The organism is Luteibacter mycovicinus (assembly GCF_000745235.1).
Lineage (GTDB): Bacteria > Pseudomonadota > Gammaproteobacteria > Xanthomonadales > Rhodanobacteraceae > Luteibacter > Luteibacter mycovicinus.
This window is the reverse complement of record NZ_JQNL01000001.1, coordinates 515,207-630,549: the sequence shown is the minus strand read 5'-3', so window position 1 is coordinate 630,549 and position 115,343 is coordinate 515,207. Positions and strand designations below refer to the sequence as shown.

The window sequence follows — 115,343 nt, the reverse complement described above, 5'->3', positions numbered from 1 at the left end:
CGCGTTACGACATCGACCTGTTCAAGTGCATCTTCTGCGGTTTCTGCGAAGAGAGCTGCCCGGTCGACTCCATCGTCGAAACGCACGTGCACGAGTACCACTTCGAACATCGCGGCGAGAACGTGGTGACCAAGGGCCAGCTGCTGGCCATCGGTGACCGCTTCGAGCAGGACATCGCTGCCGCCCGCGCGCAAGACGCGGCTTACCGCTGAGGCGCCCGGAGAACAAGCGATGAATACCGATCTGCTCCAACTCATCTGTTTCTACCTCTTCGCCGGCATATCCGTGATTGCCGCGCTGATGGTCATTACCGTGAAGAACTCGGTCCATGCCGTGCTCTCGCTGGTGCTGACCTTCTTCAGCATGGCCTGCGTCTGGCTGCTGGCCGAAGCGGAGTTCCTCGCCATCGCCCTCGTCGTCGTCTACGTCGGCGCGGTGATGGTGCTGTTCCTCTTCGTCGTCATGATGCTCGACATCAAGCAGGAGGTCGTCCGCGAGGGCTTCATCCGCTACCTGCCGGTCGGCATCATCGTCGCCCTGGTCATGCTGGTCGAAATGCTGGCGATGATCGGCGTCAAGGCCATGCACGCCCATACGCTCGGTCCCAACCCGGCGGGTGAGTCCAACGTCGCCTGGCTGGGCAAGGCCCTGTACACCGACTTCCTGCTTCCGTTCGAGATCGCCGCACTGATCCTGACCGTGGGCGTGGTGGCCGCCGTGGCCCTGACTCTCCGCCAGCGTCTGGGCGTGAAGCACCAGACCGCCTCGCAGCAGGTGGTGGTCCAGGCCACCGACCGCGTCCGCGTGGTCAAGGTCGCCAGCGAAACCATGGCTTCCGTCAGCCCGGCTCCGGCCCCGGTTGTCGATCCGACGCAGGAGAACGCCAAGTGATCACGCTTTCCCATTACATCGTCCTCGGCGCGATCCTCTTCTGCATCGCGGTCGCCGGACTGTTCATCAACCGCAAGAACGTGATCGTGCTGCTCATGGCGATCGAGCTCATGCTCCTGGCGGTGAACACCAACTTCGTCGCCTTCTCGCGCTTTTTCGGCGATGTCGGCGGCCAGGTCTTCGTGTTCTTCATCCTCACCGTGGCCGCGGCGGAATCCGCCATCGGCCTGGCGATCCTGGTCCTGCTGTTCCGTAACCGCAGCACGATCAATGTCGCCGAAATCGACAGCATGAAGGGTTGATCCGATGAGTCTCTCGCTTTCAATCCTGCTGACGATCGCACTGGCGCCGCTGGTGGGCTCGATCCTGGCCGGCCTGTTCGGTCGGGTGATCGGCCGGGCAGGGGCGCACACCGCGACCATCCTCGGTGTCGGCATCTCCTGCGCCCTTTCGTTCTACGTGCTTTACCAGCTGGTCTTCGCCGGTGCGCAGAACTTCAACCAGGACATCTACACCTGGTTCGAGATCGGCAAGTACCACGCGTCGGTCGGCTTCATGGTCGACCGTCTCACCGCCATGATGATGGTGGTGGTGACCTTCGTGTCGCTGCTGGTGCATCTGTACACCATCGGCTACATGGAAGAAGACCCGGGCTATACGCGCTTCTTCAGCTACATCTCCCTGTTCACCTTCTCGATGCTGATGCTCGTCATGAGCAACAACTTCATGCAGCTGTTCTTCGGCTGGGAAGCGGTGGGCCTGGTGTCGTACCTGCTGATCGGCTTCTGGTACAAGCGTCCGACCGCGATCTTCGCGAACCTCAAGGCATTCCTGGTCAACCGCGTGGGTGACTTCGGTTTCCTGCTCGGTATCTCGGCCATCCTGTACTTCATGGGGACGCTGGACTACCAGACCGCCTTCGACCACGCTCCCGAGCTGGTCGGCAAGACGCTGCAGATCACGCAGAACCATGCGTGGGACGCCGCGACCGTGATCGGCATCCTGCTGTTCATCGGCGCCATGGGCAAGTCGGCCCAGGTGCCGCTGCACGTGTGGCTGCCGGACTCGATGGAAGGCCCGACCCCCATCTCCGCGCTGATCCATGCGGCGACGATGGTGACCGCCGGTATCTTCATGGTCGCGCGCATGTCGCCGATCTTCGAACTGACCGAGGGTGCGCTTTCCTTCATCCTGGTGATCGGTTCGACCACGGCCTTCTTCACCGGCCTGATCGGTATCGTGCAGAACGACATCAAGCGCGTCATCGCGTACTCGACGCTCTCGCAGCTCGGTTACATGACCGTCGCACTCGGCGTGTCCGCCTATAGCGGCGCCGTGTTCCACCTGATGACCCACGCGTTCTTCAAGGCGCTGCTGTTCCTCGGCGCGGGTTCGGTGATCATGGGCATGCACCATGAGCAGGACATGCGCTACATGGGCGGCCTGCGCAAGTACATGCCGGTGACGTGGATCACGATGTGGATCGGCTCGCTGGCTCTGGCCGGTACGCCGTTCTTCTCGGGCTTCTACTCGAAGGACGCGATCATCGAGGCCGTCGGCGAGTCGCATCGCTGGGGTGCGACGTACGCTTACTTCTGCGTGATGGGCGGCGTCTTCGTGACCTCGCTGTACAGCTTCCGTCTGCTGTACATGACCTTCCATGGCAAGGAGCGCTTCACCGTCGAGCACAAGGCGCATGGCCACGGTCATGACGCCCATGCCGACCACCACGACGACGCGCACGACGATCACGGCCATCACACGCCGGGCGTTCTCGAGCATGCACCGCACGAGTCGCCGTGGGTCGTCACCGTACCGCTGGTGCTCCTGGCCATTCCGTCCATCCTGATCGGTGCTTTCACGGTCGGTCCGATGCTGTTCGGCGACTGGTTCGGCAAGGCGATCCACGTCAACGAAGCCAACAACGTGCTCGGCGAACTCGGTCACGAGTTCCACGGTGCGCTGGCGGCCGGCCTGCATGGGTTCCTGCAGCCGCCGTTCTGGATCGCGTTCGCGGGCTTCGTCGTCGCCACCTACGTCTACCTGTTCAACCCGTCCGTCGCCGACAAGGCGAAGAACGCGTTGAAGCCGGTGTTCAACCTGCTCGACCACAAGTACTGGATCGATGAACTCTACTTCGCGGTGTTCGCGAAGGGCGGCGTCAAGCTGGGCGAAGGTCTTTCGAAGGTGGGCGATACCGCCATCATCGACGGCGCCATCGTCAACGGCTCGGCCGGCCTCGTACAGCGCATCGCGAGCGGCACCCGTCGCCTGCAATCCGGATTCCTCTTCCACTACGCGTTCGCCATGATCCTCGGTCTTATCCTGCTCCTCGGCGGGTACTGGCTGATCGGGCAATAAGGGAAACGAGCTATATGTCGAATCACTTGCTCAGCCTGCTGATCTGGCTCCCGGTCGTCGGCGCCATTCCGGTGCTGTTGGCCGGCGCCGGTCGTCCGGGTCTCGCCCGCTGGATCTCGCTGCTGGTCGCGGTTGCCACCTTCGCCGCCAGCCTTGCCCTCCTGCCTGCCTACGATGCCTCCACCGGTACGCTTCAGCTCAACGAATCGTTCAGCTGGATTCCGTCACTGGGCATCAACTACTCGCTGGCCGTCGACGGTATTTCCGTCGCGCTCATCGTGCTGACCACCTTCACCCAGATCCTCGTGATCGTGGGAGCCTGGGAAGTCATCCAGAACAAGCCGCACCAGTACATGGCGGCCATGCTGATCCTCGAAGGCATGATGATCGGCGTGTTCTGCGCGACGGACGCGTTGCTGTTCTACGTGTTCTTCGAAGCCATGCTGATCCCGATGTTCATCCTCATCGGTATCTGGGGTGGTCCGCGCCGTGTATATGCCACGCTGAAGTTCTTCATCTACACGTTCTTCGGCTCGATCTTCATGCTGATCGGCCTGATCTACCTGTATCACAAGACCGGCGGCAGCTTCGCCATGGCCGACATGGCCAACGTGCACCTGACGATGACCGAGCAGAGCTGGCTGTTCTTCGCCTTCCTGCTGGGCTTCGCCATCAAGGTGCCGATGGTGCCGGTACACACCTGGCTGCCCGATGCCCACGTCGAAGCACCTACCGGCGGTTCGGTGGTGCTGGCGGCGGTCATGCTGAAGATCGGTGGCTACGGCTTCCTCCGCTTCAGCCTGCCGATGGTGCCGGACGCGTCGCATCACTTCGCCTGGCTGGTCATCGTCCTCAGCCTGATCGCGGTCTGCTACATCGGCTACATCGCGCTCGTGCAGCAGGACATGAAGAAGCTGGTGGCGTACTCGTCGATCGCCCACATGGGTTTCGTCACTCTTGGTATCTTCATCGCCTTCCTGCTGGTGCGTGAGTCGAACAATGTCGAGGCCGCGCGCCTGGGCATGCAGGGCGCCATGGTCCAGATGATTTCGCACGGCTTCATCTCCGGCGCGATGTTCAGCTGCATCGGCGTGCTGTACGACCGCATGCATACCCGCCAGATCAAGGACTACGGCGGCGTCATCAACGTGATGCCGATCTTCGCCCCGTTCTACGTGCTGTTCGCCATGGCCAACAGCGGCCTGCCGGGCACCAGCGGTTTCGTCGGCGAGTTCATGGTCATCCTGGCCTCGTTCAGTGCCAACCCGTGGATCGCGCTGTTCGCCGCGTTCACGCTGATCATCGGCGCGGCGTACACGCTGTGGATGGTCAAGCGCGTCCTCTGGGGCGACGTCAAGAACAAGCACGTCGCGGAACTGACGGACGTCAACGGTCGCGAGATCTTCATGCTGAGCGCGTTCGCCGCCGGTGTGCTGGTCTTCGGTATCTGGCCGGAGCCGCTGGTCCACCTGATGGATGCCTCGGTTGCTCGGATCGTCGAGCAGCTGGCCATCACCAAAGTCTGAGCGGGAACTATCCATGCCTGGTATCAACGACATCCTGATCCTGCTTCCCGAGGTTTACCTCGTGCTGGCGGCCTGCGTCCTGCTTCTCATGGACGCGTGGCTCTCGCCGGCACAGAAGGGCGCAGTCCACTGGCTTTCCATCCTCGTCCTGGTGATCGGCGCGTACCTCGTCGTCAGCGGTCAGCCGGACACCAGCATCACCGCCTTCAGCGGCATGTTCATCCGCGACGGCGTGGCCGAAGTGCTGAAGGTGTTTTCGCTGCTGATCACCGCGGTGATCTTCGTCTATGCGCGTCCTTACCTTAAGGCGCGGGCGATTCCGTTCGGCGAGTTCTACACGCTGACCATCTTCGCCACGGTGGGCATCATGTTCCTGGTGTCCGCGGGTAGCCTGGTGACGGTGTACCTCGGTCTCGAACTGCTGACGCTCTCGTCGTATGCGCTGGTCGCGCTGAACCGCGATTCGCAGCTGTCGTCGGAAGCGGCGATCAAGTACTTCGTGCTGGGTGCGCTGGCCTCGGGCATGCTGCTGTACGGCATGTCGATGGTCTACGGTGCGACCCACAGCCTCGACCTGCACACGATCCACGCCGCCATCGTCAACACCGAATGGAAGACCCTGCTGCTGTTCGGCCTGGTCTTCATGATCGTCGGGATCGGCTTCAAGCTGGGCGCGGCTCCGTTCCACATGTGGATCCCGGACGTGTACCAGGGTTCGCCGACCGCCGTGACCATCTTCATCGGTTCGGCGCAGAAGCTGGCGGCGTTCGGTATGGCCTATCGTCTGCTGTCCACCGGCATGGGCGATATCGCCGGTGGCGCGACCGGCCTGGCGCCGCAGTGGCAGATGATGCTGGCGACGCTGGCGGTGCTCTCGCTGGCGATCGGTAACCTCGTCGCCATCGTGCAGACCAACCTCAAGCGCCTGCTGGCCTATTCGACCATCTCGCACATGGGCTATCTGCTGCTGGGTCTGGTCAACGCCGGTCCGGAAGGCTACTCGGCCTCGATGTTCTATGCGGTCAGCTATGCGCTCACCAGCGCCGCGGCCTTCGGCATGATCATCGTTCTGTCGCGTTCGGGCTTCGAGTGCGAAGAGATCGACGACCTCAAGGGGCTCAATCAGCGTTCGCCGTGGTATGCGTTCCTCATGCTTCTGGTGATGTTCTCGCTGGCTGGTGTGCCGCCGCTGTTCGGTTTCTTCGGCAAGCTGCTGGTGCTGAAGGCCGCCGTCGACGCGGGCTTCCTCTGGCTGGCCCTGGTCGGCGCCGTGTTCGCCATCATCGGCCTGTACTACTACCTGCGCGTGGTGAAGATCATGTACTTCGACGCACCGGTGGAAGGCACCGACGTGCGTGCCGTCGCCGACGCGCCGTCGCGCTGGGTACTCTCGATCAACGCGCTCGCGCTGCTCGTGCTGGGCTTCACCTGGTCGCCGCTGCTTGCCTGGTGCCAGAAGGCGTTCGCCAGCTGAGGCTGACGTCGCCCGATGAATGACGGAAAAGGCGCGGACCTCGGTCCGCGCCTTTTTTATGCGTCTTTCGCCCACAGGATCGGTTCCATGGGCTGGGACCGTAGTGGCGTATCGGGCGGGGAGGGTGGCGAATAAGGGCGGGGTGACGCCCTGGTTCTGAGCCGATGCGAACTTTCCCGATTATTTGTTGCAGAACGCTTGCAAGAATCCGGCCATGTCCGTATACTTGCTGACTCTGATGCGGGGTGGAGCAGTCTGGCAGCTCGTCGGGCTCATAACCCGAAGGTCGTAGGTTCGAATCCTACCCCCGCTACCAGTTTTCTAAAAAGGCGCTGACTCTGGTCAGCGCCTTTTTTCTATGCGGCGACGTTACTGTCAGAGAATCCTTGCTGCCGGTGGAGCCCCCAGCCTATTGAAATACCAAGTGGCGGCGCGCAAAGTGTCGCTGGGAGGAGCATCGATGGCGACGTTCAAAACGTTTAAGAAAGCGACACTCAAGTTACTCGACTCTCAGTCGAAGGCTGGTCTCGGGTTGAGCACCCAGCAGCGAGTCGATAGCTTGGTCAAACTTGCTCAGAGTTTCGCGCGAGAAGAGGTCGCCACCGCACGCGATCGGGCCATGCGTGTCTCGGGCGATGCCCTGTACGTGCGTGGCAATGCTGGCCTGTACACCTCAGAGGCTGAGGGCAAAAAGGCGATGCAATCGATAGAGCGTCTCCGAAAAAAGTAGGCGTTTATATCGGCGGCAAGTTTTTCACAGGGAAGCGCGAACTTGGGCACATCTAGTGGCGCTTCACTAGTAGGGATTTTGCCGCTGCTCGCGGCGGGTTTCATTTTTAACTCAATTTTCTATCGAACGCGCTTTCGACTGGCGCGCGCAGATGGACAGCGGCTGTTTTTCTCATGCGTGATCGCAGGCTTCAGCATCGGCTGCATCGCGTTCGCCATAGCCGCGTCGCTACGGCGACACCTTCCCTCAGAGGGCCGGTTTCGCGAATTGATGGACTGGTTCCACCAGGCAATTCCCGTTCCCTACAGCATGACGTTCCTCGGGGCGATCATGCTCGCAGCGTTTTTTGGGCATGCGGCGAATGGGTACTTGTGGTGGCGGAAACGCCTTAAGGCACCAGCTGATAGCAGGCGTGTAAGCGTGTGGACTTACTGGCGCGAGATGTCCGAGCACGTCACCGCTCTCGATGAGCTGGTTCGCCGTGCTGTCTCTGATGACTCACTCGTCATGATTTGCCTCAAATCGAGGAAGGTTCACTGCGGTCTGATCTCCGGAATTCGTGGGGTGCATGAATCCGCTATGGTGCACATCCAGTTAATTCCGGCGTTCTCCATAACACGAGACAAAGATTCGCTGAAGTTCTTGCCGGAGACTCGAACGGAATACAGGGCATTCTCATTAAAGCGCGCGTTTGATCGAAAAGCGTCGTTGGATAGTGAGATCAGAGACATAGCCAGACTCGTGCGCGTGCTGAGGGCGGTGAGGTCGATGTCGGAGGCATCCCCGGATGAGCCGACTATCGCGGGGGTGAAGAATTATGGTCGCCAATTGATTCGGGAACGTACCGATCTCGTGGAAAATCTGGCTCGGTACGGTGCACTTCAATCCTTCGATGCTACAGAATGGCTGAAGGTGATCCCAGCCTCCGAGATTGAGTCTGCATCGCTTTATAAAGACGGCGATTTTGACCGATGGTTCTCGACGCCATCGGTTCAGGTCAGCTAGCAGAGTACTCCGGTAATCGACCCATTTTTGATGGGCGCCTAAGCGCCTTGCTCGGATGGCGGTAAGCGCACACGTATGAGCTCGCGTGCGAATTGCGCGGAACTCGTGAGGCGACTGATCCGCGCGCGGCGGGATAGCACCTGCCTCAGCCGATCCCGTTTCTCACCCCGAATATTCCTTCGGGATCGTACTTCCGCTTGGCCGCCGCGAGTCGAGGTACGTTCGTCCCCCAGTACGCTTTCTTATAGTCCTTCTGGAAGAAATCGCTTTCGGAAAAATACGCGCCCGCACCCGGCGCGACGCGCGTCAGGCGCGCATACGATTTCCGCGTCGCGTCTTCACCTTGCTGCGCCTTCGCATCGTCCCGATGCATGCCGGGCAGCCCCTCGAAAACCGCCGCACCACCGTTCGCAATGATGGCCAGGGCGAAGGCGTCCAGCACGTCGGGATTCATCGCAGTGTCGCGTGCCTGCGCCAGCGTCTCCGCGGAAGCACCGAACAACCCCTTATTGAAATGCAGCGAGAAGCCCAGCTCGCGTGATGCCTCGACGATCGCCGTGGCCAGTGTCTCCACCTGATTGTCCTGAAGCAGACGCGAAGGCAGCCATGCCGACGTATAGGCATGGATGTACGTTCCCACCTGTTCCTTATCGCCCGCCCACATCATGTGATGAGCGGGCGCGCCCGGCCTGTCGTCCGGCACAGCGAAGGTCAGGCCGTACTTCTGGTAGAAAGCGAGGTCCCAGAAGTGCCGCGCCGGCATCGCCTTCAGCCAGAACGGCTTTACCCACGTGTAAGCCGGTCGGCCCGCAACCCACTCCAGGAAGGGTTGCCACGCCGCCTTCGCCGCGTCTTCGCTGAGTCCCTGGAACAACATCGAGAGATCGATGTGGCGGTCGCCATGGAATTCGATCTGCTCACCCCAGTGCGGGTTGCACAGATACTCACGAAAGTGTCGAAGCACCTGCGCGACGAGTGCGATGAAGCTCGCATCGCTATCCGCTTCGATGCGTCCATGGACGCCGCCGATCCGTTCGGGCAAATCGTGAGTGCGGAAGGTGAGGCGTGTGATGACGCCGAAGCTGCCGCCGCCACCGCCTTTCAATGCCCAGAACAGCTCAGGATCCTGGAAGGCGTTGACGATGCGGATCTTTCCGTCCGCCGTGACGACCTCCGCCTCCAGCAGGTTTGACGCACCGGTGCCGAAGCCCTTCGAGAGACTGCCAAAGCCGCCGCCGTTGGTGAAACCGGCGCACCCGACGGTCGTGCAGCCGCCGCCCTGGATGTAGCGACCGCCTACCGTGGTTACCGCGTGGTACGCGTCGATCCACATGGCGCCCGCACCGACGTGGGCCGCGGGTACACCGATAGATCCGAAAGCAGCCCCTTTGGGCACGAAGCTGTCGACCATCTCGACGGTGTTCATCCGGCGGGTCCAGATGAGCAGGGAGTCCGGTGCGTTGGACGCGCCGAGGTAGCTGTGACCGCCGCCACGAACGACCAGGCGCACCCGGCGTCGACGTGCCCAGGCGATGGCCGTGGCGATGTCCTGGGCGCTCTCGGCTGCCAGGACACGGGCGCTGGGCGTCGACGTCCATGCCCGGTAGTAGGCGCCGGTCTGCGTGAGGCCCGGCTGATCGCCGACGTAGAACTGGTTGCCGATGTGGGCGAGCGCGTCTTCGCGGGTGGCAGGATCCAGCAACGGGTTCTTCGGTATCGAGAGACGGCCACCCACCTGACGGTTCAGCGCGTCCCAGTCGGCATCGGTCGGCCAGCCGGATGCTCCGGGTTTCAGCCAGCGACCGCCGCCGGTGACGAAGGCGTCCACCTTGGCCGCGAGGGGCAGCAGGGGCAGGATGAGAGCGGTCTTCAGCAGGGTGCGGCGGTTCATGATCGGTCTCCTTTGGTTGCCGTCGATCCTGCGCCGCGTAGTCCGTGCTGTCGCGCCTGTTGGGATGAATATCGCCGGTCCGGGGACGAATCGCGGGGTGGCAGGGACGGGCGGGTGGCCGGTTTCGCGTAACCATGCCGGGCGTCGCGGCCCACTATCGGGGTGGCGAAGCAGGGCAGGTCTCTTCTGTGCATCCCGGCACCCTTCACGTAATCGCACGTCACGCCCACCCACCGCAGTGGGCGATCGAACTGGACCGCTGGATTGATCTCGCGTTTCTCGCTCTGTGCGTGGGAGCGCTGACCGGTCTGCTCGTCCACACCTATGCCCTGGTCTGTGCACGATGGCGTCGGGAGGGAATCGACGGGGCGCTCGAGCGGGCGAGGGATCGCTATGGGATACGACGGTCTTGACCCCGGGAGCGTCTCATCGATGAAGCAAGTCCCCACGCCGCCAGCGCCGCGACCGCCATCCCTCCCACCCAGGGCACATGCACCCCGACAGCAAACAGCGCGGTGCCGGTCGCGGGCCCGACGGTGTCCTTGATGTCGTTCGCAACCGACACAGCGGCCATGTAGGTCGCACGGTTGCCGTCCTGGGCCATGGCATTGACCGCGGCGGGAACGAGCGGCCCGAATAACATGTCGGCGAAAGCGAAGCCGGTCATCGCGACGATCAGTGTGGTCAAACCGGACGACAGCATGAGCGCCACGAACGCCATCGTCAGCACGACGCCACTGGCGACGATCAGTGTCGATTCCGACGCGTTCCGCGTCATGCGGGTAAGCGGAAACTGGAAGACGACTACGAGCAGCGCGCCATAGGTGAACAGGCTGCCGACACCGGATGGCGTCAGCGTGTGCGCGCCGTGCGCATAGAGAGGAAGCACGGCCTCGATCCAGCTGCTCGACATCTCCAACAGGACGACCCAGGCCAGCAGACCGGCGAGGCGACGATCGCGGAAAGCGGGAAGCAGCGAGGCGAGCCCCTCTTCATCGTCATCGTCATCGTCCGCCAACGAACCGGCGCGGCGCGTCTCCGGCAACGCCAGGGCGACAAGGCAGGCGCACGCGAACAGGGCAACTGCGGATCCGAGAAACACGGTTCCGAGGGAATGCAGGACCAGAACGGCCCCGACGGCCGGGCCGGCGGCGCGCCCGATGTTCGACATCACGCGCGCCAGGGAGAAGTAGGAACGTGTTTTCTCGCCGGGAATGGTGTCCGCGATAACGGTGGCAATCGTCGGATGCAGGACGCTCTCGCTTACGCCGATGAAGAGCAGGACACACGCGGCCTGGAAGACCCCATGCGAAAAATAAAGCATCGCAAATCCAAGTCCGACGCCCAGTGTCGAGCAAAGCAGTACAGGCCGTCGCCCTATACGGTCGGCGATGCCGCCGATAAAAGGTGTCGCGAGAATCTCTCCGCCCGCGTAGCAGCCGAAGAGCACGCCGATCCACGCCACGGGAATACTGGCTTCGCCCTGCGCCCATAAGGCGAAGAACGGCAGCATGGCGCCATCGGCGAATCCAACGAGAAGGAAAAGAAGCAGGGCGATCGATGCCGGCCGCTTTACAACAGACAGGAACGAGAGGTTCCCGGTGAAGCGTTGGGTAAACATATTCACGTCACACACTCCGCGCAGCGAACAGCCGCTCACGGGGAGCCGGTCTGTCCAGATATGCGCGTTGGTTGACGTAAACGCTTACGGCTACGCCCGACGGGGTAGCGGGGAAAATGCTAGCACCTGGCCGTAAAACCGTGCAAGCGTGGCCTGCGCATGCTCGCAGGATCGTGCGAAGATCGGCAGGTGCGCCACGCGCGGCGCGGGAGAACAACGAATGCACGGACGTATGCGGTACGCGGCGGTTCTGAGTTTCCTTTTCATGTCGGCCACGGTCAGGGCCGCGGCGCCTGGTCCGTGTTCGCCCGAGCAACTGCTTGGCCACCCAGTCGATGAGTCAGACACTGCATCCCATCGCAGGTTTCCCGCGCCCCTGATCGACTATCCCTTCGGCACGAAAGCGGAGCGATGGGGATTTGATCTGTTGCTCCGGATAGACACGGAAGGGCGCGTAACTTGCTTCAGTACGGGAGCGAATCTGGATGGCGAATCGCCGATGGCGGTTTCCCGGCGCGCGCTCCTGGGGCGACTGGCCCACTGGCGGTATGCGCCCTTCGAAGTCGATGGTGCACCGGTGACCGCCATCGTTTCGGAGACGGTGGCCGAGGTGGAACGTCCTGCCCGTCGCGTTCCGGCTCCGAAAGCGCCACTCGCGGACATTCGAATGTCGCTGTCGCGTGGGCAGTGCTATGGCGCGTGCCCTTCTTATCGGATCGAAGTCCGGGGTGATGGAAGCGTCATCTACGAAGGCGCCGATTACGCCGACGTCTCTGGGCGCCACGCGTATCGCGTGTCACCTGCCGCCGCGGCCGCGCTCGTGCGCCGCATCGAAACGACGAACCTGTGGTCGTTACGACCGGTCTATCATGCACCGGTGACCGACCTTCCGGTCTATAAGGTCACGATCGCCGTGGGTCACGACGTTCATACGGTCGAGGACTTTCTGGGGAGTTACGTGGGCATGCCGCCGGAAGTGGTCGAGTTCGAGCGCGCCATCGACGAGGTCGGGAGGGCGGACAGGTGGATTCATCTCTCCCAGGAAGCGGTCACGACGATGGCGGCGGAGGGCTTCCGTTTCGACTCAGCCGAGGCCGGAGAGATCCTTTTTCGAGCCGTGTCCAATGAGGGATCGCATGATGACGCAGCCATGCGTCGCATGATCGAACTCGGTGCGCCGGTCACGCATACGCTTCCCGACGAAACGCTTGGTTTTCGACCGTATCTGGGTTCCTTGCTGGAGGAGGCCTTGCGTTACGGCCGAATCACTCTGGTGGATCCATTGATCGCCCGGGGTCTTCTGGACACGGCAGGGCGACGGGATCAGGCGAAGATCGACAGTGCGTTTCGCGCCGCGATCCGCAGTGGCGACCTCGCGTCCGTCAAACGCATCTGGGAAGAGCATGCGACCGAGCCGCATCCCTCGCTGACCTTCAGTGACGACGCGGATCACGACGCGGAGGCACGGCGGGTGCCTGTGACATTGCTGCTCAACCACTTCAGTACCGACAAGCGGCGCTGGCAGGGTGAAGCGATTGCGCGCTGGCTCGTCGAGCGCGGTTGCGATCCCAGGGCCGCGGCAGCCGATGGCAATACGCTGCTGCACATCGCGGCGAGTGCCGGGGACATCGGCATGGTGCGGTATGCACTCTCGGTCGGCATCGCCCCATCGACGCCGGGACGTTATGGGCTGCCCGCACTTGGTGGCGTCGACCGCGAAAATATCGCCATGCTCCTCCTTGAAAAAGGTACGGACCTTTCGGCCATGAACGGTGGACCCGCCTCGTTTCGGAAATATGCTGTCGGGCGACATTGGGTGCAGGTCGTTGCGTGGATCGATGCCATGTCCCCGGCGAAGTGACCGACACCGGCTTCCGGATGCCGGGCTGGGTTGCGCCCGGTGAGGCGTGCGAGTGGCTTTGACCGTCGCGAGGCACGCGGGCTATGACGAGTGACACTTGCTCACCCTCGGCGCACGTCCTAGGTTACTCCCGTACATTCACAAGGAAGACGACATGCGCACCATCTTCAACTTTCTCTGGTTCATCCTCGGCGGCTTCGTCATGGGGCTGGGCTGGTGGCTGGCCGGCCTGATCGCATTCATCACCATCGTCGGCATTCCCTGGGCGCGTGCGTGTTTCGTCATCGGAACGTTCGCCTTCTTCCCGTTCGGCAAGGAGGCGGTCAACCGGCGTGACCTCACTGGGCGCGGCGACATCGGCACCAGCGGCCTCGGCACGATCGGCAACATCATCTGGTTTCTGTTCGCCGGCGTCTGGCTGGCCATCGGACATGTGATGTCCGCGATTGCCTGCTTCGTCACGATCATCGGCATTCCGTTTGCCATCCAGCACCTGAAGCTCGCGGGCATCGCGCTCGCGCCCATCGGTAAGACAGTGGTCAGTATTGAAGTGGCCGATGCATCGAGGCGCGTGCAGGCGGAGGCTTCCGTACTGGGGATGCGCGGCTTCCGCTGAACCGGCCGTCGCCACTGGCGCGGCGACTCGTGGCGACGACGCCTGCCGGCGTCGCCGGGGAGCTTCGCGGGAAAACCCGCTGTTGACGCCTTCTTCTGGTCTGCCGCGCTAGCGTCACGCCGAATCGGCAGCGGGCAGGCCGAGGTGGCGCGAGTGGGTTATATCGATGATCCGGCCGGAGACGGCCGAGGGGAGGGGCGAATGGACAGCAACGCACGGATGGGCGGCCGGTCGGGCTTCGTTCTGGGGGCACTTGTCGCGATTTCCGCCTGCGGAAATGTGGGAAAGGAGGCCTCGGTGCCTCCGGAAGTGACGGGAAGTACGACGATGCCGGCGGCCGAGGTGGCGCCGCAGCCCAAGCCTTATGGCGGACCCGTGGCCTTCTCGGTCGTGGCGGAGGGGCTGACGGCCTCCTTCACCGATGAATCCGAGGGCACGGTCCTGAATCGGACATGGGACTTCGGCGACGGCGCCACGTCCGTGGCCGCCGCGCCCATCCACGCGTATTCGCGCGTCGGCGTCTACGAGGTGCGCGAGACCATCGCGGATGGCGAGGGCAAGACGTCCGACCGGACATTACCGGTTCGCGTCATGCCTTTCCCGCCGGAGTTGCGCAACGGAACGGCGCGACCGGGTCTGTCGGCCGTCGCGACCTACGAGCTGCATTACTTCGCTCGTCCGCCGCTGGGCGCGTCTCACCTGGACATCGAATTGACGGGGCCGGCGGGGTTGGCCGAGCTCTACGTGAAGTTCGGATCGGTGCCGACCGATAGCAGCTATGACTGCCATGTGGCGCTGACCGACGGTGCCGCTCGCTGCACCTTCGATGCACCGCGCGCCGGTCCTTATTACGCCCGTATCCTGGCGACGAAGAACTTTGCCGACGCTTCGCTGAAGGCTTCATGGAACGAGACGGTGGCGGAAGCCGGAGATAAAAAAAGCGGCGCATCGAGCGCCGCTCAAAATCACTGACCAAGTGGGGGGCGGTCAGTGACGTGTTGCGTGACACACGGCTCCGGGAGGGCCGTGCGCGGATGAACAATAAGCGGTATTCGGACGTCCGTCTGTCAGCGCTGGCCTACACATATTCGGTAAAGAACCGTCTCACGGTGCTGGTTTGGTAGAGAAAACCGGGTTCGCCATGCCTGCGATGCTGTGCGAACCGCCGCCCTGCATCTCGAGAACGACCACGTCGTTCCTGCCCTTGTGCAACCACGATGCCGGCACGTACAACGATTGTTGTGGCCCGATTTCCCAGAAGCGGCCCAGATGGTGTCCGTTGATCCAGACGTTGCCCTTATGCCAGCCGCGCATGTCGAGGAACGTGCCGGCCACCGTGGGAACCTCGAGCGTGCCATGCCAGAACGCCGGGCCACCGGGCGCCGCACCCGAGCCGTACTTCAGGCCGGAAAGATCGTTCAGCGGCAGTGGATAGACCGTCCACTGCGTCAGATCCTCTCCAGCTAGCTGGACCGAGAACGTGATCCCCTTGTAGTCGTCTTCCATGCCGGGGCCGATGTTGATACGGCCCATGTTCTCGACGATCAGATCGAGTGTGCTGCCTTTCTTCAGGTCGACGGGCAGGCTGTGTTCGTCCTTGCGCCGGTCCAGCGTTCCGATCGCATGGCCGTCCGTCAGCACGGTGGCGTAGTCGTGGACATCGTTCACGTCCAGCTTGCCCTTTGCGTCGTTGTCGAGCTTCTTGCGGTAGAGGATCAGGCCGTAGTTCTGCCCGAAGCTTTCCATCCCCTGCGGTGTCACTGAGGTCCTGGGCTGTGCCGAAAGCGTCGGCAGGGCATCGAGCAGGCCGACCGACTCACGCAGTTCGACGCGCGCCGTGGCGGTCGTGGGCGACGAAGCCGGCGGCTTCGGCAGATGCTCACCCTTGGGCAGATGCGCGGCGATCACCTTGCGCAGCGCATCGTATTTGGGCGTGAGCCTGCCCGCTTCATCGATGGGCGAGTCGTAGTCGTAACTCGTGGTGACGGGCAGGTAATGCGCATCGTCGTTGTTGGCGCCGTTCATCCAGCCGAAGTTGGTCCCGCCGTCCACCATGTACAGGTTGAATGAGATGTCGTGGTCGAGCATCCAGCCGAGCGAGCCGGCGACTTCTTCGGTCGAGCGCGTCTTGTGCTCCTCGCCCCAGCGGTCGTACCAGCCACTCCAGTATTCGCCAGCCATCTTCGGCATACCTTCCATCTGTCCTGCCGACCGCCTGAAGGCGCGCTCGGTTTTCGTGGCGTCGCCGGTGAAGTTGATGACCGAAAGCATGCCGGGTAGCGTGCCGCGACTCATCCAGGTCGGACCAGGGCCGTTGGACATGAAGAGGGGGACGTCGAAGCCGGCATCGAGCATCTGCTGGCGGATGGCGGCCATGTAATCGCGATCGTTACCCACGTAACCGTATTCGTTCTCCACCTGCATCATCAGGATGGGACCGCCACGGGTGGATTGCAGCGGAGCCAGTTCCTGTCCCAGTCGTTTGAACCATGCGGCGCTGGCGCTGAGGAAACGCGCGTCGTACGAACGCACGCGGAGACCCGGCGTGCGCAGCAGCCACGCCGGGAAGCCGCCGAATTCCCACTCCGCGCAGACGAACGGACCGGGCCGGACAATCACGTTGAGGCCTTCTTCCTGCGCCGTGCGCACGAAGGTCGCAATGTCGTTGTCGCCGGTGAAGTCGAATTTACCGGGCTCCGGTTCGCTCACATTCCAGAACGCGTAGGTGGTGATGGTATTCAGACCCATCGCCCGGGCCTCGCGCAGGCGGTCACGCCATTCGGCATGGGGGATGCGCGGGTAGTGCATCTCGCCGGAGCGAATCACGTAGGGCTTGCCGTCGAGCAGGAACTGCCCGTTCTCCACCGCGAAGTGGGCGGGCGCCGCGACGGCGGCGAGGGGCAGGGCGGCCGAGGCGGCGAGGCAGGTCGAAAGCAGCAGGGACAATGGCTTCACGCGTGACTCCGGCGGGTGGAATCGCCCGACGGTACACAGGCTCGTTCCGCGACTGCAAGCGGAAACCGGTCCCGATTCTCAAGTCATGACGCTATGCGCTGTGGCACGTTAGCGGGCCACTGGTTATCCGGAGAGTGACGACATGGTAGTTTCCCCGCGCCGCAAAGGCGTTTCACCGGTCTACGCCGACATGGCACGCGCGACCCCGCTGGAGCGCGTCGAGATGATTCGCCGCGGATTGCCGCCTGAGCTGGTCATGGACCTCGCCTATGATCTGCGCCTGTCCGAAGACAACCTCATGCTTTACCTGGGCCTGCATCGTGTACGCGTTCGCCAGAAGGTGGTGGACGAAGATCGACTGTCGCCCCGCGAATCCGAAGGCGTCATGGCACTCGCGGTCTTCCTGGGCGAAACGCTGCTCGGTCTCGGGGCGGCCGTCGAAGGCGGTCCCGACGTGAACCTCGACGCTGCGGCCTGGCTGGGAAGATGGCTGCGAACCCCTCACGCTGAACTCGAACATCGTGCGCCCCTGCAGTTCATGGATCTCGCGCAAGGGCGCGCTGTCGTTGCCGCGCTGCTCGATCAGGTGCGTGCGCGTCGGTCCACGTGAGGGCGCATGCGGTCGTCCCGTTTTCGGCAAAGACGCAAGATCGTGCGAACGGGTCGGTCGTAACGCATCGGTCCTGCACGCCTGCTCAGAGGCGTGGCGCCCCGCCGCCGTGCCTTATTCTGCGTGGTCCGTCACGTCACGCCGTCATGAGTTTCTGACTTCACCCGGCACGAAAGCTTCGCGAAAGCCTGAACCCGTCATGGCTTCAGGGACAGGGGAAAGACCCGGTGGAGCGGTGGGGTATTCGTATTTTCCTGCGTATTCGTGATTCGGGGCAGGGAATCCGAGGTGCCGCCGCAAAGCCGGACGTGTCAGGCCTGTCGCTTCACGGCAGGCCACTTACGGGCAGACGAAGGACCATCCATGAAGATTGAGAAGACCGCATTGACGGTTGCCATCGCCCTGGCGATGTCCTCCCTTTCAGCGCATGCGGAAGACGCCTGGGTCTCGACGCATACACAGGCGGCGATGTCACCGCCCGCCAGCACCCAGGTGCTGGCGGCGAGTTCGACCAGCGCGACGACGACCGGCAATGCTTATACGTTGAACATGACGGGCTCACCGCGGATCGACGGCGCCGCGGTCACGGCACTGGAAGCCGATCATCCGCTGCATGTGGAGGTCGCGCTGAAGTTGCGCAATCCCGATGCGTTGCAGACCTTCCTTGCCGGCGTGACCACGCCGGGTAGCGCACTCTTCGGCAAGTTCCTTACGCCGTCGCAGTTCACCGAACGCTTCGGGCCGACGCAGTCGCAGGTCGACGCCGTCGTAGCCCACCTGCAGCAGGCCGGCTTCACCAACATCGAAGTCGCACCGAACCGTCTGCTGATCTCTGCCGATGGTACGGCGGGTGCCGCGACGAACGGGTTCCGCACGTCGATCAAGCGCTTCAGCGCCAATGGCCGTGAGTTCTTTGCCAACGATGCACCCGCACTGGTCCCGGCGTCGCTTGGTGACAGTGTCAACGCCGTGCTCGGTCTGCAGAACGTGTCCGTCAAGCACACGCTGCACCACGTATATCACCCCGAGGACGTCACGGTTCCCGGACCGAACGTCGGCACGCAGGCTGCCGCCGCCGTCGCTGCGCATCATCCTCAGGATTTCGCCGCTATCTACGGTGGCAGCAGCCTGCCGGCCGCCACGAATACCGCGGTGGGCATCATCACCTGGGGATCGATCACGCAGACGGTGACCGATCTGAACAGCTTCACCTCGGGCGCAGGTCTGGCTACGGTGAACTCCACGATCACCAAGGTGGGGAGCGGCACGTTCGCCAACGATCCGGATTCCAACGGCGAATGGTCGCTGGACAGCCAGGACATCGTCGGCATCGCCGGAGGCGTGAAGCAACTGATTTTCTATACTTCGGCCAACGGCAATTCCAGTTCGTCGGGCATCACCGATGCGGGTATCACCGCCTCGTATAACCGTGCCGTCACCGACAACATCGCCAAGCTCATCAACGTATCGCTCGGCGAAGACGAAACCGCCGCGCAGCAGTCGGGTACCCAGGCGGCCGACGACGCGATTTTCCAGCAGGCCGTCGCTCAGGGTCAGACCTTCTCGATCGCTTCCGGCGACGCGGGTGTCTACCAGTGGTCGACCGATCCCACCTCGGGCTCGCCCGGCTACGTGGCGAATTCCGCCGGTACGGTGAAGATCGACCTGACCCACTATTCGGTGAGTGAACCGGCGAGTTCGCCGTACGTCATCCAGGTCGGTGGTACGACGCTGTCCACCAGCGGCACGACGTGGTCGGGCGAAACGGTGTGGAACGAAGGCCTCTCGGCGATCGCGCCGAGCCAGGGCGACAACAACCAGCGCCTGTGGGCGACGGGTGGCGGCGTCAGCCTCTACGAGGCGGCACCGTCATGGCAGTCGTCGGTATCCAGCTCGACCAAGCGCGTCGGTCCGGACGTTGCGTTCGATGCGGCTTCGTCCTCGGGTGCGCTGATCGTCGTCAATGGATCGACCGAACAGGTGGGCGGAACCAGCCTTGCCTCGCCGCTGTTCGTCGGTGCGTTTGCGCGCATCGAATCCGAGGCGAACAATGCGATCGGCTTCCCGGCGTCGAAGTTCTATCAGGCGTTCCCGACGCAGACCTCGCTGCTGCATGACGTGACCTCCGGTAACAACGGTTACCAGAGCCACGGTTACACCGCGGCGACCGGCTTCGACGAAGCGACCGGCTTCGGCAGCTTCGATATCGGTAAGCTCAACACGTACGCGCAGGCCAACTGGGTGACCGGAGGCGGCGGTGGCAGCACCAACGCGCCGCCGGTTGCGAACTTCAGTGTCGCGACCAACGGGCTCGTCGCCACCTTTACCGACAGTTCCACCGACAGCGACGGCAGCATCGCGTCGCATGCCTGGACCTTCGGCGATGGCAGCACCTCGACGGCTACCAGCCCGAGCCACACGTACAGCGCCGCAGGCACGTACAGCGTTGCTGAAACCGTGACGGATAATGCGGGCGCCACCAGCACGAAGACCTCGTCGGTGACCGTGAGCTCGTCGGGCGGCACCGGTGGTGGCACCGTGCTGCAGAACGGCGTCGCGGCGACCGGATTGTCGGCGGCGAAGAACGGCCAGCTGAAGTACACCGTGGCGATCCCGGCGGGCGCCAAGAGCCTGAAGATCGCGATCTCGGGTGGCACCGGCGATGCGGATCTTTACGTGAAGTTCGGTTCGGCGCCGACGACGTCGAGCTACGACTGCCGTCCGTACGTGACCGGTAACACCGAAAGCTGCTCGTTTGCCTCGCCGCAGACGGGGACGTACTACGTGCTGCTCAATGGCTATGCCGCGTTCTCGGGCGTGTCGCTGAAGGCTACGTGGACTAACTGATCTTTTTCGAGTTCAATCCGGGGTGAGGACTCCCTCACCCCGGCGGGAGTCGCGCAAAATGAGACATCCATGCCACAGTCTGCTCTCACTGCCATTGAGGGCGAGACGACATGCTGGCGACCCTGGCGGTAGCGAACTACCGCTCCCTGCGATCTCTCGTCCTGCCGATGGGCCGGATCAACCTCGTCACCGGCGCCAACGGCAGCGGCAAGTCGAGCCTCTATCGTGCGCTGCGCCTGCTGGCTGAGACCGCGCAAGGCGGCGTCGTTCCCGCGCTTGCGCGTGAGGGCGGTCTGTCTTCGACGCTGTGGGCGGGTCCGGAGAAGTTTTCGCGCGGCATGCTCAGCGGTGATTTGCCCGTGCAAGGTGGGCCTCGCACCGAACCGGTGTCGCTCAAGCTCGGCTTTGCCGGTGAATCGTTCGGTTATGCGATCGATCTCGGCCTGCCCGAACCGAGCCTGTCGATGTTTGGCCGGGATCCCGAAATCAAATCCGAAGCGATATGGAGCGGCCCCTTCCTGCGCGCCGCCAGTTTGTTGATGGATCGCCGCGGTCCGATGGCCAAACTTCGCGACGGTCGTCAGTGGCACGTCGCCGCTCAACATCTCAGCCAGTTCGAAAGCGTCTTTACCCAGCTGGCCGACCCCGAACGTGCACCCGAGGTCATGGTCTTGCGTGAGTCGATACGCGGCTGGCGCTTCTACGATCATTTCCGTTCCGACGCCGACGCGCCCGCCCGATGGCCGCAGCTGGGAACGCGCACGCCCGTGCTGAGTCACGATGGGCGCGACCTTGCCGCCGCCTGGCAAACAATTCGGGAGATCGGCGATGTGGCCTCGCTGGAGGCATCCGTCGATGACGCGTTTCCCGGCGCAGTGGTGAGGGTAGGGCAAGAAGGCGACCGCTTGTTGCTTACCTTCCAGCAGCCGGGCTTGTTGCGTCCCCTGTCCTCCGCCGAGCTATCGGACGGCACCCTGCGTTACCTCCTATGGATCGCCGCGCTCCACACGCCGCGGCCGCCGCCGCTCATGGTGTTGAATGAGCCAGAGACCAGTCTCCATCCGGATCTTCTCCCCGCCCTGGGGCGACTGATCCTGAAAGCATCGACGACCTGTCAGGTGTGGGTCGTCTCGCATGCGTCGCGGCTTATTGCGGCGCTTGAGGACTCGCCGGACTGCCACTCGTTGCGCCTGGAAAAAACATTGAGTGAGACACGCATCGTGGGGCAGGGCGTGCTAGATGAGCCGGCGTGGTACTGGCCGTCGCGCTAGCGCTGTCGCGGGACTGGTGAGCGGTGATAACGTAGCCGGCATGAGTCGAACCCTGCTCGCCCTGTTGGTGCCCGATGCCGAGCCACTGGTCGGCGACCTTCGTGCACGACTGGACCCCGCCGCCCGGCTGGGGCTCGGTGCGCACATTACGCTGGTCTATCCCTTTCTCGATAGCGAGGCGATCGACGACGATGTCGCGGAGCGGTTGCGCAATGTCGCGAGGCAGCATGCGCCCGTTTCGTTCGCGCTCGACGAGGTGGGTACGTTTCCCTCTACTGTCTGGCTGGCCCCCCGATCTGCCGAGGCCATCGTCTCGCTAGCCGCCGCGCTCGAATCCGCGTTCCCCGACCGTCCGACCGCAGGGCGCGTCTTCGAGCGCTTCGTGCCGCATCTTTCGGTGGCGCGAAACATCCTTGGCGATCGTGATGCGGTGGTGGCGACGCTCGAAGACCGGCTTGGGTCGGCGCATGGCGTGGTGTGTCACTGCGCCGATGTCCATGTCATGACGCGCAGCGACGAGGGCTGGCAAATGCACTCACGGGTGCCTCTCGGCGGCGGCACGTAATCAGGAATCGACTCGATGCTCATTCAGGGTAGTTGTCACTGCGGAAACATCACATTTGAACTGGACTGGCCCGGCGAGGGCGCTTCCGTGCCCGCGCGTGCCTGCACCTGCTCGTTCTGCGTGAAGCACGGTGGTGTATGGACTGCGCATTCCGATGCAAGGCTCAGGATCAGGATCGCCGGTGCGGACAGGACGTCGTCGTATGCGTTCGGAACCGGGACCGCGGCGTTTCATGTGTGTACGCGATGCGGGGCCGTGCCGGTGGCCACCAGCGATATCGACGGCGCGCGCTACGCCGTAGTGAACGTCAATACCTTCGATGACTTCGAGCGCAGTCGACTCACCACGGAGACGGTGAGCTTCGACGGTGAGGGGGAGGCCGACCGGGTGACCCGGCGCGCCGCGCGGTGGATCGGCCATGTAGAGATCGATTACCAGGATGCCGCCTTCGTGGCGTGATTTGTCCGCTAGCGGTCCGGGTCGTGACTCGCGCGCTTGCGTTCATGCGCGGAAACTGTCCTCATTCCCACGAGAGGAGCTCCGCCATGTCCGCTTCCGAAACCGCGCTGATCGTCATCGATGCCCAGGAGTCGTTCCGTTCCCGCCCGTACTGGCGGACAGACGACGTCGACGGGTATATCGAGCGTCAGCAGGCTCTCATCGATGGCGCGAAGCGTGCTGGCATCCGCGTGGTCCAGGTGTTCCATGTCGAGGATACCGGTCCGTTCAGCGAGGCATCCGGCCTGGTTACGCCGTTGAAGCCGTTGCGGATCGATGCCGATGCCGTCTTTCGTAAGCGGCGCCACAGCGCGCTGGTCGGGTCCGGCCTCGACGTATGGCTGACCACGAATGCTGTCCGTCGTCTGATCGTCTCGGGCATCCGCACCGAACAGTGCTGTGAGACGACGACCCGCCACGCTTCGGACCTTGGCTACGCCGTCGACTTCGTCGGCGAGGCGACGCTCACGTTCCCGATGGTGGATGTCACGGGTCGCGAGTGGAGCGCGGCCGAGATCCGCGCGCGGACGGAGCTGGTCCTCGCGGACCGCTTCGCCCGCATCGTGACGGTGGATGCCGCGCTCGAGACGCAGGCACTCAGGGCTGCATGATGCAAACGACACCTCGCCGGATCCCCGTCTATGTGGTCGTGCCGCCGCGGGTGCTGCTGCTGGACGTGGCCGGGCCCATTGAGGTGTTGCGCAAGGCCAACCTCGAGCAGGAAGCGGTACATTTCGATGTGGTCTACATCGGGCCTGCACGGACGCTTGGGAGCTCGGTGGGTATGACGATATCGGGCATCCGGCCCATGCCGGCGCGACTGCCCGACGATACGCTGGTCGTGGTGCCGGGCCACGCGGACCTGCCGCTTGGAGAGCCGGTGACCGGCGACGCGCAGCATGCCGCGCACGAGCAGGCCATCGTCGACTGGCTGCGCCGCTCGGTGCGTCCTGGCATCCGCGTGGCGACGATCTGTTCCGGTGCGATCCTCGCGGCACGGGCCGGCTTGCTCGACGGGCATGCATGTACGACCCATCACGGTTGCACCGATCAACTGGCGCGCGAGGCACCTTCCGCTCACGTCCGTGAAAACCGCCTTTATGTCGTGGATGGCGAGCGCCTCACCAGTGCCGGTATCACCGCTGGTATCGACCTGATGCTGCACATCGTCGCCGGTCTTGCCGGCGCGCCGGTGGCGGTCGCCGTGGCGCGATTTCTCGTCGTTTATCTGCGGCGCGCAGGCGACGATCCGCAACTGTCACCGTGGCTCGAGGGTCGCAACCACATGCATCCCTCCATCCATCGCGCACAGGACGCCGTGGCCGGCGATCCCGCCCGCGAGTGGACGGTGACGGCGCTGGCGCGCGAAGCGGCTATCAGTCCGCGACACCTGTCCCGGTTGTTCAACGAGCATGCGGGGATGAGCGTCACCGACTACGTAAACCGCATGCGGGTGGCTCTGGCCAGCGAATTGCTGTCAGGTTCGCAGCTGGACATGGAGGCGGTCGCCGAGCGTTCGGGTTTCGGGTCGGCAAGGCAGCTGCGTCGGGCGTGGGGGCGGTGGAACGCGTTGCCGCCGAGCCGGTCGCGCGATCTGGCCTCTTGATGCGCCGTTAACCGAACAGGCGGCGATGCTCGCCGTTGGCGTACCACTCCAGCACGCGATCGGGTACGAGCGCGTCGATCGTCAGTCCCGCGGCGGAGAACATGTCCAGCGTATCCAGCAGTGCGCGGCGCAGTTTCGGCGCGCCCGGGTCCCCGGGCGCGTTGTGCGTTGCCCAGTCGAGCGTATCGACGACGCGCAGCGACCAGTCGTGCAGAAGATCGGCCCGTGCCTCCAGGTAGCCGCGTAGCCAGGGGCTCAGACTCCGCTCCAGCGAAAGACTCTCCGCGGCGGCGATCTCCCCGAGCAGCGTGCCGACCTCTCCGTGCACGCCGCGATACCATTCGGTATGCCCGGCGGCGGAAACCGGTACGACCAGCGGGGCGTTGGCGCGCTGCCCGGCGAAGGCCTCGATGAGCCGTCGCTCGATACGTCGTGCGTGGATGACCCGTTCGGCGTCAAGCAACATCCCGCGATCCAGATCGAAAAAGTCGAAGAACCGACGGTGCAGGGTGCTGAAGCGCGTGAACGGGTCACGCGAGAAGCCGACCTTCAGCAGGTCTTCGTCACGACATGGCAGCACGTAGACATACGCGCGGCCTTGTGAGGCGAAGCGGGGATACGGTGTTTCTTCATGCATGGGGAAAGGATCGCCTGTCGGTGTCTCGCCACGTGCGATACGGAACCGGCAGCGCGGCAGGTCTGGAACGGGCAGGCGTACGCAACTGCATGAATTTACGGACGAATCGGGAGCACGGACGCGCGGAGCGCTACGTGACGTTCCCGCCGGCAACGCTCCGTCCGCGTGCGGTCCGACGGGCTCGGGCGGACGCGGGTTCAGGTCCGCGACCTTGCATGACGGCGGTAAAATACGATAGACTCAGTGAATCTTAAGCGCCATTGACATCGGTTACGGCCTTTCGTCGCTGGCTGCTTCAGGAACTTTCTTTTTACAAGAAAGCCTCCTCGTGAGGCTTTTTTGTTGGGCGCACGGAGGCGTCCTGCGACATTTTCGTGAGCGCCGTCAGGGCATCGCGGCGTTCGCTGGAGGAAAGTGTCGGATACATCGGCGACGTAATGGAATGGGCCGCTCGCGCCCTTTTTTTGTTTCTGGCGAATGGAAAAACCGCAGGTAACGTGGATACCAACGCACTTTCACAACGCTTTTCAGACATCGTGGCCGAGCTCGGCCTCGAAGTGCTGGGTATGGAGTTCGGTCCGTCCGACGGACAGATGACGCTGCGCGTCTATCTGGACGTGCTCGAGGCCGAGCGCGAACGTCGCAAGGGCGCGGAGCTCCCCGTCGAGGTCGCCGTCGAGGATTGCGAAGCGGCAAGCCGCGAGTTCTCGGCTTACCTGGACGTTGAAGATCCGATCCCCGGCAACTATGTACTGGAAGTCTCCTCTCCCGGTATCGATCGTCCCCTCTTCACGGCGGAGCAGTTCGCCCGTGTCAGTGGTCAGGAGATCAAGGTGCTGCTCAAAGCCCCGGTCGACGGTCGCCGTCGCCTCAAGGGCAACGTCGTTGAAGTAAACGGCGAGCACATTGTGGTCGAGGGCGAGGCTGGCCGATTCGAATTCGAGCATGCGGACGTCGAAAGCGCCCGCGTGGTTCCCGACTGGGTGGCACTCGGCTATGCGCCGCAGCCGAAGCCCACGCCGGGCGGTAAGAAACCTAAATAACGATTGATGGGGTGCCGCGGGGCATCCTTACGGGAGTAGCGGCAATGAGCAAAGAACTTTTGCTGGTAGTCGACGCGGTCGCCAATGAAAAAGGCGTGCCGCGCGAAGTGATTTTCGACGCCATGGAAGCGGCGCTGGCTTCGGCCGCGAAAAAGCGCTACCCCGAGGAAGATCCGGACATCCGGGTCGAAATCGACCGCAATACGGGCGACTACGAGACCTTCCGTCGCTGGGAGATCATCGAGAACGACGGCGAGATGGAGGATCCGTCCTACCAGATCCGCCTGATGGACGCCGAAGACGAAGCCGGTGAAGGCGAAGTCGCCGAAGTCGGTGGCTGGATCGAGCACCAGATCGAAAACGCCGAGTTCGGCCGCATCGCCGCGCAGGCCGCCAAGCAGGTGATCGTGCAGCGCGTACGCGAAGCCGAGCGTCAGCAGGTCGTCGATGCCTTCGTCGATCGCGTGGGCGAGCTGGTCACCGGTATCGTCAAGCGCGTCGAGCGCGGCAACGTCTACCTCGACCTGGGCAGCAACGCCGAGGCGTTCATTCCGCGCGACAAGACGATTCCCCGTGAGTCGGCCCGCGTCGGCGACCGCGTCCGCGGTTACCTGTACGAAGTGAAGTCGGAAATCCGTGGTCCGCAGCTGTTCGTCTCGCGCAGCGCGCCGGAGTTCATGATCGAACTGTTCAAGCTCGAGGTGCCGGAAGTCGGTCAGGGCCTCGTCGAAATCAAGGGCTGCGCCCGCGATCCGGGCGACCGCGCCAAGATCGCCGTGGTCGCCCACGACAGCCGCACCGATCCGATCGGCGCCTGCATCGGCATGCGCGGTTCGCGCGTCCAGGCCGTGTCCAACGAGCTCAACGGTGAGCGCGTCGACATCATCCTGTGGCACGAGAATCAGGCTCAGTACGTCATCAATGCGATGGCGCCGGCCGAAGTGCAGTCGATCATCATGGACGAGGAAAAGCACTCCATGGATATCGCCGTCGCCGAGGACAAGCTGTCCCAGGCGATCGGTCGCGGTGGTCAGAACGTCCGCCTGGCGAGCAAGCTCACCGGCTGGCAGCTCAACGTGATGACACAGGATCAGGTCACCGCCAAGAGCGAGGCCGAGCAGGCCGCCGCCCTGGCGCTGTTCCAGGACAAGCTCGAAGTCGACGAAGAAATCGCCAGCATCCTGGTGCAGGAAGGTTTCTCGTCGATCGAAGAAATTGCTTACGTGCCGAGTGCCGAGCTGCTGGCGGTGGAAGGCTTCGACGAAGACATCGTCGAGGAACTCCGCGCCCGTGCCCGTGACGCCCTGCTGACCGAGGCGCTCGCCGCCGAGGAAGGCGTCGAGGAAGTCGCGGTCGACGAAGAACTGCTCGGCCTGGACGGCATGGACGAAACGGTCGCTATCGCGCTGGCGGACCGTGGCATCAAGACGCTCGACGACCTCGGCGATCTCGCCGTCGACGAGCTCATCGATATCGAAGGCATGACGGAGGACCGCGCATCGCAGCTGATCATGGCTGCGCGCGCTCCGATGATCGCCCGCCTGGAGAAAGGTGGTTAAGCGCGAGACCGGAAGCGTCCTGGACGGACGCCTCGAGGGAGGCCATGAGGTCTCCCGCCAGGGATGGAGGCAGCCGTACGGGTCATCGTCGGCACGTAAGGTTACGCGCGGGAAAGGCGGAGAATAAAGAACCATGTCGGACGTCACTATCAAACAACTCGCCCATCAACTGGGCCTACCGGTCGACAAGCTGCTCGGGCAGCTTGGCGAAGCCGGCATGAATTTCTCCGATGCGGAGCAGGTCATCAGCAGCACCGAAAAGGTGAAGCTGCTGGGTTTCCTGCGTCGCACCCACGGCAAGAACGAGGCCGCTCCCGAAGGGGACGCCTCCGCGCCGCGACAGATCACCCTGAAGCGCCGCACGGTCGGCGAGCTGAAGGTGGCGTCCGGTTCCGGTCGTGGTGCCGGTCCGGCCAAGACGGTCAACGTCGAGGTCCGTGCCAAGCGTACATACGTCAAGCGCAGCGCCATCGCCGAGGATGCGTCGCACGAGCCGGAGCGCGAGGACGCCGTGCGCAAGCTGGCCGAATCGCAGGCTCAGCGCGAGCACGAGGAATCGGAGCGCCGTGAAGAAGCCGAGCGTCGCGATCAGGCCGAAGCGGCCCGTCGCGAAGCCGAGGCCGAAGCACGCCGTCAGGAAGAAGCCGCCGCCGAAGCACGCCGTCAGGCTGAAGAAGCTGCCGAGCAGCATGCACGCGCCGAAGCGGCACGTGCCGCGGCCGCCAGCGCTGAAGCCGCCGCGACGCCGGCCGCCGCGCCTGCGGCCGCGCCGGAAGCGACCCCTGAGGCCCTGGTGTCCACCGCGCCGCTGGGCGACGATGGCCTGCCGACGCACCAGACCGCCAAGCTCGATACGCGTTCGCTCGGCATGATCCTTCCGCGCATTCACGAGCCGCGCAAGCGCGAGCGCGTGGTGTCCAAGCCTGTCCCGCCGCCGGCGCCCGCGCCGGCTCCGGCACCTGTCGCGGCGGCTCCCGCCGCCGCACGTCCGGCCGCGCCGCGTCCGGCACCCGGTGCCGTGGCTGCCGCCAACGATACGCGCGGCAACGCGCGTCCGAAGCACGGTGGTGGTGGCGGTGCTCCCGGCGGTGGCGGTCGTAACGATCGTGAAGCCGGTGGCAAGCGCTTCGCCGGTGGCGAAATGCATCTCTCCGATGCCGACCGCGCACGCCGCTCGTCCAGCAACAACCGTCGTGGCGGTGGCAAGGACCGTGGCCGCATGACGGCGTCGCGTGGCGCCGCCTCGTCGGGCGGTCCGCACGGCTTCACCCGTCCGACGGCCGCCGTGGTCCGTGACGTCGTGATCGGCGACAACAACCTCGTGACCGAGCTGGCCCAGAAGATGGCCGTCAAGGGCGCCGAGGTGGTGAAGGCGCTGTTCAAGATGGGCGTCATGGCCACGATCAATCAGACGATCGACCATGACACCGCCGCGCTCGTGGTCGAAGAACTGGGTCACAACCCGGTTCGCGCCACCGAGAACGACGCCGAAGCCGCGCTCGCGACGCACACGCAGAATGCGGAGCTCGAGGGCGACAAGGTCACGCGTCCGCCGGTCGTCACGATCATGGGTCACGTCGACCACGGCAAGACCTCGCTGCTCGACTACATCCGTCGTACCAAGGTCGCCTCCGGCGAAGCGGGTGGCATTACGCAGCACATCGGCGCTTACCACGTCGAAACCAGCCGTGGCGTCATCACCTTCCTCGACACCCCGGGCCATGCGGCGTTTACGTCCATGCGTGCCCGCGGCGCGCAGTCGACGGATATCGTGGTGCTCGTGGTCGCCGCCGACGACGGTGTCATGCCGCAAACGCAGGAAGCCGTGAAGCACGCGCGCGCCGCCAAGGTGCCGCTGATCGTCGCGGTCAACAAGATGGACAAGTCCGGCGCCAACCCGGACAACGTCAAGCAGGGCCTCGGCCTTCTCGAAGTCATCCCTGAAGAGTGGGGTGGCGATACCCCGTTCGTGCCGCTTTCGGCGAAGACGGGCGACGGCGTGGACGCGCTGCTCGACGCCATCTCGATCCAGGCTGAAATCATGGAGCTCAAGGCAGTGGCCGATGGCCGCGCTTCGGGTGTCGTGATCGAATCCAGCCTCGACCGCGGTCGCGGTCCGGTGGCGACGGTGCTGGTGCAGCAGGGCACGCTGAAGAAGGGCGACTTCGTCGTCTGCGGTGTCGAATACGGCCGCATGCGTGCGCTCGTCGACGAAACCGGCAAGCAGGTCAATGAAGCCGGTCCGTCGATTCCGGTCCAGGTGCTGGGTCTGTCGGGCGTGCCCGAGTCGGGTGACGATTTCGTCGCCGTGAAGGACGAGCGTCTGGCGCGCGAAGTGGCGGCCGAGCGTCTGCTCAAGCGTCGCGAGACCCGCCTGGTCAGCAAATCCAACCGTCTGGAAGACATCATGGCCCAGATGGGTCAGGGTCAGGGCCAGCAGACCCTCAACATCCTCGTCAAGGCGGATGTGCAGGGTTCGGTCGAGGCGCTGCGCGATTCGCTCACCCAGATCGGCAACGAGCTGGTCAAGGTGAACGTGATCTCGTCCGGCGTGGGTGGCATCACCGAGTCGGAAGCCACGCTGGCGGCGGCGTCCAAGGCGCTGATCATCGGCTTCAACGTCCGTGCGGATGCGTCGGCACGCAAGGTGATCGATACCAACGGTCTCGATGTCCGTTACTTCTCGATCATTTACGACGTCATCGATCAGGTGAAGCAGGCGGCGTCGGGTCTGCTCGGTGTCGAGATTCGCGAAGAGATCATCGGTATCGCGCAGGTCCGCGACGTGTTCCGTTCGTCGAAGTTCGGCGCGGTCGCGGGCTGCATGATCGTCGAGGGCCTGGTGAAGCGCTCCAAGCCGATCCGCGTGCTGCGTGACAACGTGGTGGTGTTCCAGGGCGAACTCGAGTCGCTGCGCCGCTTCAAGGAGCTCGTCGACGAGGTCCGTAACGGCATGGAATGCGGTATCGCGGTCAAGCAGTACAACGACGTCAAGGTCGGCGACCAGATCGAGTGCTTCGAGCGTATCGAAGTGCCGCGCACGCTGTAACGGCATGCAATGCGCCTCCCCGGCATACGCCGGGGAGGCTTTTTCGTTAGTGCACCTTATTCAGGCTGGAGGCGGATATGCCGTCCCGTGATTTCAAGCGTACCGACCGCGTGTCCGCCCAGCTTCGCCGTGAAATCGGTGAACTGGTCCACGCCGCCGTGCGCGACCACGCGTTGCCTTCGGTCAGCGTGTCGGATGTGGAAGTAACCCGTGACCTCGACTGGGCCACCGTGTGGGTGACGGCGCTGATGCCCGACCAGTCGGCGGTGGTGGTCAAGGCGCTGAAGGAGCTCGCCCCCGAGTTCCGTCATTCGCTGTCGAAGTCGATGATCCTGCGTCGCGTGCCGCAGCTGCGTTTCAAGTACGACGAATCCGTCGATACCGGCGAGCGCATCGAGCGCCTGCTGCGCGAAAACCCCGTTCCGCCGGCCGATCCGTCCGACGAAACCTGATGACCGCGCGCCTGGCGCGCGGGTAAGCGTGTGTGATGAATCGCCGAACCTTCCGTGACCTGCACGGCATCCTTCTGCTCGACAAGCCGCTCGGCCTGAGTTCCAACCAGGCGCTGCAGACGGCGCGCCGGCTCGTGGGCGCCGCCAAGGGTGGCCATACCGGCAGCCTCGATCCGCTCGCCACTGGCCTGTTGCCACTGTGCTTCGGCGAGGCGACCAAGCTCGCCGGCTGGTTGCTCGGCTCGCGTAAGGCCTACGAGGCTGAGGTTCGCCTGGGTGTGACCACGACCACCGCCGATCTCGAGGGCGAGGTGGTGGAGACACGCCCGGTGCCCGCGCTGGACGATATGATCATCGAAGCCGCGCTGGCGCCCCTGCGCGGGCACATCGTACAGATCCCTCCCGCGTATTCGGCGATCAAGCAGGACGGCGTGCCGCTGTATGTCCGCGCCCGTCGCGGTGAGGACGTCGACGTGCCGGCGCGCGAGGTCGACGTGTACCGTCTCGAGGTGATCGGCCGCGAGGGCGACACCGTTCGCCTGATGGTCGAGTGTGGCTCAGGGACGTACGTGCGCAGCCTTGCGGTGGATCTCGGTGCGAACCTCGGTTGCGGCGCCCACCTCACGGGCTTGCGCCGGCTCTGGGTCGAGCCGTTCATGGCGCCGGCGATGGTGACTCTGGACGAACTTCGCATCGCCGCCGAAACCGGGCCGGATCCACTCGAAGCCTGTATTTTGCCGGTCGACGCCGGACTCAGTCATATTCCCCGGGTGGAACTCGACCCAGAACAGACCCGTGTCCTTGGTTTCGGCCAGCCGGTGCCGCTGGGGCAGGGCGTTTTACCCGGTCGCTGCGGTGTCTGGGGTGCCGACGGGCGCCTGATGGCGCTCGGGGAAGCCGGCGAAGGCGGCATCCTGAGGATCGTGCGGGGCCTGAACATGCCGCCCGTCTGACCGGGCTTGTTGCCGCTACGCGCAGGACGTTACAATTACGTGCTCGTTTAACAGCTTTCATTCAAAAGCGAGGCTTGCGCAACTTCATCGGTATCCGTTGAGGTTGCGCAAGTCTCGTATCCGCTTTTAAGGAATCGATACACATGCTTACTCCCGAACAGACTGGTCAGATCATCAAGGATTACGGCCGCAAGGAAAACGACACCGGCTCGACCGAAGTCCAGGTCGCCCTGCTGTCCGCCAACATCCTCCAGCTCCAGGATCACTTCCAGGCGCACAAGCAGGATCACCACTCGCGTCGCGGTCTGCTGAAGATGGTCAATCAGCGCAAGAAGCTGCTTGCCTATCTCAAGACGAACGACCTCGCTCGCTACCAGACCCTGATCGAACGCCTCGGCCTGCGCCGTTAATTCACCGGAACAGGACGAGGAGAGATCGAAGTGGCGAAAGTAACCAAGTCATTCCAGTACGGTTCTCACGAAGTCACACTGGAGACGGGCGAAATCGCCCGGCAGGCCTCCGGTGCGGTCATGGTCAGCATGGGCGGCACCGTCGTCCTGGTGACGGTCGTCGCGGCGCCCAAGGCGCGCGAAGGCCAGGACTTCTTCCCCCTCACGGTCGACTACATGGAGAAGTTCTACTCCGCGGGTCGCATCCCGGGTGGCTTCTTCAAGCGCGAAGGCCGTCCGACCGAGAAGGAGACGCTGACTTCGCGCCTCATCGATCGTCCGCTTCGTCCGCTGTTCCCGGAAGAGTTCCGCAACGAGATCCAGGTCATCGCCCAGGTCGTCTCGCTGAATCCGGAAGTCGACGGTGACATCCCGGCGCTGCTCGGTGCCTCCGCGGCCATGTCGCTCGCCGGTGTGCCCTTCAAGGGCCCGATCGGTGCGGCGCGCGTCGGCTACGCCAACGGCCAGTACATCCTCAACCCGACCGCCACGCAGCTGAAGACCTCGGACCTCGACCTCGTCGTGGCCGGTACGTCCAGCGCCGTGATGATGGTCGAGTCGGAAGCCAAGCTGCTCAGCGAAGACGTCATGCTCGGGTCGGTGGTCTTCGGCCACCAGCAGATGCAGGCGGCGATCGACACGATCAACGCCTTCGTCGCCGAAGCCGGCGCCAAGACGTTCAAGTGGGAAGCCCCGGCAGCCAAGACGGCCCTGTACGACGCGGTCAAGGCCGCCGTCGGCAACCGTTTCGCCGAAGCCTTCCAGATCCGCGACAAGCTGGCGCGTCGTGACGTCATCAGCGCGCTCAAGAGCGACGTGAAGGCTTCCATCGCCGCCGACGCCGAAGCCAATGGCTGGACCGATGGCGACATCGGCAACGCCTTCGGCGAAGTCGAGTACCGCACCCTGCGCGACGGCGTGCTCAGCACCAAGGTCCGTATCGACGGTCGCCAGCTCGACGACGTCCGCCCGATCTCGGTGCGCGTCGGCGTCCTGCCGCGCACGCACGGTTCGGCGCTGTTCACCCGCGGTGAAACCCAGGCGCTGGTCGTTGCCACGCTCGGCACCACGCGTGACTCGCAGCTCATCGACGCGCCGGAAGGCGAGTGGAAGGACACGTTCCTCTTCCATTACAACTTCCCTCCGTTCTCGGTCGGCGAGACCGGTCGCGTCGGCAGCCCGAAGCGTCGCGAAATCGGCCACGGCCGTCTCGCGAAGCGCGGTGTGCAGGCGGTCAAGCCGACGATCGAAGAGTTCCCGTACGTGATCCGCGTCGTCTCGGAAATCACCGAGTCGAACGGTTCCTCGTCGATGGCATCGGTCTGCGGTTCGTCGCTGGCCATGATGGACGCGGGCGTTCCGCTGAAGTCGGCCGTCGCCGGTATCGCCATGGGTCTGGTGAAGGAAGGCAACGACTTCGTCGTGCTGTCCGACATCCTCGGTGACGAAGATCACCTCGGTGACATGGACTTCAAGGTAGCCGGTACCGCCGATGGCGTTTCCGCGCTGCAGATGGACATCAAGGTCGACGGCATCACCGAAGAGATCATGCGTTCGGCGCTGGCCCAGGCCAAGCGCGGTCGTCTGCACATCCTCGGCGAAATGGCCAAGTGCATCACCGAAGCCCGCTCGGAAATGAGCGAGTTCGCACCGCGCCTGCTCACGATCAAGATCCACCCGGACAAGATCCGCGAAGTGATCGGCAAGGGTGGCGCGACCATCCGTTCGATCACGGAAGAGACCGGTACCACGATCGACATCACGGACGACGGCAACGTCGTGATCGCCTCGGTGAACCGCGAAGCAGCCGAAGCTGCCCGCAAGCGCATCGAGCAGATCGTCTCCGACGTCGAGCCGGGCCGCATCTACGAAGGCAAGGTCGCCAAGCTGATGGACTTCGGTGCATTCGTCACGATCATGCCGGGCAAGGATGGTCTGGTGCACGTGTCGCAGATCTCCAGCGAGCGCGTCGAGAAGGTTTCCGACAAGCTCAAGGAAGGCGACATCGTCAAGGTCAAGGTCCTCGAAGTCGACAAGCAGGGCCGTATCCGCCTGTCGATGAAGGCCGTCACCGAAGATGAAAACGTCACGGGCTGATTCATCGCCTTGTACGTCTAAAAAACGGCGCCGCGAGGCGCCGTTTTTTTTGTCACCGAGCCTCACACCGCCATCGACCCCCCATCTACAAACAATTCCGTGCCGGCGATATAGCTGCTCTCGCCGGACGCCAGGAAAAGCACCGCCCGTGCGACCTCATCCGGCAGCCCCAGCCGTCCCATCGGCACCATCTGGTTGATGATGTCCTCTACCCCGGGGCGTGCCTCGAGATAGCGACGCATCGGCGTCGTCTCGGTGCCGCTTGGCGACACGACATTCACCCGGATGCCCCGGTCCTTCAGGTCTGTCGTCCAGCTGCGCGCAAACGACCGGACCGCCGCCTTGCTCGCGTTGTACAGCGACTGGCCCGGGAAACCCTTGCTGCCGGCAACCGAGCCGTTGAGGACGATCGCGCCACCGTCCTGCAGCAGGGGAAGCGCCTTCTGCACGCTGAAGAGCAGGCCGCGCACGTTGAGCCCGAAGACGTGATCGAAGCCCGCCTCGTCGATCGATCCCACGGGTCGCGGTTCGACTTCCGCCACGCCGGCGTTCGCGAAAACGACGTCCAGCTTGCCGTGGTCCCGCTTCACCCGGTCGTATAGCCGGTCGAGATCGTCCAGGTTCGAGGCGTCGCCTTGGACGCCGACCGCCCCGTGGCCGATCGTGGCCACCGCCTCGTCGAGACGGTCCTGTCGGCGTCCGGTGATATAGACCTTCGCGCCCTCGGCGGCGAACTGCCGCGCCGTGGCGAGACCGATGCCCTCGCTGCCGCCCGTGATGACGACGACCTTGTTTTCAAACCGCGTTGCCATATCTGATCCTTGTATAAGTGGAGGATTGCTCCACTTACTATATGGAGGCATCATCCGCTTTGCAATCGAGGGCGTCGATGAACAAGAAGATGGTCAGTGACGAGGCGCCGCTGCGCGCGGATGCGGCCCGTAACCGCGCGCGGATTCTCGAGGCCGCCGAAGCCGTCTTCGTGGAGCGCGGTGCGGATGCCTCGCTGGAGGAGGTTGCCAGGCGCGCCAACGTCGGCATCGGTACGCTCTACCGTCGATTCCCCACCCGGGAAGACCTTCTCGCGGCCATGAGTGACGAGCGTCTTCTGGCGATCGCCGATGCCAGCCGTCAGCGTGACGAGCTCGGCCCCATGGCCTCCATCCGGATGTTTGTCACCGAACTCGTCGCTCATACGACGCACTACCGGGGACTGGCGGCAACGCTGGGCGCGGTGCTGCGAAGCGAAACGCCGGGATGCCACGCGAGCACGGCGGAAGGGTGCCGGCTGCTCAACTGGGCGCAGGAGACGGGCGTCATGCGCCCGGACGTGACCATCGGCGATCTGGTCTGCGTGATCATGGCCATCTCGCTCGCCGTCGAGCAGGATGCGTCCGTGAAGGCACGGATCGCACATCGGGTCGATCTGTTTCTCGGGGGTTTCGGGGCGCGCTGAATTCGCTTATCCGCGACGCGCACCGATGGCGATGTAAACGTTTCGCTGGCAGTCTCGGGCGGTTATCGTTTCCGGAGCCGTCATGCCTTACACCGTTCGCCTCACTCTCTGCGTCGCGTTGCTCGGTACCGCCACGGCACCCGTCGCGGCCGACACGGCGCTGCCTGCGGACATGGCTGCCAGGCCGTCCAATGCGCAGATCGCCTCGCCCGATATCGGGAACAAGGTCGACGCACTCCTCGCGCGTATGACGTTGCAGGAGAAAATCGGTCAGCTGGTCCAGTACGCGGCCCAGGGCGCGTCGGCCGGCGGCGATAACGACGCCTTCGCGCCCAATCCCGAAACGCGTACGCAGGTCGACACGATGGCATTGGCGCGCCGAGGCCAGCTGGGATCGGTACTCAATCTGGTCGGCGCGGAAAAGACGCGGCCTTTTCAGGAGGCCGCTCTGAAAAGCCGTCTTGGCATCCCGTTATTGTTCGGCGCGGACATCATCCACGGCTACCGCACCATCTATCCCATCCCTCTCGCACTGTCGGCGACATGGGATCCGCGGCTCGTGCAGGACCTCTCGCGGATGGCTGCGCTGGAAGCGACCGGCGGCGGGGTGAAGTGGGTGTTCTCACCCATGGTCGATATCTCGCGCGATGCGCGTTGGGGGCGTTCGGCGGAAGGCGCGGGAGAGGACGCCTACCTGGGCTCCGCCATGGCGCGCGCGTACATCCTCGGGTATCAGGGTGATGACCTGGCGAGCCCGGATAGCGTGGCCGCCTCGGTAAAGCACTTTGCCGCGTATGGTGCCGCCGAAGCGGGTCGGGAATACAACACGACGGACATGTCCGACGTACGCCTGCGCCAGGTATATCTGCCGCCGTATCGCGCGGCGGTCGAAGCGGGTGCGGCGACGATGATGAGTGCGTTCAACGCGCTGAACGGCGTGCCGGCCACCGCCGATCCCTACCTCATGACCGATGTGCTGCGGAAGGAGTGGGGCTTCAACGGCTTCGTCGTCAGCGACTACACGGCGATCATGGAACTGACTCACCACGGCATCGCGTCCGATGCGGCTGCCGCGACGCGCAAAGCGCTCGAGGCGGGTGTGGAGATGGACATGATGAGCCATTACTACGACACCCAGATTCCGGTCTTGCTGGAGCAGGGCAAGCTCTCGATGGCGACAGTCGACGAGGCGGTGCGTCGCGTCCTGCGGGTGAAGTTCGCGCTGGGTCTTTTCGAGCATCCCTATGCACGCACCGTTGAGCTGAAGGCGCCCGTGGCGGCCAACCACGCATTGGCGCGTCGTGCGGCGGAGGAGTCGTTCGTGTTGCTGAAGAACGACCGCGTGGGTACCGCGCCCTTGCTTCCGCTCGGTCCCGGTGCGCGAAAGGTCGCGTTGATCGGTCCGTTGGCGGATGCGGTCAGCGAGATGCAGGGCCCGTGGGGTGGGGCGCGCACGTTCGATGACTTCACCACGGTACGCAAGGGGCTCGCCGGCCGGATGAAAGCGCAGGGCGGCGAGCTGATCTACGCGAAGGGCACCGGGATCGACGACGATTCCGACGCCGGTTTTGCCGAGGCGCTCAAGGCCGCCGCGCAAGCGGACGTGGTCGTGATGGCGCTGGGCGAAGCCGCTCACATGAGCGGTGAGGCCGGCGCCCGCGCGCACCTCGGGCTGCCCGGCAATCAGCAGAAGTTGCTCGAGCAGGTGGTAGCCACCGGCAAGCCCGTCGTGCTGCTGGTGTTCTCCGGGCGCCCGCTCGTACTTGCCTGGGCGGACGCGCATGTACCGGCAATCATGGCGGTGTGGTTCCCGGGTGCCGAGGCGGGTAACGCGGTGGCCAATGTGCTGTTCGGCGATGTGGCACCGAGCGGCAAGCTGACCATGAGTTTCCCGTACACGGAAGGGCAGGAGCCGCTGTATTACAACGCACTGCCGACCGGGCGTCCCGCAGGCGATATCGATACGCATCTGCCACCCTCGCACGACACGACCTACGTATCGCGTTATATCGACGCACCCAACGATGCGCTCTATCCGTTCGGTCACGGCCTGTCGTACACGACGTTCAGTTATTCGGACGTCCGCGTCTCGCGCGCGTCCGTGCCGTTGGCGGAGGCGAATCGGTCCGATGCGCGAAACCTCGTCACCGTGACGGCCACGGTGACGAACACGGGTCGTCGTGCTGCGACGGAGGTGGCGCAGCTCTACGTGCGCAACGTCGGCGCCAGTGTTTCCCAGCCGGTGCGCGGGCTGCAGGGCTTCCAACGGGTGCCCCTGCAGCCGGGTGAGTCGAAGCGGGTGTCCTTCCAGCTCGGCTTCCCGGAGCTGTCCTTCTGGAATGCGAGAAGCAGGCAGGTGGTCGAGGCGACCCGGTACACGGTATGGGTCGGTGGCAGCTCGCGGGCCGAGCAGGAGGCGGTGTTCACGATCGCCCCCTGATCCGGGGCGCAGCGGCCCGACGGGTGCCGTAACATAGACCCATGGCCGATAAACCCCACGATTTCATTGACCAGTACCAGGCCCTCGTGCGCGACGGCCTGGAGGCGTGGTCCCGTCAGTTCGATCCCAAGGGCGATACCGCTCCCGGAGTGCCTCCTGCCGACATCATGAGCCGCATGTTTGGCGGTCTGGGCGGCTACGGTGACTGGATGCGTTCGTTCACGTCGGGCGAGCCCGCCGGTGCGCCGCCGTTTTCCATGGGCGGCATGCCGCCCTTCGGCGCCACGGGACCGGGTCCGATGCCTTACGGCGCAGGCGGTCCGGGCATGCCACCGTTCGCCGCAGGCGCCGCCGGAGCGGGACCGTTCGGCTATGGCGCGCCTCCCGGGGCTTCCGCCCAGCCCGGTACGCAGACCTTCGATGACTGGGCGCGCGTCGCGCGTGAAACGCTGTCGATGCCCGCCTTCGGCCTGACGCGTGAACAGCAGGAAGAACAGCAGGCCTTGCTGCGCGCCTGGATCGACTACGCGGAACATTACCAGCGCTACCAGACGCTGTTGCAGGGTGTGCAGGATCGCGCCGGCGCGGCGCTCCGCGAGCAGGCGCCGCCGACGGACGCGGACTCCATGCGCTCGGTGTACGACCGCTGGGTGAACCTCGCCGAGGAAAGTTACGGTGAGGCTGCGCTGTCGGAAGAATTCAAGGACGTCTATGCGTCCCTGGTGAATGCGCAGATGCGCCTCAGGCTGCTGCAACAGAAGCAGGTCGAGCGCTTTGCGGTACAGACGGGCATGCCGACGCGAACCGAGGTCGATCGTCTCGGCGAGCGGCTGCAGGCGGTGCGTCGTGAACTGCGTCAGTTGCAGGGCGTGGCGGCTGAAGTCGAGGCGCTGAAGGCGGAGATTGCATCGCTGCGCGGTGGTGAGCCGAAGAAGGCCGAGCCCAGGACATCGGCACCCGTGGAGACGGCGCCCTCAAAGGGCGCACCCTCAAAGACCGCACCCTCAAAGACCGCACCCCGGAAAGTCGCAGCTAAAAAAGCCGCCGCTAAAAAAGTCACGGCCAGGAAAGCCACCTCCCGGGGCGGCAGCCGATGACCGATAACCCGTTCTCGTTCGATCCCGCCCGCGCACAGGCCGAGGTCGATGCGTTCCGCCGCAAGCTCGAAGCCGGCATGGAAACGCTCAGACATGTCGGCCCCATCGAACTGGGTACGACTCCGCGCGAAGCCGTCTATACCGAAGACAAGCTCACCGTCTGGCACTTCAGGGGTGAGAAGAAGCCCACCGCGAAAACGCCGCTGCTGATCTGCTATGCGCTGGTCAACACGCCGTGGATGGTCGACCTGCAGGAAGACCGCTCGATGGTGCGCAACCTGCTCGATCAGGGAGAAGACGTCTACCTCATCGACTGGGGTTACCCCGACGGCGCCGATCGCTGGCTCACCCTCGAGGACTATATCGACGGCTACCTCGATCGCTGCGTGGACGCGGTTCGCGACCGCCATGGCGACGAATCGCTGAACCTGCTCGGCATCTGCCAGGGCGGGGTGTTCTCTCTTTGCTACGCCGCGCTGCATCCGGAAAAGGTCCGCAACCTCGTCACCATGGTCACGCCGGTGGACTTCCATACGCCGGACAACATGCTGTCGCACTGGGCGCGTAACGTCGACATCGACCTGTTCGTCGACACGATGGGCAACATCCCCGCCGACCTGATGAACTTCGCCTACCTGACGCTGAAACCCGTGCGGCTCAATCAGCAGAAATACGTGGGCCTGGTCGACGTCCTCGATAATCCCCGGGAAGTCGAAAATTTTCTGCGCATGGAAAAGTGGATCTTCGATTCGCCGGATCAGGCGGGCGAGGCCTTCCGCGAGTTCGCGCGCGACTTCTTCCAGAAGAACCTTCTGATCAAGGGCGAGGCGAAGGTCGGCCGCCACCGCATCGACCTGAAAAACATCACGCAGCCCGTGCTGAACATCTACGCCGAGCAGGATCACCTCGTGCCGCCTGCCGCGTCGAAACCGCTCGGGGACGCGATCGGAAGCACCGATTACACGGCGCTGGCCTTCCAGGGCGGTCACATCGGTATCTACGTGTCGGGCCGCGCGCAGAAGCTGGTGCCCCCGGCCATTCATGAGTGGCTGGCGGATCGCTGAGTCCTCCCGGTCGGCGCACGACCCGGGTGGCGACTGCGCAGGTTTCCCGCGCTGGCTCCGTCCGGCCGGTGGGAATGCGATAATGCTGCGATGAATACGACCGCCTCCCATGACTCCATTCGCGCCGTGCAGTGGCACGGCGACCGTCTGCGCCTGCTCGATCAGCGCCGCCTCCCCGCCGAGGAAATCTGGTTCGACAGCACGACGTCCGATCAGGTGACCACGGCCATTCGCGACCTCGCCGTGCGCGGTGCGCCGGCCATCGGCATCGCGGCCGCCTGGGGCGTGGTACTGGCGGCGAAGGCCGGCGAAGACCTGCCCGCGGCCCTCGCGACTCTGCGCGCCGCGCGGCCCACGGCGGTGAACCTGATGTGGGCGCTGGATCGCATGAACCGGTGCATCCTCGATGGGGCCGATACGGACGCACTCGAACGCGAGGCGCAAGCCATTCAGGACGAGGATCTCGCCGCCAATCGTCACATGGGCGAACTCGGCGCTGCGCTGATCGAGCCCGGGTCGCATGTACTCACGCACTGCAACACGGGTTCTCTCGCGACGGCCGGCTACGGCACGGCGCTCGGCGTCATTCGCGCCGGCGTCGCTTCCGGCCAGATCGAGCAGGTCTACGCCGGTGAAACGCGGCCGTGGCAGCAGGGTGCCCGTCTGACCATGTGGGAACTCGTTCGGGACGGCATCCCCGCACGTCTGATCGCCGACTCCGCCGCGTCGCACCTGATGAAGGACGGCAAGGTGAAGTGGGTGATCGTCGGTGCCGACCGCATCGCGGCCAACGGCGACACGGCCAACAAGATCGGTACCTACCAGCTGGCCATCGCGGCGCGGCATCATGGTGTCAAGTTCATGGTCGTGGCACCGTCGACGACGGTCGACATGGCGACGGCCAACGGCGACGATATCGAGATCGAACTGCGTGATGCGGCCGAGCTCCTGTCGATGTCCGGCACGCGCACCGTCATTGAAGGTGCGGACGCCTGGAACCCCGTGTTCGACGTGACGCCCGCCGAGCTGATCGACGCGATCGTCACCGAGCGCGGCGTGATCCTGAGGCCCGACGAAGAGCAGATGCGGATCCTGTTTCCGTGAAGCACATCCGCCGCGAGGTCGCTCTGTTCGCGGCGGGCGGCGTGCTCGGTCTCTGCGTCGATGCGGGCATGGCGCAGGCACTGGTCGGCTTCGTCGGCTGGAACGTCTACACGGCACGCATCGTGTCGTTCCTGTCCGCCGCGACGTTCACCTGGTGGTGGAACAGCCGGCACACCTTCGCGCATCGCGATTCCGGTCGCACGGCACGCGCGGAATGGCTGCACTGGATGGCTTTGATGGCCGTCGGCGCGGTGATCAACAACGGCGTGTATCTGCTGGTGCTGCAGGCGTTTCCGGGCCTTCGCCCGTGGCCGGCGGTGGCTGTCGCGTTCGGCTCCGCGGCAGGGGCGACGGCGAATTATCTGTTCGCCAGGACCCTGGTTTTCCGTGCGCCGAAAACACTTACGTAAGTCATTGTTTTTACGCCGTTTTTCGCTGTCTTTTCGGCTTCGGTTGTGATATCATCGATGGGTTGGGTCGACCGCGTCGCCATACCGCGACACATGCGGGCGACGGGGGCATTTTGATGGACATCCAGGAAGCCGTTTGATGGCAGAACTCGCCAAAGAAATCATCCGCGTCAACATCGAAGACGAGATGCGTCAGAGCTACCTCGATTACGCCATGAGCGTCATCGTCGGCCGCGCACTCCCCGATGTCCGCGACGGCCTGAAGCCGGTGCATCGACGCGTTCTGTTCGCCATGAACGAACTCGGTAACGGTTGGAACCGTGCTTACAAGAAATCGGCGCGCGTCGTCGGTGACGTGATCGGTAAATACCATCCTCATGGCGATTCGTCGGTATACGACGCCATCGTCCGTATGGCTCAGCCGTTCTCGCTGCGTTACATGCTGGTCGACGGCCAGGGTAACTTCGGTTCGGTCGACGGCGACAACGCCGCAGCCATGCGATACACCGAGGTGCGCATGTCGCGCCTCACGCACGAGTTGCTCGCCGACATCGACAAGGAGACCGTCGATTTCGGGCCTAACTACGACGAAAGCGAAAGCGAGCCGCTGGTCCTTCCCGCGCGCGTGCCCAATCTGCTCGTCAACGGTTCGGCCGGTATCGCCGTCGGCATGGCGACGAACATCCCGCCGCACAACATGACCGAGGTGATCAACGCCGTACTCGCACTGATCGAGGATCCCTCGCTCGGTGTGGACGAGCTGATGACCTTCGTTCCGGGCCCGGATTTCCCGACCGCCGGCATCATCAACGGCTCGTCGGGCATCGTCGAGGCTTACCGTACCGGCCGTGGCCGCATCCTCGTGCGCGCCCGCGCCGAGATCGAAACCGAGGCCAACGGCCGCGAGACGATCCTGATCCACGAGCTGCCGTACCAGGTCAACAAGGCGCGTCTGATCGAGAAGATCGCCGAGCTGGTCAAGGAAAAGAAGCTCGAAGGCATCAGCGAGCTGCGCGACGAGTCCGACAAGGACGGCATGCGCGTGGTCATCGAGATCCGCCGTGACGCGATGGCCGACGTCGTGCTGAACAATCTGTTCCAGCAGACGCAGCTGCAGGTCACGTTCGGCATCAACATGGTCGCGCTGCTCGATGGCCAGCCGAAGCTGCTCAACCTCAAGGACATCCTCGAGGCGTTCATCCGTCACCGCCGCGAAGTCGTCACCCGTCGCACCATCTTCGATCTGCGCAAGGCGCGTCAGCGCGCGCATATCCTCGAAGGCCTGACGGTCGCGCTCGCCAACATCGACGAGATGATCGAACTGATCCGCACGTCGGCTTCCTCGACCGAAGCACGCGAGCGTATGGTCGCCCGTCGCTGGGAGCCGGGCCTGGTCAAGGCGCTGCTCGATGCCGCCGGTGCGGCATCGTCGCGTCCGGAAGACATGGATCCGCGCGATGGACTGCGTGACGACGGCTACCAGTTGTCCGAAGCCCAGGCGACGGAGATCCTGCAGATGCGTCTGCATCGCCTCACGGGTCTGGAGCAGGAAAAGCTCTCCGACGAATACAAGGAAATCCTCGAAGCCATCCGTGGCCTCATCGAGATTCTCGAAAACCCGGCGGTGTTGCTCGAAGTCATTCGTGGCGAGCTCGAGCAGATCCGCACGGATTACGGCGACGCCCGTCGCACCGAGATCCAGCACTCGCAGGAAGACCTCAACGTCCTCGACCTGATCGCGCCGGAAGACGTCGTGGTCACGCTGTCGCACACCGGCTACATCAAGCGTCAGGCTGCGAGCCTGTACCGGGCGCAGAAGCGTGGCGGCAAGGGTCGTTCGGCCTCGGCGCTGAAAGACGAAGACGTGGTGCAGCAGCTGTGGGTGGTCAACACGCACGACACGCTGCTGACCTTTACCAGCACCGGTCGCGTCTATTGGCTCAAGGTCTACCAGATGCCGGAAGCCGGTCCTGGCGCGCGTGGCAAGCCCATCGTCAACCTGCTGCCGCTGGGTGAGGGCGAGAAGGTGCAGGCCGTCTTGCCGGTGCGCGATTACGACCCGACCTGCTTCGTGTTCTTTGCCACCCGCAACGGTACGGTCAAGAAGACGCCACTCACGGAATTCGCGTTCCAGCTGCAGAAGGGCAAGGCCGCGATCAACCTCGATGAGGGCGATGCACTGGTCGACGTGGCCATGACCTCGGGCGAAAGCGACGTTCTGCTGTTCGCGTCCAACGGCAAGGTCGTGCGTTTCGACGAAGGCACCGTGCGCTCGATGGGCCGTACGGCCACCGGCGTGCGCGGCATGCGTCTGGCCGAAGACACCGAAGTCGTCTCGCTGATCGTCGCGAAGGGCGAGGGCGATATCCTCACGGCAACGGCGCGTGGCTATGGCAAGCGGACCGTGCTCGAGGAGTTCCCGAAGAAGGGCCGCGGCACGCAAGGTGTCATCGGCATCCAGTGCTCCGAGCGTAACGGCAAGCTGGTCGCCGCCACGCAGGTCACCGAGGCCCAGCAGTTGATGCTGATCTCCGACCAGGGCACGCTGGTGCGTACGCGCGTCTCGGAAGTCTCCCAGCTCAGCCGTAACACGCAGGGCGTCACGCTGATCAAGCTGCCGAAGGACGAGACCCTGATCGGTATCGTCCGTCTCGAGGCCGAGGAAGAGCTCGAGATCGAAGGCGAGGGTGACGTGACGGTTGACGGTGACGTCGCGGCCGATCTGCCGCCGGTGGAGAGTGGGCCGACGGGTGAGGGTGACCCGGACGAGCCGACTGAGCCGACGGAAGGCTAAAAGAAGAACCCCGCGGAGACGCGGGGTTTTTTTTCGCGCGTCGAGGCGGGGGAGTCGTCGGCTGCCGCTTCCTGTCGCTAAGTCCTCCTCCGGCCTTCGCCTACGTGCGGAATCGCTCCAGGAAACGGCAGCCGACAACTCCCTTCCGACGATGCGGCGGGTTGGGAGGCGAGCGCAGTGGCGCGCGGCGATACGTCACGTAGCTTTGCTCAATGCTTTTCTATCCGCTGCCTCATGGGGTGCAGGGCGCCGTTGGGTGTCGTTCTCGGAGCGCTTCCGCACGTAGGCGTAGGCCGAAGGAGGACTTAGCGACGAGAATGGCACCCAACGGCGCCCATCCCTCAGCGCGAACAGCCAACGCGACGGCGAAGCCGAGCCCGTGCGCAGGACGCGGCTTACGCCACAACGCTCAGGCGTCGATCGCAGCCAGGACAGTCTCGGCCATCGACACACGAAACTCGCCTGGTGCCTCGACATTCAGCACCTTCACCACGCCATCCTCGATGTACATGGCGAAGCGCTTTGCGCGAATGCCCATGCCGTTCTTCGTGCCGTCGAGTTCAAGGCCCAGCGCTTTGGCAAACGTGGCATTGCCATCGCCCAGCATCACCAGGTCCTCGGGGACGCCCTGCGACTCGCCCCAGGCGTGCATCACGAAGGCGTCGTTCACCGACAGGCAGGCGACCTTGACCCCGCGCTCGCGGAAATCTTCCATGTGCTGAATGTAGCCGGGCAGGTGCTTGTTCGAGCAGGTGGGGGTAAAGGCGCCAGGGACGGCGAACAAGACGACTTTGCCCTGGCCGAGCACGTCGGTGCTGGTCACGGTTTCGATACCTTCCTTGAAGACGGTAAGGGTGCCCTCGGGAATGCGGTCGCCAACTGCGATGGTCATGGCAAGGTCCTTCGTGGAGGAAAGCCCCGAGTGTACGTGAAGGCCATTTCCCTGAAGCGGCGGGAACCGCAACTGTCGCCCTCTTGAATCGCGCCGGGTCGGTCATATCTTTCTTCGCAGACGGCCACGGGCCGAAAAACTTCTTGGGAGTCAAACAGATGAACCAGCTTCGTCAGGTGTCGTTCCGTCGTGCGCCGGTGTTCGCCAGCGATGTCCGCAACGTCTTCGATCACCTCTTCGGCAACGAGATTCCCGCGCCGGCCAGCCAGGCCGAGAGCGCGTGGGCGCCGCGTGTCGACATTCGTGAGGAAGCCGGTCGCTTCCTGATCCTCGCCGATGTGCCGGGTGTGGATCTGGCCGCCATCGACATCCAGATGGAAAAGAACGTGCTCAGCATCAAGGGCGAGCGCAAGGCATTCGCCAGTGAGACCGAGGGCAAGTTCAGCCGGGTCGAGCGGACGGTGGGTGCGTTCAAGCGTAGCTTCACCCTGCCGGAAAGCGCCGATGCCGAAGGTATTACCGCGTCGGGAGGCCACGGTGTGCTGGAAATCGCCATCCCGAAGAAGGCGGAAAGCGCTCCTCGGCGTATTGTAGTTAACGCCGTGGGCTGATTCGCTCTAAGCTTGCAGGTCAGGCCCGCGGTGGACGCTGTCCGCCGCGGGCATTTCGTTTTAATGGTGTCGACACAAGCCCGGGAGAGCCTGTGGAGTTCAAGGATTACTACGAAGCATTAGGGGTCAAGCCCGACGCGACCGACGCCGAGATCAAGGCGGCGTACCGCAAGCTTGCCCGCAAATACCACCCGGACAAGAACAAAGAGGCGGGTGCCGAAGAGAAGTTCAAGGCGATCAACGAGGCCAATGAGGCCCTGAAGGATCCCGAGAAGCGTCGTCAGTACGACCAGTTCCGCGCCGGCGGCTATCGCCAGGGCGAGCAGTTCCGTCCGCCGCCGGGCTTTGGTCAGGGTGGTGGTGGGTTCGACTTCGGCGACATGGGCGGCCGCGGCAACGGCGACTTCAGCGACTTCTTCGAGAGCCTGTTCGGCGGCGCGGGTCGCGGTCGTGGTCAGCAGCAGAGTCAGGCCCGTCGCGGGCGTGACATCCAGGCGCGGATCGAGACCGATCTGCAGACCGCCTTCAACGGCGGCAAGACCCGGGTCGTGCTCAACGATTCCAACGGCGGCGAGCGCGTGCTCGAGGTAAAGATTCCGGCGGGTATCACGCCGGGACAGACCATCCGGCTCGGCGGGCAGGGTCACCCGGGTATGGGCGGTGGCCCGTCAGGCGATCTCTTGCTGGAGATCGGCATCCGCGACGACGCGCGATTCCGGCTGGACGGGCGGACGGTCACGCATACGCTGCCGATTACGCCCTGGGAGGCCGCGCTGGGTGCCACGGTGCCCGTGCCGACGCTGGGCGGTCACGTGGACCTGCGCATTCCCTCGGGCTCGCAGTCGGGCCGCAAGCTGCGGCTGAAGGGTCGTGGGTTGCCGGGTTCGGAGCCGGGTGACCAGATCGTCGTGCTGGAGATACGCGTGCCGGTGCCTGAGACTCATGAAGAGCAGGCGGCCTATGCGGAGTTCAAGGATGCGTTCGCGGGGTTCGATCCGCGGAAGGGATAAGACCTTCGCGGGCTGCTTTTACGCCAACGGGGTTGGCTCCCAACGGAGCCAGCCTCCTTGAGCAGACCCGCTCGACAGCCGTCAGGGTGGATCAGCCTGGCAGATGCTCTTTCAGAGCCGCGACCAGCTCGTCTTCCTTGATCGGCTTGACGACGTAAGCACGCGCGCCCTGGCGCAGGCCCCACACCTTGTCGGTGTCCTGATCCTTGGTGGTCACCAGGATGATCGGGATGTGTTTGGTCGTTTCTTCCTTGCTGATGGTGCGCGTGGCCTGAAACCCATTGAGGTTGGGCATGACGACGTCCATCAGGATGAGGTCGGGTATTTCACGCTTGGCCACTTCGACGCCCTGGGCGCCGTCTTCGGCGGTGATGGCCTCGTGGCCCAGTTTCTCGACGATGCGCTTGATTCCCAGCAACTGCGACGGCGAATCGTCGACGATCAGGATGCGAGCCATTCACTTTCCCCCGGGTCGATGCCCGATGCGTTTTCCTTGGTGACGTGCGCCATCCGGGCGAACGTCTTCGATAACCACGGCGACGTAATTCTGTCGCGCGTTGCGCCTCTGGCGATGCGCCATTCTACCGACCGCTGCGCCCGTATCAATGGTGCGGCGGCGTAAACCTTCCGGGACAGCGACTTAACCGCCAATCCTGACCACGGTTCGACCGAAGGAACCGCCCTCGAGCATGGTGTCGAAAACGCTCGCCACGTCTTCAAGTGCCAGCTCCTTCGTGCAGATGGTGTCGAGATGGCGTGGTTTCCAGTCACTGGACAGGCGTTGCCATACCTCATCGCGAATGGCCCGGCCCGTACCGGCGGACGCTACACCCAGCACGCTGACCCCGCGGATGATGAAAGGCATGACTGTCGTAGTGAGGTCCGGGCTGCCAGCGAGGCCGCAGATCGCCGCGTTGCCGTAGGACGCGATCATCGGAAGGAAGCCGGCCAGGGTCTTGCCGCCGACGTTGTCGAGCAGGCCGCCGTATTTTGCCGATTCCATGGGCTTGCCGCTGAAGCTCAGTGCGTGGCGATCGAGGCAATCGACCGCCCCGAGCCCCCGCAGGAAGTCGAAGCGGTCGGCTTTACCGCTGATCGCGTGCACCTGATAGCCGGCTCGGGCGAAGATATCGATGCCGAGCATGCCTACGCCGCCCGTGGCACCGGTGATGGCGATCGGGCCGAGGTCCGGCGTCTGCCGGTTGTCGGTCATGCGCAGCAGCGCCAGCGCGGCGGTGAAGCCGGCGGTGCCCAGGATCATCGCCTCGCGCGTGGTAAGTGTGGCGGGAAGGGGAATGGTCAGATCGGCCGGAAGCCGGACGTATTCGCCGTAGCCGCCGTCGCGGGTCTCGGAGAGGCCGCTGCCGGTAGCGAGCACCTTGTCACCCTCTCTGAAGCGGGTGTCGGTGGATGCGACGACCGTGCCGGCGACGTCGATGCCGCCGTTCAATGGGAACCTGCGCAGGATTTTTCCCTTACCGGTGCCGGCGAGGGCGTCCTTGTAGTTCACCGAGGACCACTCGGCTTTGACCAGTACCTCGCCGGGTGACAGGGCTTCGGTGTCCATGGTTTCGACGCCGGCGCGATAGCCGGTGTCGTCGCTGTGGATGCGGAAGGCTTTCATGAGGGGCATCGGCGGCGTCTTTCCTGGCGGTGGCTGCGTGGGGCTTTCGCGCGCGGGGCGCGCTCCTACACGGCGTCTTTGGTGATCCACTTGGGTGTGTAGGTCGACTCGTAGTGCTTCATCCAGTCGAACAGCGCGTCGATGCTGTCGCCGAACCAGACCTGCTCGCGCTGGTTCGGCTTGACGAAGCCTTCCGCCACCATGTGGTCCATGCTCGCCGACACGTGGGAGTAGAAGCCACGCACGTTGAGGAAGGCGCAGGGATAGCTGTGCAGACCTAGCTGCGCCCAGGTCAGCATCTCGAACATCTCGTCCATCGTGCCGAAGCCGCCGGGCAGGGCGACGAAGGCATCGGACAGTTCGTACATACGCGTCTTGCGCTCGTGCATGGTCTCGAGCACCTGCAGCTCGGAGAGGCCCGTATGCGCGACTTCTTTCTCGACCAGCTGGCGCGGGATGACGCCAATGACACGGCCGCCCGCGGCAAGCACGGCGTCGGCCACGGTACCCATCAGACCGACCTTGCCGCCTCCGTAAACCAGGGCGATGCCTTCCTTCGCCATCCGTGTCCCGAAGGCGATGGCCGCCTCGGTGTATTCGGGGTGCGAGCCGCTGTTGGATCCGCAGTAAACGCACAGCGATTTGATGTCACGCATAAAAAAAGCCTCCAACGTATTTGTAGGAGCGCGCCCTGCGCGCGATGGGGCTTGCGATGACATCCATCGCGCGCGGGGCGCGCTCCTACAAAGGCGCCGCTTCTGGAACGAAAAAGCCCGCCCATGCTACTCGCAGGGGCGGGCTCGTTTCACGCAGGCTTAGTTGCCCTTGTGGATAGCGCGCTTGTCGACCGACAGGGCAGCTTCGTGCACGACTTCCGACAGCGCCGGGTGAGCGTGGACGATGCGGGCAAGGTCTTCCGACGAGCCCTTGAACTCCATCGCCACGACGCACTCATGGATCAGCTCGGAGACGACCGGGCCGACCATGTGGACGCCGAGGATGCGATCGGTTTCGGCGTGGGCGATCATCTTGACCTGGCCGATGCCCTCGTTCATCGCGACAGCGCGACCGTTGGCGGCGAACGGGAATGCGCCCGTCTTGTAGGGGATGCCTTCTTCCTTCAGCTGCTCTTCGGTCTTGCCGACCCAGGCGATTTCCGGCTCGGTGTAGATGACCCAGGGCACGGTGTCGAGGTTGATGTGACCCGGCTTGCCGGCGATCAGCTCGGCGACCATGACGCCTTCTTCGGAGCCCTTGTGTGCCAGCATCGGGCCGCGCACGGCATCGCCGATGGCCCAGACACCGTCGACACCGGTGTGGTTGTGCTCATCGACGACGATGCGGCCACGCTCGTCGAGCTTCACGCCCGTATCGTCTGCCAGCAGGCCGGCGGTGTAGGCGCGACGGCCCACGGCCACCAGCAGCTTGTCGACGACCAGCGACTGCGCGGCGCCGTCCTTGTCGGTGTAGCCCAGGTGCACTTCGCCGCCCTTGACCTCGGCGGAGGTGACCTTGGCATTGACCTTGATGTCGAGGCCCTGCTTGGCGAACTCGCGGGCGGCCATCTTGGCGATGTCCTGGTCGGCCACGGCGAGGAACTTCGGCAGCGCTTCGAGCACGGTGACCTCGGCGCCGAGGCGCTTCCACACGCTGCCCAGCTCCAGGCCGATGACGCCGGCGCCGATCACGCCGAGCCGCTTCGGTACGTCGGTCAGGTCGAGCGCGCCGGCGTTGTCGATGATGTGCTTGCCGTCGAACCTGGCGAACGGCAGTTCGATGGGCACCGAGCCCGAGGCGAGGATGACGTTGGTCGCCGAGATGGTCGAGACCGTGCCGTCGTTCCCGGTGACTTCGACTTCGTTGCCCTTGAGCAGCTTGCCCTTGCCGAAGAACGAGGTGACCTTGTTCGCCTTGAACAGCATGGTCACGCCGCCGGTGAACTGCTTGACGATCTTGTCCTTGCGGCCGATGAACGTGCCGATGTCGATCTTCGGATTCTCGGCGGTGATGCCGTGGTCCTTGAAGTTGTGCGTCAGGTTGTGGAACTGCTTGGACGAATCCAGCAGCGCCTTGGACGGGATGCAACCGACGTTGAGGCAGGTACCGCCGAGGGCGGCCTTGCCGTCCTTGCCGACGAACGCGTCGACCACGGCGGTCTTCAGGCCCAGCTGCGCGGCGCGGATCGCGGCCACATAGCCCGCGGGACCCGCACCGATGACGATGACGTCGAACTTGTCGCTCATAGCTCTTGCTCCGGATGTTTCTGCGGTAGTTGGCTACCGCCCAATATGGGGTCGGAACACGAAAACGGGAGTCTTTCGACTCCCGCCTTCACGTGTGACGTTCAGCCGATCATTACAGGCCGAGCAGCATCCGCTGCGGGTTTTCCAGCTGGTTCTTGATGTCGACCAGGAACAGCACGGCGTCACGGCCGTCGATGATCCGGTGGTCGTAAGACAGGGCGATGTACATCATCGGGGCGGCGATGACCTGGCCGTTCTCGACGATGGGGCGCTCCTTGATCGTGTGCATGCCCAGGATGGCGCTCTGCGGCGGGTTGACGATCGGCGTGGAGAGCAGCGAACCGAAGGTGCCGCCATTGGTGATCGTGAAGGTGCCGCCCTGGAGGTCATCCAGGCCGAGCTTGCCGTCACGCGCTTTCTTGGCGTAACCGATGATGCCCTTCTCGACGTCGGCGAACGACATGTCCTGCACGTCGCGCAGCACCGGGGTCACGAGCCCCTTGTCGGTGGAGACGGCGATGGAGATGTCCTGGTAGCCGTGGTAGATGATGTCCGACCCGTCGACCGAAGCGTTGATCACCGGGTAGCGCTTGAGGGCTTCGGTCGCGGCCTTCACGAAGAAGCTCATGAAGCCCAGCTTGACGCCGTTGGCCTTCTCGAACTGCTCGCCCAGCGACTTACGAAGCTTGACCACCTCGGCGAGGTTCACTTCGTTGAACGAGGTGAGCATCGCGATGGAGTTCTTCGACTGCATCAGGCGCTCGGCGATGCGCGTACGGATGCGGGTCATGGCGACGCGCTCTTCCGGGCGCGAACCCGGCGTCGGCTTGGCGGCCGGAGCGGCGGCGGCGGCCGGAGCGGCGGAGCCACCCTTGCCGGCGTTGACCAGGTCTTCCTTGGTCACGCGGCCATCGCGGCCGGTGCCGGCGACCTTGGACGGGTCGATGTTCTCTTCCACGGCGACGCGACGGCCGGCGGGCGAGAGCTCATCGACGCCCTGGGGCGCGGCGGCGGCATCGGTCTTCTCAGCCTTCGGTGCCTCAGCGGCGGCCGGCGCGGGCGCGGCAGCGGCGGCGCCTTCCTCGATCACGGCGATGACCTGGCTGCTGGTGACCGTGGCGCCTTCCTCGAACTTGATTTCCTTCAGCACGCCGTCGACGGGCGAGGGCACTTCGAGCACGACCTTGTCGGTTTCGAGATCCAGCAGGTTCTCGTCGCGCTTGACCGCATCACCGGCCTTCTTGTGCCAGGTGGCGATGAGCGCGTCGGAGACCGATTCCGGCAGGACCGGGACTTTGACTTCGATGGACATGCTTGTCTTACTCCGCTGCGTGATCGGTGCCGACGGGCGCGACGAGCGCTTGCTCGACGAGCGCCGTCTGTTCGGCGATATGGGTGTTGAGGTGACCGGCGGCCGGCGAGGGCGAGCGCGAGCGTCCCGCATAGGACAGGCTCTGCTTCGACCCGATGCAGGCCTGCAGGTGATGACGGATCTGGAACCAGGCGCCCTGATTCATCGGTTCTTCCTGGCACCAGACCACTTCCTTCGCGGAAGGATACTTTTCCAGTTCGGCCGAGACTTCCGGGCGCGGGAACGGGTAGAGCTGCTCGACGCGGACGATGGCCACATCGGTCAGGCCACGCTTCTCGGCGTCTTCGAGCAGGTCGTAATAGACCTTGCCAGAGCACAGCACGACGCGCTGGACCTTCCTGGCGACCAGCTCGCGATGCTCGCCGATCACCAGCTTGAACTGGCCGTGGGCGAGTTCGTCCAGCGAGGAGACGGCCAGCTTGTGGCGCAGCAGCGACTTGGGCGTCATCACGATCAGCGGCTTGCGCACCGGGCGCACCTGCTGGCGACGGATCATGTGGAACGCCTGCGCCGGGGTGGTCGGCACGCAGACCTGCATGTTGTCCAGCGCGCACAGCTGGAGGAAGCGCTCGAGGCGCGCGGAGGAGTGCTCCGGACCCTGGCCCTCGTAACCGTGCGGCAGGAACAGCGACAGGCCGCAGAGGCGGTCCCACTTGGCTTCGCCGGAGCTGATGAACTGGTCGATGACGACCTGGGCGCCGTTGGCGAAGTCGCCGAACTGGCCTTCCCAGATGGTGAGCTGATCGGGCGAGGTGGTGGCTTCGCCGTACTCGAAGGCCATCACGGCTTCTTCGGAAAGCAGCGAGTCGATGACGTCGACGCGGGCGTCGGCGCGCACCTTGGACAGCGGCAGGTAGGTGTCGTCGCTCTTCTGGTCGTGCAACACGGCATGACGGTGGAAGAACGTACCGCGGCCGGCGTCCTGGCCGACCACGCGGAGGTCGTTGCCCTCGGCGATCAGCGTGCCGTAAGCGAGGTTCTCGGCGAAGCCCCAGTCACCCGGCAGCTCGCCGGCGGCCATCTTGCGGCGGTCTTCGTAGATCTTGGCGACGCGCGGGTGCAGGGTGACGTCGGACGGAATGTCGAGCAGCGCATCCAGCACCTTGCCGAGCTGTTCGCGCGGCACGCCGGTGTCGACCGACATCGACAGCTTGTTGTTCTGGAAACGGCTCCAGTCCACCGGGATGTCGCGCGTCGGGTTCGGATCGATCGCGATCAGCGGCTCGCCCTTTTCCAGGCGGGCGCGGTAATCGTCGAGCATCTTCTGGCCGTCGTCGGCACCGATGGTCGAGGACTTGACCAGCGACTGCGCGTAGAGGTCACGCGTGGTCGGGCGCTTGCGGATGATCTGATACATCAGCGGCTGGGTCGCCGCCGGCTCGTCGGCCTCGTTATGGCCGTGACGGCGGTAGCAGACGAGGTCGATGACCACGTCCTTCTTGAACTGCTTGCGGAACTCGTAAGCCAGGCGGGTGACCTGGATCACCGCTTCCGGGTCGTCACCGTTCACGTGGAACACCGGTGCGTTGACCATCTTGGCCAGATCGGTGCAGTACAGCGTGGAGCGCGAATCTTCGCGCTTGGACGTGGTGAAGCCGACCTGGTTGTTTACCACCATGTGCAAGGTGCCGCCGATGGCGAAACCGCGCGCCTGCGACATCTGCAGGAGCTCCATGTTGACGCCCTGGCCCGCGAAGGCGGCATCGCCGTGGATCAGGACGGCCAGCGATTTGTCGCGCGCGACATCGCGGCGACGCGACTGGCGCGCATGCACCGAGCCGGCGACCACCGGGTTGACGATTTCCAGATGCGACGGGTTGAACGCCAGCGCGACGTGGACGCCGCCGTTGGGTGTCTTGACGTCGGTGGAGAAGCCCATGTGGTACTTCACGTCACCCGTGTGGATGGCGCTGTCGTCATGCTCGAACTTGCCTTCGAACTCGTTGAAGAGCTGCGAGGGCGCCTTGCCGAGGATGTTGACCAGAACGTTGAGGCGGCCGCGGTGGGCCATGCCGATGATGACTTCCTTGACGCCGTTGTCGCCGGCGGCACGGACGACGTCGTCGACCATCGGGATCAGGCTGTCGCCACCTTCGAGCGAGAAGCGCTTCTGGCCGACGTACTTGGTGTGCAGGTAACGCTCCAGACCCTCGGCGGCGGTGAGCGCCTCGAGGATGCGGACTTTCTCGGCGTTCTGCAGTCCCGGCGAACCGGCGGCCTTCTCGAGACGCGAGTAGATCCACGACCGCTGGTCGTAGTCGGAGATGTACATGAACTCGGCGCCGATGGTGCCGGTGTAGATCTGCTTGAGCTTCGCCAGCAGGTCGCGCAGGGTCATGCGCTGGCCGCCACCGGCGAAGGTGCCCGCGTCGAATTCGGTGCCGAGGTCGGCGTCGGAGAGGCCGTGGAAGGCAAGACCGAGGTCCGGGGTGTCGACGTCCGAGACGGTCAGGCCGAGGGGGTCGACCTGCGCGGAAATGTGGCCGCGCGAGCGATAGGCTGTCAGCAGGCGGAGGACGCCGGCCTGTTTCTGCGCATAGGCATCGTCGGCGGAACCGACGGCGGGTGCGGCGACCGCGGAGCGACGCTGTTTCTGCGCGGCCTCGATGCGGGCGATCACGGCGGAGTGGGCGACGTCGCCGGCCTCGCGGCCCTTCAGCGTCTTGAAATAGCCATCCCACTCGGCCGTGACGGAGCCGGGATCGGCCAGCCAGGATTCGTAGATCTGCTCTACGTAGTCGGCGTTACCGCCGGCGAGTTGGGAGGATTCGGAAAACTCGCGGATCAGGTTTGCGCTCACGTCACCACCGGCACACACGAAAAGGACGGGCTGCCGCTGGCCGCACGAGGGCGTGCCGCGGCATAAGAATCCGTTAAGTATAGCTCCGTGCTGCGGCATCACGCCAACTTGAATCGACGTTTCTCATGTCAGCTAGATCCCAAGTGGTCTTATTTGCCACGCGGGCTCGGCCCGCTCCCAGACTTCCTCGAAATAGGCCATCAGGCGAGAGGTCTCACCGGGTGCGTCGAGATCGCCACGCGCCTCGAAGCGGCTCGCCACCGGGCGGAACAGGTAGCCACTTGTCGTATCGCAGATGAACGCCGATGCGTAGCCCAGGTGGATTTCATCGGTCGGCACACGGATGGAAACCGCCGTGGGGAGGCGCTGGGCGAGGGCGATCAGCCGGTGACCCTCGCGGTGCGCCTGCTCGGCATCATGGGTGAGGATACGGACCTGCGCCTGCCGCCCGCTGGTGGCCAGGCGGCGAAGCTCAGTGAGGATCGTCTCATGGTCCAGCATGCCGACGTCCATGCGCGGCAGGTAGATCGCGGCCCGGTAGCGGGCCTGGGTCAGCAGGCGGACATGCGCTATCTCGAGACCGGCACGGTCCTCGACGATCAGCGCGGTGTCCGCCGCGCCGCTCACCGGGAGCGACCCTTGCGAACGACCAGCGCGCCGTCGTTGACCAGAGCCAGCAGAACCTCCCGTTCGGCAGCCGAGGGCGCGCGCTGCAGGCGTACGTCCCGCTCGGTGGCCAGTCGCTCGGCCAGATCGGCCGGGCAGGCGTAGGCACTGCCGCTGACATAGAGGGTGGCGTCCTTCTTGCCACGCACCCACGCAAGCCGCGCGTAGGGGTGACGGATCAGGCCCGAGCCACCGGCCAGTGCCTTGTCCAGCGCGGCGACGGTGGTCGCCTTCGGAGGCGCGGCCGGGGACTGGGCATTGCGGTAGCGTGTGATGAAGCGCCCGAACCAGTCGGCCAGCAGGTCACGATCGAGCGCGGCGGCGAACGGCAGGGCCTGACGCAGGCGGTTGAGCGCAGCCGTGTCGATCTCGCCGATACGCTTGACCGGGGTCAGGTCGGCATCGGTGTAACGAAGCTCGTCGGGCATGCGTTCGGCGAGGAAGTCCGCCAGGTCGCCGGTCAGCTCGGCCTGCGAGGGCGCGCGCATGCCGACCGACAACGTCATACAGTTGCCCAGGGCGACGCCGTCGTGCGGCACGCCTGGCGGAAGGTAAAGCATGTCGCCGGGTTCGAGCAGCCACTCGTGGGTCGGCAGGAATTCCTTCAGCTGCTTCAGTTCGACGTCGTTGCGGAAGTCGAGCGGTGCGTCCGGGTCGTCGCTGATCGCCCAGTGGCGCTGACCGATGCCCTGGATGAGGAAGACGTCGTACTGGTCGACGTGCGCGCCGACGCCGCCGCCGTCCTCGGCATAGGACACCATGACGTCGTCCACGCGCCAGCTGGGCAGAAACGCAAAGTGCTCGAGCAGGCCCGCCACGTCGGCATCCCACTTGTCGACATCCTGGACCAGCAGGGTCCAGTCACGCTTGGGCGTCTTGCCGAATTCGGCTTCCTCGAAGGGGCCGCTCCTGACCGTCCAGCGGTCACGCTTTTCGTCATGAATGATGAGGCGGGCGAGCACCCCCTCTTCGCAGGCCAGGCCGGCGAGATCGTTGGGCTCGATGGGCGCTTCGAAGTCCGGGAAGGCGTTACGGATCAGCAGCGGACGCTTCTGCCAGTAATCGCGCAGAAACTGCGCGGCACTCATGCCAAGCGGCTGGCTGGCGCTGCCGCGCACTTCGATCGGGAGGGGCTTACGGGTGGGGGTCTGGATGGCCATGGCCGGCATTGTAGCCGCGCAGCCCGCCTCCGCGCTGCGTCACCGCCCAGCCGGCGCCTGCGTCGCAGGAGCGCGCCCTGCGCGCGAAAAGCCAGAACACCGCTTCCTGCGCTTCATCACGCATTGATTGACGCACGCGTACGTTACGTCCAGGGCAATAAGCCGCGATCGAAAGAGGTTCTGATGAAACGTCCGCTGCTTATCGCACTGGTTCTGCTTTCCGCTTTCTCCCTGAGCGGCTGCATCATTCGCGACCATCGCCACGGTGGCTACGGAGACCGCGGTGGTCCGGGTTACCATGACGATCGTGATCGTCATTGCGATGATCGCGACCATCGCTGCGATGACGATCGCGATCATCACTGATCGGCGGTTTTAAAATCGCAGGTGAAAAACGAAAGAGCCCGGCATATCACGTGCCGGGCTCTTTTCTTGGTGCCGTGCTTGCGACTCAGATATCGCGCGCGAGTTTGTCGGCGAGACCGATGTAGGACGCCGGCGTCAGCTCAGCCAGCGCCTGCTTCGCGTCGGCGGGCAGGTCGAGGCCAGCGATGAACGCGCGCATCGACTCCTTCGTAATCCCCTGGCCGCGGGTCAGGGCCTTGAGCTGCTCGTACGGCTCCGGCAGGCCGAAGCGGCGCATGACCGTCTGCACGGCCTCCGCCAGCACTTCCCAGCTGTTGTCGAGGTCGGCGGCGACGCGTTCGGCGTTGACGTTGAGCTTGCCCAGACCCTTGAGCAGCGACTCGATGGCGACCAGCGAGTGACCGTAGGCCGTGCCCAGCGCGCGAAGCACGGTGGAGTCGGTGAGGTCGCGCTGCCAGCGGCTGATCGGGAGCTTCTCGGCGAAGTGGCCGAGCAGGGCGTTGGCGAGACCGAAGTTGCCTTCGGCGTTCTCGAAGTCGATGGGGTTGACCTTGTGCGGCATCGTGGACGAGCCGACTTCGCCCGCCTTCAGTGCCTGGCGGAAGTATCCCAGCGAGATGTAACCCCAGATGTCACGCGCGAGATCGATCAGGATGATGTTGATCCGGCGCAGCACGTCGGCGAACTCGGCGATGCCGTCGTGCGGTTCGATCTGCGTGGTGTACGGATTGAAGGTGAGACCCAGACCGTCGACGAAGTGGGAGGCGAGACCCGGCCAGTCCACCGCGGGGTACGCGATGACGTGCGCGTTGTAGTTGCCGACCGCGCCGTTGATCTTGCCCGGGATCTCGATCGCGACCAGCTGCTTGCGCTGGCGCTCGAGACGCGCCACGACGTTGGCGATTTCCTTGCCCATGGTGCTGGGCGAGGCGGTTTGGCCGTGCGTGCGCGACAGCAGCGACAGGCCGGCGTGTTCGTGCGCCAGTGCGCGGAGTTTCGCGATGACCTGATCCAGCGCCGGCAGCAGCACCGACTCTCGGGCGTCGCGCAGCATCAGCGAGTAGGCGAGGTTGTTGATGTCTTCGCTGGTGCAGGCGAAGTGCACGAACTCCTTGGCCTGGGCGAGGGAGGGATCGTTGCCGATCTTCTCCTTGATGAGGTACTCGACCGCCTTCACGTCGTGGTTGGTGGTCGCCTCGATCGCCTTGATCCGCTCGCCGTCTTCGATGGAGAAGTCGTCGGCGATGGCGAGCAGGGTCTTCACCGCGTCGGCCGGAAAGGCCGGCAGCTCGATGATGCCCGGATGCGCGGCCAGGGCCAGCAGCCAGTGGATTTCCACATGTACGCGGCGATGCATGAGGCCGAATTCGCTGAAGATCGGGCGCAGCGGCTCGACCTTGGAGGCGTAGCGGCCGTCCAGCGGCGAAAGGGCGGTCAGCGTGGCGTGGGACATGGGGTGTTCCTGAGGCTTGGCGGGAGCAGCCGGAGATTATAACCCGGCGGGGTGGTGGGGTCCGGTTACCGCGAACGGCCAGGAGGCGGGCTCCCGCCAGAACGGGCCTCTACCGCTTAGCGGCGGCCCGACGGGAGCCAGACGGCTGGCGATGGGTGCTTGCGAGGCTTAATGTAAGGGAATCCCCACAGGAGCTTCCCGCATGACAAGGTTCCGCACCGAACGTGACAGCATGGGTGAGTTGAAGGTCCCCGCCAAAGCCCTCTACGGGGCCCAGACCCAGCGCGCGGTGGACAATTTCCCTGTCTCCGGCCTCACCCTGCCGCGCGAGTTCATCCGCGCACTGGGCCTGATCAAATCGGCGGCCGCCGAGGCCAACGTCAAACTGGGCCACCTCGACAAAGCGTCCGCCAAGGCCATCCGCGCCGCCGCCGAGCGCGTGGCAGCCGGTGAGGTCGACGAGCACTTTCCGATCGACGTGTTCCAGACCGGCTCGGGCACCAGCTCGAACATGAATGCCAACGAGGTGATCGCACACCTGGCCGAGGCGGCAGGGAGCCCGGTTCACCCGAACGATCACGTCAACGCGGGGCAGAGCTCCAACGATGTCATTCCGACGGCCATCCTGGTCAGCGCGACGCTGGCGACCAGCGAGAAGCTGCTGCCCGCGCTGAAGCATCTGCGCAAGGTCATCGACGGCCGGGCGAAGGAACTGAGGAAGGTGGTAAAGACCGGTCGCACGCATCTGATGGATGCGATGCCGATCACCTTCGGTCAGGAGCTTTCGGGGTGGTCGGCGCAGATCGGCGATGCCGCCGAGCGCATTACCGATACGCTGAAGCGCACGCGTCGTCTGCCGCAGGGCGGCAGCGCGGTGGGCACGGGCATCAACGCCGATCCGAAGTTCGGCCCGGCCGTGGCGACGGAGCTGTCGAAGCTGACGGGGCTGAAATTCGAGTCCTCGGAAAACTACTTTGCCGGCATGGCGGCACAGGACGCACCGGTCGAACTGTCGGGCCAGCTGCGCACGCTTGCCGTCGCGGTGATGAAGATCGCCAACGACCTGCGCTGGATGAATTCCGGTCCGTTAGCCGGGCTGGGTGAAATCGAGCTGCCGGCGTTGCAGCCGGGTTCGTCGATCATGCCGGGTAAGGTCAACCCGGTGATCCCCGAGGCAGCCGCGATGGTCGCCGCTCAGGTCATAGGCAACGACGCGACCATCGCGATCGCGGGTCAGTCGGGCAACTTCCAGCTCAACGTCATGCTGCCCGTCATCGCCTACAACCTGCTGCAGTCGATCGAGATCCTGGCCAACGTGACGACGCTGCTCGCCGACAAGGCGATCGCCGGCTTCAAGGTCAACCAGGAGCACATTCGCGAAGCCCTGGACAAAAATCCGATCCTGGTTACCGCACTCAATCCCGTGATCGGTTACGAGAAGGGCGCCGCGACCGCCAAGCAGGCTTACAAGGAAAAGCGTCCCATCATGGACGTGGCGCTCGAGACCACGGGGCTCAGCAAAGCCGAGCTGGCCAAACTGCTCGATCCGGCGGCGCTGACCAAGGGCGGGATCCACGGCGGCGGCGGAGGCGGCGGTTGACCCGTCGGGTCAGCCCAAGGAAATCAAGGTAGGAGCGCGCCCTGCGCGCGATAGGCGTCAGACGACGCCGGATCGCGCGCAGGGCGCGCTCCTACACGTGGGTCTGGCACGGTAGCTCGCCGCCTCTCCCGATTACGCGCGAGCATCGCCCAATCCCACCTCGCACGTACGACCGGCCCCTTGTTATCGATAATAATTCGCATTATCGTTCGCCGTGGTCGCTCTACCCTTGACGCGACAGGACGCAAGGAGTCGGCAGACCGGCATTCCGAATTCGCTCCCGGCTCCGCATTGTCCGTGGTTCCTGCGGCGAAAACCGCGGGTTGCTTGAGGTCGCCTCACACAACCGCGTCGCCGGGCTGCGCGACGTCCGACTTCTCTCTTCTCCGACGGAAACGCTACATGAAGGACCGCATCCGCCAGCGGCAAATCGTTATCGCGCTGACCCTCGCGCTCACCGCGCAAGCCGCGGCGGCGCAGGACAGCACGCAGGACACGGCGACGGACAAGACACGCAAGCTCGACCCGGTCGTCGTGACGGGCAGCGTGCTGGGCGCGTCGCGCGTGGAAGACGTCAGGACGTATGCGGGCAGCCGCCAGGTCATCGACCACGAAGCGCTGTCGACAGGTGCGAACCGGTCTCTTGACGATGCCTTGCAGCGCGTGCCCGGTGTGAAGATCTTCGACGAGACCGGTACCGGCGTACTGCCCCAGATCGCTCTGCGTGGTCTCTATGAAAGCCGCAGCGGTCGCGTTCAGGCGCTGCTCGATGGCATTCCGCTCTCGCTCGCGCCCTACGGACAGACCAGCCTCTCGCTGTTCCCGGTCACCATGAACCAGATCGACCGCATCGATATCGTGCGCGGCGGCGCCGCGGTGCAGTACGGCCCGAACAACGTCGGTGGCGTGATCAACTTCGTCAGCAAGCCGATCCCGGAGCGCTGGACGACGACCGTCGGCGAGAAGATCACCGCTTACGGCCGTGGCCAGATGCTCCGCGACACCTCGGTCTCGACCGGAGGTTACTTCACGCCGAACTTCGGCATGCAGCTCGACGCCGATTACCTCAAGGGCGAATACTTTCGCGGACACAGCGGCACCGACGTGAAAAACGTACGTCTGCGTACCGAATGGTGGATCGCGGACGACAAGGTATTGAAGGCCGATGTGCAGCGCTACGTGGCGCGCATGGATATGGCTGGTGCACTGTCTGTCGCCGATTACCTTGACGACCCGCGTCAGGCCACACGTCCGCTCGATCGCTTCCATGGCACCACCACGCGTGCCTCGCTGACGTATGAGCAGGATCTGGGTGCCTGGTGGGCCTTCGACAGCTCGAAGTTCAGCTGGACCAACTTCAGAGCGGACAGCGAGCGCAACTTCATCGTGGGCATGCGTCGTCTCGCCACCGAGACCTGGCGCCCCGATCTGCCGCCGCAGTTGCTGCAGAGTGCACCACGCGGCTTCAAAGTCTACGGCACGCAACCCCAGTTCAGCCTGCACGTGGATGGGCCGGTGTCCCAGCAGATCACCGTGGGCGCCCGTGCCGTCCACGAGGACATCGATTTTCTCGTGGGCAACACGGGCCTGGATAACGGCGTCTACACGCTGGTCCGCGACTGGCAGTTCCGCGACCGCGCCTGGGCGGGTTACCTCAGCGACGCCATCGGCTTCGCGGACGATCGGTTCACCGTGACGCCGGGTGTGCGTTACGAGCACCTCGACGCGACCTATCTCAATCGCGCCAACGGTGTGTCGTTCACCAACAACGTGCGCAACTGGCTGCCCGGCCTGACCCTGGGCTTCAAGGCATCGGAGCGCTGGTACGTCTACGCGGATGCGCAGCGCTCCCTGCGCGCGCCGCAGGTGACCCAGATCGTGTTCGGCGATAACCTCGATTCCGAACTCGCATGGAATTACGAGCTCGGTGCGCGGTTCAACCCATCCGCGCGCACGGCGATCCACGCCGACGTCTACCGGATCGACTTCGATAAGCAGATCCAGCTCGACAACACCACGCGTACCTACGGCAATATCGGCAAGACCGTGCACCAGGGCCTCGAGGCGGATGTCGCCTGGTCACCTGAAGTGCTGGACGGCCTGAAGCTCACCGCAGGCTATGCCTATCTCGACGCCGAGCAGAAATCCGGCCTGTACGAAGGCCTCCGTGTGCCATACACCTCGCGCAACCAGGTCAGTCTCGGCGCTTCGTATACACGTGGTCATACAACGGTCGCGTTGTCCGGCTATTACTTCAGCAGCGCGTACACCGATGCGGCCAATACGCGCGCGGAGAACGCTATCGCCTCGGTCGGTCAGCTTCCTTCCTACGCCGTATGGAACGCGCAGTGGACGCAGGTGCTGATGACGCGTGGCACGTCGGTGCTGACGGGATCGCTCGCGCTAAACAACCTTTTTGACAAGCGGTACTGGTACAGGGGAATCGATACCAGCCCGTGGGGCCGCCAGCCGGCTCCGAGTCGCAATGTGACTGTCGGGCTGGAGCTGTCCTTCTGACGCTCGACGTTTCGACGATCGGCCAGCTTCGCTTGGATCACCGTGCGGCCAACGGCCGCGGCACCCAAAGTTCGAGAACATTCGCACTACCCGTGCCGATCGGTAGCGGCACGGCCCGCGCGGGATTGTGCGCGAGCGAAGGCATGGTCGCGTTCGCCCAGTTCACCAGTGCAGTGGCGCAGTCCTTGCCATCGGGTGCATAGAGGAGGGTGGGCGTCTTCCATTCGAACGGGCCGTGGCGACCGTCACGTCTGGCCGTCTCGGTGACGTTCTCGACGCCCGCCGCCACGATGCCGAGCTGGCGCACCGCCGCGAGTTCGCGCAGCACGATCACGCGCTGGCTTTCCTCGTAGATCTGCGTATAGAGCATAAAAGGCTGGCGTGCGCTGCCGCAGGCCTTGATCGCCGCGTCGCGGGGTCCGACCGCCGACGGGGCGGCCGACGGCGGAGCGGGCGATGGCGCGGGCGGTGGCGGCGCGCTCGCAACCGTGCCGGTGACGGCACTCGTCGGTTGTGCGGAGGCTGCCCCGGGCGTTGAGGCTTGCGTCGCCGGCGGCGTGCGGGCGAGCACGTCGGCATCGCGTCGGGCCTGCAACACCGCATCTCGCTCTGCGTCACGCCAGGCCTGATAGTCGTCCATGGCCCGGTCCCAGTCGCCTTTCGACGCCATCCCGTCGGCGCTCAGGGCGAACGCCTGGCGGCTGCACTGGGTCGAGAGTCCGGCATCCGATGTGCGGAGGCATATAGGCTGCAGCAGGTCGCTCACATCCTGAAAGACGCGCTTCTGTTCGTCCGATAAGGTCAGGCCACCGATCACCGCGGTTAGCATGTTTACCTGCGCGTCCATCTCGCTGTCGAATTCGCCGCCCTTGACGGTGGGCGTGGACAGGTAATCGATGAGCAGACGGGTATCGCTGTTGAGCTGGCGAGCCAGATTCGCGCTTTCCGCTTGCAGGGACAGGCGTTGCTGCGAATGGGCGTCCCACGCCTGCCATCCGGCGAGCAGGGCGGTCAGCAGGGCGCCCACGCCGATGCCGGTACCGACGGTGGTGGCCAGTCGCTGTCCACGGGTCATTGGCGTCGCCGCCGGAGAGAGCGTGGCGCAGTTCGCGCCGAGGACCGGTGTGCTCCATGCCCAGTCGCCGGCGTGGCGCAGCATGGCGGCATCGACCGGCGCGCCAAGCAGCGCACCGAGTTCGCAATAACTCTCCCACTGGGCTTCGCTGTAGAACAGGTTGGTCGTACTTTGCTGGGGGAAGCTGCTGTCGCTGCCGGCGTAGCCGGCGACGTCCAGCGGCAGGTCGGTGGGGAGGCGTGGTTTGACCACCAGCAGCGTTCCACGCGTGCCATCGACATAGGTGATGCGGGCCAGCATCAGGTGGGCGTCGCCCGGTGCGGCTTCGAGGGTGTTCGGCGAGCCGAACAACGCCGCGAGCGGGCCGGCCGCCGGCGCCAGCTGGTCGGGATCCACGAACGCGATCGTTGCGTCGTAGTCGATGCGCGCCTTGCGCACCAGATTCTCGACATCCGCAAAGCGGAAATCGGGATCGGCGCCACAGTCGGCCAGCACGATGAGCGAGAGGCGTCGTTTGAGCAGCGCGTAGACGCCGGTGTTGTCGAACTGGCCACCGTCGGACAGATACCAGTCACGGCTGCGCAGGCCGGGAAAGCGCGCGAACATCTCGGCCAGCATCGCGCGGTATTTGGCGAACCATACTCGCCCGCGTACGTAACCGACCGTGAGGTTGGCCTGCCAGTAGCCGAGGCGGAGGCCGCTCAGAAAGGACATCGCCGCCGTGCCAGGCCGGGTCAACGATCCCATCCCCGAGCCCACGGCCGCGCCCGAAATCGCGATCCATTCGGCCAGTGTGGTGTGCTCGAGAAGCGCCTCCGATCCGGCCACGGGCCCGTGGGTTCCCGTTTCCACACCGAGCGCGCTCACGGTCAGGCTGACGCCTTTGCGATCCGCGTTATAGGTACCCGTGCGGTCGTCCACCGTCTGATTGATGCAACAGTTGACCAGATGAATGGGGCCGCCGAAGCGATGCGGCGTGTAGCTTGTCATTCCAGGGTCGTCGCCATCCAGCAGCCGGGTGACCTTGGTCACTTCTTCGGTGAGTTCGCGCGTGTTGTCCACGAGCGGGCTGGCCGGGAATCGCGGGCTGGGCGCCCCGTCGCTCGCGACATTGCCGACGGAAACATACGCCCGTGCGATGCGCGAACGGTAGAAGTAGTGCAGCGACGATCGATTGAGCTGTTGCAGGGCCCGTCCGTTGAGCAGGATGTAGATGGCGCTGACGATCGCCACCCATGCCCACCGCGCATACGCATTGCGCAGGAGGATGCTGAGTGGATCATCCTTCGCAGGAAAGATCAGCGTCTGGAAAATCGTCATCCAGAACAGCGTGAGGGCGAGCGTCAGGGCGATACCCAGCACGTTCGCCACGACACCCCACGAGATCTTCACCATGCCGCCTTTACCGCCGTCTTGCAGCATGGGCATGAGGTAGCGCGCGAGGCTCATCAGCAGCGTGGTGATTCCGACGCCGGCGGCGACGTGACCCGTCGCGTTCCCGCTCAGTGCCGCGACGAGCCAGACCTTCAGGTACCAGCTGAGCATGTCGAATGCGCCGAGGGCGAAGACCGCGGCAAGCGCCCTCAGGCACATCGCCAGCGCCGTCGTGTAACGCACGCGGTTGGCTTCTTCCTTTCTTCGCAGGCCACTGACCCGTGCGCAGAGCCATGCGAGTGGCGCGGGTAGCAGGAGGAAGGCCGCGGTGCCCAGCAGAATCTGGTCGAACGAGGCCGGAGTGGCTCCGCCCTGAGCCGTGTAGGCCCAGTGTCCGAGGTACATGCCGACGCCGGCGGCGATCAGAGCGGTCGCTATACCGCTACCCGTTTCCTTCCCGAGGAACCAGTACCCGTAGCAAGCCGTAAGCACACCAGCCAGCGGAACGGGTAAAAGCCACCACCAGAGGCTGACGGCCAGGGGTATGTTTTGTGTGAGGGGGACGAACCACGAATAGGCGAGGTGAGGAAGGGTGACCGCGCAGGCGACCAGCATCATCAGCACCAGGACCTCCGCCTGAGTGGCGAGAAAGCCGCGAAGCTGGCTTGAAAACGCCTGCAGCAGGTCGCGAGCACCGGCTGGTGCGAGAAAGCGACCGTTGTTGCGTAGCCACCACAGGAACAACGACCGGTCATTGGCGACGCCGGCTTCCACTGAGGCGGCGTCGCCATGGGCGCCGGCATGAAACAATCGGCCCAGTGCCGATCCGATGTAGCCGCCGCCCGAGACAGTGGACAGATAGTCGAACCGGTGCAGCACCTTGTTCCGCGCCAGCGCGCGCAGCAGGCCCAGGCAGAACGTCGCGCTGCGAATGCCGCCGCCCGACAACGCGAGGCCGATGACGGGCTCGCCGCTGGCCACGCCGGCCTCGGAGCGCCGCCGGGCCAGCGCCTCGCTTTCAGTTTCCACTGCCGTCATATCCGAATCCCTTGGCTGGGTCGATACGATGCGGCGGTCCCCACGCCGGGCGCTTCGTTACGTTGTTGTAGCGTCCGTGCCGATGGCTCGCAACCCGCCATCCAGCGTATTCCCGTGCGCTGGCGCACGAATCGGAAAGCGCCTCGCACATCGGCGGCGGTCAGCAGCGGCGCGTGAAAGCAAACGGCCCCCGAAGGGGCCGCTGCCTGGTGCATGGATCAGCTGTCGTCGCGCCATCGGCGGAACCAGATGGCACCGGCGATCATCGCCACACCCGCCGCGGCTCCGATCCAGAGCGAGGGGCTGGCCAGCGCGCTGTAGTGGTAGGCCAGATCCAGGCTTTCGAGCAGGTCGGCCGGATTGTCGTGACCGGGGACGATCATGGGGGACGCATTGCCGACCCATCCACCGGGAGCCAGGCTGCCCAGCAGGCGGCCCACGATATTCTTCCAGAACCAGCCACTTTCCAGACCCGCCAGGCCCATCAGGCCGAACCAGCTGACGATCACGCCGGCACCGAGGGGCAGGGCGATCGCCCAGAGGAACGGCTTGCCACGAGCCCAGGCGGAGCAGAGCAGCAGCCAGCCGATGGTGGGCAGCGCCCAGATCGCATACAGCGGGATCAGCAGCACCAGCTTCAGCACGACCTGAATCGGGTGAGCCTCCATCAGCAGGCGCCAGATGCCCAGGCCATGCAGGGACCCGACCACCGCCAGCACCATCGCCAGGCAAAGACCCACGACCACGCCGACCACGATGGAAATGACGGGGGCGACCAGCGCGGCACTCGCCACCTTCGACAGCACGGTGGACGTATCGGACAGCGGCAGCGACTTCCAGAACAGGATGCTGCGGTCGCGTCGGTCGTCGTACAGCGCGCCAAGGCAGTAGAAGAAAATCACGATGGCGGTGACCGCGAGCACGATGCCAGCCACGGCGTACAACATGATGTCGACGGCCGCACCCGCATTGCGTAGCTGCTCGGCGTCCATGCCGCCCTGGAAGTGCATCTGGTCGAACTTGAAGCCGCCCCACTTGCTGCTGCGGCCGAACACTTCGCCCACGGCGATGCCCATGGTGTTGAGCACGAGGAAAACGATGCCGGTGATCACCGGGGCCCAGAAAAACCCGCCCTTGTGCTCCCAGAATTCGCGCTTGACCATCCAGTAGAAGGTTTTCATGCGTAAGTGCCCTTCATGGTGGCGACGAAGAGGTCGCCGATCGACGGACGTCGTACCTCGCCCAGCTCTTCCAGCTTCAGCCGGTTGACGTTGTCGAAGAGGAAGATGCTCTTGCCGAACACCTGGCGTTCATCCAGGGGTTGCAGGGCGCGTGCGGCGGGAGCGTGTTCGGCGCCGACCAGAACTTCAGCGAAGCGCTCGCCCAGGCTGTCCATGTCCGTATCGAGCACGATCTTGCCGTCGCGGATGAACATCAGGTCGGTGAGGATGTGTTCGATTTCCTCGACCTGGTGGGTCGTCACCAGGATGGTTTTCTCTTCGTCGAAGTAGTCTTCCAGAAGGCTCTGGTAGAACTGCTTGCGATAGAGGATGTCCAGGCCCAGTGTCGGCTCGTCCAGGACCAGCAGCTTCGCGTCGATCGACATCACCAGTGCGAGGTGCAGCTGGACGATCATGCCCTTGGACAGCTGCTTCACCTTCTGCCCCGGCTGCAGTTTGGTGCGGGCCAGGAAGGCGTCGCACTTCTTGCGGTCGAACCGGGGGTGCGTATTGGCGACGAAGTCCACCGCGTCACCCACCTTGAGCCAGCGCGGCAGCACCGCGACGTCAGCGATGAAGCAGACCTGTTCCATCAGCTTGCCGCGATCCTTGCGGGGGTCGAGGCCGAGCACGTTGAGCTCGCCGTCGAAGGTGGTCAGGCCAAGGATCGCCTTGAGAGCTGTGGTCTTGCCGGCGCCGTTCGGGCCGATCAGGCCGACGATGCGGCCCGAACCGATCTGGAAGGAGGCGCCATCCAGCGCAAGGGACGACTTGAAGCGCTTGGTCAGGCCGGTGGCGGTAACGACCGCGGTCATGACGGATCCTCTGTGGAGCCATGGGCTTCACGCATCAGGGTTTTCAGGTCGAGGCCCATGCGCTGGAGGCGGGCGAACAGCGCCGGCCACTCTTCGCGCAGGAAGCGCTCTCTCTCACTTTTAAGCAGCGCGTCGCGCGCTCCGTCAATCACGAACATGCCAAGACCCCTCCGTTTCTCAACCAGTTGTTCGTCGACCAGCTCCTGATACGCCTTCGAAACGGTCAGCGGGTTGATCTGAAAATCCCCCGCGACCTGGCGTACCGACGGCAGCGGGTCGCCCTCACTCAAGGCGCCGTCCAGAATCATCGCCACCACGCGTTCGCGCAGCTGGCGGTAGATCGGGACGCTGTCGTTCCAGGTGATGGACATGTAGTTCAATCCTTCGCCGTGCGGCGCAGTGCATTTCCAAACGAATAGTAGGGCATGGCCAGCTGTGCGCCGATAAGGGCGGCGGCGCGATCCTCCGCGCTGCGCTTGAGCGCGGCGGCGGCCGAATCGAGGCTGGCATCGCTACCCAGAGCCGCTTCGCGCACATCGGCGGCGGTGGGGCGGACTTCCAGGGCGGGCAGGTCGACGACGCGGACGCCGTTGACGAAATGGGGTGCGGCAATCATGGCGGCAGCACGGTCATCGAAGGAGCGCAGGGCGAACACGCTGGTTCCGGCGATGAGTACAGAGGCGGTCAGTGCGATGAGATTCGGCGCTTTCATGGGACGACTCCGATGACGTGCTGCGGGCTTTGCCGTGCAGGTGTTGAGGTTAGAGGGCGGCGACGGTGGCGCCGGTGTCGGCGTAAACGACGACGGGGGCCATGTTCGTGACCTTGGTGCCGTTGATCACAGCCAGCGGCGCGGCGGTCGTCGACGTGCTGCTGAAAACGGCCAGGCTGGCGACGGCGATGGCGACGGAAGCGGCGAGGGCGATGTAGTTCGGGGATTTCATGACGTATGCTCCTGTGGTGCTGTGGGTGACCGGTGTTGTAGTGAACTATAACACCAGATTTTCAGTCGTCAACGGAAATTTCGTTAATTTCCATATGACTTATGGCCTAGGCCGAATGGCCGTGCCGCGCTGTGCTGGTGCGGTGCGTCGGCAGGCACCCCTTCTGATGCGGGGTTTTCCCAAAAGGTTTAGCGGGAGCCCTGCCCGCGGTTCCCATACGAAAACGGCCGGCTCCAAAAGAGCCGGCCGTCAGCCGAACGATGCCGCCCGAAGCCTTACAGCTCCGCGCGGAACTCCACACCGATAATCCGCGGGTCGTTGACGAACGCCGTACGGTTATTGAAGTCGATGCCGCCGGTGATCACCTTCTTGTTGGTGATGTTGCGGCCGTAGAACGCGACTTCGCGCTTGCCGAAGTCCCAGTTGTAACCGACACGGATGCCGCCTTCCAGGAACGGCTTGCTCTTGAACTCCGCCGAGTCGTACAGGAAGAAGTTCACTTCGCTGCGGTAGTTCCAGTCGGTGTAGACGAAGAACTCGCCGCTCTCGCCGTACGGGATGCCGTAGCGCGCGGTCCAGGTGCCGATCCACTTCGGGGCATTGGGCAGCGTGTTGCCATTGATCAGCGCATTGCCCGACAGGTTGAGCGGGTCGAGCACGGTGCAGCCGCCGCCGCAGGGTGCGATGGCGAGATCGCGGTCCTTCAGTTCGGTGTGGTTATAGCTGCCGCCGGCGGTCATGTAGAACTGCGGGGTCAGGTAAGCCTCGAGATCGAACTCGGCACCGTAGCCTTCGGTTTTTTTCGCATTGATCAGCTGCGTGACGTTGGTCGCGCCGCCGACGGCCGTCAGCTGCTGGTTGTGCATGTTGTACTTGTAGACGTCCGCGTTGAAGCGCAGCTTCTGGTCGTCCGTGGTCGACTTGAAGCCCACTTCGTACGAGGTGATCGTCTCCGGCTTGGCCGTCGAGATGCTGTTGGCGAAGTTGATCCGGCCCTGCACGCTGGGCGCACGGAAACCGTTGGCCACGCGAGCATAAACGTTGGCGTTCTTCGACAGCTGCCACGTTCCGGTCAGGTCGCCGCTCCAGCGCGCATCGGTGGGATCGGAGGTCAGCGGACCCACCGGGCCCGTGAAGCCGAGGAAGCGCTCCGCCTTGAACTCACGCTTGTCGTGCGACCAGCGCGCACCGGCGCGTACGTCGAACGTATCGGTGAAGTTGAAGTCCGCCGAGCCGAACACCGCCCAGGCCTTCGTGCGCTGGCTCTGATCCACCCAGCCGTTGAGCACGTGGTTATTGAGCGTGTCGTACGAGAAGTTGCTGATCGCGATGTCTTCGTCGAAGTAGTACGTGCCGACCTGCCACTTCAGGCGATCCGACGCGTCGTTCGACAGGCGGAATTCCTGAGTGATCTGGCGGTCCTTCGGCAGGGCGTCGGCCGTTTCCGAGAAGAACGGCGTGGTGCGGTTCGTGAAGCTGCTCCGGGCCGGGGTTTCGGAGGCGTCGTAGCCGCCGTCGACGTCGCCGAGGCTGTACGTGGTCGCGCGCTCGAGGCCCGTGATCGACGCGAAGTTCAGGTCGCCGAAGTGCCAGTTCAGGTGCAGGTTGCTGCCCCAGGTGAACAGGTGCTGCTTGTTGTTGCCGTCCTGCGAGACGGAGTCGCGATCGAAGCCGGGCACGAACTGATCGCCGCCGGGGGTAATCGCGTTGGCGCGGTTGACCATCGCGCTGCCGTCGAGCCAGCGGGCGTGGACGTTGATCAGGGCGTCGAAATCTTCCGTTGCCTTGTAAAGCGCCTGCAGGCGGACCGCGCGATCGTTGTAACCGCCGAGGTCGTCCTTCTTGCCCTTGTAGTCGTTGTCGATCCAGCCGTCCCGGTGCTGCGCGAGTGCGGAGACGCGGCCCGACCAGCTGGAGCTGAGCTTGCCGCCGAGAGCGGCTTCGGCATTGGCCGTGCCGTAGGAGCCATAAGACACGCGGGCGTAGCCTTCGGTTTCCTGCGTCGGCTTGCGCGACTCGAACTTGATCACGCCAGCCGGCGAGTTACGGCCGAACAGGGTGCCCTGCGGGCCGCGCAGTACTTCGACCTGCTCCAGATCGAACAGCGGGAAACCCTTGAGAATCGGGTTTTCCTGGACGATGTCGTCGTAAACCATCGACACCGGCTGCGACGCGTTGAGGTCGAAGTCGCTGTTGCCCAGACCGCGAATATAGAAGCGCGGGAACTCGCGACCGTAAGAAGTCTCGGCATAGACGCTCGGCGCGCGCGAAGCGAGCTGCAGCACGCCGTCACCGGCCTGGCCGAACGACTCGAGTTTTTCGGCCGTGACCACCGTCATCGAGATGGGCACCTTCTGCAGGTCTTCGGTGCGCTTTTCGGCGGTGACGTTGATCGTCTCGAGTGTGGCCGACTTGGTTTTGCCGGGGGCCTGGCTGGTGGGCGTGGCGTCCTGGGCGAAGCTCGAACCGGCCGCAAGGACGGTGGCGATGCTCAGGGCAATGGCGAGGCGACGCGGCATGCGGCGCGTGCTGGCATGGGACATGGTGTTGGTTTCCGCCTGGGTGGGGGTACTTGGGTGGGAAAACGAGCCTCGCCAACGTACGAACCGTTCGTACGGTGCCAAATCCCCTGGCGGGGCCCGAACCCGCAAATTATCCCCTGTGACGCTGTCATGACGAAAGCGTTGCATTGCAAAAACTTACTGCCGCGTCACGAAATCGCGGGCTGTCACGGAAGTGAAACGAGGGCTCGATACCTTGCGCCCCGTCCGACGCCTTGTCGGTGTTTTTAACCATTAAACGTCATGATCGACGACGTTTGAGGTTTTTCTCAATACTTTCGGAGCATGCTGGAATGAAGAGACTTCCCCTTGCCGCCGCCTTCTGGACCATGTGCGGAACCGCGGCCGCCGAGGGCGTGCCTCAGGCAGCCATCGAGTTGTATGTGGACTCGGAGACCCGCCAGATCTTTGCGGAACCCGGCCCGGGTCGCACGCGTCTGGGCAGGTTCGCCCAGGTCAGCGACAACCCGGCGCCTGCCGCCGTCACGGCGCCCGCTGTCGCGGACGCGGGGATCGCCGCTCCACGTGGAGCCGCGTCGGCGTCGGCAAGCGTGGCGAGTGCCGCAAAGCCGGCTTCGTCGTCGAAAGCCTGGTACGACAAGATCGGGATCCGCGGCTACGTGCAGATGCGCTACAACCAGGAACTCGGCGATGACGCGAAGGACCTGAAGTCGCCCGGCGATCGCTACATCGGCCGCGAACAGGGCTTTGGCATCCGTCGGGCCCGTGTGGTGATCAGCGGCGATGTCACCGACAAGATGTCGATCTACATCCAGCCGGACCTCGCCAGCACGCCGTCGGGCTCGAGCACGGGCAACTTCGCTCAGTTGCGCGATGCCTACGCGGACCTCTGGCTCGACAAGGACAAGACCTTCCGCATCCGCGCGGGTCAGTCGAAGATTCCGTACGGCTGGGAAGACCTGCAGTCGAGCCAGAATCGTCTGGCGCTGGATCGCGCGGACGCGCTCAACTCCGGCGTACGCGACGAGCGTGACCTGGGCGTGTTCTTCTACTGGACGCCGAAGGAGATCAAGGAGCGCTACGCGTACCTGGTCAAGTCAGGGCTCAAGGGCTCCGGCGATTACGGTGTCTTCGGTATCGGCGTCTATAACGGGCAGGGCGCCAACCGACCGGATCGCAACGACCAGCTGCACTCGGTCATCCACTTCTCGTATCCGTTCAAGTTCGCCAACGGGCAGTTCCTCGAAGTGGGCGCGGATGCGTATTCGGGTCGCTACAAGGTGAGCACCGCGTCGGCGACGATCGACGGCCGCACGTTCACGCCGGTGGTCGACGCGCCCGAAGCAGGCTCGACGGATCGTCGCGTCGCTGCGCACGTCGTGTATTACCCGCAGCCGTTCGGTTTTCAGGCGGAGTGGACGGTCGGAAAGGGGCCGGAACTCGATGTGGCCAGCCGCACCGTCCGGACGAAGTCCTTGCGGGGCGGCTATGCGCAGGTGATGTACAAGTTCGATGGCGATGCCTATGGATCGCTGATTCCCTACGCGAAATGGCAAACGTATCGCGGCGCGGCCAAGTTCGATAACAACGCGCCGAAGATGTCGGTGGACGAGACGGAGCTGGGCGTGGAGTGGCAGCCGTCGAGCGCCGTGGAACTGGCGGTGGCGTGGGCGAACATGCGCCGTACCGATGTGAGTGCGGCGCCGTACCGGCGGATCGACGGGCAGCTGCTGAGGGTGCAGCTGCAGGTCAACTACTGACGCTCCTGCCGCGCGGGGTAGGGGCGCGCCTGGATCGGGTTATTTCTTCTTGGTACCCGCCGCCAGCGATTTTTCGCGTATCGCCTTGAACTCGCTGCCTTCCTTCCACTCCGGCCATACATCGCTGTCGGCCAGCTTTTCGCCCAGCGCGTAATACGCCTTGACGTTCTGGATCACGCCGTCGAAGTTCCAGCGCATGTCGTACGCGTCGGTGGGCTGGTGGTAGTGATTCTTTGTGTAATCCTCGGCCGCCGCTTCACCCGCGGCCTTGCCGCCCTGGACCATGTCGATGCCACCACCGGCGGCCAGGGCGGGTACGCCGGCCTTGGCGAAGTTGAAGTGATCCGAGCGGAAGTAGTGGCCCTTCTCGGGCGTGGCGTCACCACTGACGACACGGCCATCGGCTTTCAGCACATCCGCGAAAATGTCTTCCAGCGTGCCCTGACCCAGGCCGGTCACTTCCATGTCCTTCGTCGCTCCCGTGATCGGCAGCGCGTCCATGTTGATGTCGGCGACCGTTTTCGCGAGTGGGAAGGGCGGGTGGGCGACGTAGAATTGCGAGCCCAGCAGACCCGATTCCTCCATCGTCACCGCCGCGAACACGACGGTGCGCTTCGGTTTCTCCTGCGCGAACTTGCCGGCGATCTCGAGCATGGCGGCGATGCCGGTGCCGTTATCGACGGCGCCGTTGTAGATCTGGTGCCCCTTCAACGATGGATCGTGGCCCAGATGATCCCAGTGCGCGGTGTAGACAACGGCTTCGTCGGGCTTCTCGCTGCCCTTGATCATGCCGATCACGTTGTTGCTGAGCGAATGCGAGATGGTGCTGTTGAGGTGGATGTTCGCCTTCGCGTCCAGCGGCACGGCCTTGAAACCGCGTACATCGGCCTGTTTGGCCAGGTCGTCGAAATTCTTGCCGGCCTTCGCGAACAGTCGTTGCGCCGCTTCATGCGTGAGCCAGCCGGCCACGGGCAGTCGGGGGCCCGGCGCCTCGCTCTCGGGCAGATCCAGACGCGGCATGGTCCAGCCACTCTGCACCACGTTCCAGCCGTAGGCGGCCGGCTCGGTCTGGTGGACGATGAACGCGGCGGCGGCGCCCTGACGTGCGGCCTCTTCGAACTTGTATGTCCAGCGGCCGTAGTAGGTCATCTCGCGACCCTTGAAGAGCCTCGGGTCGTTGCCGTTCCAGCCCGGGTCGTTGACCAGGATGACCACGGTCTTGCCCTTCACGTCGACGCCGTCGAAGTCGTTCCACTGGGCCTCCGGCGCGTTGACGCCGTAGCCGACGAAAACCACGTCCGAATCCTTCAGCTCCACATCGGCCCTGGCCTGGAGCGTGCCTACGACCATGTCCTTGCCGAAGGCGAAGTCCTCCTGGGCGCCGCCCTCGGCGACATCGAGCTTCAGGGTGTCCTGGTCGTTCAACGCCGTGGAGACCGCGGGCACGGTCTGCAGCCAGTCGCCCTTGTTGCCGGGCTCCACGCCCATGCGCTTGAACTGCTCGACGATGTAGTTGGTGGTCAGGCGCTCGCCCAGCGTGCCCGGCTTGCGGCCGTCGTACTCGTCCGAGGATATCGTGCGCAGGTGAGACGCGAAGTCGCCGGCCGTGATCTCCGGGCTGAAATCGTGGTGTTCGTTAGCGACGGCGGGCAACGGCGGGGGCGGGGAGGTGGACACCCTGGCCGGGCCCGGCGCGGGTGCCGCGGCGGTCTTGTCTTCATCGTGGGACTGGCAGGCCGCCAGGGTCAGGGCGGTCAGGCAGGCGAGAGCGAGTCGACGCATCGGCGGGCATACCCTTGTGGATGAGATGGTCCCCGAGTGTAGCCGCATCGTCGGCCCTGTCGCCCGGCCTCAAGCATGGTCATAATGGACGGTTTTCCTGTCCGGAAACGCCCACATGCGCATCGGCATCGACTTCGGCACCAGCTACTCGGCCGCCGCCGCGGTCGTCGACGGCCAGCTCGAACTGGTCCGCTTCGGCGACGCCCAGCAATTTCGCACCGCCGTGTTCTTCCCCGAGGTCGTCCCGAATATCGACGACTTCGTGCTGACGCCGGCCCTTGAGGCCCAGGTGGACGCTTTCGTGCGCGCCTCGCGTGCGGATGAACGCCAGTCAGGGCGTACCCCTCGCCCGGAAGGCGATCTGCGCCGCGACGCGATCCGGGTAGTCCGCCGCCAGTGGATGGAGGAGCGGACCCGGGAGGCCTCGGCATCGGTGGCCAGCTTCCAGGACGCCCTGTTCGGCGAGGAGGCGGTCGAGGCTTACCTGGAAGAGGGCACCGGCAACCTGATCGAATCGCCCAAGTCGATGTTCGGCTACAAGCTGGATCCCCGTGTCCGCAAGACGATCGTCAGCATCGCGGCGCACATTCTCGAGCACGTCCGCCTGGTGGCGACCCGCCAGTTCGGCACCCCGGTACGGGCGGCCGTGATCGGTCGCCCCGTGGAATTCCGCAGTTCGATGGGCGCGGCGGGTGGCGAGCAGGCGCTCTCGATCCTGCGCGAGGCGGCGGGCATGGCCGGCTTCGACGAGGTCTCGTTTCTCGAGGAGCCCGCGGCGGCGGCCATGCATTACCACCTGTCCCTGCCGGAGCGGCAGAGGGCCATCATCGTCGACATCGGCGGCGGTACCACCGACGTGGCTTATGCCGAGCTGGGCGCGGGCGAGACGCCGGTCATGCATCGCAGTTGGGGCTTGCCGCGCGGGGGTACCGATCTGGATGTCGGCGTGAGCCTGCACAGCTTCATGCCTCTGTTCGGCAAGGACACCACCGGCGTTCCCGTGCACCACTTCGTCGAAGCGGCCAGCGTGCACAACCTGCCCAAGCAGCGCGAGTTCCGCAAACAGGACTACCGCTTCGTCGATGAGCCGTTCCGCTCGCGCCTGCAGGCACTGCAGGGCACGGGCTCGACGACGCGCCTGAACCAGTCGGCGGAACGGGTAAAGATCGGGTTGTCGGCCAGCGACTCCACAACGGCTTCGCTGGACTTCATCGAGCCAGGCTTGGCGATCCATGCGGTGTCGGCGGATTTCGACGCGGCTTCCGAGGACTTCCTCGATCGCATGGCGCGTTTGCTGAGCGAGGCAAGTGCGGATCTGGACGAGGCGCCTCGCAGCGTTTTCCTGACCGGCGGCACCTCGCGTTCGCCACAGGTGCGCGCGCGGGTGGGCGCCAGCTTCCCCGGCGTGGCGGTGGTGCATGGGGACCCCTCGCTGGGCGTTGTCGCAGGACTGGCCCAGGCGGCACTTTTGCCAATTTCATCAAATGCTTGAGTGAACGTTAGGCCTATTCGGCAAATTCACACACCACTAGCATTTCTTGCCTTACATGAGTAGTTATACGGTCTGACGTCGTCTCACTCGAATGTGTGAGGGCGATTGGCTAGGGAGATGCTGCGGACAGGCAGAGTGCCTGTCCCCGGGACGGTGGGGGTGTAGACGTATGGCTACGATGAATCGCTGGGAGGACCGCACATGAATCGTCCTTCCGATGTACAGGGGCTCGAGGATTACGACCTGGTGACGCTGGGCGCCGCCCTGGGTGTATGCGACGTCGATCTTCTCACTCTGAGTCCGGCGCGACCTCGCGCCGCGCTGTCCTCGAAGTCTCATGACGGTGTCACCTATGTCACCGCGCACCTGGACTTCGACGTGCGCGGGACACTGACCGTTCCTGAAGATGCCTGCATGCTCGTATATCTGCACGAGGCAGGTGAACGAAGCTGGTGCCAGGGCATCAGCGTGGAATCGGAAATGGCGGTGACCCTGCTCAGGGGAACACCGACAGATTTCATGTTCGAGCGAGGCACGCGCTTTACCCTGGTCGTGGCCCCGTACGCACGGTTCCGCTCCCGGTTCCTCGCCTCCGACCATGCCGACGTCGACATGGCGGCCCAGCGACTGCGTCTGTTTTCGGTCAACTCCGATCATCTCAAGCGGGCTTACAGGCAAATCGCCGACAGGCTGCGTGAATCCGACGACGTGGCTTTCGGTCCGGTCGAGGATCTCCTCGACGAGCACATCCGTGTCGCACTCGGTTCGTCCCCGGAAGACCGCCCGGTGGCCTCGCGCGGGCGGCGTGCGCACTATCAGGTCATGCGACGGGCGGAACGTTTCATGCGGGCCAACCTGCGCCGCGATATCTACTCGCAGGAGCTCTGCCAGGCGGCAGGGGCCAGCGAGCGCGGCTTGCGCTACGCCTTCGACGACCTGCTCGGGATCCCGCCCAACCGCTATCTGGCGATGCTTCGGCTGTGCACGGCCCATCGCAGCCTGGTCACCGCGGAAGCCGGGCGTCGTTCGGTCAAGTCGGTGGCATTGAGCTGCGGCATGTGGGATCTGTCTCGCTTCGCTGAGAAATACCGCAGCGTCTTTGGCGAGCAGCCACGCGAGACACTGACCCGAAGCGCACCGGCGGAAGACCTCACGGTTGCCGAGGAGTACGACGGCTGGTGACGTAGGGGTAAGCGTCGGACAGAGGCGGTCCGTCCAACTCCGGGTTGCCTTCCGGTCGGCGTAGGGGTATTGGTATGGGCGTCCATACTTTGCTTCATATGCCGAAACGACTCGATATACGGCTCATCGCACCCTCTGGTTATGCGGAAGACCGCGCTGCTGGTCAGCGCGGGATCGAACGTCTCCAGGCCGCAGGCCATACCATTCTGGGCACCGATGTGCTCGACCGCGTCTCGCTGCGTTTCGCCGGGAGCGATGCCGAGCGCGCGTCGGAGATCAATCGCCTGGCCGATGCGGGGCGGGCGCTCCCGGATATCGTGATGGCCACCTGTGGTGGCTACGGTGCCGTGCCGCTGCTGGATCGCCTCGACTACACCGGGTTGCGGGAGCGCTTCGCCGACGAGCAGTGCGCCTTCGTCGGCCACGGCGAGTTCACGGTGCTGCAGTGCGCCCTGCTGGCCTGTAGCGGAATCAGCTCGTTCCATGGGCCCATGCTCGTGCCGGACTTCGGCGCCGATTATCTGCGCGAGACCACCTGGCGGCAGTTCTGGCTCACGGTGCTCTCGCCGCGTGCGGATTTCGAGTGGCTGTGCCCGGATACCCAGACCGACCTGCGCGCCAGCGGCACGTTATGGGGCGGTAACCTCTCGTCCCTGTGCAGCCTCACCGGTACGGCTTATCTGCCCGACATCGAGGGCGGCATCCTCTATATCGAGGAGAGCGGCGAACAGGCCTTTCGTATCGAGCGAATGCTCTACGAGCTGAAGTTGAGCGGCGTCATCGACCGGCAGTCGGCCATCTTGATCGGTGGCCTGGGCGGCCAACGCGTCAGCGAGTACGACAACGGCTACGACATGGAACACGCACTCGAGCGTTTCGCGGACATTGCCGAGACCCCGCTCGTACGCGGTCTGCATTTCGGCCACGGGCCGGACAAGGTCACGCTTCCCTTCGGCGCGCCTGCCGAACTGCGCATCGTCGACGGCAACGCGTTGCTCTCCGCCCGCGGATACCACTGCGCGGGCGGATCGCGCATGCCATCCTGATCACGCCAGCGCAGTGACCTGCGTGGCGCCGATGACACCGATGAAAACGATGGACAGCACCCAGAAGCGTGCCGGGTCGCGCCACACGCATACGCCCAGACACACCAGGCCAAGCACGCAGGAAACGATGCCCGCGGCGGTGAGTCCGACCGCGACGAGCGAGGGGTCGCCACCGCCGGATGCGATGAGCATCGGACGGAAGATGGCGTACCAGGCAAGGACGAGGCAGGCGCCTCCGACAATGCCTAGCAGCCAGTTGGCGGGGTGATTCTTCGGCAGCATGTTGATGCCGAGAAAAATGGCGAGAACAGCGACAGCGAAAACGACGAGCAACAAAGCCATGCGTTAACCCCTTTGTCATTGTCTTGGCCGGCGATCCCCACCGCCGGGCCGTTTCCCGAGCATGGCCCATCGCGCAGCCAAGGTCATGCTGCGGCGCGGGAACGGGGTTTCGTCGGCCCATGGCCGGTTTCGTCGGATCGGCCCTCATCGGGCGCCGGGGCCGTCGTATGCTCGCCGCACTTTCAGGACGCGGGTGGCTGTGATGGCATGGGGCAGGAGTGTCAGATTTCTGGGGCGCATCGCGGTGGCGTGGGTCGCCGCATGGTGCGTCATGCTCGTGGTCTGGAACGCGCTTGGCTGGAACCATGGCGAGCTGCCGTGGATCTTTACCTTTCTGTGGTTCGTCGGTCTGCTGATCGCACTCGGAAGGGGCGTCACGCATCTCTACCGCGTGCGGACCATCGCCGGCCGTATCGATGCGGAGACGTTGTCGAACCGTCAGCGCCGTCGTGTCGAGGTGCCTCATCCCGCCGACGAAGCCTACGCCCTCGTCGAGAGCGTTATGCGCGATCTGCCTGACGTCCACGAGGTCGCGGCGGCCCGCGGCGGCCTGCAGGTGCGCGCCGTCATTCGCGGACCGGAGCACGAGCGGCCACGTCTTCGTGGGCGCCAGATGCCCCGGCTGCCGATGGACGTCCAGACGCGCATCTCGGCGACCATCACGCCCGCCGACGGATCATGCAGCGTCATGTTCGTCTGTGAGCCGGATGCCGGTGCCTGGAGCGACTGGTTCAACCCCGACCGTGGCGCCTCGCTCGAGTACGTGGAAACCCTGGTGCGCGCCTTGACCCAGCGCCTGGCCGAACGTCGTAACCGGGAACGCGCCGACGTGCGCCAGACCACGATGGAAAAGGAACTGACCGCGGCGCAGCTGGGATTGCTGCAGGCACAGGTCGAACCGCACTTCCTCTACAACACGTTGGCCAGTGCCCAGGAACTCGTCCGTACCGACCCGGCGCGCGCCGATCGCATGCTGGGCCATCTCATCGATTACCTGCGTCGCTCGCTTCCGCGCACCGATGGTTCGCTCTCGACGCTGGCGCAGGAGCTCGAACGTTCCACGGCGTGGCTGGAGATCATGAAGCTGCGCATGGGCGAGCGCCTCACCGTGCATGTCGATGTCCCGGCACCTATCGCGGATACGCCGATGCCGTCGATGATGCTGCAGACGCTGGTGGAAAACGCGATCAAGCACGGGCTCGAGCCGAAGCCTGGTGGCGGCGGCATCTGGATCCGCGCGACGCTGGATGGTCCCTCGCTGTCGCTCACCGTGGCCGACGATGGCGTCGGCTTCCGCAGCGAGGGCTCGGGCACCGGTATCGGCCTGAAGAATCTGCGTGAACGACTGCGCCTGACCTACGGTGCCCTGGCCACGTTCGCTATCGGCAACAATTTTCCGCACGGCGTCGCGGCGACCATCATGCTGCCGGCCCGGGGAGTGAACGACCGTGCCTAAATGCATCGTGGCCGAAGACGAGAAGCTGCTCGCCGCCGCGCTCCAGCGTGAACTGGCACAGGCATGGCCGGATCTGGACATCGTGGCGGTCTGCGAAGATGGCGGCGAAGCGCTGGATGCCATCGCGACGCACCGTCCCGACGTCGCTTTTCTCGATATCCGTATGCCGGGTCTTACCGGTATGGAAGTCGCCGCGGCGGCGGCGGATGCCAGCCCGACGACGCTCGTCGTGTTCGTGACCGCGTATGACCAGTATGCCGTCGATGCCTTCGAACGTGGCGCGGTCGATTACCTGTTGAAGCCGGTGGTGGCGGATCGACTGGTGCAGACCGTGAGACGCCTGCGCAGCCGGCTCGCCGAAGCGGAGCGTCATTCACGCCGTACGGGCGACCTGGCGAAGGATCTGATCGGCCGTTTCGATGAGCCCACCGACGAACCGCTGACCTGGATCACGGCGGGAGCGGGGAAGGCCACGCGTCTGATTCTCGTCGACGACGTGATCTATTTCCGCGCGGACAACAAATACACGCTGGTGGCCACCGCGGAGGGCGATGCCTTGCTTACGAGGCCGATCCGCGACCTGCTGCGTCAGCTGGATGCCAGGACGTTCCGGCAAATCCACCGGTCCACGATCGTCAATCTGCGCCAGGTAGCATCGGTAGAGCGAGACGACAGCGGTAAAGGCTGTCTTCGCCTGCGCGGTCGTCCCGAAACGCTGAGCGTCAGTCAGCCCTTCATGGCCATCTTCCGGGCCATGTGACGAAGGAGAACGTCATGCGATGGTTCCTCGCGATTTTTTACTGCTTTCTGAATCTTGCCGGTTGCACGGACTCGCAGAACCGCGTCATGGTGGTGACCGCGAAGGAAAACGGCCACGTGAACCTGGACAGCCGAACGGAGGTGCGCATGGGACGCGCGCGTTTCGCCTGCGAAGCGAGCGATTCGGGGCAGTGTCATTACACGGTGTTCGACGGGGATAAGCCGCTGCGGAGCTTCGTGCTCGCGGTGCGCGAAGAGCGGCGGGTGGATGGCTTGCCCGGTGGGTTCGCGCAGTGCGTGACGCGCGACGGAGCAAAGATGTCGCCGACCTGCAAGGCCATCTGAAATCGTAGGAGCGCGCCTCGCGCGCGACTGGAAGTTTCGATCGTGCCCCATCGCGCGCGAGGCGCGCTCCTACGTGGATCGCGACACGCTGATTACCGCGGCACGACCGTGAACGTGATCTTCGACGGGTGTGCCGCGTCGTGGTGCACCGCGTTATGCGCGATCACGCCGCTGGTCTCATCGAAGTTGTTCCCACCCGTATTCAGGTTGCGGTCGAAGCGCGGGAAGTTGCTGCTCGAAATCGCCACACGCAGCTTGTGTCCCGGATAGAAGAAATTGCTGGTGTCGATCGGCTGGAACGTCACCTTGTACACCTCGCCATCCTTCATCCACACCGGCGGCTTGTCGTAGCCCTCGCGGTAACGCATGCGCTGGATGTTTTCGGTCAGGTTGAAGGCCTTGCCGTCGGTGCCGACGTCCATCACCTTGAAGGTGAAGTCGGTATCTTTCGCATCGGACGACACATACAGCGTCACGGTGATCGGACCGCTGACTTCCGTGCCTTCCTTGAACGGCTCGGAGTCGTAGACGAGGATGTCGTTACGCGTGAGCTGCGGGTTCTGGTCGAACGAGCCGAACTTCACGGCATTGCCCTGGCAGCAACCGCCACCGCCCAGTGTCGTCACCGGGTTCATCGGATCGTAGAGGAAGTGGTCCGGCTGATCGGTGCCTCCCGCCGCCGTGACCAGCTTGCCGTCGCCGTAAAGCGTGTTGGCCCTGCCGCCGCTGGTAAAGAACAGATCGCGCGTGGTCGCGTTCGCCGGCGGCCACATGGTCGCGTTGTGCCACTTGTTCTCGCCCATGACGTAGTACATGACCTTGGGCTGCTTATCGACGACGGGGCTGTCGACGCCCTTGAGGAACTTGTCGAACCAGCCGTAGACCAGGCTGTCGTAATCGAAGCGCGCATCGCCGACGTCGAGGTCGCCGATCATGGTGTGCTCGGTCGCGCGGCTGAATGCGCAATGCAGCACCGGCGCGATCACCGCGTACTGCTCGTCCGCGATCTCCTTCGGCGCCGTCGCACGCACGTGGTTGTACGCGGCCAGGTTGGGCGACACGGACACGTCGAACCAGCTCATGAACCACAGGCCCGGCTTGTTGATATTCATGTTCTCGTGCCACAGACCGCCCTTGTACCAGGCGGGACTGTTGGGCGTGCGCGCGATCATGTTGCCGCCGGTCGGCACGTCCATCACATCGGCGAAGATGCCCTTCGGGCCGTCGACCGCCTTGAGGATGTCTTTTTCCGGCAGGTGCCAGAACGCCTGGTCCCAGTCCACCGGCGGCATCTGCGGGTCGAGGTCGAAGGCCTTCGATGCACGGATCAGATCGGCCTGCGAGGTGTTCGCCGGGAACATCGGGCGCACCTGGTTCTGCTCACCGTAGATCCAGGCCTGGAACAGCATCTGCACCGCACCGCCGCGGTACCAGTTGCCCTGCTCGTAGTAGGGGCCGACGCGACCGACGCCCGCACCGAAGCCCTGGACGTTGAACGTGGCCAGACCTGGCTCGTTCTCGGCCACCACGGCCATCTGCCATTCCGCGGTGGACGAGCAGCCCGTGGTGCCGACCTTGCCGTTGGACCACGGCTGCGAGGTCATCCAGCGCACGGCGTCGACGCCGTCACTGAGCGGCGCGCCGAGGATGTCGTAATTGCCTTCGGAGAAGTAGTGGCCACGCTCGTTCATGTCGACGTACGCGTAGCCGCGCTTCACGGCGGCGAGCTGGCGCGTCATGTCGCGCGGCGCGCCGAGCTTCACGTCCCAGAAGTTGAAGTTGTAGGGAGTACGGACGAAGATCGTCGGCACCTTACCGGTCGCGTTCTTCGGACGATAGACGTCCGCCGCCATACGCTTGCCGTCGCGCATCTTCACCATCACCTTGCGGTCGACGACGGCGATGTCCTCGAGTTGCTGCTCGGTCTCGATGCGCTTGGCGATGGTCGCCTTCTGTTCCGGCGTGAGCGTCGTCTGCTGTGCGGCAACAGGGGCCGCGATCAGAGCCAGACAGCAGGACGCCAGGCCGACCGACAGCGCGGTCCTGACAGAGTGGAGGGCAGGGCGCGGGGTTCGCATCTGGCGAAGCCTATTTCAGGGACGGTTCATCGAGTCTGACAAAACGGTCCGGTCAGAACAATGCATGACTTCCGGCAGGGGCGGGCTGCCATGCAGACGTCCGCTGCCGGCGATCGCACGAAGCGACCGACATCGATGAGTGTGTCCAGTCCGGTTACGTCACGGCGCTCCATGCATACGAATCCATCGACAACACGCCGTAGGTCATTCCGCCGTGCAGCACCTCGAACCGGTCGGCCTCGTCGCTGGCGCCGAAAGCCACGAGCAAGGGCAGATAATGTTCTTCCGTCGGATGCGCGCGCTCGGCGGACGGAGCGATCCGCCGATAGTCTTCGAGTGCACCCGCATCGCGCGCGACGAGGCGTTTGCTCGTCCAGTCCGCGAAGGCCTGAGCATACGGCGCGACATCTGCCGTCATGCGGATGTCGTAGAGGTTATGCGTGAGGCTGCCCGAGCCGACGATCAGCACGCCGCGATCGCGCAGGGGACGCAGCGCACGACCCAGCGCGAGCGCACCGGCAGCGTCGAGGTCGTACGGCATGGCGAGCTGGAAGACGGGCAGCGTGGCGGCGGGCAACAGGAAGCGCAGCGGCGACCAGGCACCGTGATCCCGCGGGCGCGTCGCATCGGCGTGCACCGTATAGCCTGCCTCTTGCAGCAGCAGGGCCGTCTCCCTCGCGACGTCGGGCGCGCCCGGAGCCGGGTATTGCAGGCGATACAGCGCCTCGGGGAAACCGCGGAAGTCGTGCAACGTGGCCGGCCGCTCTCCGGTCATCACGGTCAGTCCCTGGGCCTGCCAGTGGGGCGAGACGACGAGTACCGCACGGATATCGATCAGGCGGGCGCCAAAGCGTTGCAGTGCGGGCCCGAGCAGACCGGGATCGAGTGCGAACGTGGGCGCGCCGTGGGAGATGAAGATGACGGGAGTGGTGGACATGGCAGGCGGTTCCTCTGCGGATATCGTCACGATATTGGTTCCTCCGGCGCGGATAAACGGCGTTTTGAACGAACCAGTGTTGCGCTTTATGAGACACTCCGGATGTCACGGCATACGGGGTAGGACGTGGACAAGGTCCAGGAAATGAGCAGCTTCGTGGCGGTCGTCGATGCCGGGAGCTTCGTGGGCGCGGCTCAGGCCACCGGCTTCACCAAGGCCGCCATCTCGCGCCATGTCGCCGACCTCGAAAAACGGCTGGAGGTGCGGTTGCTCCACCGGACCACCCGGCGGCTGTCGCTGAGCGAGGAGGGACGTCTTTTCTACGCAAGGGCGCGCGAGCTGCTGGCCGGGATCGCCGAGGCGGAGTCGGAGCTCACCGCCCGGCATGGCGAGGCCAGTGGCCTGCTTCGCATCACGGCACCGCTGACTTTCGGTGTGCTGCATCTTGCGCCATTGTGGGCGCGGTTCGCGCAGGCGCATCCCAAGGTGTCTCTGGACATCACGTTGTCGGATCGCGTGGTCGATCTGGTCGAGGAAGGCTACGATCTTGCCGTTCGCATCTCCACGCTGGCCAGCTCGACCCTGGTCAGTCGCACGCTGGGGACCACGCGGATGATCCTGTGCGCGTCTCCCGCTTACCTCGCCGCCCACGGCGCGCCCGGGCGTGTCGCCGACCTGGCCCGTCACGCCGTACTCGGCTACAGCTACTGGCCGGATGACTGGCAGTTCGTGCACGAGGGGGCGGTAGAGCGCGTCACGGTGCGCCCGGTGATTCGAAGCAATAACGGCGATACCTGCCGTATTGCGGCATTGGCCGGTCAGGGCATCACGTTGCAGCCGGACTTCATCGTGGGACACGACGTGCGCGCGGGGCGCTTGCACGAGGTGTTGCCGGGGCACGCCGCGGGCGTCATCGGCATCCACGCCGTGTATCCGTCGCGCAAGCACCTGCCGGTGAAGGTGCGTCGACTGGTCGACTTTCTCGCCGAGTCCTTCAAGGACGTGGACTGGAGCGCTGGCTGAAGCTCAGGCTTCCGGAGCCGGGATGCCGTGCCGGTGCAGCATGTCGGCAATCTCCGCGCTGACCCAGTCGAAGTGCTCGTCGCCGGCGGCTTCGAGCACGGCGTTCGACTGCATCGCGAACTCCGGCCAGAAAGCGTCGCGGTCGGGGTTGTCGCGCAAGCCGGTGGTCACCTCGCTGTCGAGGCGTTCGAGCATCTGGCGGAGTTCATCGCGGTTCGTCATGGACGGAGCGTACCCCCACGATGTGTCTGCCGCATGTAAAGGAGGGGGTTGACCTCGAGCGCGCTTGAGGTTGTTCAATGGGTGTCTCGCACATCGCAGGAGACCCCCATGCGCATCACCCGGATCACCCTTCCTTCCGTCGATGTCGGTGCCTGTGTGGCCTTTTATCGCGACGTCATGCAGCTCCCTGTCGAAGGGCGGCTCGTGCGGGTCGGCTGGACGACCCTCGAGATCGTGCCTGCGACGGCCGATACGGGCTCGGTCCATCTGGCGTTCAACGTATCGCCTCGCCGCTTCGAAGCCGCCTTTTCCTGGCTGCGCGAGCGAGCCCTGCTGCTGCGGGATCCCATGGACGAGGAGCGTTTCCGGCTGGGCGGTGCCTGGCGGTCGGATTCGGTCTACTTCGCCGGGCCGCATGACGCGGTGCTCGAGCTGATCGCGCGGGACGCGCTGGCGGACACCTTCGACGACGCCTATGAGGACGGTGTCGATGGCCCGTTCCACGGCATGGAGATCGCCTGCGTCAGCGAAGTGGGCCTGCCCACGGACGATGTGCCCGCGCTTGTGCGGGACATGGTGACGCGATTCCGCATCGCACCGTTCGGCGAGTCGTCCGACCTGTTCGCCCCTCTGGGCGATCACGAGGGCCTGTTGATCCTCGTCGACCGTGACCGCCGCTGGTTCCCCGACCTGCGTCGCGTGCCCGGCGCACTGGGCCTGCATGTCACGCTGGAAGGCGCGATGCCAACCGGCCACTTCGCCGATGCCAACGGCTGGTTGCTGACCGCGCGGATGGCCAAGACCGATGGCCGGTCACCTCGACTATCCTTGCCGCAAGCGGTACGTCCCGCCGCGTCGGCCTCACCATGTCATCGACAGAAACGTTCAAATTCGTCCTGATCCTTCTGGTCGCGATCGTCGCGCTCGAGCTCATCGCGCGACGTCTTCGCCTGCCTACCGCGGCGGCGTTGCTGGCCGGTGGCATCGGCATCGCCTTCCTGCCTGGCATACCGGCGGTGAGCTTCGATCCCGAGCTCGTGCTGATCGTTTTCCTGCCGCCGCTGCTGATGGACGGAGCGTTCTATACGGTCTGGTCGGACTTCCGCCGCTACCTCGGCGGCATCCTCTGGCTGGCGGTGGGGGCGGTCGTGTTCACCACCTTCGCCGTCGGTGTCACGGTGCATGCGGTGTTGCCGTCGCTGCCATGGGCGGCATGTTTCGCACTCGGCGCCGTCGTTTCGCCGCCGGATGCTGTCGCCGCGAAAGCGGTGCTGGGCAAGGTGAAGCTGCCGCGTCGGCCGATGGTGTTGCTGGAAGGCGAGAGCCTCCTCAACGACGCGACCGGGCTGGTGCTTTTCCGCTTCGCGGTGGCCGCCGCCCTGACCGGTGCCTTCAGCGCTCAGGGCGCGGTGATGAGCTTCGCCGGCCTGGCGCTGGGTGGCATCGCGGTGGGTGCGCTGATCGGTGCGGTCGTCGTCCTGGTGCTGCGCCGGATGGATCAGGTATTTCTCGCCATTACCGCGTCGTGCCTCTCGCCATGGGCCGCTTACATCGGCGGTGAGGCCGTGCACGTGTCCGGCGTGATGGCGGTGGTGACGACCGGCATCATCTTCGGCTGGTACCAGCACGAGGTGTTCTCGGCGAACATCCGCGTCCGTGCGACGACCTTCTGGGCGGTGATGATCTTCCTGCTTGAGGCGCTGGTCTTCATCCTGATCGGCTTCTCGCTGCGCGGTGTGGTGGAGCGGCTGGGTGGCCTCGGCGATGCGCTGCAGGCGCTGGGCCTTCCCATCCTCGCGGTGGTGGCCGCCGTGATTCTTTCCCGGTTTGTCTGGGTGTATGCCACGGACTATCTGCGTCGGCCGCTCGCACATCTGATCGGACGTGGAGCCGCGCCGCCGTCGCCACGTGAATCGTTTTTGCTGAGCTGGGCGGGGATGCGTGGGGTGGTGACGCTGGCCATCGCATTGTCGTTGCCTGAGGAAATGCCCGGGCGCGACCTGACCCTGGCCGCTGCGTTCGCGGTGATTCTCGTCACCGTGGTGTTGCAGGGCGGCACGATGGGGCCGGTGATTCGCTGGCTCGGCCTGGACCGTGTGGTGCATGTCGACATGGCGCATCTGACCGAAGGGCAGGCAGGTGCGTTGATCGATGCCGCGCAGCTCGAGGCGGTGAAGGCGCGTGCCTATGGCGCGGATGGATCGTTGATTCATCCGCGTCTGCTGGAGCAGTACACGTACCGCGCGACGATCGCTGAGCGGTTCGCTGCCGCGCCGCAGGACTTTACCGGCGGTAGGGAATCACATTATGACGTGATCCTGGCGGCGATCGCGGCGGGGCGCGTGGAGCTGCTGAAGCTGCATCGGGCGGGGCGGATTCATGACGATCTGCTGCATTATCTGGAGCGGGATCTGGATCTGCAGGAGATCGCTGCGGAGAATGATCGGCAGAGTCCAGTGTGAATCCTCGGAGGTGCTACCAGGTCGTTTCGGAAGATGTTGGCAGGGAGTCGTCGGCTGCCGTGCCTGGAGCGCTTCCGCACGAAGGCGAAGGCCGTAGGAGGACTTAGCGACAGGCATGGCAGCCGACGGCTCCCTCGCCCCGAGTCCACAAAAAAAGGGCGCCGCATCACTGCGGCACCCCTCAGACACCACATCACCAAAAAATCAGCGACGTGACTTACGCTTCCGACGCCGGACCAGAAACACAACCAGCCAAAGCACCAGGACAGCGACAACCACACCCGCCACCATCAGGTACGGCGTCAGCTTAAGCAGCAACGGCTTCGGCCCACCCGCACGGATCGTCGCGACATCCTCGGCCGTCGCATGCACCGCCGGATTACCGAAGTGCTCTTCCACATAGTTGACGACCGCAGCCACCTGCGCATCCGTCATGTCGTACTCGAACGCCGGCATCGACACATGCATGTCGGCACCCTGACGGTCGAGGCCATGAAGCACCGCCATGATCAGGTTGTCCGGACGCGACAGACCTACCGCACGGTTGTGGCTCAGCGACGGGAAATACTGATTCTCCGTCCCCTTGCCGCTCGGCTGATGGCAGCTGGCGCACGCGCCGCTGTAGAGCGCGGCACCGTCCACGGTGTCATGCACGCCGCGCACATCCGGTCCGGTGGCGGCATCCCCACGCAGCGGCTCCAGCGTCGTCGTCGGGGGCAGGGCGCTGCCACCTTCGTATGCATACGAAGCTTTGGTGTCCGCCGGATCGCGGATCGGCCTGACCGTCTTCAGGTAGGTCGCCATCGACTTGATGTCGTCGTCTGACAGGAAACGCAGGCTCTGCTCCACGGCTTCCGCCATGCCGCCCCCGGCCTGGCCCTTGCCGTGCACGTGACCGTTCTTGAGATACGCCGCCAGTTCGTCTTCCGACCAGCCGCCGATGCCGCTGACCGGATCGGAGGTGATGTTCGGGGCGAACCAACCGTCGATCGTGGCACCACCGAGGTACGCGTCCTGGCGTTCCGCCATGAGCAGGTTACGCGGCGAGTGGCACGAGCTGCAGTGACCCAGCACGTCGACAAGATAACGACCGCGTTCAGTGCCCGTGGCGTCGATGGCCGCGGGCTTGTGCAGGAACATCAGGTTCCAGCCGGCCATCGTCCAGCGCATGCTGTACGGGAAGGCGAGGCGGGTTTCCTTCACCTTGTTGTCCACCGGCGCCACGCCCTGCATGAAGTACACATACAGCGCATGCATGTCGGCATCGGTGATGCCCGCATATGCCGTATATGGCATGGCGGGGTAGAGGTGGTCGCCTTTTGCGTTGACGCCCTCGCGTACCGCTCGGGCGAACTGCGCCTCACTGTAGCCACCGATACCATCGTCTTTCGACGGCGTGATGTTGGATGCGTAGATGTTGCCCATCGGCGAACCGATGCCGCGACCGCCGGCGAACGGCTTGTCCGGCGACGAGGTATGGCAGGCGGCGCAGTCGGCCGCGATGGCGACGCCTTTGCCACGGGCGATCAGCGCGTCGTTGTCATCCTGGGCAAGTGACGGCGCGGAGACGGCGACGGCGCCGACCAGGACGGCTGCTCGCAGCAGGCCGCGAAACAGGGAATTCGTGGCCATCAGATTTCCTTGTGAATCGTGTCGGCGATGCGGATCGACAGCGCGACGCCGGTGAGCGTCGGGTTGATCACACCGGAGGCGGGAATCACGCCGGTGGTGGCCAGGAACAGGTTGTCGTGATCGAAGGTGCGGCATTCGCCGTTGACGACGGAATCCTTCGCATCCGAACCCATGATCACCGTGCCCATGATGTGGTCGCGGTTCTGCCAGCCGCTCTCGTCTTCGACGATCTCGGCGTTGAACAGCTTGGCGAACCGGGCGTAGTCCTCCTTGGCGATGACCTTGCCGGCCTTCGCGTAGTCGTCCACGTCGTAATTCACGCGCAGCATCGGGATGCCGAGGGCGTCCTTCTTGTCGCTCGGCGTCACGCGGTTGGCCGGGTTCGGCAGCATCTCGAAGACGGTACCGACGTCGATCCAGCGCGACGCGTCGTGACGGATGCGCTCGTCCAGTTCGGGGCCGATCACGCCCTTCTTCAGCAGCCGCTCGGTGACCACGCGGTTCGGTACGGCGTTCGACATCGAGTGCTTGACCGCCGAGTGACGCTTGCGGAAGTCGCCATCGCGCCAGTTGAAGATGCCACCTTGCTGCACGGCGCCACGTCCCGGCCACAGGGGCTGGTCGCCGATCATCAACAGACCGATGCCGGTGTGGTCCATGAGGTTGCGGCCGACCTGGTCGGACGAGTTGGCGACGTCGGACATCAGCAGCAGCTTGGCCGTTTCCAGACCGTGCGCGGCCACGATGAAGTACTTCGCGGTCAGACGCGCGTCGGTGCCGTCCGGCTTGCGGTAATGCACGGCGACGATCTTGCCGCCCGCGCCTTTCTCGAGCTTGTACGCCGTGGATTCGGTGAGCAGCTTCGTACCCGCGCGCTCGGCGTGCGTGGCATGCATGTCGCCGCTGTACATCGCGCCGATGGGGCAGACCGGCATGCAGTTGTTGTTGCCGCAGCACGCGGGACGGCCGTCGTACGGCTTGGTCACGCGGCCATTGGGCTCATGGATGTAGTGGTAACCCGCGGGACCCAGGCGCTTGTTGAGCTCCTGATTCATGTAGGTCGTCGCGTCCGGCGGCAGCGGGTACGGCTTGGAACGCGGCGGCCATGCCTTGCCGCCCTGGCCGCTCTGGTCTTCCTCGCCGTTGCCGGCCACGCCCAGCGCTTCTTCAGCGCGCTGGTAGTAGGGCTCGAGCTCTTCATAGCCGATGGGCCAGTCACGACCGACGCCATAGAGCGTCTTCAGCTTCATGTCGTTGGGCAGGTAACGCCAGCAGGCGGCCGCCCAGTGCCACGTCGTGCCGCCGACCAGCTTCAGCATGCCCGGCCGGAATTCGAACGAGCCGGTGTTCTCGATATAGTCCGGCTCGAACGTGGTGTGTGCCCACGGTTCGTTCGGATACGGATCGTTGAAGTTGGACTTGCGCGACGAACTGCGGAAATTCTCGAGGATCTTCCAGCGCGGAATGCGCGAGCCGGCTTCCAACATGATGACCGAGTGGCCCTGTCTGGACAGCTCATAGGCAGCGTTGCTGCCGAGCGCGCCCGAGCCGATGACGACGACGTCGGCGTCGTATTGCGTGTTCATGGTATGTCCTGCGTGTGCGTGGGGGCGCAAGCGCCCGTACGTGGCGCCGTGTTCGCGCGGTCAGTCCGTCGCGATGCTGGCCGGGGCGGCCGACCAGTAGTCGGTACCGGCGCGGGCATAGGTCGGGATCACCGTCACGTCGATCGTGGGCTTGAACATCAGTGCCCCCGTGTACGTGATGAACTGCGTACCGTCGTCCTTGCCGGTGCCCTTGGGCTCGCCGGTGTAACCGAGGTACCAGCCGCTGACGATGGACACGGCAAGCGCCTTGAGGGCGGGGTCGGCGTCGACGGCGGAGCCCTTGAACTTGTGCATGTCGTCGATGCCGGCGGCATCCATGGCGCGGATGAGCGCGGTCACCTGCGGACCGAAGTTGCGGTCACCGGCGGCCAGCGCGGCGAACAGCCGTGCGGAGACGTCGGCGGGAAGCTCGGGATGGCCGGTAAGGCGGCGACCCAGGGTCAGGAACGCGTCGAGTTCGGCGGGGCTGGCCTGGGCGGGCGACTGGCCATAGGCCATGCGGGTCCAGGGGAGCAGGGCGCCTGCGGCGGCGATCATGCCCGCGGAGATCAGCAGCCGGCGGCGGCCGGCATCGATCGGCGGAACGGCACGGGAAGGGGACCCGTGGATATCGGTCATCGGACTGCTTCCTCTTGCGATGGCGGGAGAAGCGAAGCGTCGACAGATGCGGAGCGCATTGTCAGCCGAACGCATCGGCCATCACGGGGAGCTGGAGCAGAAACAAAAAGCGCTGCGTCACGGCGGCACATGGGGCACGACGGCGCGAATTATAGAAAGCGGTTTTGATGTAAAACCCTCAACCTCAAAAGTTGATGGTTTTACGTCAAATGTCCCGATGCCTCGCCGGAAGGTTCTCGCGCATCACGATGGCCGTGGGCTGCGGACGGGGCGGCGGCGCGGCCGCACGACCGAAACGCGCGAGCACGTGGGTCAGCGCACGGGCAGCCTGCGCCGCCAGGTTCTGGTCGAGCACGGCGTCCATCAGGCCCAGTTCTAGCAGACGGCGATTACTTTCCGTCAGGTCGTGACCGATAAAGACCACCTCGCGTGGACGCGTGCGCTCGGTCAGCACCCTGGCGACCCCGTCGTCGCCTACCGATGTGTTGTAGATGCCACGCAGGCCGGGCACCGCGTTGAGCACGTCGGTGACGATGCGCCCGGTGCTCTCCGGGTCTTCCTGGCTGTCCGCGCGGTGGATGATCTGCACGTCCGGAAAGTGCTCGCGCAGCGCCTCCACGAAACCGCGCTCGCGCTGCTCGTGGCTGCGGAAGTGGTGGTAACCCTTGATCAGCAGGATCGAGCCGCCCGCGGGACCGAGAAACCGGCCCATCAGCTCGCCGGCGAGACGACCGGCGGCATGCGTATCCGTGCCGACATAGGCGAGGCGACCGCTATCGGGCAGGTCCGAAGCGAGGGTGACGACCGGGCAGCGATCCGCCGCGCGACGCACGGCATCGCGCACCAGCGGGTGGTCGTGGGTCGTCACGATCAGCGCATCGGCGCCTTCGGCGTGATGGTCGATCTCGGCGGCGACCGCTTCGGGCGCGATCTCCGACAGGTGATGCACCTGGCTGCGCACACGCATCGCGTGCATGGCCATACGATGGTGCTCGAAGCGTCGGCCGAGCTCATCGTAGAAGGGAATCGTGGGCGACTGCATCAGGATCGGCACGTGCAGCCATCGACCCGGCGGTACCTCGATCACGCGGTTGATCTTCAGCCGCTTGGCGGCTTCGAGCACGCGGGACTGCGCGCGCTCGCTGACGCCCCCGCGCCCGTTGAGCACCCGGTCGACCGTCGCGGCACTGACACGTGCGGCGGCAGCCAGATCGACGATGCGGGTTTTCTGTTTCGGCATGGCAATCGGATGGCATGATGCAGTGCACCATCATACGGGAGCGCCGTCCCGGCGCCGCCGCCGGGGCCCGCGACCAGTCGTCGCGGGCCCCGGGGTGGCCTACGCTCACGCGAGAGCCGTTCCCGTCAAGCCGTCACCCCCGGCCGCGCAGGCATCGTTCCCACCGCCCCGTGGGAAGACTCGGCGATCGTCTCCCCTGTCCTCCGGCTCTCCGCCATGTGTCCCACGTTGGGTGCCATCACCCGCGCCACAAATCGCACCGCCTTGTTCAGCGCCGTGCTGACGAACGGCAGCCGTCCCACGGGGATGGAGATCACGGCCACTTCCTCGCGGACCAGATGGATATTGGGCTCCGCATGGCCCCAGGCCAGCTCCACCTCGTTCGGTGCGCTGCTGCGGCTGGGCACATCGTCGTTGGTGATGCGCTGCGTCTCCCGGAAGAAGTGCAGGTGGACGAAGCCGTCGTCCGTGGGTCCTGTGACGGCTATCCCGGTGGCGACCGCGGACACGAAATGTGCGGGCCGTACATGCAGGATGCTTTTCGTCGACGTCTGCGCCATACCTGGTGTTCCCGGAAAGTGGTCGGGCAGGGGCCGCCCCCCGGTCGGGCCGGAGGAAGCGTCGTTTGGTCCATCGGTTGCCGAAAATACCCCTGTCCGGAAAGGATACGGCGAAGGACGGGACAAAGCACACGGGGTTATGTGACGGGCGTTGGCTTTTCGACGCGTTAGACTGAAACAGCTCCTTTTTTGGAACCTTTCACGTATGACAACGGCCCTTGCCCTGCGTCAGGTTCATTTCAAAGACGCAGGCCATCTCGAGGCCGCCCTCGAACGACGTGGCTATCGGGTCCGCTACTATGCGAGAGCGAGTCCACCTAACGGTTGAGAAAACGCGCAAGAACGTCCGTGACCAGCCGGTGGTCCTGCAACGACGGCATGCCGGATACCGTTATCGCGCCGATGACGCCGAGGCCGCGCAATCGCAGCGGAAAGCCGCCGCCGTCGGAAGCGTGCTCCGCGGGCGACAGGCCGTAGCGCTCCTCGAGCGTCTGACTGGCTTTGGCGAGTTTCATGCCGACGACGAGGGTACTGGTACCGAGGGCGAGCACGGTATTGCGCTTGCGTCGCACCCAGTTGGCGTTGGCGATATCCGTGCCGGGCAGTGCGGTGTGGAACAGCACGCGGTCGCGCAACGCGATCTCGATCGCGACTTTCGCGGATCGCTGCACAGCCAGCTCGCGCAGCGCGCAACCGACGTCCCATACCTGTTCAAGGCTCAGCGTGTCGAACTGCAGTCGCGCCTCTTCGGTCGCGAGTTCGTCGAGCGTCGGGTCGCTCATGGATCCCACCTCATGCGTTGTACGGATGAGGTGGGATTCTAACGGGAGACTACGCGTTGCCTCCCGACTTGGCCTTGCCCGGCCTGGCCGGATCGCGGGGCACTTCGGGCAGGGGCGCGCGACGCGAATGCGAATAGACGTAAGAGACGAAGGCGGCGGACGAACGGTCGGCCGGGGCTCCCTTGGGAAAGCGATTTTCGGGTTTCTGCGGTGGCATGACATTCCATGATGGGGCGTGGGACCGCCCTGGCGAAGGCACGCGCAAGGGATGCTGTCCGGCGCACCGGACAGGTGCGTCCACCATGCGCCTTCACTTGTTAGTTACATGTAAGTTGGTGGGCGCTTCCGGGGGCGAATCGCGACCAAACGCCACACGTCTAAACCCGTCCTGAGCGCTTAAAAGCGCGTCTGAAATTTGAACCCTTCCACGGTGCTGAGCTAAGGTGGTCGCAGTTTCATCGGTTCCCCGCGTGCGCTCGACGTTATCTTTCCCGCCGCGGTCGTGAACATTCTTCCTGCGCGTGTTTTCGCCGCGCCACACTCCACTCGCTACGGGGGCAGTTCTTGGACACCAGTAAAGTCAATTCAGTTTCAATCGATCTAAATTCAAAGGCCGCTTCGTGGCGCATGACTCTCGTGGCCATGCTCGCGGCGATTTCCGGTGGTCTCTACGGTTACGACACCGGCATCATTTCCGGTGCGCTGCTGCAGATATCGACCGAGTTCCAGCTCGACGCGCAGGCACAGGAAATCGTCGCCGCGGCCATCCTGCTCGGCGCGGTGATCGGTGCCCTCGCCAGTTCGCGTTTCTCGGTGAGCATCGGCCGTCGCCGCACGATCATCGCCGTGGCGATTCTCTATGTCGTCGGCGTGCTCGCCTCCGCGGTATCGCGAGGCGCGTGGGAACTCGCGTTTTCCCGTGTCTTCCTCGGCGTCGCCGTCGGCGCCTGCACGCAGGTGGTGCCGACCTACATCGCCGAGCTGGCGCCTGCCGATCGTCGGGGACGACTGGTGACGTTCTTCAACGTGTCGATCGGTGTCGGCATTCTTCTTGCCGCCATGGTCGGCGTCGTGCTGCAGAACGACTGGACCTGGCGCTGGATGATCGGCGTCGCGGCGATTCCCGCGTTCCTGCTGTTCGCCGGCATGCTGTTTGCACCGTTCAGCCCGCGCTGGCTGGTGGAACAGGGCCGTGCCGATGAAGCGCACGACACGCTGATGCGCATCCGCGACAGCGAATCGCAGGTGCGCCGCGAGGTCACGCAGATCGAGAAAGTGCTCGATCGCTCGAAGGCGCGTGGCGCTTCGCGCTGGCGCGATCTCGGTGCGAAGTGGCTCCGTCCGGCCGTGATCGCCGGGCTGGGTGTCGCTGCGTTCACACAGCTTTCCGGCATCGAAATGATGATCTATTACACCCCCACGTTTCTGACGCAGGCAGGTTTTGGCCACTCATCGGCGCTGCTCGCGGCGCTGGGCGTTGCCATCACCTATCTGTTGATGACGCTGCTCGGCAAGCTGGTGGTCGATCATGTCGGCCGCCGCACGCTCACCTTGTGGATGATGCCGTTCGCCGCCGTCGCGCTGGTGCTGCTGGGCGCGGTGTTTCATTTCAATCTCGGTGGCGATCATCGCGGCGCGCTCGTCGTGGCCTGCCTCATCGCCTTCATGGTCTTCAATTCCGGCGGCATCCAGGTGATCGGCTGGCTGGTGGGTTCGGAAATCTATCCGCTGCGCATCCGCGATCGCGCCACCGGCGCGCACGCGGCGATGCTGTGGGGTTCGAACCTGCTGCTGACCGGCACGGCGCTGTCGATGACGCACTGGCTCGGCGTGGGCGGCGCCATGTGGGTTTATGCGGGCCTGAATGCGCTCGGCTTTCTCTTCGTCTTCGTTTGTCTGCCCGAAACCAAGGGCCGTACCCTCGAAGAGGTTGAAGAATCGCTGCATGACGGCACTTTTCTACCCTTGAAGAGCGAAACGCGCGCCGCGTGAACCGCTGGCGAGCGATGTTGTCCTTACACGAATACTGCGACCAGCCACGAGAGGAGACTTCATGACGCAGACGAATCTTGCACGATCCGCTCCGCAGGATGAGACCACGTGGTGGCGGCACGCCGTCATCTATCAGGTGTATCCCCGTTCGTTCGCCGACAACGATGGCGATGGCATAGGCGACCTTCCCGGCATTGCCTCGCGGCTGCCTTATCTGGCGAAGCTCGGTGTCGATGCGATCTGGCTGTCGCCGTTCTATCGTTCGCCGCAGCACGATGCGGGCTATGACGTATCGGATTATCGCGATGTCGATCCCTTGTTCGGCACGCTGGCGGACTTCGACCGCATGCTGGCCGAGGCGCATCGTCTGGGCCTGCGCATCATCGTCGACCTCGTACCCAACCATACGTCGACCGAGCACGCTTGGTTCAGGGAGGCGGTCGCGACGTTGCCGGGCAGTGCGGCACGCCAGCGCTACATCTTCCGCGACGGCAAGGGTAAGGACGGTGAGCTGCCGCCGAACAACTGGCAGAGCATCTTCGGTGGCAACGCATGGTCGCGCGCACCCGGCGACAGCCAGTGGTATCTGCATCTGTTCGATCGCAGCCAGCCGGATCTCAACTGGGACCACCCCGAAGTGCGCTCCGACTTCGAGGACGTGTTGCGCTTCTGGCTGGACCGTGGCGTCGACGGTTTTCGCGTCGACGTGGCGCACGGCCTGATCAAGGCCGAAGGCCTGCCCGACTGGGCAGGGCAGACCTCGATGGTCGAAGGCGAGGAAGGTGCGCACTCCAACAACGGCCCGATGTGGGACCAGGAGGGCGTGCACGACGTGTATCGCCGCTGGCGTCAGGTGCTGGACGAGTACGACAATGACCGCATGATGGTGGCCGAGGCGTGGGTGCATCCGCCGCAACGCCTCGCCCGTTATGTGCGCGCCGATGAAATGCAGCAGGCGTTCAACTTCGACTACCTGCTCACCCACTGGGATGCGCAGGCGTTTCGTGACGTGGTCACGCGCTCGCTGGCCGTGAGTGCCGAGGTGGGTGCACCGACGACGTGGGTGATGTCGAACCACGACACGGTGCGGCATACGTCGCGTTATGGCCTGAGTGTCCCGGGTGCGCGACCGAAGGGCATCGACGCGGCCGGCGAGCAGCCGAACGAGGCGCTCGGCCTGCGCCGTGCGCGTGCGGCGGCGTTGCTGACGCTGGCATTGCCGGGCTCGGCGTACATCTATCAGGGCGAAGAGCTCGGTCTCCCCGAGCACACGACGCTCGCGGCGGAGCATCGCCAGGATCCGGCATTCTTCCGGACCTCAGGCGAGGAGATCGGCCGCGACGGCTGCCGTGTGCCGCTACCGTGGCAGAGCGCGGCTCCCGCGTTCGGCTTCGGTCCGGGCACGGCGACGTGGCTGCCGCAGCCCGTGTCGTTCGCGCGCTATGCGGTGGATCGGCAGGAGGGCGATGCCGGCTCGACGCTGGAGCTGTATCGCTCGGCCTTGCGGCTGCGTCGTCAGCGGGATCTCGGTAACGGCGAGTTGCTGTGGCGCGATGCGGAGCCGGGTGTCGTGGCTTTCGCCAACGGCGGCGTGCATGTGGTGGTGAACACCAATGATCATCCGGTCGCGTTGCCCGGCGGCGAGGTTCTGGTGTCCAGTGTGCCACTGGACAGTGGGCACATGTTGCCGGCGAATTCGGCGGTCTGGTTGGGGTGAGGGTGGTTTTTCCAGCGAGTGACCATATAACCTACGGGTCACTCGTTGTCCGCGAGAGCCAGCCCGGTTACCGTCACCCCATGATCGCCTCGTCCCCCCGCACCGAGATCAACCTCCGCGGCGCCCCCGCGGAGACTATCCGCGATCACATCGTGGAGGCGGCCGACGAGCATTTCAGCCGCTACGGTTACGCGAAAACCACGGTGTCCGATCTGGCCAGAGCCATCGGTTTCTCGAAGGCGTACATCTACAAGTTCTTCGATTCCAAGCGCGCGATCGGCGAGGCCATCTGCGCCCGTTGCCTCGGCGTCCAGGTTGCCGAAGTGGACGCGGCGGTCTCGCAGGCCCGGGGCGCGCACGAGAAGCTGCGCGCGCTGTTCCGCAGCGTGATGGAACAGAGTCGTGAGCAGTTCTTCGCCGACCGGCAGCTCTACGATATCGTGATGCATTCCTGCACGGAGCAGTGGCCCAGTTCGAGGGCGTACGTCGAGCGGCTCGAGGCCATGCTGCGAGAGATCGTCGTCGAAGGCCGCGAGGCGGGCGATTTCGAGCGCAAGACACCGATCGACGATGTCGTCACCGGTGTCTGGCTTGCCGCCTCGCCCTTCATCCATCCCGTGATGCTGCAGTACAACCTCGACAACGCGACTGAAGGGGTGAATCAGGTCACGAACCTCGCCTTGCGCAGCCTTGCGCCGTAGCGGTGCGCCTCAGCGGCGGGCGCTCATGTAGTCGGCGATAGCGGCGACGGCGGCGCGTACGTGCGGTAGCTGGCGCAGATCGCGGTGGTACACGAGATAAAACGCTTGCGATGGACCGTCTATGTCCGTTTCGATACGAATGAGATCGGCGCAGCGCGGATCCTGCTCGAGGAAGGCGGCCAACCCCAGGCCATGGCGAACCGCTTCCATGATGGCTTCCATCGAACTCGAGCGAAACGCGAAGCGTGTCGCTCCCAGTTTACGCATCCATTGCTCGTGGGGCAGGCCCTTCCAGCGTTCGTCCAGACCGACGAAGACGTGGCGTGCCGCCTCTCCCTTGGCGAGGCGACGGGTGGGTAGATGGCGCAGGACATAATCTTCCGATGCATAGAGCCCGAAGCGGTAGCTACCCATATGTTTTTCCACCAGCACGCTGGAGGTTGAGCGGGTCAGGCGTACCGCGATATCGGCCTCGCGTGCGGCGACGTCGCTCATCCGGCTTTCTCCCACCACTTCGAGGTCAAGGCGGGGGTGCTTGCTCTGGAAGGCGAGCAATGAGCGGGCGACGGTCTGCGCCATCCCATCGGGCACGCTGATCCGGAGCGTTCCCGCCAGCATGGCACGGTCGCGGCGCAGCGCGTCGAGGCCGTGCTCAAGCCCCTCGGCCAAGCGTATCAACTGCAAGGCGTCGGGTTTCAGCTCGGTGCCCGACTGGCTCCTGTAGACGAGCGCGTGCCCCAGCGAGGCCTCCAGCGCGTCGAGGCGCCGTGCCGTCGTGGATGTCGACAGGCCCAGCGCCTTCCCTGCCGCCAGCAGACTCCCCGCACGATGCACGGCGAGAAGAATGCGCAGGTCGTCCCACGAAAGTGTTTCCATAGATGGGCATCAGATTACCGCCATGTTGCGTATTCGGGAATGCTCCGCGTGCCTAGAATCGGCGCATGAAGATCATTCTTATCGGAGCAGGGCGCATCGGCAGCGTGCTGGCCTTTCACCTCGCCCGGGCCGGCCATGACGTCACGGTAGTGGCACGAGGCAAGCGCCTCGACGCCTTGAGGCGCGAGGGTGCCATCGTCACCGTCGAGGGGCGGCGTGCTCCGGTCAGCATGCTTGCGGAACTCGATCCGGCCACACCCTACGACCTGGCCATCGCCACGCTGCCGGAGCACCAGATCGGGGACCTGCTGCCATCGTTGGCGGCCAGCCAGGCGAAGACGATCCTGCTCATGTTCAACACGTTCGAGGGCACGGCGCGATATCGATCGGTCATCGGTGCGGAGCGCTTCGCGTTCGGCTTTCCGAATATGACGTCGGCTCTTGTCGACCGCGGCTTCGCTATCGCGTCGATGGCGTCGGCATGGTCTCGACGTTGTCGACCAGTACGTTGGCGACGCTCTTCAGGGACGCCGGGTTGCCGAGTGAGTGGGAAGCAGATATGGACGCCTTTCTTCGCAGCCACGCCGCGCTCGCGGTGCCGCTGTTCCTGTCGGGATTGCTGACGTGGGATCGCAAAAGTGAGCTGAGCTGGCGCGAGGCGAGGCAACTCGACCGGGCCTGGACGGAAGCGTTCGACCTGGTGATTCGCATGGGGCATACCTTGCGCCCGCGTGCCGTCGGTACGCTCGCTGGTCTGCCCAGGCTGCCCCGTACCTTCCTGCTCTGGGCATTCAGCCGTAGCCATCTGGTCAAGGACGTCGGCGAGTTTGGCCCTGTCGAAACGCGTTGGCTGATTGACGCCATGGTCGCCGTGGGACCCGAGCATACGCGTCAGCTTTCAGCGTTACGCCCCTGAGCACCCGTGATCTCGATGGATCGTGAGACTTACATTTCTTTGCCAGTGACCAGTTGACATATCGGTCACTAGCCACAACAGTGACGGCCATCCCTACGCCGGAATGTTCGCCATGTCCCGTTCACTCCTCTCCGGAACCGCCGCGGCCTCAGCGGTGGCCCTCGTGATTCTGGCGCTGGCTGCCTGTTCCCGCACCCAAGCCGATCCGCGCACTGAGCCGCCCCTGGTTCGCACCCAGGCCGTCTCGCCGTCGTCGGTCAGCGAGCGGGCGTTCTCCGGCGTGGTGACGGCACGAGTTCAGAGCGACCTCGGTTTCCGGGTGTCCGGCAAGGTCACCGAGCGGCTGGTTGACGCCGGCCAGACCGTAACGAAAGGGCAGCCGCTCATGCGCATCGACCGCACGGACCTCGCGCTGGCCATTACCGCTTCCTCGGGCGCCGTCGAAGCGGCGCGCGCGCAGGCGCTGCAGACCGACGCGGACGAAAAGCGCTTCCGTGGACTGGTTGGCGTCGGGGCAGTGTCGAAGTCGGCCTACGATCAGGCGAAGGCCGCTTCCGAAGCCGCCGCCGCGCGGCTTCGTGCCGCGGAAGCCGACGCGCGGGTGTCCTCCAACGCCGCCAGCTACTCGATACTGCGGGCCGACGCCGACGGCACCGTGGTCGATACGCTTGCCGAGCCCGGCCAGGTCGTGACGGCGGGGCAGGTGGTGATCCGCCTCGCCCATGCCGGGCCGCGCGAAGCACTGGTCAGTCTTCCCGAGACGATGCGTCCCGCGCTCGGGTCCGTTGCCCGCGCCACGATTTTCGGGGACGAAGGGCAGGGCGGCGCCGCACATCTGCGCCTCCTGTCGGACGCAGCCGACCTCGCGACACGAACCTTCGAGGCACGCTATGTCCTGGAGGGCGCAGCCGCTGCCGCGCCACTCGGCGCGACCGTGGTCGTCCATCTCCCCCGCGCCGGTGCTGCCGGTATGCAGGTGCCGGTCGCGGCGATCTTCGACGCCGGCAAGGGCCCGGGTGTGTGGATCGTCCATGGCAAACAGGCCAGCGTGACCTGGCATCCGGTCACGCTCGGCGACCTTGGCGAAGAGAGCGTCGCGGTAACCTCCGGCTTGAAGCCCGGCGAACGCTTCGTCGCGCTTGGCGCACACCAGCTTCATGAAGGCGAGCGTGTGCGCGTCGGCGATGATGCCGGTGCCGTGCGATGAGTGGCTTCAACCTGTCCGCGCTAGCCGTGCGCGAACGCTCGGTGACACTTTTCCTTATTGTCGCCATATCGGTTGCCGGCGTCTTCGCGTTCCTTCATCTGGGCCGCGCGGAGGATCCGAGTTTTACGGTCAAGGTGCTGACGGTCGTGACGGCATGGCCGGGCGCCACCGCGCAGGAAATGCAGGATCAGGTTGCCGAGCCGCTGGAGAAACGACTGCAGGAACTGAAGTGGTACGACCGCAGCGAGACTTTTACGCGGCCCGGCCTCGCGTTCACCACGCTGACGCTTCGTGACGATACACCTCCCGGCGACGTGCCCGAGGAGTTCTACCAGGCCCGCAAGAAGCTTGGCGATGAGGCCGCGAAGTTGCCACCCGGCGTGGTGGGACCGCTCATCAACGACGAATACGCGGACGTTACCTTCGCCTTGTATGCGTTGAAGGCGCCCGGCGAGCCGCACCGTGCACTGGTGCGCGAAGGCGAGTCGTTGAGGCAGCGGTTGCTGCACGTGCCGGGCGTGAAAAAGGTTAACCTGATTGGTGAGCGGCCGGAGAAGATTTTCGTCGAGTTCTCCCATGACCGTCTCGCCACGCTGGGGCTCACGCCCACGGCGCTGTTCGGTGCGTTGAACGACCAGAACCTGCTCACCCCCGCGGGATCGATCGATACCCACGGTCCTCAGGTTGTGGTGCGCCTGGATGGCGCCTTCGATGATCTCCGTCGCATCGAAGAAACCCCGGTGGTGTCCAATGGGCACACCTTACGCCTGGGCGATGTCGCCAAGGTGCGTCGTGGGTATGAAGACCCGCCGACTTTCCTCATCCGCAATCAGGACGAGCCCGCCCTGGTGCTGGGCATCGTCATGAAGGAGCGTTACAACGGACTCGACCTCGGCAAAGCCCTCGAGAAAGAGGCATCCGCGATTTTCAGCGAACTGCCCGTGGGCCTGTCGTTTACCAAGATCACGGACCAGGCGGTCAACATCGCCGAAGCGTACGACGAGTTCATGCTGAAGTTCTTTGTCGCACTGGCGGTGGTGATTGCCGTGAGTCTGGTCAGCCTCGGATTCCGCGTGGGCATCGTCGTTGCCGCCGCCGTGCCACTGACGCTGGCCGGTGTCTTCGTGATCATGCTTGCCACGGGGCGCGACTTCGATCGCATTACGCTGGGTGCGTTGATCCTCTCGCTCGGCCTGTTGGTCGACGACGCCATCATCGTTATCGAAAGTATCGTGGTGAAGATGGAGGAGGGGCGTGACCGGGTCGCGGCCGCAACGTACGCGTGGGGTCATACAGCGGCGCCGATGCTCGCCGGCACGCTCGTCACCGCCATCGGCCTCATGCCGGTAGGCTTTGCAAAGTCCACCGCGGGTGAATACGCCGGAAACATCTTCTGGGTGGTGATGTTCTCACTGCTCACTTCGTGGGTGGTGGCCGTGGTGTTCACACCGTATCTCGGAGTGAAGCTGCTGCCCGACATCAGGCCGGTCGTCGGTGGTCATGCGGCGATCTACGGCACGCCGCGCTATCGTCAGTTGCGCGGGCTGATCGCATGGGCCGTACGGCGAAAGCTGCTCGTTGCGGTGTCTGTCGTGAGTCTGTTCGCCGTGGCGGTCGTCGGCATGGGCTTCGTGACCAACCAGTTCTTCCCGGCGTCCGATCGCCCTGAAGTGCTGGTGGAGGTACAAATGCCCGAAGGCACGTCGATCGGTGCGACCAGCAAGGCGGTCGGCGAGGTCGAGGCCTGGCTGAAGAAACAGCCCGAGGCAAAGATCGTCACCAGCTACATCGGGCAGGGCGCACCTCGCTTCTACCTGGCCATCGCGCCTGAACTACCCGATCCCTCTTTCGCCAAGATCGTGGTGCTTACCGAGAACGAGAAGACGCGCGAAGCGCTGAAGCTGCGTGTGCGCAATGCGGTGCAGGACGGGCTGGCACCTGAGGCACGCATCCGGGCGACGCAGATCGTGTTCGGGCCGTATTCGCCGTTCCCGGTGGCGTTCCGTGTTTCCGGACCGGACGAGGCCAGGGTCCGCGACCTCGCGGAACAGGTCAAGCAGACCATGCTGAAGAACCCGGCCATGCGCACCGTCAATAGCGACTGGGGCGAGCGCGTGCCGACAGTGCACTTCGTGCTCGATCAGGATCGTCTCCACGCGATCGGTCTGAGCTCGCACGACGTCTCCCAGCAGCTGCAGTTCCTGCTGACGGGCGTGACGGTGACCCAGGTACGCGAAGACATCCGTTCCGTTGACGTCGTCGCGCGGAGCGCGGGCGATGCACGGCTCGACCCGGCGCGATTGGATGGATTCACGCTGGTCGGTTCCTCAGGCCAGCGCGTGCCGCTGTCGCAGATCGGCACTCAGGAAGTACGCATGGAAGATCCGATCCTGCGCCGGCGCGACCGCATGACCACGATCACGGTACGCGGGGATATCGGTGAGGAATTCCAGCCGCCGGATGTCTCGATGAAGCTGATCGCGGAGATCAAACCGCTGGTCGATAAGCTACAGCCGGGCTACGCCATCGATACGGCAGGCGCGCTCGAGGAGGCCGGTAAGGCGAACAAGGCACTGGGCGCGGTCTTCCCGGTGATGATCCTGCTGATGATGATCGTGATCGTTTTCGAAGTGAGGTCGATCTCGGGGATGTTGATGATCCTGGCCACGGCGCCGCTGGCACTGGTCGGTGTCGTGCCGACGCTGATCCTGTTCCACCAGCCGTTCGGCTTCAACGCGATCCTGGGCCTGATCGGACTGGCGGGCATCATCATGCGCAATACGCTCATTCTGATCGGGCAGATCCATGCCAACGAGCATCAGGGGCTGGGCACATACCACGCGGTGGTCGAGGCGACGGTACAACGGGCAAGACCGGTGATCCTTACCGCGATGGCGGCGGTGTTCGCGTTTATTCCTTTGACGTTCTCGGTGTTCTGGGGCTCGCTGGCGTTCACGCTGATCGGCGGGACGATTGGCGGGACGGTGCTTACGCTGGTGTTCTTGCCGGCACTTTATGCACTCTGGTATCGGGTCAAGCCTGACGCCGGGGTGGATCCGAGGGCTGTGCCGTCGCTTGAGCACCAGCCGAGCGAGCAGCCTCTGTAAGCAGGGTGGGTTCCTATTCCCTAGTCGATCCGAATGACCACCTTGCCGACGTGTCCCGCATCGGCAAGGTAGTGAAAGGCCGCCTTCGCGTCGTCGAAAGCGAATACCTTGTCGATGACCGGCTTGATCCCCGCCATCTCAATGGCCCGCACCGCGGCGGCGAAGTCGCTCACCGATCCCGTGTTGTTGCCGAGGATCGATATCGTTTTCAGCTGGATGGGGAGCACGGGGATCGTCAGTTCCGCGCCGCCGACGAAACCGATGACGAAGATCGTGCCTGCGAAGGCGACGGCATTCATGGACCGGGGGAACGTGGCCGCACCGACGGATTCGATCACCAGGTCCGCACCCCTGCCATGGGTCAGTTCGAGCACGCGCTCGTCCCACGCGGGCGTGGTGGTGTAGTTGATGACCTCGTCGGCGCCGAGCGTCCGGGCTCGTTCCAGCTTGTCGTCGGACGACGACGTGATGATCACGCGAGCCCCGGCGGCCTTCGCTAACGGCAGCGCGAACAGGCTCACGCCACCGGTGCCAAGCAGGGCGACGGTCGAGCCCGGGCGCACGTGGCCTCTGACGAGGCCGTTCCAGGCCGTGGTCGCGGCGACGGGCAAGGTCGCGGCTTCTTCCCACGTCAGTCCATCCGGGATACGGACAAGCGACGACGCTGGGGCGACCGTGTATTGCGCGAGGGAACCCGGGACGGTGACGCCGCGAACGGCGTCGTGCGACGAAGGCTGAATCGGGCCGGCGAGCCACCGGGCCATCAGCGCGGGCGCGACACGATCGCCCACAGCCCAGCCTTCCACGCCATCGCCCAGCCCGGCGATTTCGCCGGCACCATCGGCCACGGGAATCCGTGGAAAGTGGTCGGGGCCGAAGTCGCCGCGGGCCACCGCGACGTCCAGGAAGTTGAGACTCGCGGCGCGTAGCCGGATGAGAACGTCGCCCGGGCCGGGCTGCGGTGTCGGCAGCTCGCTCGCGGTGAGGGAGTCGATGGAAGCGGATGTCAGCTGAAAGGCTCGCATGGCGGCGTCTCCGGGTTGGGGGATGCGATCAGTCTGAGGGATTCCCGGTGCGCGAAATCGGTGGTAGAAACAAGACATTCCTGCACCGGATGCAATAATGGACGCGCTCGAGGCCGACCAGCTACTCACCTTCCTTGCCGTGGTCGACACGGGGAGTTTCACGGCCGCCGCCCGCCGGCTGGAGCGGGATGCCTCCGTCGTATCGCGCCGTGTGGCTGCCCTCGAGGCACGTCTTGGCATTCGCCTGCTCGAGCGATCGACCCGGCGGGTAAGCGCGACCGAAGCGGGCATGCAATTTCGCGAGCGCGTGCGGCAGGCGATGGACCTGGTGCGGACGGCCGAGGACGAGGCGCGCGATTTCGCCGATGCGCCATCGGGGTTGCTGCGAGTCACCCTGGCACCGGCTTTCGGACGCATGTGGGTCGCGCCGCGACTCACGGAGTTTCTGGCGCTGCATCCCTCCGTGCGTATCGAGGCGAGCTTCAGCGACCGCTATGTCGACATGGTCGCGGAGGGCTTCGACGTGGCGGTGCGCATCGGCGAGATGAAAGACAGCCGACTGATCAGCCAGCGCGTCGCACCCGCCGGTCGGATGATCTGCGCTGCGCCATCGTACCTGGAGCGACGGCCGCCGTTGACGACGCCCGACGATCTGACCCGGCACGACTGCCTCGGTTTCACGCCGATGTTCACGCACCCCGTATGGCATCTGCAGCGCGGCCGCGAGGAACGGGCGGTGAAAGTGGCGGGACGTATCGAGTCGGACGACATACACGCCCTCGTCAGTGCCGCCGTCGCCGGGGCAGGCGTGCTGATGGCCGCCGACTGGCTCGTGGCGCATGAGCTTGCGGATGGACGTCTCGTCCCTGTACTCGACGGGTGGCGGGCGAAGGGCGAGACAGGCATCTATGTCATCCGTGCGTCGACGCGTCACGCACCGGCGAAGACCCGTGCCTTCGTCGAGTGGCTGGCGGAGGCGTTGGCGCCGGCCCCCTGGGGCTATCCACTCAGCCCGCCCTCGCCGTGACGCGGCCCGCGTGGCGTTCGCGCGTACGCCGCGCGATGGGCATGCCGATCAGCAAGGCGCCTGCCATGGCGATGCTCATGACAACCTGCGCCTCAATGATCGACACGTCGGTCGACTCGCCTGCCGTCGACATCACCGCCGCGAGGGCGAAGACGCCGGCGAGCGCGCCGCCCTGCCAGCCGAAGCGCAGCGTCAGGGCGAGCACCGGTAGCATCGCGCACAGACGAAGTGCCTGCAGCTCCGCGCCGTGCAGGTGCAGACGTTCCTGTATAAGCACTATCCCGATCCAGCCGGCCAGGCAAAGTGCGACGAGCGCGCTGGTGAGCGGGATGTTTCGCACGCGTCGCCAGGCACCGGACCGTCCCGCGTTGAACACATCCTTCAAGGCGAACAACGCCGGCACGACGGGGACCATTCCGCAGAAGTCACCCAGCAGATAGGCGTAGAAGGAGTCGCGCAGATAGATGGCCGGCGATGCGCCGCGGGAGGCGTCGATCGCCGCGCTGAGTCCGGCCGTATCGACCACGGCGCTGCCCAGTGCGCATGCCGCGGCTACCAGCAGGACGCTGGGAAGGTGGATTTCCCCGTCACGGAACGGAAACGGGCCCCGTCGCCTGGCCAGCATGACCAGCGGCATACAGACGATCATCAGGGGAATCCCGCCGAGAATGGCCCACTCCATGCCGAACCGTCCGGCGTTGATCGCGCATTTCTGAATGAGCGGCGCCCACTCGCCCACGATCAGGGCGGGCCAGTAGCGACGAGGAACCAGCAGGATCGCGGCGAGGCGGAGTCCGGCCATCAGATTCCACTGGCTGGATGGCGATATGTAACGGGCTATCTCATATACCGCGGCGTAGGCCGCCGCGACGGCAAGAAACGCACTGCCGGAGATCCACCTGGGTTCCGTGCTCAGGGCAGAGTGTGTCCGTGTGTGGCTCGCATTCGACATCCACGTAGTGTAACGAGCGGAGCGGCGGCTTCACAAAACGTCACGCCTTACCGATCGGACGCACTTCACGTTCCACGTATGTGCGGTGACGAGCAGCGCGCCGCCCATCAGGACGCCGCCGGTGTGCATCCACCCGTCGGCCCACGCGGCGAAGTACCACGCGGCAAACAAGGTCGCGATGCCGGCTGCGGCCAGCGCGGGCGGTCCGGCTCGCCGGTGCCGCTGCCATGCCCTGACCATGGCGAGCGTGCTGATAAGCGCGCCGGTCGCAATGAACCAAGGCTCCAGACTGATCAGCCGCAGCAGTGCCATGGCGAGCTCGCGGTGGGGCGATGCGAACGAATACAGCGCGAGGTAGAGCGACGGTACGGCGAACAGGACCAGGGGCAGGGCGAGGCAGTGGATAGCGCACCCGATCGCCCAGAAAGAGGCGAAACGATCGAGTGACGAGGAGGGCTGGCGCGACGCGATGCTTGTCATGTAACTTATGTTATAACATAACACTAAGAGGTGATGGCATGGCTGTGCGTTGGTGGTTGCTGCTGGGCAGCGTGCTTGTGACTGGCGCCGCTGGCGCGGAAGTCCGGCATGTGGGTGCGCACGTGCACGGACGGGCGACGGTCGATATCTCGATCGAGAACAACATGGTCGCCGCCGAGCTCAATCTGGCCGGGCACGACGCCGTCGGGTTCGAGCATCCGCCGGGCACACCGCCGGAGCGGGCGGCACTCGCTCGTGCGAAGGCGGTGTTGCAGTCGGGGCGTTGGCTGGAAGCGGCACGCGCCGCGGATTGCCACGTCGCCGAGGCACACGTCGACGCCCATGGTTTCGATGCCACGGACACCTCGGGCGCGCACGTCGACCTGCACGCCGACTATCGGCTGCTTTGCGCGCACCCGGACAAGCTCAACGCGCTCGATGTGCGACTGGTCGAAACGTTTCCTTCGCTGAAGACCGTCGTAGTCAACGTGCTGTCCGCGAACGGTAGTCACCAGCAGGTGCTCGACCCCGGCGTCGTACGGGTGGACGTGCAGCCATGATTCCTTACGGCGATGAGGCGCTGCTGCGGTGCAGAGGCCTGCGTTTCGCGTGGCCGTCTTCCGATACGGTGCTGATGCTGGACGATTTCCACGTCGCCTCCGGCGAGCGGCTGTTCCTGTGCGGGCCCAGCGGCAGTGGGAAAAGTACCTTGCTCGGGCTCATCGCAGGCGTCCTCTCGCCAGCCGCCGGTGAAGTGAATGTGCTGGGTACGCCCTTGTCGTCGCTGAGCGCCTCGGCGCGGGACCGCTTCCGTGCGGACCACCTCGGTTACATCTTTCAGCAGTTCAACCTGCTGCCCTTTCTGGATCCGGTCGAAAACGTACTGCTCGGGTGCGCGTGGTCGCCCGCGCGTACGGCACGCGCAGGCGATGCGCGTATCGAAGCGTCGCGACTGCTCGGCGCCCTTGGCCTCGATCGGCGCACCCTGTCGCGACGAAAAACCAGCGAGCTCAGCGTCGGACAACAACAGCGCGTGGCCGCCGCGCGTGCCCTCATCGGTGGCCCTGAACTGATCGTCGCCGACGAGCCGACCTCGGCGCTGGACATCGCCGCACGCGACAGCTTTTTGCAACTCCTTCTGGGCGAGTGCACGCGGCACGGCACCGGCGTGGTTTTCGTCAGCCATGACATGTCACTGGCGCGCCATTTCGATCGTGCCCTGGCGCTGGGCAACCTTCCTTCCCACCAGCTGGTCGCCTGATGAACGTCTTCAGCATCACGTTGAAAAGCCTGCGCCAGCGTCGCACCGGTGTCGCGCTGACCGTGATCACCATCGCCCTCAGTGTCTTTCTGCTGCTGGGCGTCGAGCGCGTCCGCACCGACGCGCGGCAGAGTTTCGCCAGTACCGTCTCCGGGACCGACCTGCTCGTCGGCGCACGCTCCGGTCCCGTGAATCTGCTGCTCTATGCGGTATTTCATGTGGGGGAGGCGACGAACAACATCACGTGGAAGACCTATCAGGACATCCGTGCGATGCCTGAAGTGGCCTGGACCGTGCCGCTGTCGCTGGGCGATTCGCACCGCGGTTTCCGGGTCACGGGCACGACCTCCGATTTTTTCCTGCACTACCGCTATGGGGCACGCAAGCCGCTGGCATTCGCGGCCGGACATGCCTTTTCCGACCTTTATGACGCGGTGATCGGCGCGGAGGTCGCGCGTCGTCTGCACTATGGTGTTGGAGACACCATCGTCCTCGCCCACGGGCTGGGCGGCCCCGCAACGGCGCTACATTCGGACAAGCCGTTTCGTATCTCGGGCGTACTGGCGCCGACGGGCACACCGGTCGATGCGACGATCGCGGTGAGTCTGGAGGCGATCGAGGCCATTCACGTGGACTGGCGCTCCGGTGTCCGTCTGCCGGGAATGACGTCCAGCGCCGATCAGGCGCGACACAGGGACCTGACGCCCAAGGCGATCACCGCCTGCCTGGTCGGGCTGCGTTCGCGCCTGTCGGCCTTCGCCGTGCAGCGTGCGCTGAACGAATATCCCGACGAGGCGCTGCTCGCGGTGCTGCCGGGCGTCGCGCTGGGCGAGCTGTGGCACTTGCTGGGTACCGCTGAGAATGCCCTGCGCGTCGTCAGCGCGATGGTGGTGCTGGTCGGCATCTCGGGCATGTTGACGGCGTTGCTGGCGATGCTCAACGAACGACGTCGTGAAATGGCGGTACTGCGCGCGGTGGGGGCATCCACACGCACGGTCTTCGCGTTGCTGGTCGCGGAGAGCACCTTGCTGACTCTTATCGGCATGGTCGCGGGCGGGGTCCTGCTGTTTGCGGTGACACTGCTGGCGCACGATTATCTGCTGGCGAACGCGGGCATCGTGCTTAATGCCACGCCCTCGGCGCAGGAAGGGTGGTTGCTGCTGAGCGTGCTGGTGCTCGGTTCGTTGTCGGGATGCATTCCGGGATGGATCGCGTATCGACGTTCCCTGGCCGATGGCCTGCAGGTGCGCCTGTGATCGCGCGCCTGTGCTGTCTCGCCTTTGCCGTGTGCGTTGCGGGGTGTGCTCGCGACGGTACTGACGACACCGCGGCGCAGGGCCCGGCGACGGCGGCGACATCCGAGCTCGCGCGTGCGCAGGCGGCTGCCGATGAAGGTCGCGCGCGACGAGCCAGAGCGGGTGCTGACGGTATCGCTGCGGCGAATGCTTTCGCGGCGTCGCGTGGCAACGCGGCCGTGGCCGCAGCACCCGCCGCACCCTTGCTCGGCCTGCCCGACGAAAACGGGTTCGCCGATCTCGACTGGAGCCGGATGGTGCCACCGGAAGATTTCAAGGCGCTGGAGGACGCACCTCCGGTGCTGCACGTCGGTAATCAGCGCATGAAGCAGGTCGGTACCTTGCATACCGTAGCCGCGCTCGACGGCAGGAAGATCCGCTTGCCCGGCTATGTCGTGCCACTGGAGACGGATGACGACGGCAGGATGACCGAGTTCTTCTTCGTGCCGTTTTACGGCGCGTGTATCCACGTCCCCCCGCCGCCACCGAACATGCTGGTGCACGTGCGCCTGGCGAAGGGCATCGATACGCCGAGCCTGTACGACCCGGTGACGCTGAAGGGCGTGATGCACACCCAGGTGACCGAGAACGCGATGGCCGCTTCCGCGTACGCGATGGACGGCGCCACCATCGAGCCGTATCGCAACGATGACGAAGAGCGCCTGAGGCGTGCGTTCGAATGAAGGTGCCATGGGCGGGACGACCGCGGGTGTGGATGCTTGTCGCGGGTATCGTGACGGCGGCGCTGGTGGCGTTGCTTTCGATCGCGGGACCGCCCGACATGCCGCCGGCAAGGCGGCAGGCGGTTGGGAAGACCGCCTCCGCGACCACGAACGCGACGGCACGGGTGGTCGCTGTAAGTGCCCAGGGCAGCGGCACGGACCGGCTCGGTCCACTCCTGCGGGCGAACGAGGCGTTCGCTCAGGACACGGTCTTCCTCGTAGCCGCCTCCGTGCGTGCCCGCTGCGACCCTGCCCACGCGCATGACCTCGCCGCCATGGCGGCGCAAGCCCGGCTGCCGATGCTGGCGGGAGTGACCGAGGCGATCGGCGAGCAGACCGATATGCGTGATTATCTGCTGGCCGCCGTGCGCGACGTCGCACAGCGCGCACCCTGCTCAGGACCCTTCGATATGAGCGTCGGTGACTTTGTGCAGCGGGTCGACGTGGTCCGCTACGCGGCGGCTTTTCCGGACAGTTACTTCGATCCCGCGATGACCGCGACGCCGCAAGAATTCGCGGGGCGGTCTCTCGCTGACCGCGCACACGACGAATGTGGCAAGGTGGCTTACGCGGTGCTGCCGCTCGATGCGCCCCGTGCATGGCAATGCGCGGGGCTTCGGGCCCAGGGACGAACGCGGGTGAGGGCCCTTTGCCAGCAGATCGGCGAGGCCGACACCGCCGCCGTACAGATCCGGGAGGCTGTCGGACGCATGCCCCCCACGTGCCAGTAAGTCAATGCCCAACCAGGAATCGCCTTGAAAGCCATCACGACGCTCCGTTACTCCCTGCTGGTCACCGCCTTGTCCACCGTCATCGCCACCTCGACCTTCGCCGGCGATGCTCCGCCGCCCTCCAGGGGCACGTATCCGGCATTGCCCAGCGAAACGCCGGCCGACTTCAAGCCGACGTACGACGGTTTCGACTACGAGACGCGCGACGTGATGATCCCCATGCGTGACGGGGTCAAGTTGCACACGGTGATCCTGGTGCCCAAGGGCGCGAAGAACGCGGGTATCCTGTTCACACGCACGCCCTACGACGCGTCCGAAATGACCAGCGCGGTCGAGAGCGGTCACCTCGGCGTCGCGGTCAGTCACGACGACGACGCCAGCGATGTGCTCGTGCAGGACGGTTACATCCGCGTCGCGCAGGACATTCGCGGCAAGTACGGTTCGGAAGGCGATTACGTGATGAATCGTCCGCTGCGCGGGCCGCAGAACCCGACTCCGGTCGACGATTCCACCGATGCCTACGACACCATCGACTGGCTGGTGAAACACGTGCCGGAGAGCAACGGCCGTGTGGCGATTCTCGGCATTTCATACGACGGCTTCGAACCGCTGATGGCGCTCGTGCATCCGCATCCCGCCCTGAAGGCGGCCGTGCCGATGAACCCGATGGTCGATGGCTGGATGGGCGACGACTGGTTCCATCACGGCGCGTTCCGTCAGCAGAACCTCGAATACATCTACGAGCAGACCGCCTCGCGCAAGAACACGCACAAGTGGTGGAACAACTACGCGGACGACTACCAGTTCTTCCTGGAAGGCGTGTCGGCCGGCGCGATCGCGAAGCGCTACGGGATGGAACAGCTGGGCTTCTGGAACAAGGTGGCGCAGCATCCGGCCTACGATGCGTTCTGGTCCGATCAGGCGGTGGACAAGGCGCTGGCCCGCGAACCCGTCAAGGTGCCGACGATGCTGGTGGCGAGCCTGTGGGATCAGGAAGACATCTACGGTGCCTTTGCCGTTTACAAGGCGATGAAGCCGCACGACGACGCGCACAAGCTCTTCCTCGTGGCGGGCCCATGGTTCCACGGCCAGGAAGTCCGCGACGGCAGCAGTCTTGGCGCAGTCCGCTTCGGCACGGACACCGGGCTCTACTTCCGCCAGAAGATCCTCCGTCCGTTCCTCGCGCACTACCTGAAAGACGCGCCGGCCACGACAGCGCCGGTCAACGCGTATGTCACCGGCGAGAACCGTTGGGAGACCGGTCCGGCATGGCCGATGGACGCGACGGGCGGTGCACGGCCGACGCGGCTCGTGCCTGGTCCGGATGGCACCCTGGCGCTGGGCGCAGCGGCGGGAGAGCCGTCCGCTACGGCGCAATACGTTTCCGATCCGGCACATCCGGTGCCGTACCGTCCGCGTCCGGTCGGTCCGATGTCGGGTACGGGCTGGCAGCACTGGCTGACCAGCGACCAGCGCGAGGCGGCATCGCGCCCCGATGTGCTGACCTTCACGACCCCGGTGCTTACCGCGCCGGTCCGCATCAGCGGCGAGCCGAACGTTCACCTCGTGGCCAGCACCAGCGGTACGGACAGCGACTGGGTGGTGAAGCTGATCGATGTCTATCCCGATCAGGTCGCCGAGCAGCCGGAGATGGGCGGCTACGAACTCGGGATCGCGATGGATATCTTCCGCGGCCGTTATCGGGAAGGCTTCACCGTCGGCAAGCCGATTACTCCCAACGTGCCGCTGGCGTATGACTTCCGTCTGCCGAACGC

99 protein-coding genes and 1 tRNA gene (2 of these 100 running past the window's edge) are annotated in these 115,343 nt (G+C 64.8%); 61 read left to right on the top strand and 39 right to left on the bottom strand.

Features of this window, described 5'->3' with window-relative positions; translation table 11 throughout:
- From nuoI to FA85_RS02700, 9 genes are all read left to right on the top strand, one after another.
- Nucleotides 1-212 carry the 3' end of an NADH-quinone oxidoreductase subunit NuoI gene (gene nuoI, locus FA85_RS02740; RefSeq protein WP_036112213.1) on the top strand. It extends 280 nt beyond the left edge of the window, so only the last 212 of its 492 coding nucleotides appear in the window; its start codon lies off the left edge, out of view; it ends in the stop codon at nt 210-212.
- 19 nt (nt 213-231) lie between these two features.
- A complete protein-coding gene (locus tag FA85_RS02735) occupies nt 232-891 on the top strand; it encodes an NADH-quinone oxidoreductase subunit J (protein WP_036112216.1) in 660 nt (219 codons plus the stop codon).
- Nucleotides 888-1,193 (top strand): NADH-quinone oxidoreductase subunit NuoK, encoded by a 306-nt coding sequence (gene nuoK, locus FA85_RS02730; protein ID WP_036112219.1) that lies wholly within the window; start codon nt 888-890, stop codon nt 1,191-1,193. Before FA85_RS02735 ends, nuoK begins: the two co-directional genes overlap by 4 nt.
- Before the next feature lie 4 nt (nt 1,194-1,197).
- Complete coding sequence (gene nuoL, locus FA85_RS02725) at nt 1,198-3,252, top strand: NADH-quinone oxidoreductase subunit L (RefSeq protein WP_036112222.1); 2,055 nt, start codon at nt 1,198-1,200, stop codon at nt 3,250-3,252.
- Nucleotides 3,253-3,266: 14 nt separating this feature from the next.
- Nucleotides 3,267-4,778: an NADH-quinone oxidoreductase subunit M gene (locus FA85_RS02720; RefSeq protein WP_036112225.1), complete on the top strand. Its 1,512-nt coding sequence runs from the start codon at nt 3,267-3,269 to the stop codon at nt 4,776-4,778.
- 13 nt (nt 4,779-4,791) lie between these two features.
- Nucleotides 4,792-6,252, top strand: coding sequence for an NADH-quinone oxidoreductase subunit NuoN (nuoN, locus tag FA85_RS02715; RefSeq protein ID WP_036112228.1), 1,461 nt, complete (start codon nt 4,792-4,794; stop codon nt 6,250-6,252).
- 239 nt (nt 6,253-6,491) lie between these two features.
- Nucleotides 6,492-6,568 (top strand) — tRNA-Met (locus FA85_RS02710).
- A 144-nt stretch (nt 6,569-6,712) separates the two neighbouring features.
- A complete protein-coding gene (locus tag FA85_RS02705) occupies nt 6,713-6,982 on the top strand; it encodes a hypothetical protein (protein WP_036112231.1) in 270 nt (89 codons plus the stop codon).
- A gap of 42 nt (nt 6,983-7,024) precedes the next feature.
- Nucleotides 7,025-7,987, top strand: coding sequence for a DUF6338 family protein (locus FA85_RS02700; protein ID WP_156108703.1), 963 nt, complete (start codon nt 7,025-7,027; stop codon nt 7,985-7,987).
- Nucleotides 7,988-8,132: 145 nt separating this feature from the next.
- Here FA85_RS02700 and FA85_RS02695 read toward each other — a convergent pair whose 3' ends face one another.
- The gene (locus tag FA85_RS02695; protein WP_036117352.1) at nt 8,133-9,878 is read right to left on the bottom strand and encodes an FAD-dependent oxidoreductase; all 1,746 of its coding nucleotides are present in this window, start codon (nt 9,876-9,878) and stop codon (nt 8,133-8,135) included.
- Between the two features lie 391 nt (nt 9,879-10,269).
- On the bottom strand, nt 10,270-11,499 hold the full coding sequence (locus tag FA85_RS02690; RefSeq protein WP_051943474.1) for an MFS transporter: 1,230 nt from the start codon (nt 11,497-11,499) through the stop codon (nt 10,270-10,272).
- A 499-nt stretch (nt 11,500-11,998) separates the two neighbouring features.
- Here FA85_RS02690 and FA85_RS02685 point away from each other — a divergent pair, with 499 nt between their 5' ends.
- The 3 genes from FA85_RS02685 (at nt 11,999) to FA85_RS02675 (ending at nt 14,948) form a co-directional block, all read left to right on the top strand.
- On the top strand, nt 11,999-13,360 hold the full coding sequence (locus tag FA85_RS02685; protein ID WP_036112238.1) for an ankyrin repeat domain-containing protein: 1,362 nt from the start codon (nt 11,999-12,001) through the stop codon (nt 13,358-13,360).
- A 154-nt stretch (nt 13,361-13,514) separates the two neighbouring features.
- Nucleotides 13,515-13,976, top strand: a complete 462-nt coding sequence (locus FA85_RS02680) for a YccF domain-containing protein (RefSeq protein ID WP_036112241.1) — start codon at nt 13,515-13,517, stop codon at nt 13,974-13,976.
- 201 nt (nt 13,977-14,177) lie between these two features.
- Nucleotides 14,178-14,948, top strand: a complete 771-nt coding sequence (locus FA85_RS02675) for a PKD domain-containing protein (protein ID WP_036112244.1) — start codon at nt 14,178-14,180, stop codon at nt 14,946-14,948.
- A gap of 132 nt (nt 14,949-15,080) precedes the next feature.
- Here the strand turns inward: FA85_RS02675 and FA85_RS02670 are convergent, their stop codons facing one another.
- Entirely contained in the window at nt 15,081-16,931 is a 1,851-nt protein-coding gene (locus tag FA85_RS02670) for a glycoside hydrolase family 35 protein (protein WP_036112247.1), read from the bottom strand.
- Between the two features lie 142 nt (nt 16,932-17,073).
- Here FA85_RS02670 and FA85_RS02665 point away from each other — a divergent pair, with 142 nt between their 5' ends.
- The 7 genes from FA85_RS02665 (at nt 17,074) to FA85_RS02635 (ending at nt 24,328) form a co-directional block, all read left to right on the top strand.
- Complete coding sequence (locus tag FA85_RS02665; protein ID WP_036112250.1) at nt 17,074-17,541, top strand: antitoxin Xre/MbcA/ParS toxin-binding domain-containing protein; 468 nt, start codon at nt 17,074-17,076, stop codon at nt 17,539-17,541.
- A gap of 363 nt (nt 17,542-17,904) precedes the next feature.
- Nucleotides 17,905-20,388 (top strand): protease pro-enzyme activation domain-containing protein, encoded by a 2,484-nt coding sequence (locus tag FA85_RS02660; RefSeq protein ID WP_036112253.1) that lies wholly within the window; start codon nt 17,905-17,907, stop codon nt 20,386-20,388.
- A gap of 110 nt (nt 20,389-20,498) precedes the next feature.
- Complete coding sequence (locus FA85_RS02655) at nt 20,499-21,659, top strand: AAA family ATPase (RefSeq protein ID WP_036112256.1); 1,161 nt, start codon at nt 20,499-20,501, stop codon at nt 21,657-21,659.
- A 40-nt stretch (nt 21,660-21,699) separates the two neighbouring features.
- On the top strand, nt 21,700-22,224 hold the full coding sequence (locus FA85_RS02650; protein WP_051943476.1) for a 2'-5' RNA ligase family protein: 525 nt from the start codon (nt 21,700-21,702) through the stop codon (nt 22,222-22,224).
- A 15-nt stretch (nt 22,225-22,239) separates the two neighbouring features.
- Entirely contained in the window at nt 22,240-22,683 is a 444-nt protein-coding gene (locus tag FA85_RS22830) for a GFA family protein (RefSeq protein ID WP_036112259.1), read from the top strand.
- 86 nt (nt 22,684-22,769) lie between these two features.
- A complete protein-coding gene (locus FA85_RS02640) occupies nt 22,770-23,333 on the top strand; it encodes an isochorismatase family protein (RefSeq protein ID WP_036112262.1) in 564 nt (187 codons plus the stop codon).
- Complete coding sequence (locus FA85_RS02635; protein WP_036112264.1) at nt 23,330-24,328, top strand: GlxA family transcriptional regulator; 999 nt, start codon at nt 23,330-23,332, stop codon at nt 24,326-24,328. Before FA85_RS02640 ends, FA85_RS02635 begins: the two co-directional genes overlap by 4 nt.
- A 7-nt stretch (nt 24,329-24,335) precedes the next feature.
- Here FA85_RS02635 and FA85_RS02630 read toward each other — a convergent pair whose 3' ends face one another.
- Nucleotides 24,336-24,965, bottom strand: a complete 630-nt coding sequence (locus FA85_RS02630) for a GIY-YIG nuclease family protein (RefSeq protein WP_051943477.1) — start codon at nt 24,963-24,965, stop codon at nt 24,336-24,338.
- A 497-nt stretch (nt 24,966-25,462) separates the two neighbouring features.
- Here FA85_RS02630 and FA85_RS02625 point away from each other — a divergent pair, with 497 nt between their 5' ends.
- From FA85_RS02625 to pnp, 7 genes are all read left to right on the top strand, one after another.
- On the top strand, nt 25,463-26,008 hold the full coding sequence (locus FA85_RS02625; protein ID WP_036117358.1) for a ribosome maturation factor RimP: 546 nt from the start codon (nt 25,463-25,465) through the stop codon (nt 26,006-26,008).
- 44 nt (nt 26,009-26,052) lie between these two features.
- Nucleotides 26,053-27,567 (top strand): transcription termination factor NusA, encoded by a 1,515-nt coding sequence (gene nusA / locus FA85_RS02620; protein WP_036112267.1) that lies wholly within the window; start codon nt 26,053-26,055, stop codon nt 27,565-27,567.
- Nucleotides 27,568-27,700: 133 nt separating this feature from the next.
- Nucleotides 27,701-30,616 (top strand): translation initiation factor IF-2, encoded by a 2,916-nt coding sequence (infB, locus tag FA85_RS02615; RefSeq protein WP_036112270.1) that lies wholly within the window; start codon nt 27,701-27,703, stop codon nt 30,614-30,616.
- A 77-nt stretch (nt 30,617-30,693) separates the two neighbouring features.
- Nucleotides 30,694-31,068, top strand: coding sequence for a 30S ribosome-binding factor RbfA (gene rbfA / locus FA85_RS02610; protein ID WP_036112272.1), 375 nt, complete (start codon nt 30,694-30,696; stop codon nt 31,066-31,068).
- A 35-nt stretch (nt 31,069-31,103) separates the two neighbouring features.
- A complete protein-coding gene (gene truB / locus FA85_RS02605; RefSeq protein WP_036112275.1) occupies nt 31,104-32,021 on the top strand; it encodes a tRNA pseudouridine(55) synthase TruB in 918 nt (305 codons plus the stop codon).
- Nucleotides 32,022-32,164: 143 nt separating this feature from the next.
- Complete coding sequence (rpsO, locus tag FA85_RS02600; protein WP_036112276.1) at nt 32,165-32,431, top strand: 30S ribosomal protein S15; 267 nt, start codon at nt 32,165-32,167, stop codon at nt 32,429-32,431.
- Between the two features lie 30 nt (nt 32,432-32,461).
- On the top strand, nt 32,462-34,567 hold the full coding sequence (gene pnp / locus FA85_RS02595; protein ID WP_036112279.1) for a polyribonucleotide nucleotidyltransferase: 2,106 nt from the start codon (nt 32,462-32,464) through the stop codon (nt 34,565-34,567).
- Between the two features lie 62 nt (nt 34,568-34,629).
- On the opposite strand, the gene FA85_RS02590 is transcribed toward pnp, so the two are convergent.
- Entirely contained in the window at nt 34,630-35,379 is a 750-nt protein-coding gene (locus FA85_RS02590) for an SDR family NAD(P)-dependent oxidoreductase (protein ID WP_036112282.1), read from the bottom strand.
- Between the two features lie 77 nt (nt 35,380-35,456).
- Between FA85_RS02590 and FA85_RS02585 the strand changes: the two genes are divergently transcribed.
- From FA85_RS02585 to gyrA, 7 genes are all read left to right on the top strand, one after another.
- The gene (locus FA85_RS02585; protein WP_036112285.1) at nt 35,457-36,023 is read left to right on the top strand and encodes a TetR/AcrR family transcriptional regulator; all 567 of its coding nucleotides are present in this window, start codon (nt 35,457-35,459) and stop codon (nt 36,021-36,023) included.
- A gap of 82 nt (nt 36,024-36,105) precedes the next feature.
- Nucleotides 36,106-38,463: a glycoside hydrolase family 3 N-terminal domain-containing protein gene (locus FA85_RS02580; RefSeq protein WP_051943479.1), complete on the top strand. Its 2,358-nt coding sequence runs from the start codon at nt 36,106-36,108 to the stop codon at nt 38,461-38,463.
- Nucleotides 38,464-38,504: 41 nt separating this feature from the next.
- A complete protein-coding gene (locus FA85_RS22620) occupies nt 38,505-39,560 on the top strand; it encodes a poly(R)-hydroxyalkanoic acid synthase subunit PhaE (RefSeq protein WP_051943481.1) in 1,056 nt (351 codons plus the stop codon).
- A complete protein-coding gene (locus FA85_RS02570; RefSeq protein ID WP_036112288.1) occupies nt 39,557-40,624 on the top strand; it encodes a class III poly(R)-hydroxyalkanoic acid synthase subunit PhaC in 1,068 nt (355 codons plus the stop codon). The genes FA85_RS22620 and FA85_RS02570 overlap by 4 nt, the downstream gene beginning before the upstream one ends.
- 90 nt (nt 40,625-40,714) lie before the next feature.
- A complete protein-coding gene (mtnA, locus tag FA85_RS02565) occupies nt 40,715-41,728 on the top strand; it encodes an S-methyl-5-thioribose-1-phosphate isomerase (protein WP_036112290.1) in 1,014 nt (337 codons plus the stop codon).
- Complete coding sequence (locus FA85_RS02560) at nt 41,725-42,138, top strand: GtrA family protein (protein WP_239739775.1); 414 nt, start codon at nt 41,725-41,727, stop codon at nt 42,136-42,138. The genes mtnA and FA85_RS02560 overlap by 4 nt, the downstream gene beginning before the upstream one ends.
- 139 nt (nt 42,139-42,277) lie before the next feature.
- Nucleotides 42,278-44,932, top strand: a complete 2,655-nt coding sequence (gene gyrA / locus FA85_RS02555) for a DNA gyrase subunit A (protein WP_036112292.1) — start codon at nt 42,278-42,280, stop codon at nt 44,930-44,932.
- A 409-nt stretch (nt 44,933-45,341) separates the two neighbouring features.
- Here gyrA and FA85_RS02550 read toward each other — a convergent pair whose 3' ends face one another.
- On the bottom strand, nt 45,342-45,824 hold the full coding sequence (locus FA85_RS02550) for a peroxiredoxin (protein WP_036112295.1): 483 nt from the start codon (nt 45,822-45,824) through the stop codon (nt 45,342-45,344).
- A gap of 158 nt (nt 45,825-45,982) precedes the next feature.
- On the opposite strand from FA85_RS02550, the gene FA85_RS02545 reads away from it, so the two are divergent.
- Both FA85_RS02545 and FA85_RS02540 read left to right on the top strand, forming a co-directional pair.
- Entirely contained in the window at nt 45,983-46,435 is a 453-nt protein-coding gene (locus tag FA85_RS02545) for an Hsp20/alpha crystallin family protein (RefSeq protein ID WP_036112298.1), read from the top strand.
- 92 nt (nt 46,436-46,527) lie between these two features.
- Nucleotides 46,528-47,445: a DnaJ C-terminal domain-containing protein gene (locus tag FA85_RS02540; protein WP_036112301.1), complete on the top strand. Its 918-nt coding sequence runs from the start codon at nt 46,528-46,530 to the stop codon at nt 47,443-47,445.
- A 91-nt stretch (nt 47,446-47,536) separates the two neighbouring features.
- On the opposite strand, the gene pilH is transcribed toward FA85_RS02540, so the two are convergent.
- The 10 genes from pilH to purB all read right to left on the bottom strand — a co-directional run bounded on the left by pilH (nt 47,537) and on the right by purB (nt 59,129).
- On the bottom strand, nt 47,537-47,902 hold the full coding sequence (pilH, locus tag FA85_RS02535) for a twitching motility response regulator PilH (RefSeq protein ID WP_036112304.1): 366 nt from the start codon (nt 47,900-47,902) through the stop codon (nt 47,537-47,539).
- 183 nt (nt 47,903-48,085) lie between these two features.
- Nucleotides 48,086-49,078, bottom strand: a complete 993-nt coding sequence (locus FA85_RS02530; RefSeq protein ID WP_036112307.1) for an acrylyl-CoA reductase family protein — start codon at nt 49,076-49,078, stop codon at nt 48,086-48,088.
- Nucleotides 49,079-49,134: 56 nt separating this feature from the next.
- Nucleotides 49,135-49,725, bottom strand: a complete 591-nt coding sequence (locus FA85_RS02525; RefSeq protein ID WP_036112310.1) for an LOG family protein — start codon at nt 49,723-49,725, stop codon at nt 49,135-49,137.
- A gap of 159 nt (nt 49,726-49,884) precedes the next feature.
- Complete coding sequence (gene lpdA, locus FA85_RS02520) at nt 49,885-51,312, bottom strand: dihydrolipoyl dehydrogenase (protein ID WP_036112313.1); 1,428 nt, start codon at nt 51,310-51,312, stop codon at nt 49,885-49,887.
- Nucleotides 51,313-51,424: 112 nt separating this feature from the next.
- Nucleotides 51,425-52,624, bottom strand: coding sequence for a 2-oxoglutarate dehydrogenase complex dihydrolipoyllysine-residue succinyltransferase (gene odhB / locus FA85_RS02515; protein WP_036112315.1), 1,200 nt, complete (start codon nt 52,622-52,624; stop codon nt 51,425-51,427).
- 7 nt (nt 52,625-52,631) lie between these two features.
- Nucleotides 52,632-55,484, bottom strand: a complete 2,853-nt coding sequence (locus FA85_RS02510) for a 2-oxoglutarate dehydrogenase E1 component (RefSeq protein ID WP_036112319.1) — start codon at nt 55,482-55,484, stop codon at nt 52,632-52,634.
- Nucleotides 55,485-55,616: 132 nt separating this feature from the next.
- Nucleotides 55,617-56,111 carry a DUF7931 domain-containing protein gene (locus FA85_RS02505; protein WP_051943483.1) on the bottom strand — a complete coding sequence of 165 codons (495 nt, stop codon included), beginning with the start codon at nt 56,109-56,111 and terminating at the stop codon, nt 55,617-55,619.
- The gene (locus FA85_RS02500; RefSeq protein ID WP_036117368.1) at nt 56,108-57,310 is read right to left on the bottom strand and encodes a cupin domain-containing protein; all 1,203 of its coding nucleotides are present in this window, start codon (nt 57,308-57,310) and stop codon (nt 56,108-56,110) included. The genes FA85_RS02505 and FA85_RS02500 overlap by 4 nt, the downstream gene beginning before the upstream one ends.
- Before the next feature lie 39 nt (nt 57,311-57,349).
- A complete protein-coding gene (locus tag FA85_RS21785; protein WP_156108704.1) occupies nt 57,350-57,670 on the bottom strand; it encodes a hypothetical protein in 321 nt (106 codons plus the stop codon).
- A 91-nt stretch (nt 57,671-57,761) separates the two neighbouring features.
- Entirely contained in the window at nt 57,762-59,129 is a 1,368-nt protein-coding gene (purB, locus tag FA85_RS02490) for an adenylosuccinate lyase (protein WP_036112325.1), read from the bottom strand.
- A gap of 202 nt (nt 59,130-59,331) precedes the next feature.
- Between purB and FA85_RS02485 the strand changes: the two genes are divergently transcribed.
- The gene (locus tag FA85_RS02485; RefSeq protein ID WP_036112327.1) at nt 59,332-60,729 is read left to right on the top strand and encodes a class II fumarate hydratase; all 1,398 of its coding nucleotides are present in this window, start codon (nt 59,332-59,334) and stop codon (nt 60,727-60,729) included.
- A gap of 402 nt (nt 60,730-61,131) precedes the next feature.
- Nucleotides 61,132-63,246, top strand: coding sequence for a TonB-dependent receptor family protein (locus tag FA85_RS02480; protein ID WP_036112330.1), 2,115 nt, complete (start codon nt 61,132-61,134; stop codon nt 63,244-63,246).
- Between the two features lie 37 nt (nt 63,247-63,283).
- On the opposite strand, the gene FA85_RS02475 is transcribed toward FA85_RS02480, so the two are convergent.
- From FA85_RS02475 to FA85_RS02445, 7 genes are all read right to left on the bottom strand, one after another.
- Complete coding sequence (locus FA85_RS02475; RefSeq protein ID WP_036112333.1) at nt 63,284-66,733, bottom strand: patatin-like phospholipase family protein; 3,450 nt, start codon at nt 66,731-66,733, stop codon at nt 63,284-63,286.
- A gap of 218 nt (nt 66,734-66,951) precedes the next feature.
- Nucleotides 66,952-67,914: a hypothetical protein gene (locus FA85_RS02470; protein ID WP_036112336.1), complete on the bottom strand. Its 963-nt coding sequence runs from the start codon at nt 67,912-67,914 to the stop codon at nt 66,952-66,954.
- Nucleotides 67,911-68,768: an ABC transporter ATP-binding protein gene (locus FA85_RS02465; protein WP_036112339.1), complete on the bottom strand. Its 858-nt coding sequence runs from the start codon at nt 68,766-68,768 to the stop codon at nt 67,911-67,913. Before FA85_RS02465 ends, FA85_RS02470 begins: the two co-directional genes overlap by 4 nt.
- The gene (locus tag FA85_RS02460) at nt 68,765-69,139 is read right to left on the bottom strand and encodes a GntR family transcriptional regulator (protein ID WP_036112341.1); all 375 of its coding nucleotides are present in this window, start codon (nt 69,137-69,139) and stop codon (nt 68,765-68,767) included. Before FA85_RS02460 ends, FA85_RS02465 begins: the two co-directional genes overlap by 4 nt.
- Nucleotides 69,140-69,144: 5 nt before the next feature.
- Nucleotides 69,145-69,480, bottom strand: a complete 336-nt coding sequence (locus FA85_RS02455; RefSeq protein ID WP_036112344.1) for a hypothetical protein — start codon at nt 69,478-69,480, stop codon at nt 69,145-69,147.
- Nucleotides 69,481-69,529: 49 nt separating this feature from the next.
- A complete protein-coding gene (locus FA85_RS02450; protein ID WP_036112346.1) occupies nt 69,530-69,712 on the bottom strand; it encodes a hypothetical protein in 183 nt (60 codons plus the stop codon).
- 275 nt (nt 69,713-69,987) lie between these two features.
- The gene (locus tag FA85_RS02445) at nt 69,988-72,255 is read right to left on the bottom strand and encodes a TonB-dependent receptor (RefSeq protein ID WP_239709072.1); all 2,268 of its coding nucleotides are present in this window, start codon (nt 72,253-72,255) and stop codon (nt 69,988-69,990) included.
- Between the two features lie 311 nt (nt 72,256-72,566).
- Here FA85_RS02445 and FA85_RS02440 point away from each other — a divergent pair, with 311 nt between their 5' ends.
- Nucleotides 72,567-73,994: a porin gene (locus FA85_RS02440; protein ID WP_036112349.1), complete on the top strand. Its 1,428-nt coding sequence runs from the start codon at nt 72,567-72,569 to the stop codon at nt 73,992-73,994.
- Between the two features lie 39 nt (nt 73,995-74,033).
- Here FA85_RS02440 and FA85_RS02435 read toward each other — a convergent pair whose 3' ends face one another.
- Nucleotides 74,034-75,776 carry a M28 family metallopeptidase gene (locus tag FA85_RS02435; RefSeq protein WP_081907422.1) on the bottom strand — a complete coding sequence of 581 codons (1,743 nt, stop codon included), beginning with the start codon at nt 75,774-75,776 and terminating at the stop codon, nt 74,034-74,036.
- A 115-nt stretch (nt 75,777-75,891) separates the two neighbouring features.
- On the opposite strand from FA85_RS02435, the gene FA85_RS02430 reads away from it, so the two are divergent.
- The 3 genes from FA85_RS02430 (at nt 75,892) to FA85_RS02420 (ending at nt 79,496) form a co-directional block, all read left to right on the top strand.
- Nucleotides 75,892-77,268, top strand: coding sequence for an Hsp70 family protein (locus FA85_RS02430; protein ID WP_036112351.1), 1,377 nt, complete (start codon nt 75,892-75,894; stop codon nt 77,266-77,268).
- Between the two features lie 201 nt (nt 77,269-77,469).
- On the top strand, nt 77,470-78,450 hold the full coding sequence (locus FA85_RS02425) for a helix-turn-helix domain-containing protein (protein WP_036112354.1): 981 nt from the start codon (nt 77,470-77,472) through the stop codon (nt 78,448-78,450).
- A gap of 74 nt (nt 78,451-78,524) precedes the next feature.
- Nucleotides 78,525-79,496, top strand: coding sequence for an LD-carboxypeptidase (locus tag FA85_RS02420; RefSeq protein WP_239739776.1), 972 nt, complete (start codon nt 78,525-78,527; stop codon nt 79,494-79,496).
- Here FA85_RS02420 and FA85_RS02415 read toward each other — a convergent pair whose 3' ends face one another.
- Entirely contained in the window at nt 79,497-79,838 is a 342-nt protein-coding gene (locus FA85_RS02415; protein WP_036112357.1) for a hypothetical protein, read from the bottom strand.
- Nucleotides 79,839-80,040: 202 nt separating this feature from the next.
- Between FA85_RS02415 and FA85_RS02410 the strand changes: the two genes are divergently transcribed.
- Genes FA85_RS02410 through FA85_RS02400 form a run of 3 tightly spaced genes read left to right on the top strand, consistent with a single transcriptional unit; the run spans nt 80,041 to nt 82,398 of the window.
- The gene (locus FA85_RS02410) at nt 80,041-81,294 is read left to right on the top strand and encodes a sensor histidine kinase (protein WP_036112359.1); all 1,254 of its coding nucleotides are present in this window, start codon (nt 80,041-80,043) and stop codon (nt 81,292-81,294) included.
- Nucleotides 81,287-82,054 carry a LytR/AlgR family response regulator transcription factor gene (locus FA85_RS02405; RefSeq protein WP_036112362.1) on the top strand — a complete coding sequence of 256 codons (768 nt, stop codon included), beginning with the start codon at nt 81,287-81,289 and terminating at the stop codon, nt 82,052-82,054. Before FA85_RS02410 ends, FA85_RS02405 begins: the two co-directional genes overlap by 8 nt.
- 14 nt (nt 82,055-82,068) lie before the next feature.
- Nucleotides 82,069-82,398 carry a hypothetical protein gene (locus tag FA85_RS02400; protein ID WP_051943485.1) on the top strand — a complete coding sequence of 110 codons (330 nt, stop codon included), beginning with the start codon at nt 82,069-82,071 and terminating at the stop codon, nt 82,396-82,398.
- A gap of 92 nt (nt 82,399-82,490) precedes the next feature.
- On the opposite strand, the gene FA85_RS02395 is transcribed toward FA85_RS02400, so the two are convergent.
- Nucleotides 82,491-84,476 (bottom strand): CocE/NonD family hydrolase, encoded by a 1,986-nt coding sequence (locus FA85_RS02395; protein ID WP_081907423.1) that lies wholly within the window; start codon nt 84,474-84,476, stop codon nt 82,491-82,493.
- Between the two features lie 154 nt (nt 84,477-84,630).
- A complete protein-coding gene (locus tag FA85_RS02390) occupies nt 84,631-85,413 on the bottom strand; it encodes a dioxygenase family protein (protein ID WP_036112365.1) in 783 nt (260 codons plus the stop codon).
- Between the two features lie 126 nt (nt 85,414-85,539).
- Here FA85_RS02390 and FA85_RS02385 point away from each other — a divergent pair, with 126 nt between their 5' ends.
- Entirely contained in the window at nt 85,540-86,436 is an 897-nt protein-coding gene (locus tag FA85_RS02385; protein ID WP_036112368.1) for a LysR family transcriptional regulator, read from the top strand.
- 3 nt (nt 86,437-86,439) lie between these two features.
- Here the strand turns inward: FA85_RS02385 and FA85_RS02380 are convergent, their stop codons facing one another.
- On the bottom strand, nt 86,440-86,658 hold the full coding sequence (locus tag FA85_RS02380; RefSeq protein ID WP_036112371.1) for a hypothetical protein: 219 nt from the start codon (nt 86,656-86,658) through the stop codon (nt 86,440-86,442).
- A 108-nt stretch (nt 86,659-86,766) separates the two neighbouring features.
- Here FA85_RS02380 and FA85_RS02375 point away from each other — a divergent pair, with 108 nt between their 5' ends.
- Together FA85_RS02375 and FA85_RS02370 are read left to right on the top strand one after the other, a co-directional pair.
- Nucleotides 86,767-87,558, top strand: a complete 792-nt coding sequence (locus tag FA85_RS02375) for a VOC family protein (protein WP_239709068.1) — start codon at nt 86,767-86,769, stop codon at nt 87,556-87,558.
- Nucleotides 87,525-89,120, top strand: coding sequence for a Na+/H+ antiporter (locus FA85_RS02370; protein ID WP_036112374.1), 1,596 nt, complete (start codon nt 87,525-87,527; stop codon nt 89,118-89,120). The genes FA85_RS02375 and FA85_RS02370 overlap by 34 nt, the downstream gene beginning before the upstream one ends.
- Nucleotides 89,121-89,324: 204 nt before the next feature.
- On the opposite strand, the gene FA85_RS02365 is transcribed toward FA85_RS02370, so the two are convergent.
- The 7 genes from FA85_RS02365 to FA85_RS21780 all read right to left on the bottom strand — a co-directional run bounded on the left by FA85_RS02365 (nt 89,325) and on the right by FA85_RS21780 (nt 95,776).
- On the bottom strand, nt 89,325-90,752 hold the full coding sequence (locus tag FA85_RS02365; RefSeq protein ID WP_036112376.1) for a c-type cytochrome: 1,428 nt from the start codon (nt 90,750-90,752) through the stop codon (nt 89,325-89,327).
- The gene (locus tag FA85_RS02360; protein ID WP_036112378.1) at nt 90,752-92,338 is read right to left on the bottom strand and encodes a GMC family oxidoreductase; all 1,587 of its coding nucleotides are present in this window, start codon (nt 92,336-92,338) and stop codon (nt 90,752-90,754) included. The genes FA85_RS02365 and FA85_RS02360 overlap by 1 nt, the downstream gene beginning before the upstream one ends.
- Before the next feature lie 60 nt (nt 92,339-92,398).
- Complete coding sequence (locus FA85_RS02355) at nt 92,399-92,977, bottom strand: sugar dehydrogenase complex small subunit (RefSeq protein WP_051943487.1); 579 nt, start codon at nt 92,975-92,977, stop codon at nt 92,399-92,401.
- 205 nt (nt 92,978-93,182) lie between these two features.
- Nucleotides 93,183-94,217: a LacI family DNA-binding transcriptional regulator gene (locus FA85_RS02350; RefSeq protein WP_036112380.1), complete on the bottom strand. Its 1,035-nt coding sequence runs from the start codon at nt 94,215-94,217 to the stop codon at nt 93,183-93,185.
- A gap of 125 nt (nt 94,218-94,342) precedes the next feature.
- Nucleotides 94,343-94,777: a hypothetical protein gene (locus FA85_RS02345; RefSeq protein WP_036112383.1), complete on the bottom strand. Its 435-nt coding sequence runs from the start codon at nt 94,775-94,777 to the stop codon at nt 94,343-94,345.
- 317 nt (nt 94,778-95,094) lie between these two features.
- Nucleotides 95,095-95,559: a heme-degrading domain-containing protein gene (locus FA85_RS02340; RefSeq protein WP_036112386.1), complete on the bottom strand. Its 465-nt coding sequence runs from the start codon at nt 95,557-95,559 to the stop codon at nt 95,095-95,097.
- A gap of 49 nt (nt 95,560-95,608) precedes the next feature.
- Nucleotides 95,609-95,776 carry a hypothetical protein gene (locus FA85_RS21780; RefSeq protein ID WP_156108705.1) on the bottom strand — a complete coding sequence of 56 codons (168 nt, stop codon included), beginning with the start codon at nt 95,774-95,776 and terminating at the stop codon, nt 95,609-95,611.
- A gap of 347 nt (nt 95,777-96,123) precedes the next feature.
- Here FA85_RS21780 and FA85_RS02335 point away from each other — a divergent pair, with 347 nt between their 5' ends.
- The 3 genes from FA85_RS02335 to FA85_RS02325 all read left to right on the top strand — a co-directional run bounded on the left by FA85_RS02335 (nt 96,124) and on the right by FA85_RS02325 (nt 99,969).
- On the top strand, nt 96,124-97,551 hold the full coding sequence (locus tag FA85_RS02335; protein WP_255349721.1) for a sugar porter family MFS transporter: 1,428 nt from the start codon (nt 96,124-96,126) through the stop codon (nt 97,549-97,551).
- A 61-nt stretch (nt 97,552-97,612) separates the two neighbouring features.
- Nucleotides 97,613-99,268, top strand: a complete 1,656-nt coding sequence (locus FA85_RS02330) for a glycoside hydrolase family 13 protein (protein ID WP_036112390.1) — start codon at nt 97,613-97,615, stop codon at nt 99,266-99,268.
- Between the two features lie 83 nt (nt 99,269-99,351).
- Entirely contained in the window at nt 99,352-99,969 is a 618-nt protein-coding gene (locus FA85_RS02325; protein ID WP_428977054.1) for a TetR/AcrR family transcriptional regulator, read from the top strand.
- Nucleotides 99,970-99,978: 9 nt separating this feature from the next.
- Here FA85_RS02325 and FA85_RS02320 read toward each other — a convergent pair whose 3' ends face one another.
- Nucleotides 99,979-100,845 carry a LysR family transcriptional regulator gene (locus tag FA85_RS02320; protein WP_036112393.1) on the bottom strand — a complete coding sequence of 289 codons (867 nt, stop codon included), beginning with the start codon at nt 100,843-100,845 and terminating at the stop codon, nt 99,979-99,981.
- A 65-nt stretch (nt 100,846-100,910) separates the two neighbouring features.
- Between FA85_RS02320 and FA85_RS21340 the strand changes: the two genes are divergently transcribed.
- The 4 genes from FA85_RS21340 (at nt 100,911) to FA85_RS02305 (ending at nt 106,075) form a co-directional block, all read left to right on the top strand.
- Nucleotides 100,911-101,468, top strand: a complete 558-nt coding sequence (locus tag FA85_RS21340; protein WP_081907425.1) for a ketopantoate reductase family protein — start codon at nt 100,911-100,913, stop codon at nt 101,466-101,468.
- Nucleotides 101,405-101,761: a hypothetical protein gene (locus FA85_RS20735; protein WP_051943492.1), complete on the top strand. Its 357-nt coding sequence runs from the start codon at nt 101,405-101,407 to the stop codon at nt 101,759-101,761. The genes FA85_RS21340 and FA85_RS20735 overlap by 64 nt, the downstream gene beginning before the upstream one ends.
- 112 nt (nt 101,762-101,873) lie before the next feature.
- A complete protein-coding gene (locus FA85_RS02310; protein WP_036112396.1) occupies nt 101,874-102,968 on the top strand; it encodes an efflux RND transporter periplasmic adaptor subunit in 1,095 nt (364 codons plus the stop codon).
- Nucleotides 102,965-106,075 (top strand): efflux RND transporter permease subunit, encoded by a 3,111-nt coding sequence (locus tag FA85_RS02305; protein WP_036112399.1) that lies wholly within the window; start codon nt 102,965-102,967, stop codon nt 106,073-106,075. The genes FA85_RS02310 and FA85_RS02305 overlap by 4 nt, the downstream gene beginning before the upstream one ends.
- 20 nt (nt 106,076-106,095) lie before the next feature.
- Here FA85_RS02305 and FA85_RS02300 read toward each other — a convergent pair whose 3' ends face one another.
- Nucleotides 106,096-107,100 carry a zinc-dependent alcohol dehydrogenase family protein gene (locus FA85_RS02300; protein ID WP_036112404.1) on the bottom strand — a complete coding sequence of 335 codons (1,005 nt, stop codon included), beginning with the start codon at nt 107,098-107,100 and terminating at the stop codon, nt 106,096-106,098.
- 97 nt (nt 107,101-107,197) lie between these two features.
- Here FA85_RS02300 and FA85_RS02295 point away from each other — a divergent pair, with 97 nt between their 5' ends.
- Nucleotides 107,198-108,127, top strand: a complete 930-nt coding sequence (locus FA85_RS02295; RefSeq protein ID WP_036112408.1) for a LysR family transcriptional regulator — start codon at nt 107,198-107,200, stop codon at nt 108,125-108,127.
- Here FA85_RS02295 and FA85_RS02290 read toward each other — a convergent pair.
- Together FA85_RS02290 and FA85_RS02285 are read right to left on the bottom strand one after the other, a co-directional pair.
- Entirely contained in the window at nt 108,108-109,079 is a 972-nt protein-coding gene (locus FA85_RS02290; RefSeq protein ID WP_081907426.1) for an MASE1 domain-containing protein, read from the bottom strand. The genes FA85_RS02295 and FA85_RS02290 overlap by 20 nt on opposite strands.
- A 30-nt stretch (nt 109,080-109,109) precedes the next feature.
- The gene (locus FA85_RS02285; protein WP_036112414.1) at nt 109,110-109,559 is read right to left on the bottom strand and encodes a MerC domain-containing protein; all 450 of its coding nucleotides are present in this window, start codon (nt 109,557-109,559) and stop codon (nt 109,110-109,112) included.
- Nucleotides 109,560-109,597: 38 nt separating this feature from the next.
- Here FA85_RS02285 and FA85_RS02280 point away from each other — a divergent pair, with 38 nt between their 5' ends.
- The 6 genes in view from FA85_RS02280 to FA85_RS02255 are tightly spaced (at most 33 nt apart) and all read left to right on the top strand, a layout consistent with a single transcriptional unit that may run on beyond the window.
- Nucleotides 109,598-110,119: a ZrgA family zinc uptake protein gene (locus FA85_RS02280; RefSeq protein WP_036112418.1), complete on the top strand. Its 522-nt coding sequence runs from the start codon at nt 109,598-109,600 to the stop codon at nt 110,117-110,119.
- Nucleotides 110,116-110,820, top strand: a complete 705-nt coding sequence (locus FA85_RS02275; RefSeq protein ID WP_036112421.1) for an ABC transporter ATP-binding protein — start codon at nt 110,116-110,118, stop codon at nt 110,818-110,820. Before FA85_RS02280 ends, FA85_RS02275 begins: the two co-directional genes overlap by 4 nt.
- On the top strand, nt 110,820-112,076 hold the full coding sequence (locus FA85_RS02270) for an ABC transporter permease (RefSeq protein ID WP_036112423.1): 1,257 nt from the start codon (nt 110,820-110,822) through the stop codon (nt 112,074-112,076). Before FA85_RS02275 ends, FA85_RS02270 begins: the two co-directional genes overlap by 1 nt.
- On the top strand, nt 112,073-112,798 hold the full coding sequence (locus FA85_RS21775) for a DUF3299 domain-containing protein (RefSeq protein ID WP_197056474.1): 726 nt from the start codon (nt 112,073-112,075) through the stop codon (nt 112,796-112,798). Before FA85_RS02270 ends, FA85_RS21775 begins: the two co-directional genes overlap by 4 nt.
- A complete protein-coding gene (locus tag FA85_RS02260) occupies nt 112,795-113,568 on the top strand; it encodes a hypothetical protein (protein ID WP_156108707.1) in 774 nt (257 codons plus the stop codon). Before FA85_RS21775 ends, FA85_RS02260 begins: the two co-directional genes overlap by 4 nt.
- 33 nt (nt 113,569-113,601) lie before the next feature.
- On the top strand, nt 113,602-115,343 hold the 5' portion of the coding sequence (locus FA85_RS02255) for a CocE/NonD family hydrolase (RefSeq protein ID WP_036117387.1). Its footprint extends 199 nt past the window's final position; only the first 1,742 of its 1,941 coding nucleotides appear in the window; the start codon lies at nt 113,602-113,604; its stop codon lies off the right edge, out of view.

What these genes read in the sequence shown, in the direction of transcription:
- FA85_RS02320 (WP_036112393.1), bottom strand. Translation starts at nt 100,845, where the DNA reads ATGGAAACACTTTCGTGGGACGACCTGCGCATTCTTCTCGCCGTGCAT.
- truB (WP_036112275.1), top strand. Translation starts at nt 31,104, where the DNA reads ATGAATCGCCGAACCTTCCGTGACCTGCACGGCATCCTTCTGCTCGAC.
- FA85_RS02430 (WP_036112351.1), top strand. Translation starts at nt 75,892, where the DNA reads ATGCGCATCGGCATCGACTTCGGCACCAGCTACTCGGCCGCCGCCGCG.
- FA85_RS02410 (WP_036112359.1), top strand. Translation starts at nt 80,041, where the DNA reads ATGGCATGGGGCAGGAGTGTCAGATTTCTGGGGCGCATCGCGGTGGCG.
- FA85_RS02450 (WP_036112346.1), bottom strand. Translation starts at nt 69,712, where the DNA reads ATGAAATCCCCGAACTACATCGCCCTCGCCGCTTCCGTCGCCATCGCC.
- FA85_RS02275 (WP_036112421.1), top strand. Translation starts at nt 110,116, where the DNA reads ATGATTCCTTACGGCGATGAGGCGCTGCTGCGGTGCAGAGGCCTGCGT.
- FA85_RS02300 (WP_036112404.1), bottom strand. Translation starts at nt 107,100, where the DNA reads ATGCGAGCCTTTCAGCTGACATCCGCTTCCATCGACTCCCTCACCGCG.
- FA85_RS02445 (WP_239709072.1), bottom strand. Translation starts at nt 72,255, where the DNA reads ATGTCCCATGCCAGCACGCGCCGCATGCCGCGTCGCCTCGCCATTGCC.
- FA85_RS02695 (WP_036117352.1), bottom strand. Translation starts at nt 9,878, where the DNA reads ATGAACCGCCGCACCCTGCTGAAGACCGCTCTCATCCTGCCCCTGCTG.
- FA85_RS02675 (WP_036112244.1), top strand. Translation starts at nt 14,178, where the DNA reads ATGGACAGCAACGCACGGATGGGCGGCCGGTCGGGCTTCGTTCTGGGG.
- FA85_RS02375 (WP_239709068.1), top strand. Translation starts at nt 86,767, where the DNA reads ATGCGCATCACCCGGATCACCCTTCCTTCCGTCGATGTCGGTGCCTGT.
- FA85_RS02270 (WP_036112423.1), top strand. Translation starts at nt 110,820, where the DNA reads ATGAACGTCTTCAGCATCACGTTGAAAAGCCTGCGCCAGCGTCGCACC.
- FA85_RS02665 (WP_036112250.1), top strand. Translation starts at nt 17,074, where the DNA reads ATGGTAGTTTCCCCGCGCCGCAAAGGCGTTTCACCGGTCTACGCCGAC.
- FA85_RS02420 (WP_239739776.1), top strand. Translation starts at nt 78,525, where the DNA reads ATGGGCGTCCATACTTTGCTTCATATGCCGAAACGACTCGATATACGG.
- FA85_RS02570 (WP_036112288.1), top strand. Translation starts at nt 39,557, where the DNA reads ATGACCGATAACCCGTTCTCGTTCGATCCCGCCCGCGCACAGGCCGAG.
- FA85_RS02545 (WP_036112298.1), top strand. Translation starts at nt 45,983, where the DNA reads ATGAACCAGCTTCGTCAGGTGTCGTTCCGTCGTGCGCCGGTGTTCGCC.
- FA85_RS02355 (WP_051943487.1), bottom strand. Translation starts at nt 92,977, where the DNA reads ATGACCGATATCCACGGGTCCCCTTCCCGTGCCGTTCCGCCGATCGAT.
- FA85_RS02480 (WP_036112330.1), top strand. Translation starts at nt 61,132, where the DNA reads ATGAAGGACCGCATCCGCCAGCGGCAAATCGTTATCGCGCTGACCCTC.
- FA85_RS02690 (WP_051943474.1), bottom strand. Translation starts at nt 11,499, where the DNA reads ATGTTTACCCAACGCTTCACCGGGAACCTCTCGTTCCTGTCTGTTGTA.
- FA85_RS02260 (WP_156108707.1), top strand. Translation starts at nt 112,795, where the DNA reads ATGAAGGTGCCATGGGCGGGACGACCGCGGGTGTGGATGCTTGTCGCG.
- FA85_RS02305 (WP_036112399.1), top strand. Translation starts at nt 102,965, where the DNA reads ATGAGTGGCTTCAACCTGTCCGCGCTAGCCGTGCGCGAACGCTCGGTG.
- FA85_RS02460 (WP_036112341.1), bottom strand. Translation starts at nt 69,139, where the DNA reads ATGTCCATCACCTGGAACGACAGCGTCCCGATCTACCGCCAGCTGCGC.
- pilH (WP_036112304.1), bottom strand. Translation starts at nt 47,902, where the DNA reads ATGGCTCGCATCCTGATCGTCGACGATTCGCCGTCGCAGTTGCTGGGA.
- FA85_RS02440 (WP_036112349.1), top strand. Translation starts at nt 72,567, where the DNA reads ATGAAGAGACTTCCCCTTGCCGCCGCCTTCTGGACCATGTGCGGAACC.
- nuoL (WP_036112222.1), top strand. Translation starts at nt 1,198, where the DNA reads ATGAGTCTCTCGCTTTCAATCCTGCTGACGATCGCACTGGCGCCGCTG.
- FA85_RS02720 (WP_036112225.1), top strand. Translation starts at nt 3,267, where the DNA reads ATGTCGAATCACTTGCTCAGCCTGCTGATCTGGCTCCCGGTCGTCGGC.
- FA85_RS02395 (WP_081907423.1), bottom strand. Translation starts at nt 84,476, where the DNA reads ATGCGAACCCCGCGCCCTGCCCTCCACTCTGTCAGGACCGCGCTGTCG.
- FA85_RS02500 (WP_036117368.1), bottom strand. Translation starts at nt 57,310, where the DNA reads ATGGCCATCCAGACCCCCACCCGTAAGCCCCTCCCGATCGAAGTGCGC.
- FA85_RS21780 (WP_156108705.1), bottom strand. Translation starts at nt 95,776, where the DNA reads ATGCCACCGCAGAAACCCGAAAATCGCTTTCCCAAGGGAGCCCCGGCC.
- FA85_RS02585 (WP_036112285.1), top strand. Translation starts at nt 35,457, where the DNA reads ATGAACAAGAAGATGGTCAGTGACGAGGCGCCGCTGCGCGCGGATGCG.
- FA85_RS02705 (WP_036112231.1), top strand. Translation starts at nt 6,713, where the DNA reads ATGGCGACGTTCAAAACGTTTAAGAAAGCGACACTCAAGTTACTCGAC.
- FA85_RS02290 (WP_081907426.1), bottom strand. Translation starts at nt 109,079, where the DNA reads ATGTCGAATGCGAGCCACACACGGACACACTCTGCCCTGAGCACGGAA.
- FA85_RS02350 (WP_036112380.1), bottom strand. Translation starts at nt 94,217, where the DNA reads ATGCCGAAACAGAAAACCCGCATCGTCGATCTGGCTGCCGCCGCACGT.
- FA85_RS22620 (WP_051943481.1), top strand. Translation starts at nt 38,505, where the DNA reads ATGGCCGATAAACCCCACGATTTCATTGACCAGTACCAGGCCCTCGTG.
- FA85_RS02330 (WP_036112390.1), top strand. Translation starts at nt 97,613, where the DNA reads ATGACGCAGACGAATCTTGCACGATCCGCTCCGCAGGATGAGACCACG.
- FA85_RS20735 (WP_051943492.1), top strand. Translation starts at nt 101,405, where the DNA reads ATGGACGCCTTTCTTCGCAGCCACGCCGCGCTCGCGGTGCCGCTGTTC.
- mtnA (WP_036112290.1), top strand. Translation starts at nt 40,715, where the DNA reads ATGAATACGACCGCCTCCCATGACTCCATTCGCGCCGTGCAGTGGCAC.
- FA85_RS02310 (WP_036112396.1), top strand. Translation starts at nt 101,874, where the DNA reads ATGTCCCGTTCACTCCTCTCCGGAACCGCCGCGGCCTCAGCGGTGGCC.
- FA85_RS02590 (WP_036112282.1), bottom strand. Translation starts at nt 35,379, where the DNA reads ATGGCAACGCGGTTTGAAAACAAGGTCGTCGTCATCACGGGCGGCAGC.
- purB (WP_036112325.1), bottom strand. Translation starts at nt 59,129, where the DNA reads ATGTCCCACGCCACGCTGACCGCCCTTTCGCCGCTGGACGGCCGCTAC.
- odhB (WP_036112315.1), bottom strand. Translation starts at nt 52,624, where the DNA reads ATGTCCATCGAAGTCAAAGTCCCGGTCCTGCCGGAATCGGTCTCCGAC.
- FA85_RS02435 (WP_081907422.1), bottom strand. Translation starts at nt 75,776, where the DNA reads ATGCGTCGACTCGCTCTCGCCTGCCTGACCGCCCTGACCCTGGCGGCC.
- FA85_RS02400 (WP_051943485.1), top strand. Translation starts at nt 82,069, where the DNA reads ATGCGATGGTTCCTCGCGATTTTTTACTGCTTTCTGAATCTTGCCGGT.
- FA85_RS02680 (WP_036112241.1), top strand. Translation starts at nt 13,515, where the DNA reads ATGCGCACCATCTTCAACTTTCTCTGGTTCATCCTCGGCGGCTTCGTC.
- gyrA (WP_036112292.1), top strand. Translation starts at nt 42,278, where the DNA reads ATGGCAGAACTCGCCAAAGAAATCATCCGCGTCAACATCGAAGACGAG.
- FA85_RS02365 (WP_036112376.1), bottom strand. Translation starts at nt 90,752, where the DNA reads ATGGCCACGAATTCCCTGTTTCGCGGCCTGCTGCGAGCAGCCGTCCTG.
- FA85_RS02285 (WP_036112414.1), bottom strand. Translation starts at nt 109,559, where the DNA reads ATGACAAGCATCGCGTCGCGCCAGCCCTCCTCGTCACTCGATCGTTTC.
- FA85_RS02630 (WP_051943477.1), bottom strand. Translation starts at nt 24,965, where the DNA reads ATGCATGAAGAAACACCGTATCCCCGCTTCGCCTCACAAGGCCGCGCG.
- FA85_RS02345 (WP_036112383.1), bottom strand. Translation starts at nt 94,777, where the DNA reads ATGGCGCAGACGTCGACGAAAAGCATCCTGCATGTACGGCCCGCACAT.
- FA85_RS02415 (WP_036112357.1), bottom strand. Translation starts at nt 79,838, where the DNA reads ATGGCTTTGTTGCTCGTCGTTTTCGCTGTCGCTGTTCTCGCCATTTTT.
- FA85_RS02660 (WP_036112253.1), top strand. Translation starts at nt 17,905, where the DNA reads ATGAAGATTGAGAAGACCGCATTGACGGTTGCCATCGCCCTGGCGATG.
- FA85_RS02295 (WP_036112408.1), top strand. Translation starts at nt 107,198, where the DNA reads ATGGACGCGCTCGAGGCCGACCAGCTACTCACCTTCCTTGCCGTGGTC.
- FA85_RS02485 (WP_036112327.1), top strand. Translation starts at nt 59,332, where the DNA reads ATGACAAGGTTCCGCACCGAACGTGACAGCATGGGTGAGTTGAAGGTC.
- rbfA (WP_036112272.1), top strand. Translation starts at nt 30,694, where the DNA reads ATGCCGTCCCGTGATTTCAAGCGTACCGACCGCGTGTCCGCCCAGCTT.
- FA85_RS21785 (WP_156108704.1), bottom strand. Translation starts at nt 57,670, where the DNA reads ATGATCGCGATCGTCATCGCAGCGATGGTCGCGATCATCGCAATGACG.
- rpsO (WP_036112276.1), top strand. Translation starts at nt 32,165, where the DNA reads ATGCTTACTCCCGAACAGACTGGTCAGATCATCAAGGATTACGGCCGC.
- FA85_RS02390 (WP_036112365.1), bottom strand. Translation starts at nt 85,413, where the DNA reads ATGTCCACCACTCCCGTCATCTTCATCTCCCACGGCGCGCCCACGTTC.
- FA85_RS02280 (WP_036112418.1), top strand. Translation starts at nt 109,598, where the DNA reads ATGGCTGTGCGTTGGTGGTTGCTGCTGGGCAGCGTGCTTGTGACTGGC.
- FA85_RS21340 (WP_081907425.1), top strand. Translation starts at nt 100,911, where the DNA reads ATGAAGATCATTCTTATCGGAGCAGGGCGCATCGGCAGCGTGCTGGCC.
- FA85_RS02425 (WP_036112354.1), top strand. Translation starts at nt 77,470, where the DNA reads ATGAATCGTCCTTCCGATGTACAGGGGCTCGAGGATTACGACCTGGTG.
- FA85_RS22830 (WP_036112259.1), top strand. Translation starts at nt 22,240, where the DNA reads ATGCTCATTCAGGGTAGTTGTCACTGCGGAAACATCACATTTGAACTG.
- FA85_RS02635 (WP_036112264.1), top strand. Translation starts at nt 23,330, where the DNA reads ATGATGCAAACGACACCTCGCCGGATCCCCGTCTATGTGGTCGTGCCG.
- FA85_RS02735 (WP_036112216.1), top strand. Translation starts at nt 232, where the DNA reads ATGAATACCGATCTGCTCCAACTCATCTGTTTCTACCTCTTCGCCGGC.
- infB (WP_036112270.1), top strand. Translation starts at nt 27,701, where the DNA reads ATGTCGGACGTCACTATCAAACAACTCGCCCATCAACTGGGCCTACCG.
- FA85_RS02470 (WP_036112336.1), bottom strand. Translation starts at nt 67,914, where the DNA reads ATGAAAACCTTCTACTGGATGGTCAAGCGCGAATTCTGGGAGCACAAG.
- FA85_RS02525 (WP_036112310.1), bottom strand. Translation starts at nt 49,725, where the DNA reads ATGCGTGACATCAAATCGCTGTGCGTTTACTGCGGATCCAACAGCGGC.
- FA85_RS02475 (WP_036112333.1), bottom strand. Translation starts at nt 66,733, where the DNA reads ATGACGGCAGTGGAAACTGAAAGCGAGGCGCTGGCCCGGCGGCGCTCC.
- FA85_RS02550 (WP_036112295.1), bottom strand. Translation starts at nt 45,824, where the DNA reads ATGACCATCGCAGTTGGCGACCGCATTCCCGAGGGCACCCTTACCGTC.
- nusA (WP_036112267.1), top strand. Translation starts at nt 26,053, where the DNA reads ATGAGCAAAGAACTTTTGCTGGTAGTCGACGCGGTCGCCAATGAAAAA.
- FA85_RS02640 (WP_036112262.1), top strand. Translation starts at nt 22,770, where the DNA reads ATGTCCGCTTCCGAAACCGCGCTGATCGTCATCGATGCCCAGGAGTCG.
- FA85_RS02465 (WP_036112339.1), bottom strand. Translation starts at nt 68,768, where the DNA reads ATGACCGCGGTCGTTACCGCCACCGGCCTGACCAAGCGCTTCAAGTCG.
- FA85_RS02380 (WP_036112371.1), bottom strand. Translation starts at nt 86,658, where the DNA reads ATGACGAACCGCGATGAACTCCGCCAGATGCTCGAACGCCTCGACAGC.
- lpdA (WP_036112313.1), bottom strand. Translation starts at nt 51,312, where the DNA reads ATGAGCGACAAGTTCGACGTCATCGTCATCGGTGCGGGTCCCGCGGGC.
- FA85_RS02530 (WP_036112307.1), bottom strand. Translation starts at nt 49,078, where the DNA reads ATGCCCCTCATGAAAGCCTTCCGCATCCACAGCGACGACACCGGCTAT.
- FA85_RS02360 (WP_036112378.1), bottom strand. Translation starts at nt 92,338, where the DNA reads ATGAACACGCAATACGACGCCGACGTCGTCGTCATCGGCTCGGGCGCG.
- nuoN (WP_036112228.1), top strand. Translation starts at nt 4,792, where the DNA reads ATGCCTGGTATCAACGACATCCTGATCCTGCTTCCCGAGGTTTACCTC.
- FA85_RS02650 (WP_051943476.1), top strand. Translation starts at nt 21,700, where the DNA reads ATGAGTCGAACCCTGCTCGCCCTGTTGGTGCCCGATGCCGAGCCACTG.
- FA85_RS02685 (WP_036112238.1), top strand. Translation starts at nt 11,999, where the DNA reads ATGGCGGTTTCCCGGCGCGCGCTCCTGGGGCGACTGGCCCACTGGCGG.
- FA85_RS02655 (WP_036112256.1), top strand. Translation starts at nt 20,499, where the DNA reads ATGCTGGCGACCCTGGCGGTAGCGAACTACCGCTCCCTGCGATCTCTC.
- FA85_RS02580 (WP_051943479.1), top strand. Translation starts at nt 36,106, where the DNA reads ATGCCTTACACCGTTCGCCTCACTCTCTGCGTCGCGTTGCTCGGTACC.
- FA85_RS02370 (WP_036112374.1), top strand. Translation starts at nt 87,525, where the DNA reads ATGTCATCGACAGAAACGTTCAAATTCGTCCTGATCCTTCTGGTCGCG.
- FA85_RS02455 (WP_036112344.1), bottom strand. Translation starts at nt 69,480, where the DNA reads ATGAAAGCGCCGAATCTCATCGCACTGACCGCCTCTGTACTCATCGCC.
- FA85_RS02340 (WP_036112386.1), bottom strand. Translation starts at nt 95,559, where the DNA reads ATGAGCGACCCGACGCTCGACGAACTCGCGACCGAAGAGGCGCGACTG.